The organism is Pantoea sp. USHLN298 (assembly GCF_037149395.1).
In the GTDB taxonomy this organism is placed as follows: domain Bacteria; phylum Pseudomonadota; class Gammaproteobacteria; order Enterobacterales; family Enterobacteriaceae; genus Pantoea; species Pantoea astica.
In genome coordinates, this window is sequence record NZ_JBBCRO010000001.1 from 684552 (window position 1) to 799894 (window position 115343).

A 115343-nucleotide genomic window follows, 5' to 3' on the forward strand; every position below is an offset into this window, starting at 1 on the left:
GGCTGCTCGGCAGCTTTCGCGGCTTCCTGCTGGGCGCGTTTCTCTTCCTGACGACGACGCTGACGTTCAGCACGTTGCTCACGACGCTGTTGCTGCTGCTCGTCGCGCTGCTGACGGGCTTCTTCGCTCAGTGCCGGACGCTCTTCACGCACCTCGTTAGGCTGAGACTGACGCTTGTTGCGACGGTTATCATTGCCTTCACGTGGCTCACGGTTTTCGCGCGGCTCGCGGCTCTCGCGTGGTTCACGGCTTTCACGCGGCTCACGCGGTTCGCGGCTTTCACGTGCCTGACCATTTTCACCGTTACGCGGCGTACGCTCACGACGGTTGTTATTGCGACGGTTGTTGTTGCGACGATCGCCGCGCTGATTTGCGTTCTCTTCTTCGCTTTCCGGCGCTTTCTTCGGTTCTGCAACTTCAGGCGTAGCTGGCGTTGCCGCAGGGGCGTCTTCGCCACCGAACATTTTCTTCAGCCCACCGAACAGGCGGCCAAGGAAGCCGGTGCTGACGGTTGCTGGTGCCGCGACGGTTGGCGCTTTCGCTGCCGGTTGCGCTTCAGCGCGTGGCGCTTCGGGTGCAACTTCAACCGGTGCAGGAGGCGCATCAGGCATGACAAAGGCCGCCAGCGCTGGCTGCTCAGGACGACGACGTTCGCCGTGCTCCTCTTCCGATGGCAGCGCCATTTCAGCTTCATGCAGCTTCGGCAGATGGTAGCTCAGCGTCTGGGTCTCTTCACCTTTACGCACGCGCAGCACGGAATAGTGTGGGGTTTGCATCTTGTCATCGGGAACAATGATGGCCCGCACGCCGCCCTGGCGTTTTTCAATGGCATTGACCGCTTCACGCTTCTCATTCAGCAGGTAAGAGGCCACCTGAACTGGCACGATGGCGTGCACTTCTTTGGTGTTATCTTTCAGCGCTTCTTCTTCAATCAGACGCAGGATCGACAGCGCCAGTGATTCGTTATCACGAATGGTGCCGGTGCCGCTACAGCGTGGGCAGACGTGATGGCTTGATTCACCTAACGACGGGCTCAGACGCTGGCGTGACATCTCCAGCAGGCCGAAGCGAGAAATGTGGCTAATCTGGATACGCGCACGGTCCTGACGCACCGCTTCACGCAGACGATTTTCTACCGCGCGCTGATGGCGGACCGGTGTCATATCGATAAAGTCGATAACGATCAGGCCGCCGAGGTCACGCAGACGCAGCTGACGGGCAATCTCGTCTGCCGCTTCAAGGTTAGTGTTAAACGCTGTCTCTTCGATATCGCCGCCGCGCGTAGCGCGTGCTGAGTTGATATCAATTGCGGTTAACGCTTCGGTGCTATCGATCACAATCGAGCCGCCGGAAGGCAGGCGGACTTCACGCTGGAAAGCGGATTCGATTTGCGATTCGATCTGATAGTGGCTGAACAGCGGGATTTCACCGGTGTATAGCTTAATTTTGCTGCTGAAATCCGGACGGCCCAGCGCAGCGATATGCTGACGCGCCAGTTCCAGTACTTTCGGATTATCAATCAGGATTTCGCCGATGTCCTGGCGCAGATAGTCGCGGAATGCACGAACGATGACGTTGCTTTCCTGATGAATCAGGAACGGCGCCGGACGGTTTTCAGCGGCTTTTTTAATCGCTTCCCAGTGTTTCAGACGGAAGCTCAGATCCCACTGCAGCGATTCGGCAGATTTACCGACACCGGCGGTGCGGACGATCAATCCCATGCCTTCCGGCAGTTCCAGCGCCGACAGGGCTTCTTTCAGTTCGGTACGATCGTCACCTTCGATGCGACGGGAGATACCGCCTGCACGTGGGTTGTTCGGCATCAGTACCAGATAGCTGCCCGCCAGAGAGATAAAGGTGGTCAGCGCAGCGCCTTTATTACCGCGTTCTTCTTTATCGATCTGAACAATGACTTCCTGACCTTCACGCAGCACGTCTTTGATATTCGGACGACCATGCGCGTTGTAGCTGGAGGGGAAATATTCGCGGGAGATTTCTTTTAAAGGGAGGAAACCGTGACGCTCTGCGCCATAATCGACAAACGCAGCTTCAAGGCTGGGTTCAATGCGAGTGATTTTACCTTTGTAAATGTTGGCTTTTTTCTGTTCGTGTCCTGGGCTTTCGATATCCAGATCGTACAGACGCTGACCGTCAACCAGGGCAACGCGCAACTCCTCCTGCTGAGTTGCGTTTATTAACATTCTTTTCATCGTGACTTACTCGTTATTCTTTCATGAGTGATTACAGCTGCGGGCATAGTTACCCTGGACGAGTATCAACCGATGGCCCCGTGACTTAGTGCAATGTCGTCAGCCTCACGGCTGTCGACCGCGCGAGGGGCGCAAATAACGTCGGTGGCCTGTTTTTCATAAGGGAAAACAGCACCAGATAGTGGAAATGCCTGAGAGAAATAAAAAACCCGTGCACTCCATACTGCTGTCCAGGCCGCAACCCGCAGCCCGCTAAGTGCCTGATTTCGCATTACGTCTTACGCCATTGCTGCGTGTCTGCTCGATCCGGCAAAATGACAATTTCGCTCTTTTTCTGCCCTGAAACCCTTCAGGTAAGAAACTTAAGCATTATTCCATTGCTAACCTTCATATAGCAAGGCGACTTTAGCCAGCTTGTGAAGTTTCTTTACATTTAGCACCATAATATATCGGGTCAAGCGCCAGGTTGTTGAAAAAGCCAGCAGCCGGGCCGCTTATCGCGACACTAACCCCAGAGTTAAGCACAGAAAAAGGGGTGGCGCTATCAGGGGACACTATTTAGAATCGCCGCCATGAAAACAGAGAATCCGGGCGTACAATTTGTCGCCATCACGGCTGAAAATGCCGGACAACGCATTGATAACTTTTTGCGCACCCAACTGAAAGGTGTGCCGAAAAGCATGATTTATCGCATCGTACGTAAAGGCGAGGTGCGGGTGAATAAAAAGCGCGTCAAGCCGGAGTACAAGCTTGAGGCGGGTGATGAGATCCGTATTCCGCCGGTGCGGGTCGCCGAGCGCGATGAGGATGCCGTCTCACCGAAGCTGGCTAAAGTCGCCTCGCTGGCCGATGCCATCCTGTATGAAGATGAATCCCTGCTGGTGATGAATAAGCCGTCCGGCACCGCAGTGCACGGCGGTAGCGGGCTGAGCTTCGGAGTCATCGAGGGATTACGTGCCTTGCGGCCCGAAGCGCGCTTCCTGGAGCTGGTTCATCGGCTGGATCGTGATACCTCCGGCATTTTACTGGTGGCGAAGAAGCGCTCGGCGCTGCGTTCTCTGCATGAACAGCTGCGCGAAAAGGGGATGCAGAAAGATTACCTGGCGCTGGTGCGCGGTAACTGGCCTTCACACCTGAAAGTGGTGCAGGCGCCGCTACTGAAAAATATTCTGCAGAGCGGCGAACGTATCGTGCGCGTCAGCAGCGAAGGGAAACCGTCAGAAACCCGCTTTAAAGTAGAAGAGCGTTTTGAGTTTGCCACGCTGATTAAAGCCAGCCCGGTGACCGGGCGTACGCACCAGATCCGCGTCCATACTCTCCATGCTGGCCACCCGATTGCTTTCGACGATCGCTACGGGGAGCGTGAGTTCGACAGCCAGCTGGCCTCAACCGGCTTAAAGCGGCTGTTCCTGCACGCTGCAGCGCTCACCTTTACTCATCCCGGCACCGGCGAAGTGATGCGGGTGGAAGCACCGCTGGATGACGGCCTGAAGCAGTGCCTGCTCCGGCTACGTCAGCTAAAAGCGTAATTGCGCGCTGGCATCACGCCGACAGCGGATTGATGCCGGCTTGCCGTAACATGCCGTTGAGCGCGATCAGCGGCAGTCCCACCAGCGTATTGGGATCGCGTCCCTCTAACCGATCAAACAGACAAATCCCCAGGCCTTCACTTTTGAAACTGCCGGCACAGTACAGCGGCTGTTCCTTCTCTATATAGGCAGCGATCTCCGCTTCGCTAAGATCACGAAAGTGCACCACAAAAGGCTCACAACATTGCATCAGTTGCTGACTGGCGGGGTGAAAAAGCGCCAGACCAGTATAGAAGGTGATGCGGTTGCCGCTGGCGGCGCGTAGCTGCGCCCGGGCATTCTCCACGGTGTGCGGTTTACCGGTAATCATCCCGTTCAGCACGCAGACCTGATCGGAGCCGATGATCCAGTGATCGGGGTAGGCCTGAGCCAGCGCTTTTGCTTTCGCGACCGCAAGGCGTGAGACCAGCACTTCCGCGGTTTCACCGGGCTGCGGGGTTTCATCCACCTCGGGGGCGGCGGTGATAAAGGGCAGGCCCAGCTTGTCTAATAACGCCTTGCGAAAAGGCGAGGTGGAAGCTAAAAGAATCGATGTGGTCATTTTTTTTCAATAGTGATAGCGAATTGGTGACAGTCATTTTAAACTGTGCGCCGCACTGGATGCGAATAGTGGTTGAAAGATGCTGTTTAACGGCCTTTTTCTTTGACTCTATGACATTACAAAGTTAATATGCGCGCCCTATGCAAAAGGTAAAATTACCCCTGACGCTGGACCCGGTCCGCACCGCTCAAAAACGCCTTGATTATCAAGGTGTCTACACATCTGTACAGGTGGAGCGCGTGGCCGAGTCAGTAGTTAGTGTGGACAGTGATGTGGATTGTGCCATGTCGTTTGCGGTTGACAGTCAACGTCTGGCGGTACTGACGGGTACAGCTGAAGTACAAGTGACGTTGCGTTGTCAGCGCTGCAACCAGACCTTTCCTCATCATGTACACGTAAGTTATTGCTTCAGTCCTGTCTCTTCTGAAGAGCAGGCCGAGGCATTGCCGGAAGCGTACGAGCCGGTCGATGTCAACGAGTTTGGTGAGATCGATCTGCTGGCAGTTGTCGAGGATGAAATCATTCTCGCGCTGCCGGTCGTTCCGGTACATGATTCTGAACACTGTGAAGTGTCCGAGGCGGACATGGTCTTTGGCAAACTGCCTGCAGAGGCGGAGAAACCAAATCCATTTGCCGTATTAGCCAGTTTAAAGCGTAAGTAATAGGAGTAAGGTCCATGGCCGTACAACAGAATAAACCCACCCGTTCTAAGCGTGGTATGCGTCGTTCGCACGATGCGCTGACCACTGCTGCTCTGTCAGTAGATAAAGTTTCTGGCGAAACTCATCTGCGTCACCACATTACTGCGGATGGTTACTACCGCGGTCGCAAGGTTATCGTTAAGTAAGTTTCTTGCTTAGCAAGGCGATACCTTGACACGTTTGACCCTGGCTATTGATGCCATGGGCGGGGACTTCGGTCCTTGCGTGACAGTGCCTGCAGCATTGCAGGCACTGGCCTCTCATTCGCAGCTGTTCCTTCTTCTGGTCGGTAATCCCGACATCCTCACGCCATTGCTTGCCAAAGCGGATTCCTCCTTACTGGGGCGTTTGCAGGTGATTCCTGCCGAATCGGTTATTGCAAGTGATGCGCGGCCCGCTCAGGCCATCCGAAACAGTCGCGGCAGCTCAATGCGTGTGGCGCTGGAGATGGTGAAAGAGGGACGTGCGCAGGCCTGCGTCAGCGCAGGAAATACCGGCGCGCTGATGGGGCTGGCCACGCTGATGCTCAGGCCGCTGGACGGTATTAAACGCCCGGCGCTGATGTCCGTGTTACCGCACCAGCAGCAGGGTAAAACGGTGGTGCTGGATCTGGGCGCCAACGTCGGTTCAGACAGCGCGATGCTGGTTCAGTTTGCGGTGATGGGATCGGTGATGGCGGAGCATGTCCTCGGCATTGCACGGCCCCGTGTCGCACTGCTCAATATTGGTCACGAAGAGACCAAAGGGCTGGAAACCATTCGCGACGCAGCGGTAATCCTGCGAGAATCACCGCAGATCAACTATATTGGTTACCTTGAAGGTAATGAGCTACTCACCGGTAAAACGGATGTGATGGTCTGTGACGGGTTTGTCGGTAATGTCACGCTGAAGACCATGGAAGGCGTGGTAAGAATGTTTCTTTCCCTGCTGAAGTCGTCAGGGGAAGGCAAAAAACGGTCATGGTGGCTGAGGTTGCTGGGACGCTGGATTCAGAAACGTCTGGCGAAGCGCTTCGGGCATCTCAACCCAGACCAGTACAATGGCGCTTGTCTGTTAGGATTGCGCGGAACAGTGATCAAGAGCCACGGTGCAGCAAATCAACATGCCTTTGCCGTGGCGATCGAACAGGCAGAGCAGGCGGTGCGGCAGCAGGTTCCCGAACGAATTGCTGCGCGCCTTGATGCTGTATTAGCCAGGAGTGACAAAGCCTAGATGTATACCAAAATTATCGGTACGGGCAGTTATTTGCCTAGCCAGGTTCGCACCAATGCCGATCTGGAAAAAATGGTGGAGACGTCGGACGAGTGGATTGTCACCCGCACCGGCATCCGTGAGCGCCGTATTGCTGCGCCTGACGAGACGGTCGCCACCATGGGATTCAGCGCGGCTCAACGCGCCCTTGAAATGGCCGGCGTTGAAGCGAACGATGTTGGGCTGATTATTGTCGCCACAACTTCTTCCAGTCATGCCTTCCCCAGCTCCGCCTGCATGATCCAGCAAATGCTGGAGATCAAAGACTGCGCGGCGTTTGACCTTGCTGCCGCCTGTGCGGGCTTTACCTACGCCCTGAGCGTGGCCGATCAGTACATTAAAAATGGCGCGGTGAAGCATGCACTGGTAATCGGCGCTGACGTGCTGGCGCGCGCGCTCGATCCCGAAGATCGTGGCACCATCATTCTGTTTGGTGACGGCGCAGGTGCGGTAGTGCTTGGCCCAAGCGAAGAGCAGGGGATTATCTCCACCCATCTGCACGCCGATGGTCGTTATGCTCAGTTGCTGACTCTGCCTTATCAGGATCGCGCCCATCAGGATAAACCTGCCTACGTGACAATGGCCGGCAACGAAGTGTTCAAAGTGGCGGTTACCGAGCTGGCGCACATCGTTGATGAAACCCTGCAGGCGAACAACCTCGATCGCGAAATGCTGGACTGGCTGGTGCCACATCAGGCCAACCTGCGCATTATCAGCGCGACGGCGAAAAAACTGGGGATGACCATGGATAAAGTCGTGGTTACCCTGGATCGCCACGGCAATACTTCTGCCGCATCGGTGCCAAGCGCACTGGATGAAGCGGTCCGTGATGGCCGCATCAAACCCGGACACCTTATTTTGCTGGAAGCCTTTGGTGGTGGATTCACCTGGGGTTCTGCACTGGTTCGCTTTTGATTGACAGGAACGTAAGATGACGAAATTTGCTTTTGTTTTCCCAGGCCAGGGTTCACAGACGGTCGGTATGCTGGCAGATTTAGCCGCTGCCTGGCCGCAGGTGGAAGAGACTTTCCGCGAAGCCTCTGCGGCACTGGGATATGACTTATGGCAGTTAGTCAGCCAGGGTCCGGCTGAAGAGTTGAATAAAACGTGGCAGACTCAGCCTGCGCTATTAGCCGCTTCGGTCGCTATCTATCGTGTCTGGCAGCAGCAGGGCGGTGAACAGCCGTCAATGATGGCCGGTCACAGCCTGGGTGAGTATTCCGCGCTGGTCTGTGCGGGTGTGCTCGATTTTGCCGATGCGATCAAGCTGGTTGAGCTGCGTGGCAAACTGATGCAGGAAGCGGTGCCGGAAGGCACGGGCGCGATGCAGGCGATTATCGGCCTGGATGATGCGTCCATTCGCAAAGCCTGTGAAGAGAGTGCACAAGGGCAGGTGGTCTCGCCGGTTAACTTTAACTCGCCAGGTCAGGTGGTCATCGCCGGTAACAAAGAAGCGGTAGAGCGTGCTGGCGCGGCCTGTAAAGCTGCCGGTGCTAAACGTGCGCTGCCGTTACCGGTCAGCGTCCCTTCACACTGCGCGCTGATGAAGCCTGCAGCCGACAAACTGGCCGTTGCGCTTGAGTCCATCACCTTCAATACGCCTGCCGTACCGGTGATTAATAACGTCGATGTGAAAGCGGAAACTGACGCTGGCGCGATTCGTCATGCGCTGGTTCGCCAGCTTTACAGCCCGGTTCGCTGGACTGAAAGCGTGGAAGCGATGGCGGCACAGGGCGTGACTCAACTGCTGGAGATCGGTCCAGGCAAAGTGCTGACCGGTCTGACCAAACGCATTGTGGATAGCCTGACAGCGGCTGCCGTCAACGACAGTGCATCACTGACGGCTGCACTCGGAAAGGAATAAGAGGAAAATCATGAGCTTTGAAGGTAAAGTTGCGCTGGTCACCGGCGCGAGTCGCGGCATTGGTCGTGCGATTGCAGAGACGCTGGCGGCAAAAGGCGCTAAAGTGGTAGGCACCGCGACCAGCCAGAGTGGCGCCGACGCCATCAGTGCTTACCTTGGCGACAAGGGCAAAGGCCTGTTACTGAACGTGACTGACGCTGCATCAATCGAGACTGTTTTAGAGAATATTCGCGCAGAATTTGGCGAAGTGGATATTTTAGTCAATAATGCAGGCATTACGCGTGATAATCTTCTCATGCGCATGAAGGACGATGAGTGGCAGGATATCCTCGATACCAACCTCACTTCTGTCTTCCGCCTTTCTAAGGCGGTATTGCGTGCCATGATGAAAAAGCGCGTGGGCCGTATCATCACCATCGGTTCCGTTGTTGGAACTATGGGTAACGCGGGTCAGGCAAACTACGCGGCAGCAAAAGCGGGTTTAATTGGCTTTAGCAAATCACTGGCGCGCGAAATCGCGTCACGTGGCATTACCGTCAACGTCGTGGCTCCAGGTTTTATTGAGACAGACATGACGCGGGCACTGAACGAAGATCAACGTTCCGGAATTTTGGCGGAAGTCCCTGCGGGTCGTTTAGGCGAAGCGCAGGAAATCGCCAATGCTGTGGCATTCTTAGCCTCTGACGAAGCAGCCTACATCACAGGTGAAACGCTGCACGTCAATGGCGGCATGTACATGGTCTGATAAATCACGAAATCATTTGCATTATTTGCGGTTAAAACCGCAAAATAGCGTAAAATCGTGGTTCGACCAGCCGGGATTTTGTTGCATCTTTTTCACCATTTTATACACTACGAAAACCATCGCGAAAGCGAGTTTTGATAGGAAATTAAATAGTATGAGCGATATCGAACAACGCGTTAAGAAAATCATCAGTGAGCAGCTGGGTGTGAAAGAGGAAGAAGTGACCAACTCTGCATCTTTCGTAGAAGACCTGGGTGCCGATTCTCTTGATACCGTTGAGCTGGTAATGGCTCTGGAAGAAGAGTTTGATACTGAAATTCCAGACGAAGAAGCTGAGAAAATCACTACCGTTCAGGCAGCGATCGACTACATCAATAGCCACAAAGGCTAATGAATATCTTCAGGCGGTCGCTCGACCGCCTGATTTTTATGTTTGTCCCACATAGTTCCCTATTTCCCCTCCCTGGAGGACGAACGTGTCTAAGCGTCGTGTAGTTGTGACCGGTCTTGGCATGTTGTCTCCTGTCGGCAATACCGTAGAGTCTACCTGGAGTGCTCTCCTTGCCGGTCAGAGCGGCATTAACCTGATCGACCATTTTGATACCAGTGCGTATGCAACACGTTTTGCAGGTCTGGTAAGAGGTTTTAATTGTGATGACTACATCTCGCGCAAAGATCAGCGCAAGATGGATGACTTCATCCAATACGGCATTGTTGCCGGTATGCAGGCGATGCAGGACAGCGGTCTGGTTGTGACCGACGAAAATGCAGGCCGCATGGGCGCAGCGATTGGTTCCGGCATCGGTGGTTTAGGTCTGATTGAAGATAATCATACTTCACTGGTCAACGGCGGTCCGCGTAAAATCAGCCCGTTTTTTGTGCCTTCAACCATCGTCAACATGGTGGCGGGTCATCTTACCATCATGTATGGCCTGAAAGGTCCCAGCATCTCTATTGCCACTGCCTGTACCTCTGGCGTGCATAACATTGGTCATGCGGCCCGTATCATCGCCTATGACGATGCTGATGTGATGCTGGCAGGTGGCGCTGAAAAAGCCAGTACGCCGTTAGGTGTTGGCGGATTCGGGGCTGCGCGTGCGCTCTCAACCCGTAACGATAACCCGCAGGCAGCCAGCCGCCCATGGGATAAAGATCGTGACGGTTTCGTACTGGGTGACGGTGCCGGTATTGTGGTACTCGAAGAGTACGAACATGCTAAGAAACGCGGCGCAAAAATCTATGCGGAAATTGTCGGCTTTGGTATGAGCAGCGATGCCTATCATATGACGTCGCCGCCGGAAGATGGCTCGGGTGCCGCAGCAGCGATGATCAATGCGCTGCGTGATGCTCAGCTGACGCCAGAGCAGATTGGCTATGTCAACGCGCACGGCACGTCGACGCCCGCGGGTGACAAAGCGGAAACACGGGCAGTGAAATCGGTGTTCGGGACAGCCGCCAGTACGGTAATGGTGAGCTCAACCAAATCGATGACCGGGCATCTGCTGGGTGCCGCCGGCGCAGTGGAATCGATCTACTCGATTCTGGCGCTGCGTGACCAGGCCGTACCGCCTACCATTAACCTCGACAACCCGGATGAAGGCTGCGATCTCGACTTCGTGCCGCATACCGCGCGTCAGGTTTCCGGCCTGGAGTACACCCTGTGTAACTCCTTTGGCTTCGGTGGTACCAACGGTTCATTGATTTTCCGTAAAGTGTAATCGCTTCAGATTACTGAAAAGGCCCGCGATGCGGGCCTTTTTTTATCCTGATTATCCCTCAGCCAGGGCTGAGGTCAGTCACGGCCGCGACAGGAGAAAACCATGTGGATTAACGGCATCGAACAATCAACGCTGGCGGCCAGCGATCGTGGCTTACAGTTTGGTGATGGCTGCTTTACCACCGCAGCGGTGCAGCACGGCAAAATCCTGTTGCTGGAACGTCATATGCAGCGTCTGCAAGAGAGCTGTGAGCGACTATTGATCAGCGGGATCGACTGGCTGCAGCTGGAAAATGAGATGCGCCAGGCGGCACAGCAGCAGACGCAGGTGGTGCTGAAAGTGATACTCAGCGCCGGCAGCGGCGGGCGCGGTTACAGCCGGAAAGGGTGTGGCGAACCGACGCGCATCGTCTCTCTGGCGCCCTGGCCGCAACACTATGCGGATCTACAGCAGCTGGGCGTCTCGCTGGCGATCAGCCCGATTCGGCTGGCGCGCAATCCGCAGTTTGCCGGGCTGAAGCATCTCAACCGGCTGGAGCAGGTGATGATCCGCACTCATCTTGACCAGACAGACGCCGATGAAGCGCTGGTGCTTGACACTGAAGGTTGGGTGGTGGAATGCTGTGCGGCCAATTTATTCTGGCGACAGGGCGCGGAGATTTTCACCCCGGACCTGCGCTGGGCGGGCGTCGATGGCATTATGCGGCGGTGTCTGATGGCACAGCTTGCCGCAGCAGGGCAGGCTTGCCGGATTGTCCAGTGTGAGCCTGACGCGTTGCTGGCTGCCGATGAAATCGTGATATGTAACGCCCTGATGCCGGTTCTGCCGGTACGACAGCTGGAGTCGGTGAACTTTACTGAACGTACGCTGTTTAAGCAGTTGTACGCAAGCTGTAAAAAGATAATGGATGCATCATGAGCCGAAGTAAGAAAATTCTCGCCAGCCTGCTGGCGATAGTGGGTGTCGCGGCTGCCTTGAGTTACTGGCAGATAAAACAGTTCGCGTCCACTCCCTTAACCCTGCACCAGGAAACGATCTATACGCTGCCTGCCGGTACCGGCCGGGTAGCGCTGGAAGCCCAGTTAGAAAGTCAACACATTATTCCGCACAGCATCTGGTTTGGCGCGTTACTCAAGGTTGAGCCGGAACTGGCGACCTTTAAAGCCGGGACTTACCGCCTGGAGCCAACCATGACGGTGCGTTCGCTGCTACAGCTGCTGGCCAGTGGCAAAGAGGCGCAGTTTCCGTTGCGCTTTGTCGAGGGTCAGCGCCTGACTGAGTGGCTGAGTGAGCTGCGTAAGGCGCCCTACATCCGTCATACGCTGAAGGATGATCAGTTTGCTACGCTTGCCAGTGAGCTGAAGGTCGAACCGCAGCAGCTGGAAGGAAACTTCTTCCCGGACACCTATCTCTATACCGCCAACACCAGCGATCTGTCGATTCTGCAGCGCGCCCACGAGCGGATGAAGAAAACCATCGATCAGGTCTGGCAGGAAAGGGCGGATAACCTGCCCTATAAAACACCACAGGATCTGGTGACGATGGCCTCGATCATTGAAAAAGAGACCGCCGTCAGTGAAGAGCGCGCCCGTGTCGCTTCGGTGTTTATCAACCGGCTGCGTACCGGAATGCGGCTGCAAACCGATCCTACGGTGATTTATGGCATGGGCCAGGCCTACAACGGCACCCTGACGCGTAAAGACCTGGAGACGGCAACCGATTACAATACCTATATCATTAATGGTCTGCCGCCAGGCCCGATTGCGATGCCAGGCAAAGCGTCGCTGCAGGCGGCGGCTCACCCGGAAAAGAGTAATTACCTCTATTTTGTGGCGGATGGAAAGGGCGGCCATACCTTTACCACCAATCTGGCCAGCCATAACCGGGCGGTGCAGGTTTACCGGCAAACGCTGAAGGAAAAAAATGAACAGTAAGTTTATCGTCATTGAGGGCCTGGAAGGCGCTGGTAAAACCACCGCGCGCGAGGCGATTGTCGCCACGCTGCGTGAACGCGGGATTGAAGAGATGGTCTTCACCCGTGAACCCGGTGGAACGCCGCTGGCGGAGCAGCTGCGGGTGCTGGTCAAGCAAGGCATTGAAGGTGAGCAGGTGACCGATAAAGCGGAACTGCTGATGCTCTATGCGGCACGGGTGCAGCTGGTTGAAACGGTGATCAAACCGGCGCTGGCCCGTGGTGCCTGGGTGATTGGCGATCGTCACGATCTCTCTTCACAGGCTTACCAGGGAGGCGGACGCGGGCTCGACAGTGAGCTGATGCGTACCCTGCGCGATGCGGTGCTGGGCGATTTTCGCCCCGATCTGACGCTCTATCTTGATGTCACGCCAGATATCGGCCTGCAACGCGCCCGGGCGCGCGGCGCGCTGGACCGCATTGAGCAGGAATCGCTGCGCTTTTTTGAACGTACCCGCGATCGTTATCTGGCGCTGGCGGCAGAAGATCCTGCCATTCTGACCATCGATGCTACCCAGTCGCTGCAGCAAGTGACAGTGTCACTTCAGGCCGCTCTCAAGGGCTGGCTGGCGGAGCAGGCGGGATGAACTGGTATCCGTGGCTGAATCAGCCCTACCGCCAGCTGATTGCTCAGCATCAGGAGGGTCGCGGTCACCATGCGCTGTTAATTCAGGCGATGGCCGGAATGGGCGATGAAGCGCTGGTATGGGGCGTAAGCCGCTGGCTGATGTGCCAGCAGCCTGACGGACTGAAAAGTTGTGGTCAGTGCCACGGATGTCAGCTGATGCAGGCTAACACCCATCCGGACTGGTATCGGCTGGAAGCGGAGAAAGGTAAAAATACTCTGGGCATCGATGCGGTGCGTCAGGTCACGGAAAAAATGTACCATTTTGGTCAGCAGGGCGGTGCCAAGATTGTCTGGCTGCCCGATGCGGCTCAGCTTTCAGAAGCAGCCGCCAATGCTCTGCTGAAAACGCTGGAAGAGCCGCCAGCCAATAGCTGGTTCTTTCTCAGCAGCCGCGATCCTTCGCGCCTGCTGGCGACGCTGCGCAGCCGCTGCATGACGCTGCATCTGTCGCCACCGGACGAAGGGCAGAGCCTGCACTGGCTGAAAAAGCAGTCAGATCAGGATGAAACGATGCTGGTGGCGGCGCTGCGACTCAGTGCCGGTGCGCCTGAAGCAGCACTGAATCTGCTGGCAGCAGGCCCGTGGCAGGCGCGGCAGAAACTGTGCGATGCGCTGCCCGCGGCACTGCAACAGGATATTCTGCAGCTGTTGCCGGTGCTCAACGCCGATGACGCGGCGGTACGCATTGGCTGGCTGCTCTCCCTGCTGCTGGATGCGATGAAGTGGCAGCAGAATGCGGGTCAGTGGCTCAGTAACGTTGACCGTCAGGACGTGGTGCTGCTGCTGGCCGAACACTTTAGCCCTACGGCGCTTAACAGCAGCGCGCAGGGCTGGATGCGCTGTCGTGAGCAGTTACTGCACGTGGCGGCGGTTAACCGCGAATTATTGCTGACCGACCAGCTGCTGAGCTGGGCTGATAACATGAAGCCAGCGCTGATCGGCTAACCCTTTTTGAGAGTAACTATGTTTATTGTTGATTCCCATTGCCATCTCGATGGCCTGGATTATGAGAAAAACCATCACGACCTGGACGATGTGATCGCCAAAGCGGCGGCGCGCGATGTGAAATTTATGCTGGCGATCGCCACCACGCTGCCCGGATTTCATACTCTGAAAGCGCTGGTTGGCGACCGGTCGAATATTGCGCTCTCCTGTGGTGTTCATCCACTTAATCAGGAAGAGGCTTATGACGTCGAGGAGTTTCGCCGTCTGGCCGCCGATCCACAGGTAGTGGCGCTGGGCGAAACCGGTCTGGATTATTACTACCAGCAGGAGACCAAAGCGCAACAGCAGGCGTCTTTCCGCGAGCATATCCGCACCGGCATTGCCCTGAATAAACCGATCATTGTGCATACCCGGGATGCGCGTGAAGACACGCTGGCCATCCTGCGTGAAGAGCAGGTTGAACGTTGCGGCGGTGTTCTGCACTGCTTCACTGAGGATCAGCCTACCGCTGCTAAACTGCTGGATATGGGTTTCTACATTTCTTTTTCCGGCATCGTCACCTTCCGTAATGCGGAGCAGTTGCGTGAGGCGGCCCGCTATGTGCCGCTGGATCGGATGCTGGTTGAAACCGATTCGCCTTATCTGGCGCCGGTCCCTTACCGTGGCAAAGAGAATCAGCCCGCCTATACTCGTGATGTGGCAGATTACCTGGCGGTGCTAAAAGGCGTGGATATCGACACGCTGGCGGCCACCACAACCCGTAACTTTTCTGAGCTGTTCCATATCCCGATGAGTCGGCTGGGCGCCTGAGTCCGCGGTTTATTTCAGACTCTGTAATTAATCTGTAATCTGCGCATATGGTCTTGTTTTCCTGACAAGACCAGCGTTTTATTGCTGATAATTCGTGCGGGTCAGTAAGATATTTCGTAAAGTGCACGGCTGCGATTGTCGAAACGTGATAACCGTCAAAGTAACAAACAGCGATTTATTTTACCCTTCGTAATAAATCAAAAGGCGGATACCGCCAACCGGTAAAGAATCCTCCCTCTTTACCACGCGCACTGCGCGAAATATGCACTCATACTCAGGAGCTTCACGCTATGTTCAAAAATGCTTTTGCCAACCTGCAAAAGGTCGGTAAATCGCTCATGCTACCGGTATCGGTTCTGCCGATTGCCGGGATTTTGTTAGGTGTCGGTTCGGCCAACTTCAGCTGGTTGCCTGCAGTGGTTTCGCATGTGATGGCAGAAGCGGGCGGATCGGTGTTTGCCAATATGCCGCTGATTTTCGCCATCGGTGTGGCGCTGGGCTTTACCAATAACGACGGTGTATCGGCGCTGGCTGGCGTGGTTGCATACGGCATCATGGTGAAAACCATGGCGGTTGTCGCACCGCTGGTGCTGCATCTGCCTGCGGCAGAAATTGAGGCGAAACACCTGGCGGATACCGGGGTACTGGGCGGAATTATCGCCGGTTCCATCGCCGCGTACATGTTTAATCGCTTTTACCGCATCAAGCTACCAGAATATCTGGGCTTCTTTGCCGGTAAGCGTTTTGTGCCGATTATTTCCGGTCTGGCAGCTATCATTCTCGGCGTGCTGCTCTCCTTTATCTGGCCACCGATAGGTTCCGCGATTCAGGAATTCTCGCAGTGGGCTGCCTATCAAAACCCGGTTGTCGCCTTTGGTATTTATGGCGTAATTGAACGCGCGTTGGTGCCATTTGGTCTGCATCACATCTGGAACGTTCCTTTCCAGATGCAGATCGGTGAATACACCAATGCGGCCGGTCAGGTGTTCCACGGCGATATCCCACGTTACATGGCAGGTGACCCGACCGCAGGCAAACTCTCCGGTGGCTTCCTGTTCAAAATGTATGGTCTGCCAGCCGCAGCGATTGCTATCTGGCACTCCGCGAAGCCTGAAAACCGTGCCAAAGTGGGCGGTATCATGATCTCCGCTGCGCTGACTGCGTTCCTGACCGGTATCACCGAACCGATTGAATTTTCATTCATGTTCGTTGCGCCGATTCTGTACGTAATCCATGCGCTGCTGGCTGGTCTGGCTTTCCCAATCTGTATTCTGCTCGGAATGCGTGACGGTACCAGCTTCTCGCACGGTCTGATCGACTTTATCGTACTGAGCGGTAACAGCAGCAAAATCTGGCTGTTCCCGATTATCGGTATCATCTACGGTCTGATTTACTACACCATCTTCCGCGTGCTGATCGCTAAACTGGACCTGAAAACCCCAGGCCGTGAAGAGACCAGCACCGAGCAGTCCACGGCGACCGGCACCGAAATGGCGGGCAAACTGGTTGCAGCATTTGGTGGTAAAGAGAACATCACTAACCTTGATGCCTGTATCACCCGCTTACGTGTCAGCGTGGCTGACGTGGCGAAAGTGGACCAGACCGAACTGAAAAACCTTGGCGCGCGTGGCGTCGTGGTAGCCGGTTCAGGCGTTCAGGCGATTTTCGGTACCAAGTCCGATAACCTGAAAACCGATATGGATGATTACATCCGCAGCATGTAATGGTTGCTGAGTAACAAAAAAGCCCCGCTGAGCGGGGCTTTTTTTATGGCCAGGGTTTACAGGTAAACGCGCAGATACTCGGTCAGGCAGAGCAGCGCCATCGCCTGGCCATAGGGCATCGAGGTCAGCGGCACGTTGCGATAGTAGTCCAGATCGCTGCCCATCGCGGTACCAAACGATACCTGCTTCAGTTCGCCGTCGTCATCGATGTTGGCAATCACACCACGCAGCGCCTTTTCCGCCATCTCACGGTATTCCGCTGGCAGATAACGCTTGCGTACCGCTTTCAGAATGCCATAGGCAAAACCCGCGGTGGCCGAGGCTTCCGGATAGCTCTGTGGGTCGTCAAGCAGGGTATGCCAGAGGCCGCTGCTGTGCTGACACGCCTGCAGGGCCTTCACCTGAGAGGCCAGCACCTGCTGCAGGAAGCGGCGGGTTGCATGATGCTCAGGCCAGTTCATCATCTCCAGAAAATCAGGAATAACGATGGTCAGCCAGCTATTACCGCGCGCCCAGCGTGCGTTGGCAAAATTATGGCGACCATCAAAGTTCCAGCCGTGGAACCACAGACCCGTTTCCCGATCCATCAGGTACTGGGTATGCAGCAGGAACTGGTAACTGGCTTCTTCGACCCACTCGTCACGTTTCAGCAACTGGCCGATTTTTGCCAGTGCCATCACGCTCATCATCAGCGTGTCGTCCCACAGTTGCTGGGTGTTTTCATTGTTATACACGATGTGTTGCAGGCCGCCCTGTTCGGTACGCGGCATTTCGTACATCACCCATTCTGCCCAGCGCTCCAGCACCGGCAGCCATGCGGCGTTGCCAGTCTCTTCGTAGCGGTAAGCCAGGGTGAGAAACGGGCAAACGGTATTCACATTTTTGGTTGGCGTTCCCTCCGCCAGCCGCTCAGCAAACCAGTCATCAATGATCGCCAGCGTCTGCTGGTCACCGGTTTGCTGATAGTAGTGCAGCATGCCATACAGGCCGATGCCGTGTGTCCATTCCCAACCCGCCCAGCCTTTGGTATCAATCACCCGGCCATCGTCCAGCCGCAGCAGAAACTCGCCGGTTTCATCGGTGATATTGACCAGATTTTGTGTCAGCTTTTGAATCAGCTGTACCAGTTCGCTGCGTGGCAGCAGATGTTCAGGTTGGCACAATAACGCGCTGTGTTTAACGGGAAATACAGTCATGGTTTATTCCTGTCACTTTAAGGTCGGATTTATAGATGAGAGTAAAGGGGACTGCGTCGCTAACTTTGGCGCAGCAGGCTTCATGCGATTCAGGAAGCCAATGTTGTTGTTGCCCCACAGATTTTCATAGGGCATGCCCGCCAGCGTTTCGACAATCTGTCGCGCTTCGGGAGTGATTTTTTCCGGCACGATACGTCCCGCTTCCCGCATCTTCAGCGTCTCTTCACGCAGCACGGTGTGGGTCTGCAGATTCAGCTTGAAGCGCAGTGATACCAGGAAGCCGCAGGTGAGGACTGCCACCGTGCCCAGGCTGAGGATCGCCAGAATCGTGTGGCTGACGCCCGGCACCTGAGTCGCCTGGCCGGAGACAAAGCCTGACAGCTGCAGCACGATGCCAACCAGCATCACCGCCCCGGCCTGCGACGCCTTGCGGGTTAAGGTCATGATACCGGCGAAAATACCTTCACGACGCTGGCCGGTGATCACCTCATCCACATCGGCAATGTAGGTATAGGTGTTCCACGGCACATAGTTAATGCCGCCGCGTCCCAGACCAGCTACTGCGGAAATCAGTAACAGTAGCGCGAGGTTATCGTTCATTCCGGCATACCACAGCAGGGCATATGAGAGTGCCGCCAGCCCGAACAGCACCGCCACCAGACGATAGGCGGGCGCTGGCCCCATGCGGATACAGAGCGGAATCATCCCCATCACCGCGATAAACTGTAATACCGCCATGGTGCCCATCAGATTCGAGGCAACCTGGGCGCTCTGCATCAGGACAAACACCACATACCAGGTAAAGACGGCGTTAAACACGTCCTGCGCGATATAACCGCCAAGATACATGCCAAGGTGCTGGCGGAAGATACGAATGCGTAAGGTTGAGGTCAGTTCGACATGCAGTCGCTTGAGGTTCTGAATCAGCGTCAGCTGCTGTTTTTCCTGCTCAGCACGGCGTGACTCGGCAGAAAAATCATCCGGATGCCGTTCCCAGGTAAAGAACCACACCAGCGTCAGCACCAGGGCGCAGATGATGGAGAAAACCAGGCTGGCATAGAAAAAGGAGTGCGGATTGTCTTTGCCGAGCGCGCCCAGCAGGATACCGGGTAAAAACGCCGCCAGAATAGCGGAAAGCTGGGCCAGGCCGATGCGGGCACCCGAGAAGCGGGTTTTCTGTTTGAAATCGTCGGTCATCTCAGGAACCAGCGTTTCATAAGGCACCAGAATCATGGTGTAGACCATATCGAACAGCAGATAGGTGCAGAGATACCACCAGAAATTCATGTCACTGATCCACATCAGGCTATAACTGAAGACGCAGGGTATGCCTAACAGGATAAAGAATTTGCGCCGGCCAAAGCGCTTGCCCAGCCAGGTCGAGCCGAAGTTATCGGTCAGGAAGCCCATTAGCGGGCTGACGACGGCATCCAGTACGCGGGCAGCAGCAAAGATCAGGGTCGCCTCAATCGGCGTCAGCCCACAAAAGGTGGTGTAGAAATAGAGCAGCCAGGCGGCGGTCAGCGCCGTAGTACCTGCTCCCAGAAAATCCCCGGAACCGTAAGCCAGATAATGGCCAAGACCAATCTTACGTGAGCGCATGGTGAGTGCTCCTTGATGGTGAATGTCGGTAAATCCCTCATGACGACGCCGGGCTTTTCACCCGGACTGGTAAGCAAAGTAGAACTGCAACGACGGCTTAACCTTCGTGATTTGGCAAACGTCCGGGGTGAAGTGGCAATCATACAAAGAAAAGGGCGGCTAAAATCTAATTTATAAAACGGCGTTTCATTTTTGTGCTGTAGCGCGCATCAATATGCACGATCCGGAGCGAGGTTTAACCGGGGCTGAGAAGCGAGGCTGTAAAGAGAGGCGAACAATGTAAGAAAAGTGGACCTGAGGTTGAAAGAAAACAAATTTCTCCCGCATACTGCTTGATTACGACTCAGGCTCAAGGAATTGCACCATGGCTGAAGAAACCATTTTTAGTAAAATTATCCGCCGCGAAATCCCCGCTGATGTGGTTTATCAGGATGAACTGGTCACCGCGTTCCGCGATATCTCGCCAAAAGCGCCAACCCATATTTTGATCGTGCCGAATGTGCTGATCCCAACGGTGAATGAGGTTGAAGCGGCGCATGAACATGCGCTGGGCCGCATGTTTACCACTGCCGCGAAGATTGCCCGTCAGGAAGGGATCGATCAGGATGGCTATCGTTTGATTGTGAACTGCAACAAACATGGTGGTCAGGAGGTGTATCACATCCATATGCATCTGCTGGGCGGCGAGCCGCTTGGCCCGATGTTGTCAAACTGAACCTCTAACGGAAACGTGCTATGCGATCCTGGCTGATTGGCCTGCCGTTCCTGCTCAGCCTGGCCGGCTGCAGCAGTGATAAACCGATGATCAACACCTCGCAGTCACTGGTGATGGAGTCGTCTGTCTTATCCGCGGGCATCATCACCGATGAACCGACGCTGGATGAGCACGATGGACAGAAGCGTGCCGCCAGCGTGCTCTATAATCAACGCGAAACGCCGGTGATTGTGCACTATCGTTATTACTGGTACGACGACAAGGGGCTGGAAATCACCCCGCAGGAACCGGCACAAACCGTCAGCGTTCCGGCACAGGGGAGCATTGTCGTGATGTCGCAACTGGGTAACCTGAGCGCCAGCAAGGTTCGCCTTTATCTCTATCTTTAAGGATTGTTTACGTGATACGCAGTGTTAATCGTACTGGAGCGCTTCTGATGGCGCTCATTCTGACCGGTTGTGTGGTGAAACAGCAGCAGCCAGCGCCGGTCGAACCGACACAGCCGACTGAGCCGGTGCAGCCGGTGCCGCAACCTGAGCCGGTACCGCAACCGCAGCCGATTCCTCAGCCGCCGAAGCTGAAAACCATTAACTGGGATGCCAGCGTTCAGCCATTAGTGGCGCAGATGCTCAGCGCCGCCAGCGCCGAGCCGGGCAGCGTTCTGCTGGTGGACCGGATTAAAAACAGCACTAATGGCGCGCTGCAAAGCGAGAAAGCGACCGCCGCGATTCAGAACGCCCTGAACAACAATGGCAAGTTCACGCTGGTCTCCACTGAACAACTGAATCAGGCCAAGCAAACGCTGGGTTTATCGCCGGATGACAGCCTCAATTCGCGCAGTAAAGCCATCGGTCTGGCGCGCAACGTTAATGCCCAGTATGTGCTCTACAGCAACGCGCAGGGCGATGTGAAAGCGCCGACGCTGCAGATGCAGCTGATGCTGGTGCAGACCGGCGAGATCATCTGGTCCGGTAACGGCGTTGCACAGAATTAATCCGGCTTTCCAGCGGATTATTCAGCAGGCCATCGGTGAGACCGCGTCAATGACCGTCACGCCGCTGGCCGGCCTGACCGGCCAGAGCCAGAAAATTGTCACGCCGCGCGGGACTTTTATCGCGCGGCCCGCACCGCAACCCGCTATTCCGTTTGTCGATCGGCAGCGTGAGTTTCGTCTGTTAAGCAAACTGCAGCCGGCTGGCCTGGCGGCATCACCGATCGCGGGCAACCGTCACGGCGTGCTGCTGGCATGGTCGGCTGGCGAACCGCTCGACAGCGCGGCATTCAGTCAGCAACGTCCGGCAGTTGTCGCACTGCTGCGACAGCTGCATCAGCAGCCGCTGACCGGTTATCGCCTGCTGCTGCGGCCGCTGCTGTGGCACTACTGGCAGGCGTGTCAGCAGCGACATCACCGCTGGCTGGCCGCGCTGCAGAGCCTCACCCGGCAGGGCGAGCCCCGACCGCTGAGGCTGGCACCGCTGCATATGGATGTCCACGGCGGCAATCTGATCCAGGATGCCCGGCAGCTGCGTTTAATCGACTGGGAATATGCGGCGGATGGCGATGTGGCACTGGAACTGGCTGCGGTCTGCGCGGCCGATCCGCAGCATCAGGCTGACTGGCTGAGAGAGTACGCTGACGCGGCACGACTGCCGTTGAGCACGCTTCAGCGGCAGGTGGCATGCTGGCAACCGTGGCTGCGGCTATTGATGGCCAGCTGGTATCAGCTGCGCGCCGAGCAAAGTGGCGATGAAACTTTGCAACAGATGGCTCGACAGAGCTGGGAACAGATTTAACGGCGTTGCGCAGCGACGCAATGCGACAGGATTCAGGTTATGACATCACATTTACCCGGCCCATTGATGCTCGACGTCGAAGGCTATGAGCTGGACGGCGAAGAGCGCGAAATTTTGCAGCATCCGCTGGTTGGCGGGCTGATACTGTTTGCCCGTAATTATCACGATCCGGCGCAGCTGGCGGAGTTGGTGCGGCAGATCCGCGCGGCATCGCACACCCGGCTGGTGGTGGCAGTGGATCAGGAGGGCGGACGGGTCCAGCGTTTCCGGGACGGCTTCACCCAGTTGCCGGCAATGCAGTCGTTTGCCGCGCTCCACGATGAAACGACCGCAGGCGAGCTGGCGCAACAGGCGGGATGGCAGATGGCCGCCGAGATGATCGCGATGGATATCGACATCAGCTTCGCACCGGTGCTCGACATCGGCCACATCAGCGCAGCGATCGGCGACCGGTCGTTTAATGCCGATCCGGCGATTGCGCTGGCGGTCGCCCGCCGCTTTATTGCCGGAATGCACGAAGCCGGCATGAAAACCACCGGGAAACATTTCCCCGGCCACGGGGCAGTCAGCGCCGATTCACACAAAGAGACGCCACGCGATCCGCGCGATGAAGCCACGCTGCGCGAGCATGATATGGCGATCTTCAGCACGCTGATCGAAGAACAGGCGCTGGACGCCATTATGCCGGCGCACGTGATCTACACTGACATCGATCCGCTACCCGCCAGCGGTTCGCCTTACTGGCTCAAAACGGTGTTACGCCAGCAGCTGGGCTTTAACGGCGTCATCTTCTCCGACGATCTGTCGATGGAAGGGGCTGCCGTGATGGGGAGCTATCCGGAGCGTGCGCAACAATCGCTTGCTGCCGGCTGTGACATGATTCTGGTCTGCAATCAGCGTCAGGGGGCTATCAGTGTGTTAGATAACCTGACCTTGATCGGGGCAGAGCGGGTCACGCAGTTGTATCATCGAGGCACTTTTACCCGCGACAGCCTGCAGGCAAGCCGTCGCTGGAAAAGCAATGCGCAGCAACTGAGTTCACTTCAGGAACGCTGGCTGGCTTATAAAGCGTCGCGGTAGCAGTGACTGCCCGGCGCTATCTCTACCTTGAGGATTATCATGATCATCTATCTGCACGGTTTTGATTCCACCAGTCCGGGTAATCACGAAAAGGTGCTGCAACTGCAGTTTATCGATCCTGACGTCAGATTGATCAGTTACAGCACCCGTCATCCCAAACATGACATGCAGTTTCTGCTGAAAGAGACCGATAAAATGCTGAGCCTGAGCGACGACGATCGGCCGCTGATTTGTGGCGTAGGGCTGGGCGGTTACTGGTCAGAGCGCATCGGGTTTTTGTGCGGCATCCGCCAGGCGATTTTTAATCCTAACCTCTATCCGTTTGAGAACATGGAAGGAAAAATTGACCGCCCGGAGGAGTATCAGGATATCGCGACCAAATGCGTCAGCGATTTTCGCGAACGCAATCGTGACCGCTGCCTGACCTTTCTTTCGCGACAGGATGAGGCACTCGACAGCCAGCGCATCGCCGATCAACTCCATCCTTTTTATGAAATTGTCTGGGACGAGTCCGAAGGGCACAAATTCAAAAATATCTCCCCACATCTTCAGCGAATAAAAGCTTTCAAAACATTGGGTTAAGCAAAAGGGCACCGCGAGGTGCCTGTTTTCGCTGCGTAATTTTCTGAGTTTTATCTGCCTGCTTTGATGTATATCAATTTTCTTATGTTCTCCTGTCTGCGCCATGCTATTCTGCCCTCAGATTGCGATTTTAACTTCGCCAACCCTATGTTTATTAAGGTTTAATTTAACCATTGATTAACTTTTGGTTCACAATTTGAGGGGGTCCTTGTTGACTACGTCTGTTAAGAAAATTGTTATCGTTGGAGGGGGCGCTGGCGGCCTGGAAATGGCGACGCAGCTGGGTCATAAACTCGGTCGTAAAAAGAAAGCCGAAATCATTCTGGTAGATCGTAACCACAGCCACCTGTGGAAACCGCTGCTGCATGAAGTGGCTACCGGCTCAATGGATGAAGGGATTGATGCGTTAAGCTATCTGGCGCACGCCCGCAACCACGGATTTGAATTTCAGCTTGGCTCGCTGACCGATATCGATCGCACCCGCAAAGTGATCCAGCTGGCAGAAGTGCTGGATGCCAACGGCGAGGTGCTGGTGCCACAACGCGAAGTGGCGTATGACCAGCTGGTGATGGCGCTGGGCAGCACGTCCAATGACTTCGGCACCCCCGGCGTCAAAGATCACTGCATTTTCCTCGACAACCCGCATCAGGCGCGCCGTTTTCACAATGAAATGCTCAATCTGTTCCTGAAGTTCTCGGCCAGCGAAGGCAAAGTGGAGAAGGTAAACATCGCAATTGTCGGCGGCGGCGCAACCGGCGTCGAGCTGTCGGCGGAACTGCACAATGCGGTAAAACAGCTGCACAGTTATGGCTTTAAAGGACTGGGACGCGAAGCGCTGAACGTCACGCTGGTTGAGGCGGGCGAGCGCATTCTGCCCGCGCTACCGCCGCGCATCTCAGCGGCCGCCCATCAGGAGCTGACCAAGCTGGGCGTGCGGGTGTTGATGCAGACCATGGTGACCAGCGCCGAGCGCCACGGCCTGAATACTAAAAACGGTGAGTTTATTGAGGCTGACCTGATGGTATGGGCCGCCGGCATCAAAGCCCCTGACTTTCTGAAAGAGATTGGCGGGCTGGAGACCAACCGTATCAATCAGCTGGTGGTGAAAGAGACGCTGCAAACCACGCTGGATGAAGACATCTATGCGATTGGCGATTGCGCCTCCTGCGCCTTGCCAGGTGGCGGCTTTGTTCCGCCGCGTGCGCAATCGGCACACCAGATGGCATCACGCGCCATGGAAAATATTCTGGCGCAGCGTCAGGGTAAGCCCCTGAAAGCCTACGTCTATAAAGATCACGGCTCGCTGGTCTCACTGTCACGCTTCAGTACCGTCGGCAGCCTGATGGGTAACCTGATGCGCGGATCGATGATGGTTGAAGGGCGCATTGCGCGCTTTGTGTACATCTCGCTCTACCGTATGCACCAGATTGCACTGCATGGCTATTTCAAAACCGGGCTGATGATGCTGGTCGGCAGTATCAATCGGGTAATCCGCCCGCGGCTCAAGCTGCACTAACCCCCACGCCTGACGCGATAGCGATCGCGGCTGGCTGCTGTTGTTATCCGGCCTCCTCATTCGTGAGGAGGCTTTTTTTTACCCAAAAAGGGAGGGCAGGCCTTTCAGGCGGATGATGGGTCAGGGTAGCCGCTTTAACACCCGCGCCGAAAATTCTGCTTGATTATTCAGTTAACAGTCGTTCCAGAATGATAAATCAGGTTAAAAAGAAATTTACAGATCCGATGGTGAGTAAAGTAAAAGGTGGAAGGCTTTGAAATAAATATTGAGCCATTTTATCGGAAACCCGCTACGGATGTGGTATTGCCTGTTCATGAGTGTCCGCGAAAAATTACCCACTCGCATCGCGAGTCGGGTGGAATTACTGGTAATTATCGGTACTTTTATCAGTAAGGGCTTCTGTTAAGTATTGTAAGTTTTGTGTAAGTTTTCTGCTTTTTTTTCTTGAGATTTTATTGCCCGGGCGCATAATGTACGCGGAATATACGGAGTGACATATTCTGTTACATTTAATAAATGGACCTATTATGCAGCCAGAAAATAAAGGACGATTTTCAGCAACCGCGATTCTGCTGTGCGCAATGATCCCGGGCATGGCTCAGGCTGCGCCGGGCGACGCGCAGTTACAGCATCAGCAGGAGCAACAAAAAGCGCAGCAGGAACGCCTGCAACCTCAGGCCCCGGATATCCGCTTATCCGAACCGGTTCCGTCGCCTTCACATCTCACTTTTCCGCACGAAACGCCCTGTTTTGTCATCCATCAGGTTACGCTTTCCGGGCAGGAAGCGCTGCCGCACTGGGTGCCGTTGCAGCGCCTTGCCAGCCAGGCCAATGGTCAATGCCTGGGCGTAAAAGGCATCAGGCAGCTGATGTCGATTCTGCAGAACCGCCTGATTAACCACGGCTGGGTTACAACACGGGTGCTGGCACCGCAGCAGGATCTGCGTCAGGGCGAACTGCGCTTTCTGATTGTGCCTGGCAAAGTGCGTCATGTGATGCTGACACCTTCATCGTCTCACTATGTGAACCTGTGGTCTGCGCTACCGGCGCATTCGGGCAATCTGCTGGATCTGCGTGACATCGAGCAGGGGGTGGAGAACCTGCAACGACTGCCCAGTGTCGAAGCGCATATGACGCTGCGGCCGGGTGAGAAGCCGGGTGAAAGCGACATTGTGATCGAGCGTACACAGCGTCGTTTCTGGCGGCTTGGTGCCTGGCTGGATGATTCCGGTACCGAAAGCACCGGACGTTACCAGAGCGGGTTGATGCTGGCGCTGGATAACCCTACCTCCCTCAGCGATCTTTTTTATCTCACCGCCAGTCGTGACCTCGGCTTCGCCGGGCGAAAAAGCAGCAAAAGTCTGTCAGGCCACTACTCGGTACCGCTGGGCTACTGGCTGCTGGGCGTTACCGCCAGCGATTACGACTACCACCAGACGGTGGCGGGCTACAGCCGTGATTTCCTCTACGCCGGTAAAAGCCGCTCACTGGATCTGCAGGCCAGCCGGGTTTTACACCGCAACGCGTCATCCAAAACCACCGTCAGCGCGGATGTGCTGGTCAGAGAGTCGCGCAATTTTATCGATGACACCGAAATTGAAAGTCAGAAGCGGCGCACGAGCGCCTGGCGACTCGGTCTGTCACATCGTCACTACATCGGTCCGGCGACGCTGGATGCCGGTGTCAGCTATCAGCGGGGTACGCGCTGGTTTGGCGCCATGCCCGCCTGGGAGGAGTCCTGGCAGGATTCCACGTACGCCACGGCGCTATCAAAAATTCTCAGCTGGCAGGCCGGGCTGACGACACCCTTTACACTGGGTAAACAGCATTTAAGTTACAACATCCAATATCGTCGGCAGATGAGTAACACCCCGCTGACACCGCAGGATGAGTTTTCGATTGGCAACCGCTGGACGGTGCGTGGATTTGATGGTGAACGCACCCTCAGCGCCAGTCGCGGCTGGACGCTGCAGAACACCCTGGCCTGGCAGACGCCGCTGCCTGCCCAGGAGCTCTATCTGGGCGTTGATTACGGCGAAGTGGGCGGTCACAGCGCTACTCAGGGCGGACCCGTTGGCCGTCATCTGGCGGGTGGCGTGGTCGGACTGCGCGGTGCGATCACGCCTGCCAGTCTCAGCTATGACTTTTTTGCCGGTACGCCACTGTCGAAACCCGATGGCTTTAAAACCGATCCGGTCACTTTTGGCTTCAGCGTCAACTGGAACTATTAACCCTATTCATCCCTATTGCTGACAATGGACTGTGCGCATTATGAATAAACTTTGCTATCGCATCATCTTTAACCGGGTTCGCGGCATGCTCATGGTGGTGCCCGATATTGCCCGCAGCGGTTACTCTCGCATGGCCCGTTGTCGCCAGCGCGCCACGCGTGCAGAAGCGCGGTTGCGTATTACACCGATCAGCTTCTCACTGTGGCTGGCTGCGGGCGTCATCAGCCTGCCGGTGCAGGCGAATATCGTGGCTGACGGCCGGGCACCGGCTAACCAGCAGCCAACGGTCATGGCGACGGCTAACGGACTGCCGCAGATCAATATCCAGACTCCGAACAGCCAGGGCGTATCCCGCAACCAGTTTAGCCAGCTGGATGTCGACGGGCGCGGCGCCATCCTGAACAACAGTCATCAGAACACCCAGACTCAGATCGGCGGTATGGTCGCGGCTAACCCGTGGCTTTCAAAGCAGGAAGCCAGCGTGATCCTCAACGAGGTTAACAGCCGCAATCCCAGCCAGCTCAATGGTTTTATAGAGGTGGCCGGTAAGCGGGCGGCGGTGGTGATCGCTAATCCCTCCGGCATCACCTGTAACGGCTGCGGTTTCATCAATGCCAGTCGCAATACGCTGACCACCGGCCAGGTGCTGATGGAAAACGGTCAGCTGAAAGGCTTTGACGTTAACGGCGGTCGGGTCAATATCGAAGGTAACGGCTTTAACGGGACGGATGCCGACTACACCCAGATCATCGCCCAGTCGGTGGCCGTTAACGCGAAAATTCATGCCCGCGAACTGAACGTGGTGACCGGTAAAAATCAGGTAGCAGCAGAGGGAAACGTCACCAGCGTCAAACCGGGTGATGAAACAACCCGTCCTGACTTTGCGCTCGACGTGGCGGCCATTGGCGGGATGTATGCCAATAAAATCACCCTGACCGGTACGGAAAAAGGCGTCGGAGTCCGTAACGCGGGCGAACTGGGCGCCAGTGCGGGTGAGCTGCGCCTCTCTGTTGATGGCCGGCTGGAAAACAGCGGTACGCTGCAAAGCCAGGCGCCGATGGAGTTAGCCAGCCAGGGCGATCAAAGTAACAGCGGAAAAATCCTTTCACAGCAGACGGTCACGCTGAGCGCGGGCGGTACGCTACGCAACAGCGGCGTGGTGAGTGCGGGCAGCCACGCTACGCTGACGGCTCAGCGTATTGAAAGCAGCCACGACGGTATCCTGGCTGCGGGTGCGGACAGCAGCGGGACGCTGAGCCAGCCCGGTAATCTGGTGCTCACCAGCCAGGGCGAACTGATCGCGCAGGGAAAAAATCTGGCACACAATCAGATCCAGGCGCAGGGCAGCCGGGTCGATCTGGCCGACAGCCAGACGGCGGCGGACGCGATCGCCCTGACCGCGACCCAGGCGGATATCTCCACCGCACGCGCTACGGTTGCGGGCAGGACGTTGCGGGTAGAGGCCGCCACCGGGTTAACCAACGATGATGGCAAACTGGCAGCGGGCAATCTCGCCGTCACGGCACAAAACATCAGTAACAATCGCGGCCTGCTGCGTCAGCAAAACCGGGATGCGCTGACGCTCAGGACCGGTTCACTGCTCAACAATCAGGGCACCATTATCAATGAAGGCGATACCCATCTGCAGGCGCAACGGATTGAAAACCGCAGCGGCCTGATCGCCGGCAACGGGCCTTCTCTGCAGCTGGATACGCCTTATCTCGATAACCAGCAGGGCACGATACAGCTGGCAGGTGACGGTGCGCTGACGCTCAACACCACCCAGCTGGCGGGCAACCAGGGCAGCGTGCTGTCGGCGGGCGCGCTGAATCTGAGCGGCGGACAGCTCGACCTCTCTCAGGGAGAGACCCAGGCCCAGACGGTGACGCTGACGGCGGACTCGCTGAATCATCGGCAGGGCCTGCTCTCGCAGCGGGCAGCGGGCGAGATGACGATCGCCGTTGCGGGCACCACAGATAATCAGGCTGGACGGATAGAGAGCGGTGGCACGCTGCGCCTCTCCTCCGGCGAGCTGGATAACCGCGGCGGTACGCTGCTGGCGGCTGATCAGGGCGATCTGCGGGTCACCGTTCAGGGGGCGCTGACTAATAGCCAGGGGTCTCTGCTGGCCGGTCAGAACCTGCATCTCAACGGTAGTCGCCTGGAAAATCAGCAGGGCCGGATTGCTGCGGTGGGCGGTGACGCCACGCTGGCAATCGGGCAGGGCATAGATAATACCCAGGGCCGCATCGAAGCCGCACAGCAGCTGAACAGTCACAGTCAGGGCATCAACAACAGGGATGGCGTTCTGCTCGGTCATCAGATCGTGGCGGATACGCAACTGGGCGGGCTGGATAACAGCCGCGGTAATCTGGTGGCGCAACGTGGTCTTAATCTCACCACCGGCGAGCTGAATAATCACGCCGGCGTGATCCAGTCCGGCAGCGAGATGTTGATTGATACCCACGGACAGGCGCTGATCAACAGTGACAGCGGTCAGGGCGGCATACTCAGCGGTGGTTCGCTCTCGCTGTTCAGTGGCGAGACCAATAACCAGCACGGCATGATTGCCGCGGCGTCTGCGACGACCATCAATAGCGGGACGCTGAACAACGCCGACGGCACGCTGATGTCAGAAGGTCCGCTGGTGCTGAATAGCGGCGCGCTCGACAACCAGCGCGGTCTGTTACAGTCCGCTGAGACGCTTTCACTGGATACGCAGGGCGCACTGTTGACCAATAGCGACAGTGGCGAGCGTGGCGGCATCGTAGCGCGCGGCGATCTGCAACTGTCGACCGGGCAGGTTAACGGCAACAGGGGCGTTATTCAGGGCCAGAACGTCATCATTGATACGCATCAGCAGGAGCTTAATCAGCAGGGCGGTTTGCTGAGTGCAAAGGGAACGCTGCAACTGGCGAGCGGCGCGCTGAACAACCGTGCCGGGCGGCTGCAGTCCGGCGGCGATATGTTGCTGGATACTCACGGAAAGGCGCTGATCAATCAGCAAAGCGGCGACTCCGGCGGCGTGATTGCTGGCGGCAATCTGACGCTGCACAGTGGCGAGACCGACAACGACAGCGGTGTGATGGCGTCGGCTGGAAATGCGCAACTCAATAGCGGTGCGCTCAGCAATATCGACGGCATCCTCTCCGCCGAGGGTTCACTGACGCTGGAAACCGCGGGCGTGGACAATCAGCGCGGTCTGCTGCAGGCGGGCGAGGCACTATCGCTTAACACCCAGGGCGCAGCGCTGATCAATAACGACAGCGGTCAGCGTGCGGGCATCGTCGCGGGGGGCGATCTGCATCTGGCGACCGGGCAGATCACCAGCAACGGCGGGGTGATCCTCGGAAAAAATATTACTGTTGATACCCGTCAGCAGGCCTTCAGTAATCAGCAGGGGCAGTTAGGCGCGAAGGGAACGCTGCAACTCGATAGCGGGTTAGTGAATAACCAGGCGGGCCGAATCGAGTCGGCTGGCGATCTGAAACTGAATAGCCACGGTAATAGCCTTGTAAACCGCGACAGTGGCACCACCGGCGGCCTCTACAGCGGCGGAGTGCTGACGTTATACACTGGTCAGATCGATAACCAGCGGGGCTTTATTACCGGCAGTCAGGGTAGCCTGATTCAGGCCGGTGACGTCAACAACCGTGAAGGTACGCTGACCGGCGGCCGCGATTTGCTGTCGATGACCACCGGTGAACTGCAGAATCAGGGCGGATTATTGCAGGCGGGCAGCGACCTGACGCTGGATACTCAGGGTCATGCCTTGATCAACAGCGACAGTGGTAACCAGCGCGGCATCATTGCACTTAACGATCTGACGCTGCGCAGCGGCGGGATCAACAACCAGACCGGCTTTATCGCCGCGGGCAATCAGGCGACGCTGATCGGCGCTGAACTGAATAACAGCCAGGGGCAGATAGCGGGTAACGGCGGGCTCAGCATTAACGGCCAGGCGCTGAATAACAGCGCGGGCAAACTTCAATCGGCGGGCGATGTAACGATTAATACCGCCGGTCAGGCACTGACAAATCAGCAGGGACTGATTGCCGCATCGGGCAATACCCGCATCGACAGCGGCAGTCTGGACAACCAGCAGGGGCAGATTCAGGGCGGTAAAGAGTTAACGCTTAACCTCGGCCAGAACCTGCTGCAGAACCAGAACGGTAAACTCTTTTCAGCCGGCACCACGACGCTGATGGCAGGCCAGATGATTAACGCATCCGGTCAGCTTCAGAGCATCGGAACAGCCAGCCTGGCGCTGACCCAACAGCTTGATAATAGTGGCGGGCTGCTAAAAAGCGATCGGGGGCTGGATATCACGACGCCACTGCTGATTAACCGCGATACGCAGCAGAGCGGCAAAGGAATTGAAGCGGACCAGCTGAGCGTTCAGGCCAGCTCGCTGGACAACAGTCAGGGCGCCTTGCGGGCTAACACCCGACTGGCGCTGACCATCCAGCAGGCGCTGGATAATGTCAGCGGGCTGATCTCTTCAGCCGATACCCTGACGATTCAGGATAGCGCTCAGGGCCAGACGCTGGCGCTGAATAACCGCCAGGGCACGCTGGTCGCCGATAAAGAGGCGCAGATCATCGCTGCCTCTCTGAGTGGCGACGGGCAGGTCGCATCGCAGGGGAATCTTGGCATCACCCTGGCAGACGATTTCTACAACCAGGGCGAGGTCAGCGCGAATGGCACGCTGCGTCTGACATTCGGCGGTACTGTCACTAACGACGGGGCGATCACTGCTCAGCAGGCACTGTTCCTGACCGCTCAGAACGTCAGTAACCAGGCCAGCGGGGAAATCAGTGCGCAGCAGACCCACATCACCGCCGCCGATACGCTGGAGAACCGTGGGCTGATCGATGGTGAACTGACCCACCTTGTGGCCCGCGTGGTCAATAACGCCGGTAGCGGCCGCATTTTTGGCGATCGTATCGCCATTGCCGCCACGCTGCTGAACAACCTTAGCGAGGCAGGCAAAGCCGCGGTGATTGCGGCACGGCAGCGGCTTGACGTGGCGGCTGAAACGATAAACAACCGCGATCATGCGCTGATTTACAGCGATGGCGATCTGCATCTTGGCGGAGAGCTGGATGCGAATAATCAGGTCACCGGACAGGGAGGGCAGCTCAATAATGAGGGTGCCACTATTGAGGCCGGGCATGACGCGACGATTGCGATGGCGGAAATCAACAACAGCAACCGCAATCTTGTCACCACCACGGTCATTACGGAAAACAGCCAGCATCATGACGCGGTGCTGAAAGGCCATACCGATCGCTTCGACTGGGATCAGGTGGATAACAGCAAAAAAAATAAATATAACGTACACACCGCGAAGATGCCGGATGGCACCAGCGGCAGTGAGTTTTATGAATACACCTATCAGCGGGTGGTGGAAGAAACCCAGATTAAAGAGAGCGATCCGGGCAAGATCCTGTCGGGCGGTAACATGACCTTCAGCGCGGATCTACTGACCAACCAGGATAGCCAGATAGTGGCCGGTGCGCTGCTGGGTGGCGAGATTGGTGAGCTGAATAACCTGGCGACCCAAGGCACGCGGGTGACCACCGACCAGGGTACCGTGATGCGCTGGTACGCGAAGAAAAAGAAAAAGAAACTGGGCGGAACCAAGACGTCGCAGGGCAAAAGCCGCAGCGACTATCGTCCGGCACCGATAACCGAAACCATCGATCTGCAGACCCTGAGCTGGCAGGCGAACGCCGCGCCACAGGGTAACGGTTATCAGACCGGCAACCGTCAGTTGCAGGCCGTGACGACCCAGGCCGCTGCGGTGGGCGCGGTAAGCGGCCAGTTGGACTCTGCCACGGTCGCGCTCGGCGCGGCGGATCAAGGCAGCCCGTTGCTTCCCGCGGGCCAGCGCTACGACAGCGCATTAACGCTCGATAAGCTGGGTAGCCTGAAAGATCGTCCGTTATTGCTTCCGTTGGGCCAGAAATTCTCTTTGACGCTGCCCGCAACCCTGGTCGATGGACAAAGCGTTACGCCGGTGATCCGCGCCGTCTCCCCGGATACCCGGCTGCCAGATAACAGCCTCTATCGTCTGCAGCCCTCCAGCGACAGTCACTATCTGGTGGAGACCGATCCGCGCTTCGTTAACCAGAAGCAGTGGCTGAGCAGCGACTACATGCAGAACGCGCTGACAGCCGATGGCAGCCAGATGCTGAAGCGGTTGGGCGACGGCTACTATGAACAGCGTCTGGTGCGCGATCAGATTATTCAGCTGACCGGCAGCCGCTATCTCAGCGGCTACGCCAGCGACGAAGAACAGTATCGCGGGCTGATGAATAATGGGGTAGCCTTCGCCCAGGCGTATCAGCTGGAGCCGGGCGTGGCGCTGACCCCGGCGCAGATGGCGCTGCTGACCAGCGATATCGTCTGGCTGGTTAATCAGACGGTGACGCTGCCGGACGGCACGCAGCAGACCGTGCTGGTGCCGCAGGTCTATGCGAAGCTGAAGGAGGGAGATTTAACCGGCGACGGCGCGTTGCTCGGGGGCGGTAGCGTGGCGCTGACTGCGCGTGACGACATCACCAACAGCGGCACGATCCGCGGGCGCGACGTGACGCAGCTGACGGCAGAGTCGCTGACCAGCAGCGGCTACATCAGCGGCAATACGGTGAATCTCACCGCCCGTCAGGATATCACTAACCTGGGCGGCATCATCAGCGGTGACAGGCAGGTGTCGCTGCTGGCCGGACGGGATATCACCAGCCAGTCGACGCTGCGCGATAACGGCACCGACCGCCGGGTCGATCGTCCGGCCGGTATTTACGTACAGGGCAGTGACGGCGCGCTGACGCTGAGCGCCCTGAACAACATCACGCTGGCCGCCAGCGACATCGGCAACGCCGGAGAGAACGGCACCACCCGCATTCAGGCCGGCAACGATCTGACGCTCTCCACGGTCAGCACGCAGCACAGCGAAAATGAGAGCTGGGGAAGCGATAACTACCGTCACCTGACTCAGCAGAGCGATACCGGCACCCGCATCACCACCGGCGGTGCGCTGCAGCTGAGTGCCGGACAGGATATCCGCGCTACGGCAGCGGACGTCACGGCGGGCGGCGCGCTCAGCGTCAGTGCCGGGCGCGATATCGTGCTGAATGCCGGTCACGCCAGCACCGACCTGACCGAACACAGCAGACAGAGCAGCAAAGGGCTGCTGTCGGGCAGCAGTCTGGAAACCCACGACGAGCTGCACGATCGCCAGGCGCTCAGCACCACCCTGAGCGGCGACAGCGTGATGCTTGAGGCGGGCCGCGATATCGGCATCACCGGCAGCAACGTCGCCGGTACCCGGGACGTCGGGCTGAGCGCGGGGCGCGATCTGACCGTCACCACCGCCAGCGAAACCCGTGAGGAAACGCACCAGCGCGAGGAGAAAAAATCGGGCCTGATGGGTACCGGCGGCATCGGTTTTACCGCCGGTAAGGCGATGCAGAAGAGCACCACCGACAGCACCGGCACGCTCAGCAGGGGCAGCACCCTTGGCAGCAGCGACGGCAGCGTCACCCTCAGCGCAGGCAATCAGCTGAAGGTGCACGGCAGCGATCTGATCGCCGGAAAAGACCTGACGCTGAGCGGCAGCGACGTGAACATCAGTGCGGCAGAAAACAGCCATACCGCCTTGACGAAGACAGAACAGAAGCAGAGCGGCCTGACGCTGGCGCTGTCCGGCACCGCCGGCGCGGCGCTGAACACGGCGGTGCAGACCGCCCGGACGGCCAGCGAGACCGGTGATGACCGGCTGAAGGCGCTGCAGGCCACCAAAGCCGCGCTGACCGCGACGCAGGCGGCGCAGGCGGCTCAGATGGACGGCGCACAGACCGACGCGGCGAACGCCAGAAACGCCACCGCGGGCCTGAAGCCGGGCGACAAAGGCTACGATGAAGGCGCAACCAACACCATCGGCGTCAGCGCCTCGTACGGCAGCCAGTCGTCGAAAAGCGAGACCCGCACCGAAAGCCGTGAAGCGCAGGGCAGTACGCTGGGCGCGGGCGGTAACCTGGCCATTACCGCCACCGGCGCACAGCCGGGCAGCGCGGGCAACATCCTCGTGCAGGGCAGCCGGCTGACGGCGGGCGGCGACCTGGCGCTGGCGGCGAAAAACGACATCAGCCTGCTGTCGGCGCAGAACAGCGAACGCACCGACAGCAAAAACAGCAGCAAAGGCGGCAGCCTCGGCGTCGGCGTCGGCGCGGGTTCGGGCGGCTACGGCATCAGCGTGTCGGCCAGCGTCAACGCGGGCAAAGGCCGAGAGAACGGCAACGGGCTGACCCACACCGAAACCATGCTGGAGGCGGGCAGGGACCTCAGCCTGAACGCCGGACGCGACACCACGCTGACCGGCGCGCAGGCGCGCGGCGAACGCGTGACGGTGGAGAGCGGACGCAACCTGACGCTGACCTCAGAGCAGGACAGCGACCGCTACGACAGTCAGCAGCAGAGCGCCAGCGCGGGCGGCAGCGTCACCTTCGGCTCGATGACCGGCTCCGCAAGCGTCAACCTGAGCCGGGATAAGATGCACAGCAACTGGCAGAGCGTGGCGGAACAGACCGGCATCTTTGCCGGGAAGGGCGGCTTTGACGTGACCGTGGGTGAGCACACCCAGCTGAACGGTGCGGTCATCGCGAGTACGGCGACGGCGGATAAAAACCGGCTCGACACCGGCACGCTGGGCTTCGGTGACATCGCGAACCACGCGGATTACAAAACAGAGCACCAGAGCGCGGGCATCAGCACCGGCGGACAGTTTGCCGGCAACATGGCGAACGGGCTGCTGGCGGGGCTGAACGACAGCGGCAGCGCGGACTCGGTGACGAAGTCGGCGGTGAGCGACGGCACTATCGTTATCCGTGATAAGGAAAAACAGGCGCAGGATGTTGCAGCGCTGAGCCGCGACGTGGCTGGTGCGAATCCGGGGCTGGATAAAATCTTCGATAAGGAGAAAGAGCAGCGGCGGATGGAGACGGCGCAGCTGATAGCGGAAATCGGCAGCCAGGCGGGGGATATTGCGCGGACGCAGGGTGAGATAGCGGGCCTGAAGGCGCAGCAGGACCCGGCGGCGCTGAAGGCGGCCAGAGAACAACTCGCCGCGTCCGGCAAGCCGTTCACGGATGCGGATGTGGCGAAGCAGGCCTACGACACGGCGATGAAGCCGTTCGGCACGGGTTCGTCGCTGCAGCAGGGCATCAGCGCGGTGACGGCGGCAGTGCAGGGCCTGTCGGGCGGGAACCTGGCGCAGGCGGTAAGCGGTGCGTCGGCACCGTACCTGGCGGAGGAAATACATAAGCGGACCACGGACTCGAACGGTAAGGTTAATGTCCAGGCGAACCTGATGGCGCACGCAGTGCTGGGTGCGGTAACCTCATATGCAGCGGGCAATGCGGCGCTGGCGGGCGCATCGGGCGCGGCGATGGGCGAGTACATCGCGCAGCAGCTGTATCCGGGCGTTAAACGTAAAGACCTGTCTGAGGAGCAGCGGCAGACGATAAGTGCGCTGGGGACGTTAGCTGCGGGTCTTGCGGGCGGCGTAGCGGGTGACAGCACGGCGGATGTTGTGGCGGGCGCGCAGGCGGGTAAAAATGCGGTTGAGAATAATGCGCTGAGTGTGCAGGAAAACCAGTCTCGCGTTCATGAAATGTCGCAGTGTCAGGGCAGCAAATCCTGTGAAGGAGCAGTCACCGAGAAGTACAAGCAGATCTCAGCGGCACAACAAAAGCGTGTGGTGGAGTGTACAGGCGCTCAGGACTGTGTTGATAAAGCGAATGAAGTTAGCAGGTTACAGACTGATTATGCTAACCGTACCAGTGAGTTGCTGGAAAAAGCCCGTGCTGATGGCGGTCTGAGTTCGGCAGAACAGAGCGAGCTTTCAATCCTTCAGGTAACGACGATCCAGCTTGAGGCGGACAGAAATGCGGCGATTCATAATGCGCTGATGTCCGGTGACTCACCTGAAGCGAAGCAGCTCGTGATAAACTCTCTGGCTCAGGTGGTAGGAACCAGTGCGGCAGGGATCGCTGCTGGAATCGGGAAAATTAAACCTGGTACACAACCAGGAAATCGAATTGAACAAATACTTTCCCCTGAGAAAAATTGGGAAAGCGCCCGAAATAAAGCATTGGATATTGTCGGTAATTTAGGTGCTGATTCTAAACCTGTGATTGGACGGCTGGAAGTAAGTGCTGGAAATGGGAAAGTTATTGGGCGGCAATCCAGCGACGGTAAAGTTGGTTGGCGTGTTGATTATGATCCAGACAAAGGCACTCATATCAATATATGGGATTATTCTCAAGGTAAGGGGCCAGGAAAAGCGGTTAAGCAGGTCATACCATTTGAGGGTAACGAAAAAGCTTTTGAAACGATATTGAAGCAGCTAAACAGGTAGAGAACATGACTTTATTTGAAGAGTGTCAAGAAGCGCTTAGAGCTGATTTCGGAATTGTTGAAGGCCAAGAAAAGAAAGAAGCTATTGATATTTTAAATAAATATCCTTTTGTAAGTGGGGGTGTTTCTTGGCCGGAAATTGAATATTCTGATTATGAAAATATTGATGATTTATTGAATATAGATTGCATGAAAAATGCGGATGTATTCGTTCTTGTAGATGATGCCAGCATTCCTATTTTCAGGTCAAACTTGAGTTTGATTGCTGAAAATATTTATGATGTTACAGCCTTATCACCGAGATTATTTATTTTTAATAATGAAATCATACTGCAACCTTTATTTCCAACAGAAATGTTCCGTTTGGGAATAAGATCTAAATAAAAGATAATCCGAAAAATTAATCCCAGCCACCCGGCTGGGAGTTATCTTTGATAAAGAGAAGGAGCAGAACCGGCTGAAGGCGGCGCAGCTGATAGGGGAAATCGGCAGCCAGGCGGGGGACATTGCGCGGACGCAGGGTGAGATAGCGGCTACCAGAGCGGCCACGGAGAAGATGAAGAACATTTCACCGGACCAGAAGAAGGACGCCGAGGCGCAGTGGCGGAAAGCGAACCCGGGTCAGGAGCCGACCGTGGCCGACATCACCGGACAGGTCTATCAGACGCTGTACAACCGGGAGATGCTGGCCGGCGGAATGGGAACCGGCGGGCCGGTGCAGCAGGGTATCCAGGCGGCGACGGCGGCGGTGCAGGGCCTGGCGGGGGGCGATTTGAAAGCCGCACTGGCTGGCGGTTCGGCCCCTTACCTTGCAGAACTGATTAAGCAGAAAGCGCCGGATGAGGCCAGTCGTATAATGGCACATGCTGCGGTGGCCGGAGTTATAGCTGCCGCACAGGGTAGTTCAGCGGCAGCAGGTGCGGCGGGCGCGGCTACCACCGCCGCGATAGGTGAAGCCATCAAAAATGCACTTTATGGTGACGTTCCGGTCAGTCAGCTTAGCGAACAGCAGAAGCAGACGCTGGTCGCGCTGGGAACGGTTGCGGCAGGTCTGGCAGGCGGGCTGGCTGGAGAGACTACGGCGGACGCAGTAGCCGGAGCGCAGGCGGGCCAGAACGAAATCAGCAACAATATGGTCAGCATGGGCATGCTGCAGATGATGCAGGCTAAATCGTTGCTGGATGCGGCGACAGTGGCCGAAGCGGGCCAGGGCGGCGCAAATGAACAGGCGGCACTGGCGCTGACCAAAAAGGTAAAAGCAGCGCTGGACGCAACCTGCCTGGCGAATACCAGCTGTGTGATAATGGCTGTGGTTACGGCACAGCAGCACACTAACGGAGCAGGCAGCAAAACCGAAACCGTACCGGTTAATGATGATTTGACAGGTGGTAAGCTGGTCAATCCGGCGCAGGATGAGAATAAGGGAACGTCGCTGGTTACGCCGGATCAGTCTGGTGAGCAGGGATCCAGAAATACCGGAAATACGGATGGTATGCCGGATACGGGAGGCAATACCACGGTTACACCGATTTCTGAACAGAATAAGGATGATCTGGCTTATCTGGCTGAAGGGGACAAGCCTGCAAATCTTTCTCCTGAAGGGGCTGGTCGCTCAGGTGCTTTTAATGAGGCGAAGAGACAGTCTGGTATACCAGTGAGTCAGAGCCCCAATAAGGTATCCCCTAATATAGACAAGCGTGGTAATCCTCAACCAGGTTATATATATGAATTTATAGTTCAAAAACCGGGAGGAGGTACGCAAAAAGTTTATATAAGAGATGATGCCGGAGGCCATTTCTTTGGAGTCGATGATCCTCAAAATCGAGGCAAACATTTTAACGATCCTGCAGGTAACCACTATGACTACTGATGTTGTTATTAGATATGCTGAAGATATAAATGAAAAAAATGAGATTACAGATTTTAACTTATTTTCAATAAGCGGCAAGGGTATCTCTGCAGTGAGCTGGGAATTACCCAATGCGCCACTAAAAAAATTTGGTGAGGGTTTATTGAAAAAAATGGTAGAGAGTTATTCTGCAGGTGTTAGCGATGAAGATATATACACATTTGTCGTTTTATCAGCGGAGCAACCTGATAGCGCAATTGTTAACCACAGAAAAACCTGGGGTTTACTTAATGTTAGAGGTGTTAAAGTTAATGGGGTTGAGGAAAAAAAAGATGTGATAGTTAAGGGAAGTGAAGGGTTGATTCTTTCCGGCTTAGGTTCTGTTAAATCAAATAGCTTGGGAGTAATTGAAAGCTTAATTAATAGCGGCGAGAAGGTGTTTTTTTCAACCATCCAATCAACTAATGTAAATATGACTGCTTCCATACCGAGGCAGATAACAGAATGGATGAGTAATATCTGGATAAATAATGGTGTTGTTTTTTTTGCATTGGGGCGTTATGACGAACCTGATTGTGAAATTGTTGCTTTAGGCCAAAAAAGAAACCTGCAAAAACTTAAGTACACCTGACGTTAAGGCGGTGGACATCGCCAGGACACAGGGGCAGATTGCGGCGACGAAAACAGCCACTGATAAGCTGAAGATGATAAAGCCAGAGCAGAAGAAGGATGCAGAGGTGTAGTGGCAGTACGCTGGGCGCGGGCGGTAACCTGGCCATCACCGCTACCGGTGCACAGCCGGGCAGCGCGGGCAACATCCTCGTGCAGGGCAGTCAGCTTCAGGCGGGCGGCGACCTCGGGCTGACGGCGAAAAACGACATCAGCCTGCTTTCAGCGCAGAACAGCGAGCGCACCGACAGCACTAACAGCAGCAAGGGCGGCAGCCTGGGTATCGGCCTGACCGCCGGGTCGGGCGGCTACGGCATCAGCGTGTCGGCCAGCGTCAACGCGGGCAAAGGCCGAGAGAACGGCAACGGGCTGACCCACACCGAAACCATGCTGGAGGCGGGCAGGGACCTCAGCCTGAACGCCGGACGCGACACCACGCTGACCGGCGCGCAGGCGCGCGGCGAACGCGTGACGGTGGAGAGCGGACGCAACCTGACGCTGACCTCAGAGCAGGACAGCGACCGCTACGACAGTCAGCAGCAGAGCGCCAGCGCGGGCGGCAGCTTCACCTTCGGCTCGATGACCGGATCCGCGAGCGTGAACCTCAGCCAGGATAAGATGCACAGCAACTGGCAGAGCGTGGCGGAACAGACCGGCATCTTCGCCGGGAAGGGCGGCTTTGACGTGACCGTGGGTGAGCACACGCAGCTGAACGGTGCTGTCATCGCGAGTACGGCGACGGCGGATAAAAACCGGCTCGACACCGGCACACTGGGCTTCGGCGACATCGCGAACCACGCGGATTACAAAACAGAGCACCAGAGCGCGGGCATCAGCACCGGCGGCAGCATCGGCGGACAGTTTGCCGGCAACATGGCGAACGGGCTGCTGGCGGGGCTGAACGACAGCGGCAGCGCGGACTCGCTGACGAAGTCGGCGGTGAGCGACGGTAAGATAGTCATCCGGGACAAGACGCACCAGACGCAGGACGTGGCGGACCTGAGCCGCGACGTGGCTGGTGCGAATCCGGGGCTGGATAAAATCTTCGATAAGGAGAAAGAGCAGCGGCGGATGGAGACGGCGCAGCTGCTGGCGGAAATCGGCAGCCAGGCGGGGGATATTGCGCGGACGCAGGGTGAGATTGCGGCTACCAGAGCGGCCACGGAGAAGATGAAGAACATCTCACCGGACCAGAAGAAGGACGCCGAGGCGCAGTGGCGGAAAGCGAACCCGGGTCAGGAGCCGACCATGGCCGACATCACCGGACAGGTCTATCAGACGCTGTACAACCGGGAGATGCTGGCTGGCGGAATGGGAACCGGCGGGCCGGTGCAGCAGGGTATCCAGGCGGCGACGGCGGCGATTCAGGGGCTGGCGGGGGGCAACATTGCCCAGGCGGTGAGCGGGGCGGCCGCACCTTATCTGGCGGAGCAGATACATACGCTGACGACCACAAAAGGCCCGGACGGCAAAGAGGTGGTGAACGTTCAGGCAAACCTGATTGCGCACGCGGTGGTGGGCGCGGTGACGTCATACGCGTCGGGTAATCCTGCACTTGCGGGTGCCTCGGGTGCGGCGATGGGCGAGTACATCGCGCAGCAGATGTATCCGGGAGTTAAGCGCGAAGACCTGTCTGAGGAGCAGCGGCAGACGATAAGTGCGCTGGGGACGTTAGCGGCGGGTCTTGCGGGCGGCGTAGCGGGTGACAGCACGGCGGATGTTGTGGCGGGTGCGCAGGCGGGTAAGAACGCGGTTGAGAATAATGCGCTGAGCTTTGGTACGGGGATGAACAGCTACGGTGCGGCAGTAAAATCCTGGAACCAGTATGCGGAAGCTAATGGTCTGACGCCGGAGCAGAAACAGGCGGGTCTGGACAAACTGGCGAAGGGAGACTTACCGGAAGGCGCTAATATCACCAAAGTCATCGTGAATGGATATAAAGATGGTGTGTTGATAGCAGGGGCGGCTTATTTAGGTCCGGCGGCCTCGGTGGGTAAAGTTGTGGCAGGTGCAACCATCGCTGAAATAGCGAATGGAACTTACCAGTGGTTTGATATAAACAGTGAGAAGAATCAGAGCTTGCCTGAAAATCAGCAGAAAACATGGGATTACTGGGGAAGCGCTTCTGCGGCTGTGACTGGTGCGCTGGCACCGGGGCGGGGCGTGTGGGCAAATGCTGGTATCGCGGCGGGTGGAACCCTATTTACTGATGGGCCTGATAAAGGTGCTTTAACTGGCGCAGGAGCTGGCTGGGCATTTGGTACAGCAGTTGGCCTTATTGCGCCACCTTTATTTGACCCTGTTTTAGGTACAGGCTCAGCTCCTGTTGGCGATATAATCGGTTCGATAGGAGGAGAGTTTATTGGTAACGCTGTAAAGGATGGGATAAATGAAAAGAAAAAATAGTCCTACTATAGGTTTATTATTTCTGAGTGTTGCATATATGGTTTTCTGCTGTTTAATATTTTTTTCTCTAGCCTTGGTAACTGTAAAACTTATCATTAACCATAACGTGCATATTGAACAATCAGATATCAAACACATTTTGGTTGCTAGTACTATAGCAGGAACAGCGGCTGCCATAAGATCATGGATCTTCGCCAAAATAGATGAACGTAAAGCCCGAAAATCTCCCCCATCCGATCCGCAGTAAACAGCGATCCCGGCCCAATCAGGCCGGGATATTTTTACCTGCCGATCACTCTTCAGCCAGCCGGATAATCAGCTGTCCTGGCCCGGTGATCACCTCAATCTTCTGCCCGGTCATAAAACCCAGCGCTTCCAGCCAGCGGCCGTTGATGGTGAGCTGTGGCAGCGGGTTCGGCTGGCCTCTGTTAGGCCGGTACCCCACTCTGTAATAATGTGCCTGCGATCTGCTGGCGGCGGTTGTGGGTGTGGTGGTGCCTGGCTTATGATGTGTCTCAGCCATAATCAACTCCTTATCAGTTGCTTGTGGTCAGTGGGCTGTCGGTGGTGAGACACCTTCAGCCCGCGCTAATAATCTCTCGTTATGCTCTTCCTTTCCTGTTTTATCCTGTTCAAATATACACCTTCTTCCGGGTGAACTCGCTGATAGCTAAGACATAAATTGCGAGGCACCTCTGAAAAATGGACTGTTTTTTTCCGGTCTGCAATTTGCTTATCCCTTCGTCGTGTCGCCTTCTGTAACATCAGTTGCAGGCAGGCTTTCATGCTGTAAATCCGCGTTAACCCGCCTTGAGCCAGTCTTCCGGATTACGCCTGTATCGCCGCCGAAACCGGTAACGAAGGGATTTTCCTGCGGGTTAATACAGCGGCTGTACTGAATGCGACCGGCAGCTAAAACCCTCCAGCGACAGTCACTGTCTGGTGGAGACCGATCCGCGTTTCGTTAATCAGAAGCAGTGGCTGAGCAGCGACTACTAAAAACTCTGCAACGCTACGAAACCGGCTTTATAAAATATGTTCACCGGTGTTTCTGCACAAATAACCAGGCTATCGAAGTCATGCTTTATAGCAAGAGTGTCAGATTATCTGTCAGCAAGCGAAGGCGGGGTTACACATCTCTGTTACTGAAACGCAGAACCTGTTGTTAGCGCGATAAGGCATTTAAATGAATCGGTAAGCTGAACGTGTCTGAGAATCAAATAGACAGGTAAGAAGTGCATTAATAATATTCCCAAAATGCCTATTTTACCAATATCCGGTCTTGATGCGCTGGTCGGCTTTTGATTTAATGATGGCACCAATTATATGAGAGTTGAAAAGAGCTAACTTCATATTTTATTAATGCAGATCGCCTATAGAGTTCAGATTCAAGGTCTGGTTTTTTGATTAATTAGCGGTTGTCAACTGATATCATATGCCAGTAATTTAAAAGCGTAGTCGCGTCACAAAATTTAAAATGCAGCGGTCTTTTGTTCATGAAATCTTAACGTGCTTAAACAGCGCACCTGGTGATTCCGCACTGATAGCGAATCGCGGCGTGCGCTAAGAAATTCCTGTCCGGTATAGGCGGATGGATAGTCGACATTCTCTTTCCGTCGGATATTGGTGATTCAGGGAACGAAGTCCTGCGTGAAGCGCAGGGGAATAATTTTAAATTATTGAAAGGAATAATCCGGGAATGAAAAGCAAAATTGCGTTAATGGCATTACTTTGTGGTGGCCTGTTTACCGGTAGCGCTGCGCTGGCGGATAACCATACCGTCTCGGTCGGTTATGCGCAAAGTAAGGTGGACGATTTTAAAAATATCCGTGGGGTGAATGTTCAGTATCGTTATGAATGGGATTCCCCATTAAGCGTTATCGGGTCATTCAGCTACATGAAAGGCGATGACACCTATTCCGAGCGTAATGATTATTTTAATGAAATTGGTGGGTATGACAGCAAAACAGAGCTGAAATATTATTCACTGATGGCGGGTCCGGCCTATCGTATCAATGACTATGTCAGCTTGTATGGTCTGATCGGTCTGGCTCATACCAAAGTTGAAGATAAAACCACTTATCTGACGCAATACTCTGAAGAGTATAACGAAAGCAAAACCTCCTTTGCTTACGGTGCAGGCGTAGTGGTTAACCCGATAAGCGCACTGTCCATCAGTGTTGGCTATGAAGGTACCAGGGTCAAATATAACGATGATGTCGCCATCAATGGCTTTAATATCGCCGTTGGCTACCGTTTCTAAATCGCCGAGAGGATAAGCATTACGGTACGGAACCGGAATGCTTATCCTGTTCACCACAAAACAGTGTAGCTGCCCGCCACTCTCAGCTAATTTACCGCAAGCGTGACACGGGCTACGGTAAAGTGCCGTTACGGAGCCTGACTAAGGCAACGTCAAGCACCCTGCGGCGTCACGCTTAAATTTCAGCTAGCGCAGTGGCTATCCCACTGATTTTTCAGGTCTGACTCCTCTGTTTCACCCGTTATTGCTGCTGCTTTTTCCGCCTCGGAACTCTCCTAAAAGCTGGCACTGTTGCCAGAGTGACCGTTTTCCTCCATTTATCTGATGTTGCAATTTCGGTCCATCTGTAAAACTTAATCCCATGAAACACGGCGAGTCGCGCACGCCGATCTGCCTCAGTTGAAGAGGATGCTTCAGCGGCAGGAATGCGCGGTAACACTTTCAGGAGGAACTTCCTGTGAATAAATCAATGTTAGCGGGTATCGGTATTGGTGTGGCAGCGGCGTTAGGTGTTGCCGCCGTGGCAGGCATGAATGTGTTTGATCGCGGTCCACAATACGCACAGGTGCTGGCTGCAACGCCCATCAAAGAGAGCATTAAGCAGCCGCGTCAGGAGTGTCGTAATGTGACGCTGACGCATCGTCGTGCGGTACAGGATGAAAACCGTCTGGCTGGCTCGGTATTAGGTGCAGTAGCGGGTGGAGTATTAGGTCATCAGTTTGGTGGCGGTCGCGGTAAAGATGTAGCGACGGTGGCAGGTGCCGTTGCCGGTGGTTATGCCGGTAATCAGGTCCAGGCCGGTATGCAGAACCGTGATACCTACACCACAACCGAGCAGCGCTGCAAAACGGTATATGATAAACAAGAGAAAATGCTGGGATATGACGTGACCTATAAAATAGGCGACCAGCAGGGCAAAATCCGCATGGAAAATGACCCTGGCACACGTATCCCACTGGACCGCAATGGTCAGCTGATTCTTAATAGCGACCAGGCGTAATTGGGCAAAGCTTTGCCGCATTAGCGGCCACACAGCACAGTAGTAAAGAAAAGGCGCATCCTGAGATGCGCCTTTTTGTTTTTACTCCACTTTGCCGAACACCGCAATGAAAGGGCGCTAGGCCCGATTTTCAGCCAGTTGTGATACGAATCCCTGCACCCATTCCATGCGGACTTTCCTTTCCGACAGTTCACGGGTAAAGCGTAAGCGCGTCGGACCTTCCAGCTTCCACTGTTTAGGATCTTTCTGCAGCAGGCCAATCAGCCAGGTCGGATCAACGCTGTTATCTGGCGCAAAATCGAAATAGCCACCTTTGTCGCTGGCTTCAATCTTGCGTACGCCCACCGCCCGCGCTTTTAGCCGCAAAATTGCCACGTCCAGCAGGTTGCGTGCCGGATCGGGCAGCAGGCCAAAGCGGTCGATCATCTCTACCTTCAGCTCCTGCAATTCATCCTCACTCTCCGCGCTGGCGATCCGTTTATAGAGGGAGAGGCGCGTACTGACATCCGGAATAAACTCTTCCGGCAGCAGGGCGGGCATCCGCAGCTCGACTTCGGTCTGGTTGCTGGTGAGATCTTCAAGCGACGGCTCGCGACCCTCTTTCAGGGCATCCACCGCATTTTCCAGCAGCTCCATATAGAGCGAAAAGCCCAGCGTCTCCATCTGGCCGCTCTGTTCCTCACCCAACAGCTCGCCGGCACCGCGAATCTCCAGATCGTGCGTCGCCAGCGCAAAACCGGCACCCAGATCTTCCAGCGACGCGATCGCTTCCAGCCGCTTCTGCGCATCAGCCGTCATCGCTTTAGGATGCGGCGTCAGCAGCCAGGCGTAGGCCTGATGATGCGATCGGCCGACGCGTCCCCGTAGCTGATGCAACTGCGCCAGACCGAAGTGATCCGCACGCTCAATGATGATGGTATTGGCGGTTGGAATATCGATGCCGGTCTCAATGATGGTGGTACACACCAGCACGTTAAACCGTTGATGATGGAAATCATTCATCACCCGTTCCAGGTCGCGTTCACGCATCTGACCGTGACCAATGGCGACACGCGCTTCCGGCACCAGGTCGGTTAAGCGCTGTGCCGCTTTCTCGATATTTTCGACGTCGTTATAGAGGTAGTAGACCTGCCCGCCGCGCAATATTTCGCGCAGGATCGCCTCCCGAATCACCAGATCGTCAAACTCACGCACAAAGGTCTTCACCGCCAGACGGCGCGCCGGCGGGGTGGCAATGATCGACAGATCGCGCATGCCGCTCATCGCCATATTCAGGGTCCGCGGGATCGGCGTTGCGGTCAGGGTCAGGATATCGACATCGGCCCGCATCGCTTTAATCCGCTCTTTGTGACGCACGCCAAAGCGGTGCTCCTCATCGACGATCAGCAGGCCGAGATCGCGCCATTTGAGATCGCTCATCAGTAGCTTATGGGTACCGATCAGAATATCGATCTTGCCCTCGCTGGCCTGCTCCAGCACCTGGGCCTGCTCTTTGGCGGTACGAAAGCGCGACAGCATTTCAATCCGCACCGGCCAGTTAGCGAAGCGATCGCGGAAATTATCGTAGTGCTGCTGCGCCAGCAGGGTGGTCGGCACCAGCACCGCCACCTGCTTATTGTTCTCAACCGCCAGAAACGCGGCGCGCATTGCCACTTCGGTTTTACCAAAGCCCACGTCACCGCATACCAGGCGGTCCATTGCCAGCGGCTCGCACATATCACTGAGCACCGCATTGATCGCCTGCGCCTGGTCGGGCGTAGTCTCAAACGGGAAACTTTCGCAGAACAGCTGGTACTGTTCACGATTATGTTTAAAGGCAAAACCGGTTTTGGCGGCACGCTGAGCGTAGATATCCAGCAGTTCTGCCGCCACGTCACGGACTTTTTCGGCCGCTTTCTGCCGGGCGCGTGACCAGGCATCGCTGCCGAGCTTATGCAGCGGCGCATTATCGTCGGCACCGCCAGCGTAACGGCTGATCAGATGCAGCGAGGAGACCGGCACATAGAGTTTGGCGTCGTTGGCGTAGGAGAGCATCAGGTATTCAGCCTGAATGCCGCCCGCTTCCAGCGTAGTCAGGCCAATGTAGCGGCCAACGCCATGTTCAAGATGGACCACCGGCTGGCCGGGATGCAGCTCGGCCAGGTTACGAATCAGAATGTCCGGGTTAATCGTGCGGCGGGTATCCTGGCGGCGGCGGCTGACGCGCTCACCCAGCAGGTCGCTTTCACAAATCAGCGCCCGGTTGCCCTGCGTATCAATAAAGCCGCGCTCGCTGGCGCCAATCATCAGGCTGAACCGTTCTTCGCCGGTTTGATCGAAGCGTTTGACCGCCTGAGGACGGAGTTTAATGCGCGCCAGCAGCTCCTGCAGGCTTTCGCGACGACCTTCACTCTCAACCGAGAACACCACCGCACCGCTAAAGGTTTCGATGAACTGACGCAGATGATCCAGCGGCGCTTTAGCCTGCGCCTGTACTGTCAGGTCGGGCAGAGGCTGGTAACCCAGATTGGTGTTGGCGGCTTTCGCGGGCAGCTGCTCATTGGTCATCTGGATACGCGGCCAGCTTTTCAGCTCGCCCATTAACGCATCAGGCCGTAACCACAGGTTGGTGGGTTCCAGCAGCGGACGCATCGGATCGACCCGGCGATTCTCATAGCGGGCTTCGGCATCCTGCCAGAAGCGGGTCGCGCTCCCTTCCAGATCGCCGCAGTTAACAATCAGCGTATTGTCAGGCAGATAGCTGAACAGGCTGGGCAGCGGCTGCTCAAAAAACAGTGGCTGCCAGTATTCGATACCGGCGGGCAGCGTCCCTTTGCTGACCTGCTGATAGACGTGCTCCGACTCGCGGCGCACATCAAAAATTTCGCGCCAGCGGCTGCGGAACAGCTCAATCGCCGCCTTGTCGCTGGGGAACTCATGCGCAGGCAGCAGATTGATTTCCGCTACCGCTTCCAGCGTACGCTGGCTGTCGACATCAAACAGGCGCAGGCTGTCGATCTCATCATCAAAAAAGTCGATGCGGTAGGGCTGGTCGCTGCCCATCGGGAAGAGATCGAGCAGCGCACCGCGCGTGGCGTATTCGCCATGCTCCATCACCTGATCGACATGACGGTAACCCGCCTGCTCCAGCTGATCGCGCAGCCGATCGCGCGACAGTTTCTGTCCCTGTTTCATCACCAGCGCATGGCCGTGCAGGAAACTGTGCGGGCAGACGCGCTGCATCAGGGTATTGACCGGCATAATCAGCATGCCGCGCTGCATTACCGGCAATCCATACAGCGTCGACAGACGGGCGGAAATAATATCCTGATGCGGTGAAAAACTGTCGTAAGGCAGCGTTTCCCAGTCGGCAAGATGCGCCACCGGCAGATCGGTAAACTGGCGGATCTCGTCCAGCAGACGCAGGGCGGTTTGGGTATCGGGCGTAATCATTAACACCGGACCGGCATGTCGCTCGGTAATGCTGGCACACTCCACCGCGTGCGCAGCGCCAATAAGCTGGCCGAGCTGACGGTGATCGCCGGATTTAACGGGCAGGGTATAGCGAGTCTGTTCGGACATGGGATCTCGGGGTTGCTCCATTTTTACCAGGACGTAATCATTCCATATTACGTCATGGCGATCACCTCTGCGGCACAATTTTCCTGCGGCAGCGAGCGGAACCCGCGGTTCGGGCGGGATAAGCGAGGGTCAGCGTAGATGGCAAATCGAGAAGAAGGGCGGGGGAAAACCGCCGTCGCACGGTGGCGACGGGGTAAACAGCCGGACAGGGCTGAGGATTATTTTATGGATTGCTGTGTGTAATACATGCGCGGGCGGTCAATGTTCGCCCAGGTTAATTCCTGCTCAGAATGATAGCTATGATTGCCATCATCCCATTTTACGTAGTAGCCGGCGGGCGCATCTCCCTGCCCGAAGACGTTGATCACTTCGCCTCTGATCTCCCCGGATTTATGTTTTACGATGCTGCCTTTGGGAAATTTAAACATGGTCGCTACCTCTTACCGCTGTGCGATAACGTCACGCCTTATCGTCTTACTGATTGTAGTCTACCCCGATCGCTGCGGGATAATCCGCCAATAACCCGCAGCTTTAGCCGCTATACTGGCGCTTTGTCGCGCAGCCTGACCCGTTCTGATACAACTTTGCCGCCGACTCAGAGGGTTAGAGGTTTCATAAAGGCAGCGGCTCCTTTATCATCCCCCTACCTATTTTCAGGCAACGGCTTACTGGATTCCATGTATCAACCTGTCGCGCTATTTATCGGTCTGCGTTACATGCGCGGACGCGCATCGGATCGCTTCGGTCGCTTTGTCTCCTGGCTTTCTACTATTGGCATTACGCTTGGCGTGCTGGCGATGGTGACGGTTCTGTCCGTCATGAACGGCTTTGAACGTGAGCTTGAAGGCAACATTCTTGGGCTGATGCCTCAGGCGCTGGTGACCAGCGATAAAGGCAGTATCAACCCGCAACAACAACCGGCTTCCAGCCTGGCGTTGCAGGGCATCAGCCGCATTGCGCCGCTGACCACCGCCAACGTGGTGCTGCAAAGCCCGCACAGCGTCTCGGTGGGCGTGATGCTCGGCATTCAGCCGGATGAAAAAGATCCGCTCACCCCTTTTCTGGTCAATACCCAACAGAGCGTGCTGCAACCCGGACAATATAATGTGATCCTCGGCGAGCAGCTGGCGTCACAGCTCGGCGTGAAGCGCGGCGATCAGCTGCGTCTGATGGTGCCGTCGGTCAGCCAGTTTACCCCGATGGGACGGGTCCCGAGCCAGCGTCTGTTTACCGTGGCGGGTACCTATGCCGCCAACAGTGAAGTTGATGGCTATCAGATTCTGGTCAATCAGCAGGATGCGTCGCGCGTGATGCGCTATCCGGCCGGGAATATTACCGGCTGGCGCTTGTGGCTGGATAAGCCGCTGCAGGTTGATAGCCTGAGTCAGCAGACCCTGCCAGCCGGGCTGGTATGGAAAGACTGGCGTGAGCGCAAGGGCGATCTGTTCCAGGCGGTGCGGATGGAGAAAAACATGATGGGGCTGCTGCTGAGCCTGATCATCGCCGTTGCCGCCTTTAACATCATCACCTCACTGGGCCTGCTGATTATGGAGAAGCAGGGCGAGGTAGCGATCCTGCAAACCCAGGGGCTGACGCGCCGACAGATTGTGGCGGTGTTTATGGTGCAGGGCGCCAGCGCCGGCATTATCGGCACCTTACTCGGTACGCTGCTGGGCGTGTTGCTGGCCAGTCAGCTGAATAATCTGATGCCGCTGATCGGCCTGTTCCTTGATGGTGCCGCGCTGCCGGTCGACATTAATCTGTGGCAAGTGGTGACCATCGCCCTGAGCGCGATGGTGGTGGCGCTGCTTTCTACGCTCTATCCTTCGTGGCGCGCTGCCGCCGTTCAACCCGCTGAGGCTTTACGTTATGAGTAACTCTCCTTTGTTGCAGTGTCGCGACCTGTGTAAACGCTATCAGGAAGGCAGCGTGCAGACCGATGTGCTGCGCAATGTGGCTTTCAGCCTGCAGCCTGGTGAACTGACGGCCATCGTCGGCAGTTCGGGATCGGGCAAAAGTACCCTGCTGCACCTGCTGGGCGGTCTGGATGCGCCGACCTCGGGCGATGTGATATTTGATGGTCAGTCACTGAACGCCATGTCCTCCTCGGCTAAAGCGGATCTGCGCAACCGCGAGCTGGGCTTTATCTATCAGTTTCATCATCTGCTGCCCGATTTTAGCGCGCTGGAGAACGTGGCGATGCCGTTGCTGATTGGCAAAGTGGCCAAAGCTGAAGCGCAGGATCGCGCCCGCGAGATGCTGGCCGCGGTGGGACTCGATCATCGCGCCGCTCACCGGCCATCGGAGCTGTCGGGCGGTGAACGTCAGCGCGTGGCGATTGCCCGTGCGCTGGTCAACCGTCCTCGTCTGGTGATGGCCGATGAGCCCACCGGTAACCTCGATGCGCGCAATGCCGATGCGATTTTTGCCCTGCTGGGTGAACTTAACGTGCGTCAGGGCACCGCGTTTCTGGTGGTGACCCACGATCTGCAGCTGGCGAAACGGATGTCGCGCCAGATGGAGATGCGTGACGGGCAGTTAAGCGAACAGCTGAGCATGGCAGGAGCGGTGTAATGGGATCGTCGTTATCGCTGCTGTTAGGTCTGCGCTTTAGCCGGGGTCGTCGCCGTGGCGGCATGGTATCGCTGATTTCGGTGATCTCAACCATCGGTATTGCGCTGGGCGTGGCGGTGTTAATTATCGGCCTGAGCGCGATGAACGGGTTTGAGCGTGAGCTGAATAACCGCATTCTGGCGGTGGTACCGCACGGTGAGATTGAAGCGGTAAATCAGCCGTTTCAGCGCTGGCAGTCGATGATTGCACCGATTGAAAAGGTCCCCGGCATTGCGGCGGCGGCGCCTTATATCAACTTCACCGGGCTGATTGAAAGCGGTGCGCGGCTGGAAGCGCTGCAGGTTAAAGGCGTCGATCCGGCGCAGGAGCCGCGTCTCAGCGCGCTGCCGCAGTTTGTCGCCAGCAACGCCTGGTCCACTTTTGCCGCCGGTAAACAGCAGATCATCCTCGGCGGCGGCATTGCGGATACGCTGAAGGTTAAACAGGGTGACTGGATTACCATCATGATCCCGAATAACGACGGGGAGAATAAGCTGCTGCAGCCGAAGCGTATCCGGCTTCAGGTCAGCGGTATCCTGCAGCTGAGCGGCATGCTCGATCACAGTCTGGCGCTGGTGCCGCTGGCTGATGCACAGCACTATCTGGATATGGGCAACAGCGTCACCGGCATTGCGTTAAAAATGAATGACCCGTTCCAGGCGGTAAAGCTGGTACGGGATGCCGGCGAAGCGACCCGCTCTTATGTCTATATCAAAAGCTGGATCGGCACCTACGGCTACATGTATCGCGATATCCAGATGATTCGCGCCATCATGTATCTGGCGATGGTGCTGGTGATTGGCGTTGCCTGCTTTAATATCGTTTCCACGCTGGTGATGGCGGTCAAAGACAAAAGCAGTGATATTGCGGTGCTGCGTACCCTCGGTGCCAAAGATCGTCTGATTCGCGCCATCTTTATCTGGTACGGTCTGCTGGCAGGCCTGCTCGGCAGCGTCAGCGGCGTGGTGGTGGGCGTGCTGGTGTCACTCAACCTGACACATCTGGTACGCGGGCTGGAGTCACTCACCGGCCATCATCTGCTGGCGGGCGATATTTACTTTATCGACTTCCTGCCGTCGGAGCTGCACTGGATCGATGTGTTCTCCGTTCTGATTACCGCCATTGTGTTGAGCCTGGTCGCCAGCTGGTATCCTGCCAGACGCGCCAGCCGCATCGACCCGGCTCGGGTATTGAGCGGACAGTAATGACACGCGGCGCGAATCCACTCTTCGCGCCGCGCACATTTTCGGCCTCTGCTGCATGGCGCTGTCATGCGCAACCGTTATTATCGGGTGTTTTCAGCCCAGAATTTGTTTATAGCGGCTCGCCGAAGCCGCTGCTCCAGGAGATTTTATGCGTACACCACGTCGCCGCATACGACTTGCCCGCCTTAAAAAGACCCGGAGAAAGGTGCATCAGCGCTTTCGCCAGCGAATTTTCGAGCGTGATCGTCAGGCCGAACTGGCCGCCCATCCGCAGCCGCATGTGGTGGTGCTGACCGGCGCTGGCATTTCTGCTGAGTCCGGCATCCGCACCTTCCGCGCCGCTGACGGCTTGTGGGAAGAACATCATGTTGAGGATGTTGCCACGCCGGAAGGTTTCCAGCGCGATCCTGCGCTGGTGCAACGTTTCTATAACGCCCGTCGTCAGCAGCTGCAGCAGGCGGAGATTCAGCCCAATGCCGCCCATCTGGCGCTGGCGGAGCTGGAACAGGTGCTGGGTGATAACTTTCTGCTGGTGACGCAGAATATCGATAATCTGCATGAGCGTGCCGGCAATGCGCGGGTACTGCATATGCATGGCGAACTGCTGAAGGTACGCTGTGTCAACAGCGGCCAGGTGATTGAGTGGACCGGTGATATCACCCCGGATGACCGCTGTACCTGCTGCCAGTTTCCATCCGCGCTGCGTCCGCATGTGGTGTGGTTCGGTGAGATGCCGCTGGGCATGGAGCAGATCTATCAGGCGCTGGAGCAGGCCGACTACTTTATTGCTATCGGGACCTCAGGCCATGTCTATCCGGCAGCCGGTTTTGTGCATGAAGCCAAACTGCAGGGCGCGCACACCGTCGAGCTGAACCTGGAGCCGAGCCAGGTAGGCAATGAGTTTGCCGAGCGTCACTACGGCCTGGCCAGCGAAGTGGTGCCGGAGTTCGTGCATACGCTGCTGCGCGGCCTGTACAAATAAATCGGGCGGCTGTTGCCGCCCGGTTATCAGGCTTAACGGCCCGCTTTCAGCTGCTGGAACAGCGTCTCATACTGCACGCTGGCATCGCCGACATCATCCTGCCATTCGCCGTGCTGAATGATTTCATCGGACGGATAGAGTGACGGATCGTTCGCCACCGCCGCTGGCAGCAGTTTTCTGGCGGCCAGATTCGGCGTTGGATAGCCGATGGTCTCTGCCACTTTTGCCGCTACGTCGGGGCGCAGCAGGAAGTTAATCAGCTTCAGCGCGCCCGCTTTGTTTTTCGCGTTAGCAGGAATGGCCAGGTTATCCATCCAGAAAATGCCGCCTTCTTCGGGCCAGACAACTTCCAGCGGCGTTCCCGCCTGACGGGCTACATAGGCTGAGCCATTCCAGATCATCCCCAGATTCACTTCACCTTCCATGTAGGGGTTGCCCGGATTGTCGGAGTTGAACGCCAGCACGTTCGGCATCAGCTTTTTCAGCTCCTGATAAGCCGCCTTGATCTGCGCCGGATCGCGGGTGTTACCGGAGTAACCGAGCTTACGCAGCGCCATCTGAAACACTTCCCGCGCATCGTCGGTCAGCAACAGGCTCTGCTTATATTCCGGTTTCCACAAGTCGGCCCAGCGGGTGACGCTCTTAGGGTCGATCTCGTCACGGTTGACGCCAATCGCCGTTGCGCCCCAGATGTAGGGAATAGAGTAATCGTTGTTGGGATCGAACGGCTTGTTCAGCAGATTTGGATCAAGGTTGCTGAAGTTGCTCAGCTGGCTCTTATCGATCTTCTGCAACATGCCTTCGTTACGCATCTTCGCCACGAAGTAGGTTGAGGGCACCACCAGATCGTAGGCGCCATCTTTCCAGGTTTTGAGCTTGGCATACATGCTCTCATTGGATTCATACGTCGAGTAGATCACCCTGATGCCGGTCTCTTTAGTAAACTGTTCCAGCAGGCCCGGCGGGACATACTCGGTCCAGTTATAGAAGTAGAGCGTTTTACCGTCGTCCGCCTGGGCAGACTGCATCCCCAGTGCCAGCGCGCCAGCCGCCAGCCAGTGAGACCATTTTTTCATTATCATTCCCCGGTTATTTATTTCTGTCACGCAGTAACCACTGACTGCCGGCTACCAGCAGCAACGACAGCAGCATCAGAATGGTGGCGAGCGCATTCACCTCCGGTGAGACGCCCACCTTGACCATTGAGTAAATCTTCAGCGGTAATATTTCAAAGGTCGGGCCGGTCACAAACGAAGAGACCACCACATCATCCATGGAGAGGGTAAAGCTCAGCAACCAGCCGGCCGCGACGGCGGGCATCGCCAGCGGCAGGATAATTTTGCGCAGAATCGTGGTCTCGCTGGCACCCAGATCTTTTGCCGCTTCCAGCATCCGCACATCAAAACCTTTCAGCCGCGAGTAAACGGTGATCACCACAAACGGCAGACAGAAGGTGATGTGTGAGAACAGCAGCGACCAGAAACCCAGCGAGATCCCCAGCAGCATAAACAGCACCAGCAGCGAAATCGCCATCACAATATCCGGCGACATCATCACCACAAATAGCATACCGCTGACAAAAGGCTTGCCACGAAAGCGGTAGCGGTAGAGCGCCACGGCGGTAAGCGAGCCGATCAACGTTGCACAGCTGGCTGACAGCACCCCCATGATCAGCGAATGCTGCGCCGCCTGCAGCAGGCTGTCGTTGTTCAGCAGCAGGTGATACCACTGCGTCGTGAATCCCTGCCAGTTAATGCCAAACCGCGAGGCGTTAAACGAATTGACGATCAAAATCACAATCGGAATATAAAACCAGGCGTAAATCACCGCCATAAAACTGCCGCGTAACAGGCGTGCCATCATCCTAAATCCACCTTGTTATTCAGCAGACGCGCAACGCGCCAGTAAATCAGCAGCAGCAGGCCCATTAGCAGCGTCATCACGATGCTGGTGGCGGCACCAAACGGCCAGTCGCGGATATTAAGGAACTGACTTTTGATCACGTTACCAATCAGCAGGTTTTTCGCGCCGCCCATTAAATCAGCCACGTAGAACAGCCCCATCGCCGGGATCAACACCAGCAGGCAGCCGGCAATAATGCCCGGCATGGTGAGCGGCAGAATGATGCGAAAGAAGGTCTGTATTTTTCCGGCACCTAAATCACGCGCCGCTTCCAGCAGCGGCTTGTCCAGCTTTTCCAGGCTGGAGTAGAGCGGCAGCACCATAAACGGCAGCAGGATGTAGATCAGGCCCAGCACCACCGCCTCCGGGGTGTAGATTATCCGAAACGGCTTATCGATCAGGCCAAGCGTCAGCAGAAAATCATTCAGCCAGCCACGGGTACTGAGAAATATTTTCAGGCCATAAATGCGGATCAGGGAGTTAGTCCAGAAGGGCACAATCAGCAGGAACAGCATCAGCGGACGCAGACGCGCCGGTAATTTTGTCAGACACCAGGCGAACGGGTAGCCCAGCAGCAGACAGCAGAGGGTGGCGATCAGCGCCATGTTGAGCGAATGCAGCAGCACTTCGGCATAGAGCGGATCAAGCAGCCGCGTGTAGTTGCTGAGGGTAAAGACCGCGCTGACAAAGTGTGCATCATCACGCGTCAGAAAGCTGGTGATAAAGATCATCAGGTTAGGCAGAAAGACAAACAGCGCCAGCCAGCCGACGATCAGCGCAATGACGCTCTTCTGGAAACCGTTACGCATCAGCTTCATACGGCAACACCACCTCCCAGCTGGGCACCCAGTTCACCGCCATCTTCTGGTTCAGTGAGTGGTCAAAGTCAGGATCGTCTTCATTGAAGAACTCGCTCACCGTCACCAGCTTGCCGTTCTCCAGTTCAACGGTTGATTCCAGCGTCATGCCTTTGTAGTTACGCTCACGGACATAGCCGATCAGGCCATCCACTGCGCTGTCACCGTGGATCTCTTCCACGCGCAAATCCTCCGGGCGCAGCATCACATGCAGCCGGTCACCTGTCCGGACCGGGAAAGCGCAGTGAATATCGCACTCACGGCCTTCTACCCGCGCCCGAATCCGTGGGGCGTTTTCGCTGGCGATCACTTCAGCATCAAAAACGTTGATCTCACCGATAAAGCGGGCGACAAACAGGTTATCAGGCTCTTCGTAGATCTCACGCGGCGTACCGTCCTGCACAATTTTTCCGTCGCGCATTACCACAATCCGATCGGACATGGTCAGCGCCTCTTCCTGATCGTGGGTGACGAAAACAAAGGTAATACCCAGCTTACGCTGCAGCGCTTTCAACTCGTTCTGCATCTGCTTACGCAACTTATAATCCAGCGCAGAGAGCGACTCATCCAGCAACAGCACCTTTGGCCGGTTGACCACCGCACGGGCGATAGCAACACGCTGCTGCTGTCCGCCCGACAGCTGATGCGGACGGCGATCGGCAAAGCTCTCCAGCTGCACCATCGCCAGCGCATCAGTGACCCGGGTAGTGATCTGCGCCGCCGGGGTTTTTTGCATCCGCAAACCAAAGGCGACGTTCTCGAACACCGTCATATGCGGGAACAGTGCGTAGCTCTGAAACACCGTATTGACGTGACGATGTTCAGCAACGGTATCGGTAATATCCTGGTTGTCCAGCAGGATGCGCCCGCTATCGGCCTCTTCCAGCCCGGCAATCAGGCGCAGAATGGTGGTTTTGCCACAGCCCGAGGGGCCAAGCAGCGTGATAAATTCGCCATGGTGAATGGTCAGATTAAAATCATCAATGATGGTTTTGCCATCGAAGGCTTTACTGATGCCAGAAAGCGTAACCAGCGCCTGCTGTGCGCGTGTTTGCGTCATTTTAGTCTCAGTCTGTCAAAGGTCGATCAGGTTACAGCATAGCCGCCTACCGCAGCCAGCCAGCAAGAAGGGGCGGATGATACCTGAAAACTGTGTCATTGCCATGTTTTGACCACGCCGGGCAGCCGATAATCGGGATTGTTAACAACACATTGCGAGACCTGCCGCAATAATCTCACAATCCGGCTTTTTTTCGACGGGATCGCTTTCCCAAAGGGGATCGACAGCGCTAACCTGTCAGCTAATGATTTGACGCAACGTTGCGTCCGGCTGGTCCGTGAATAATAACGGACAGCACTTTTAAAGGATGGGATATGGAACAGTTACTAGAGCGTTTTTTGAGCTACGTCGCAGTCGAAACCCAGGCGAAACCGCAGGCGCGTCAGGTGCCGAGCAGTGAAGGGCAGTGGACGCTGGCGCGTCAGCTGCAGGAAGAGCTGCTGGCGTTGGGCTTTGCTGACGTCACGTTAAGCGACCACTGCTGTGTGATGGGCACTTTGCCCGCCAATGTTGACTGGCCTACCCCGGTGATTGGTTTTATCTCCCATATGGATACCTCGCCTGATTTCACTGCGAAGCACGTTAATCCACAGATTATTGAAAACTATCGCGGCGGTGACATTGCGCTGGGCAATGGCGATGAGATTCTGTCGCCGGTGATGTTTCCGGTGCTGCACAAGCTGATCGGCCACACGCTGATCACCACCGATGGCAAAACCCTGCTGGGCGCGGACGATAAAGCGGGCATCGCCGAAATCATGACCGCAATGGCCCGGCTGGTGGAGAGCGATATTCCGCATGGCGCCATCCGCGTGGCCTTTACGCCTGACGAAGAGATCGGCCGTGGCACCTCGCATTTTGATGTCGAAGGTTTTGCCGCTGACTGGGCCTACACCGTCGACGGCAGCGATCTGGGTGAGTTTGAGTATGAAAACTTTAATGCCGCCTCAGCCACGGTCAAAATCGTGGGCAACAATGTCCATCCAGGCTCAGCCAAAGGGGTGATGGTGAATGCGCTGGATCTGGCTAATCAGTTTCATGCCGCCGTACCCGCCAGTGAAAAGCCGCAGTACACCGAAGGCTATGAGGGCTTCTATCATCTGCATCAGATGAAAGGCACGGTTGAACATGCTGAGCTGCACTACATTATTCGCGACTTTGATACCGACAGTTTTGAGCAGCGCAAACAGACGTTGCAGCAGATTGCGACGGAGATGACCAAAACCCTGCACAAGGATTGCTCTGTCACCGTAGAGATCACCAACAGCTATCGTAATATGCGCGAGAAGGTTGAGCCGTTCCCGCACATCATCGAACTGGCGCTGCAGGCGATGCGTGACTGCGGAATTGAGCCGGTGGTGAAACCGATTCGTGGCGGTACGGATGGCTCCGCGCTGTCATGGAAAGGCTTACCCTGCCCGAACCTGTTTACTGGCGGCTATAACTATCACGGCAAGCATGAGTTTGCTTCGCTGAATATCATGGCGAAATCAGTAGACGTGATTGTGCGGTTGTCAGAACTGGCGGCGCAGAAGAAAGGTTAAGTTGCGAACGGCTTTTTACTGAGGCAGGCTCTCTGCCGCTAACGGCGGAGAGCCTGTTGAGTTGATGGGCTTGCTGAGGGCTGGTGGCTGGCGTGCCTGCCCTCAGGATCAGTTACTCTTCGCCAAAGTACCAGTAACCGGCATTCACCAGCCCGGCGATCTGCGCCAGTACCGCCGGATCGTCCAGCGCATCGCCCAGATCTTCCAGCGTAATGCGGTAATGATGGGCCAGAACGGCCATGACATCAGGATGCGAGCACTCAACCCGCTCACCGTTGACGTAAACGGCATCGCCAATCGTCAGCACGCGCAGGCCACCTAGCCGGCTCAGCGCATCACCCTGTTGCAGGGCGTCATAGATCTCATCAGGCTGATAAGGCGGCTCTGGTGGCGCAACATCCAGTTCGTGACGCGACTGCGAAATAAACTCGCCAAACCACTGCGCAAAATGTTCCGGCTGGTTAATCACGTCCAGCATCACCTGACGAATCCCTTCAATTTCCTGCGGCAGGATCTGTGACGGGCAATCGCGCGACGGCACATCAGGATCGCTAAAGCGCAGGCTACCCAGCTCATTCGCCAGCGTGTAATCGGCAAAGCCGCTAATCAGCTCACGGCCGCTCGGCGCGCGGAAGCCCACCGAATAGTTCAGCGCATTTTCCAGCGAATAGCCTTCATGCGGGAATCCAGGTGGAATATAGAGAATATCGCCCGGCTCCATCTCTTCATCGATGATGGCGTCGAACGGCTCCACCTGCAATAAGTCAGGGTGCGGACAGTGCTGTTTCATCGGCACTTTTTCACCGACACGCCAGCGACGACGACCACTGCCCTGAATAATGAACACGTCATATTGGTCGAAATGCGGGCCGACACCGCCACCCGGCACGGCGAATGAGACCATCAGATCATCGATACGCCAGTCAGGCAGAAAACGGAAAGGGCGCATCAGGGCGGCAGAAGGTTCATGCCAGTGATTAACTGCCTGAACCAGCAGGGACCAGTTATTCTCACCCAGATGATCGTAGCTCTCAAACGGGCCGTGACTGACCTGCCATTTGCCATCCTGATGACTGACCAGGCGGCTATCCACCTCGTTTTCCATCGCCAGTCCGGCCAGTTCATCCGGGGAGAGAGGATCGACAAAGTTTTTGAAGCCACGCTTCAGCACGACCGGACGTTTTTGCCAGTAGCGTTGAATAAAATCGGGCCAGTTGAGATCGAGCTGATAGTCCATACAAGGGTTCCGCTTAGGGCTGTAAATGCCAGCAAGTATAACAGCCCGGACCGGTTTCTACTCGCGGCGATGTTCGACTTCCTGGCGCTGAAACACCACTTCCATTCGGGTGCCACCCAGCGCGCTGCTGGAGGCGATGACCTTACCTGCATATTGCTCCAGGATATCCAGTGCCACCGCCAGCCCAAGTCCCTGACCCGGACGGAGCGTATCGGCGCGCTGACCGCGGACAAACACCAGATCGCGCTTGCTCTCCGGGATGCCGGGACCGTCATCATCAATATAGAGATGTAGCGCTTTCTCGCTCTGATAAGCGCTGACTTCAATAAACTCCAGGCAATATTTACAGGCGTTATCCAGCACGTTACCCATCACTTCCATGAAATCATTCTGATCGCCGACGAAAGTGAGTTCCGGGGAGATATCCAGCGTGATAGCCACGCCTTTGCGTTGATAGACCTTATTCAGCGCCGAACAGAGGCTGTCGAGCAGCCCGGATACCGAATGCAGGTCGCGCTGCAGCGGATTATGATCGGCCTGCATACTGGCGCGATGCAGGTAATAACCGACCTGCTGCGAGATGCGGCTGATCTGCTCCAGCATCACCGGCTCAGCTTCCTCAACCGTCAGCTCTTTGCCGCTGCGCAGCGATCGCAGGGTACTCTGCAGTACCGCCAGCGGGGTTTTCAGGCTGTGCGTCAGATCTGAAAGCGTGGTGCGATAGCGGGTGTAGCGCTGTCGTTCGTTAGTCAGCAACAGATTCAGGTTGCGTACCAGACTGCGCAGCTCCTGCGGCGGATTGTCATCCAGCTTTTCGCGCTGGCTGGTCTCCAGTTCCCGCACCTGCTGAGTCAGTGCGCCGATGGGGCGCAGGCTCCAGTGCGCCGCCAGCCAGAGCAGCGGCACAATCAGGATCAGATTCGCCGCCAGCACATAGCTGAACCACGACCAGACTACGTCCGAATGCTGCAGCTCCTGCGGGATCGAGTCGACCACCACAATGGTCAGCGCCGGCAGATTGGTGGTAGCGTCATAGCGGTTAACCGCGACCGAGTGGGTGAAGGTGTCATCACTGTCGGTATCCCAGGCGTGCAGTCGCCGTTTGGCACTCAGGTTATCCCCCATCGCCGCCAGGCTGGTGCCGTTGCTGGTATCAATTTCATAGAAGTCGGGCTTTATCAGCCAGTCACGCCGGATCTTCTGGCGGATCTCCGGCACGTCGCGTTGCTGCCACAGCAGCTTGCCGTGCTCGTCATAAATGAACACCAGTGTCGGGAAGTTAAGCGTCATCCGTTCCGGCTGGGCAATGGTGAGCCGATTGTCATGCCACTGCGCCAGCGTAAAGAACAGATTGCTTTCACCGCGCATGACCCGATAGGTGTTTTTATCGAAGCTCACCACATAGCCAATCACGGCGACCATGCCATAGGAGAGGGAGAGGAACAGGACAATCGCTGCGGAGGCCAACAGAAAACGGGCGCGCAGCGAAATCGGGCGATAACGATTAAACCAGGACATGGTCAGAGATCAAAGCGGTAACCCTGGCCACGGACGGTGGCAATGACTTCAGCGGGATGCAACGCGAGAATTTTTTTGCGCAGGCGACCCATCAGCACGTCGATGGTGTGGCTTTCGCGCAGTTCAGCGTCGGGATAGAGTTGCAGCATCAGCGAGTCTTTACTCACCACTTTGCCGGCGTTACGAATCAGGGTTTCCACGATGGTGTATTCAAAGGCCGTGAGTTTAACCGGCTGCTCATTCACCGTCAGTTCGCGACGTGACAAATCAACCTGAAACGGCGCCATGTCGATAATCTGCGAGGCGTGACCGCTGTTACGGCGCATCAGCGCCTGCAGCCGCGCCGCCACTTCTTCAATATGGAACGGCTTGGTGACGTAATCATCGGCACCGGCTTCCAGCGCCTCCACTTTAGCCTGCCAGCCTTCGCGAGCGGTCAGCACCAGAATGGGCTGCCGTACGGCATCGCTGCGCCAGCGACGGATCAGTGACATGCCATCTTCATCAGGCAGGCCTAAATCGACCAGCGCAATGTCGGGCAGGTGCTCGCGAAGAAAATAGTCGGCTTCTTTGGCGTCTTCGGCAGCATCAACCTGGTGGCCCATATCACGTAACTGGACGGCGAGATGATGGCGCAGCAGGGCATTGTCTTCCACAACCAGAACACGCATAGGAATTCCTTACTATCTGAATGAGTCAAATTGAAGAAAGTATACGCGAAATGAACTAAACAAGATGTTAACGCAGGCCGGCCTGAACCGGCCTGCGGAGGGGATTATTTCAGATCGTCAACCATCTGGATAGCCCGACCGAGATAGTTTGCTGGCGTCATCTGCTTCAGACGCACTTTTTCTTCTTCCGGCAGTGCCAGGCTGTCGATAAAGGCCTGCATGCCTGCTGCATCCACTCGCTTGCCGCGCGTCAGCTCTTTCAGCTTCTCGTAAGGCTTCTCGATGCCGTAACGGCGCATCACCGTCTGGATCGGTTCCGCCAGCACTTCCCAGTTGTGATCCAGCTCGTCCAGCAGACGGTCACGGTTCACTTCCAGCTTCGAAATGCCTTTCAGCGTCGCCTGATAGGCGATCAGTGCATAGCCGATGCCGACGCCGAGGTTACGCAGCACGGTGGAATCGGTCAGGTCACGCTGCCAGCGTGATACCGGCAGTTTGCTGGCCAGATGCTGCATCACTGCGTTGGCCAGTCCCAGATTGCCTTCGGAGTTTTCGAAATCGATCGGGTTCACCTTGTGCGGCATGGTGGAAGAGCCGATTTCGCCGGCAATGGTTTTCTGTTTAAAGTGATTCAGCGCCACGTAGCCCCAGATATCCCGATCGAAATCGATCAGGATGGTGTTAAAGCGGGCAATACAGTCGAACATCTCTGCAATGTAGTCGTGCGGCTCAATCTGGGTGGTGTAGGGGTTCCAGCTGATACCCAGCGAGGTCACAAAGCGCTCGCTCAGCTGATGCCAGTCCACTTCCGGATAGGCAGCAATGTGGGCGTTATAGTTACCGACGGCGCCGTTGATTTTACCCAGCACCTCGATCTGGTTCAGCTGACGCAGCTGACGTTCCAGACGGTAAGCGACGTTCGCCATCTCTTTACCCATGGTGGAGGGCGTCGCAGGCTGACCGTGCGTACGGGACAACAGCGGGATATCGCGGTATTCATTCGCCAGGCCTTTCACGGCGGCGATCAGCTGCTGCCAGTAAGGCAGGATCACGTCGCGACGGGCGGTTTCCAGCATCAGTGCGTGAGAGAGGTTATTGATATCTTCGGAGGTGCAGGCGAAGTGAATGAACTCAGAGACCGCGTGCAGAGCAGGTACGTCCGCCACTTTCTCTTTCAGGAAATATTCAACCGCTTTCACGTCGTGGTTGGTGGTGCGCTCAATAGTTTTGATACGCGCTGCATCATCTTCTGAAAAGTTGCTGACAATCGCATCGAGGAAAGCGTTTGCGTCGGCATCAAATGCAGGAACTTCCTTGATCTCTGCGGTCGCGGCCAGTTTTTGTAACCAGCGAACTTCAACCTCAACGCGGAATTTCAGCAAACCAAATTCGCTGAAAATCGCACGCAGCGGGCTGACTTTATCGCCGTAACGACCATCGACAGGTGAGACGGCGGTCAGAGAGGATAATTCCATCAGTGCAACTCCTGAATCATTTAACAGTGTTTTGCCGCACCGACTTAATAAGTCAGTGGCAGCCGGGATAATAGGGTCTTGGCCTCACGCAGCAAACGCTGGCGCGAGAACATCAGTTGCAGACGGCCACCGCCGACCTGCTGCCACAATACCGCGGCACGAATGCCGGCTAACAGTGTGGCACGGACTTTACTCTGCAACTGCGGGTTCTGCAGCACGGTGGGCGATCCGGTGACCTGAATGCGCGGGCCTAACGGGCTGATGACGTCCACGTAGATACCCGCCATGGCGCTGAGAATGGTATCGGACTCCAGTTCATAATGCGCCAGCTGACGGTCGAGCTGGCTGATACGCTGGGCCAGCGTCGCCATCGCGGATTTATTGGCGCTGAGCTTACGCTCCAGCACCATCATGCTGAGGGTGTAACGCGTCAGTTCTGCGCCCGCGCCCTGGCGACTGCTGCTGTTGAGCACCGCCATCAGGGTTTCAAGACCGAGGCGCAGGTTGGCTTCATTGTTACCGAACACCGCCAGCGTCGAGCTGGGATTGAGATCCAGTACGCTGCGCAACGTCACGGTAAACGCCTCCGGCTGACAATGACCCTGCTGGGCCAGCTGCTGCACCAGATGGGCTGACTGACAGATGCCCGCCAGCGCCAGTGTGATTTCCTGATAATTCTTCGCCACGGTTACTCCTGTTTACGCGTCATGAACGCCGGGTCAGGGCGGCTTATTTCGCCACTAACGGCAGGCGCTCTTCAATGATGCCGCCACCCAGGCAGACGTCGCCCAGATAGAACACGGCAGATTGTCCGGGCGTGACGGCCGCAACGGGCTCATCAAAGCGCACTTCAATCCGGTCTTCGCCGTGAGGGATGATCTCACACGGGATGTCGGTCTGACGATAACGGGTTTTGACCGTACAGCGTAGCGGGGCGGTGATCGGCTGACGATCAACCCAGTGCAATTGCTGTGCAATCAGACCCACAGACATCAGACGCGGATGATCGCCGCCCTGGGCGACAATCAGGCGGTTGCGCGCCACATCTTTGTCGACCACATACCAGGGATCATCTTTGCTCTCTTTCAGACCGCCGATGCCCAGACCTTTGCGTTGCCCCAGCGTGTGATACATCAGACCCTGATGCTCGCCAACGATCTGGCCGTCCACGGTCTCGATCTCACCGGGCTGCGCCGGCAGATAACGTGCCAGGAAGTCGCGGAATTTGCGCTCGCCGATAAAACAGATACCGGTGGAATCTTTCTTTTTCGCGGTAATTAAATCCAGCTGTTCGGCGATGCGGCGCACTTCCGGTTTTTCCAGTTCGCCGACCGGGAACAGGCTCTGAGCAATCTGCTGGTGGCTCAGGGTGTAGAGGAAGTAGCTCTGATCTTTGTTGCCATCCAGACCGCGCAGCAGCTGGCTCTGACCATCCACGTCGTGACGACGCACGTAGTGGCCGGTGGCGATAAAGTCCGCGCCGAGATCTTCAGCCGCGAACTCAAGGAACGCTTTGAATTTGATCTCTTTGTTGCACAGAATATCGGGGTTCGGCGTACGACCCGCTTTGTACTCTTCGAGGAAATGCTCAAAGACGTTATCCCAGTATTCAGCCGCAAAGTTCACCTTATGCAGCTTAATACCCAGCTTGTCGCACACCGCTTGCGCATCCGCCAGATCGTCCGCGGCAGTACAATATTCCTCGCCATCGTCCTCCTCCCAGTTCTTCATGAACAGGCCTTCAACCTGGTAACCCTGCTGCTGCAGTAACCAGGCGGAAACGGAAGAATCGACGCCGCCGGACATACCGACGATCACTTTTTTCTGGCTGTTGTCAGACATGACACGCTCGCATAACGATAAAAAAACAGGCGGCGCATTCTACCATGCAGAAGGCGGGCGCGCACCCTCATGAAACGGCCAGCGGAACGCGCTGACCAGATGTAACGGATAGCGCGCCCCTTGCTGCCAGAGACGCACGCTCTCAGCGACCAGCGGTGAACGGAGGTTAGACGCGGTAAGAATCTGCGCTGGCGGCAACCACCAGCAGCAATCGATATCACTATCCTGCGGCTGGGTTGGCTGCTTTTCAGCCAGATCGAGTCCAAACAGAAAACGCACAAAAGGCGTATTATCAGGCGCTATCCACTGGTGAACGGTGATGAAATAGTCCATCTCTGCCACGATACCGGTCTCTTCGGCTAATTCACGTTGCGCCGCTTGCTGCAGCGTTTCATCCGCTTCCAGATGACCGGCGGGCTGGTTCCAGGTCGGCTGGCCATTAATGGTTTCTTCGACCACCAGCAGCTCACCTTGCGCCTGCACTAAGCAGGCGACCGTGACATGAGGTTTAAACATCGATCCTCCGCAATTGTTAACCTGACGTTATGAAAAAAAGACATTCTCAGGCCGGACTGTCGTCTGCATCGCGCCACTCTCCGGGCGCCAGATTATCGAGCGTATAGCCGCCCATCGCATAACGGATCAGCCGCAGCGTCGGAAAGCCGATATGCGCCGTCATCCGGCGCAACTGGCGATTGCGGCCCTCATACAGCGTCACTTTCAGCCACTGGGTCGGGATATTTTTGCGCTCGCGAATCGGCGGCTGGCGTGGCCAGAGCCACTCTGGTTCGGCGACTTTCTCGACCTGTGCCGGCAGCGTCGGGCCATCTTTCAGATTAACCCCATTCCGCAAGGGTTGCAGGTCCGCTTCCTGCGGCGCACCTTCCACCTGAACATAGTAGATCTTGCCGGTGCGTTTGCCGGGCTGAGTCAGCCTGGCCTGCAAGGCCCCATCATTGGTCAGCACCATCAGGCCTTCGCTGTCGCGATCGAGACGGCCCGCGGCATAAACCCCGGCCACGCTGATGAAATCTTTTAGCGTGCGGCGGCCCGCCTCATCGGTGAATTGTGGCAAAACATCGAAGGGTTTGTTAAACAGCAGCACGCGGCGCGGGTCGGCAGTGCGGACAGGCGCAGGCCGCGCATCACGCGTCGGGCGGCTGAATCGTTTATCCTGGTGAATTCGTTGAGAAGTTTTTCGCATGGGCTTTGCAGTCAGAAACAATGGGCGCATTATAACGCGAAATTGCGGTGATTGGCGTGACGGAAATATTCAAGTAGTATTGACCCGCATCTTACAAATCATTAACAAACGCCCAGGAGAGGTTAATGGAAAGCAAAGTAGTTGTTCCGGCGGAAGGTCAGAAAATCACCCTGAATCAGGGCAAGCTTACAGTGCCAAACAATCCGGTCATTCCTTACATTGAGGGTGACGGTATCGGCGTTGATGTTTCACCAGTGATGCTGAAAGTGGTCGACGCTGCGGTGAAGAAAGCCTACAACGGCGAGCGTAAAATCTCCTGGATGGAGATCTACACCGGTGAGAAATCCGTGGAACTTTATGGTCAGGATGTCTGGCTGCCACAGGAAACTCTCGACTTAATTAAAGAATATCGCGTTGCCATCAAAGGCCCACTGACCACGCCGGTCGGCGGCGGTATTCGTTCACTGAACGTTGCTCTGCGTCAGGAGCTGGACCTCTACGTCTGCCTGCGTCCGGTACGTTACTACAAAGGCACGCCAAGCCCGGTTAAACGTCCTGAAGAGACCGACATGGTGATCTTCCGTGAGAACTCCGAAGATATCTATGCCGGTATCGAGTGGAAAGCGGGCTCTGCTGAAGCAGACAAAGTGATCAAGTTCCTGCGCGAAGAGATGGGCGTGAAGAAAATTCGCTTCCCTGAGCAGTGTGGTATCGGTGTTAAGCCGTGCTCGGAAGAAGGGACCAAACGCCTGGTCCGTGCGGCAGTGGAATACACCATCACCAACGATCGCGATTCCCTGACGCTGGTTCACAAAGGCAACATCATGAAGTTCACCGAAGGCTCTTTCAAAGACTGGGGATACCAGTTAGTGAAAGAAGAGTTCGGCGGCGAACTGATCGACGGCGGCCCGTGGATGAAGTTCAAAAACCCGAACACCGGTAAAGAGATCATCGTTAAAGATGTGATTGCCGATGCGTTCCTGCAACAGATCCTGCTGCGTCCGGCTGAATATGACGTTATCGCCTGTATGAACCTGAACGGTGACTACATCTCTGACGCCCTGGCGGCGCAGGTTGGCGGTATCGGTATCGCACCAGGCGCTAACATTGGTGATGAGTGCGCGCTGTTCGAAGCGACCCATGGTACAGCTCCTAAATATGCTGGTCAGGATAAAGTGAACCCAGGTTCCGTCATCCTGTCAGCAGAAATGATGCTGCGTCACATGGAATGGTTCGAAGCGGCAGACCTGATTGTTAAAGGTGTTGAAGGCGCTATCGCTAACAAAACCGTGACTTACGATTTCGAACGTCTGATGGAAGGCGCTAAACTGCTGAAATGTTCAGAGTTTGGTGATGCGATCATCGAAAATATGTAATCGGATCTAAGTAGCACACAGCCAGCACCGTCTCGTGCTGGCTTTTTTTTATCCTGATGTTGCCCAAATCCGCTTTCCGGTTGCGGATTAACCTCTCCTGTATTGCAGAAGGGGTCAGATTGCAGGCAGTCAGCCTGATCTATTAATACAACCGCGACTCTCTTTGTGACTTTCAGCAGCTGACCGTTTTATTATTAACGGCTTAACCTCTCTGTCTGCGAACAGGGTTTACACATGAGTTAATCATCTGGCTGTCCTGATACCGAATCGTTGATTTAACATTGTTGTAATGACTGAACTGACTGCCTGGCTCAAAAAAAAAGGGTACCCATAGAGCATCAATAACTGAAACAGGATCTGATGGCAGGCGGTAAGATGAGCGATAAGTGTGATATCCGTTTAAATGGCTTTCGCAGCCAATTAAATGTTGTCTGCCTCACGGCAATGTTTTGGGGTGGCGCTACACTGACGGGCGATAAATGACAGGAACCCGGCCAGTGATCGATCCCCGCAGTTTTGACGGTGCGACGACTGAGTAAAGCAGGGAGCAGACGTTTGCCGGAGGCACGCGTGGTGAAAATAACAAGGAGAAGGTGCATGCAGAATAGGGTGAATATCAACTCAGCGCAGCTGGCTAAGTTAATTATGGGTAAATCTCTTACTGAAGCTGAAATGCATCATCTTGTCAGAGAACATTATCCTGATTATGCGGTTAATTCTGTCAGAACTTCGCTGAAGACATTGATACGATCGCCTTATTGTCTCATTGAGATTGGCACTGACAGCCCTAAGCGAACCTACTTCCTGAAAGGCGTAGACAAGAAGTTTTTCATTTTGTCAGAACGCTCTACCGATCGTGAAAGTGTTTCAGCCAGGCATCACTTCAATCAGGATGAAAAGAGCTTCATTGAAAGGATGAAGAACTTCGATCAATTAATTAAGGCCGTGCGGTCTGGCTGATACGAACATTTTAGCCAGGCTATTAAGTCAGGCGCCTCGCCAGAACGATACAGACAGCGGTTATTCAGGCTACGCCATAATTTTTACAGAGATGGCGAGCATAAACGAAAGTCGCACCATAATAAGCATCGTGGGTCAGCCACGGTATGTATCACGTCAGCATCAAATCCTCAGCCAGCTTCCCCACCGACATTGCTGGCAGGAGGTAGGATAAGCATCAGCTATATCGGTATCAGGCGCATCAATAGCGCCTTGCACCAGCGGCTTCAGCGTCAGAAGCCGCTGGTGAGCTTAGGATAGACCGCGCGGGCCAAATGATTCCAGAGCGCCATGCTTGCGCAGGAAGCCGCAACAGAGCACTTCTTAGCGTCAGTAATGATCCGATCAGAAAAGCGGTCCGGCAATATCCCGCTATCCATGTACTTTTAATAGTCTCACTAAGTTATTTTAGTTACTGGTTATTAAAATTGACCGGGATGAATGCGATCATTTCGCTAAATGTGGGGGTAACACCAGGGCAGATAAGGTGTCAGCTTTTACCGGATAAAAAAAATCCCCACTTAGTAGCCGTTAGTGACTGTCGGACTAAAGTGGGGTTGCCAATATGGCTAACACCAGGGAAAGCGGCTTTGAGTGAATCTGGTAAGACATGACTGTTTTTAATTATAAATTTAAGATTAAAAACTTTCTAATCATTTTCTGTCCTGCCTGAATGGATTAATTCCGAAAGTTATCCAGTGGATCTGTTTTACTATTGCATTTATAAAATTTCATGTTATGCGAAAAGCGGATTTTGAACAGCTATTGATCCCTGGAAGGCGATAAAGGTTGATTCAATTGTCTGCATTTGTATTGACTCAGGATGCCCACCGTTTCCGGTGAGCATCCTTCACTTCTGATTATTTATGATCGCTGTGTCTGGTAAGGTGCTTATTATTTTTATGATCCCAGCGATCGTGGTGTTGAGTCGTTTTTTTGTGGTCAATCCTTTTCAGGCGGGCATCGTGACTGCCTGGTTTTTTTTCCTTTTCATGCCGATGAGATTCGCTATGACCGCTGGGATAAAATCCATTACTTGCAAAGCTAACGGCGGGTAACAGAAGGGCAAGTGTAATTAAAGAAACTGTGATTTTTTTCATGATGATCCTTATCTAAGTTTGCCATAGGGAGGAGTAGCCGAAAGCAATATACACCGGCATTTTAATTTTTAAATCCTGACAAACGATCAGTTTTATTTGAGAAGTGAAGTTTAATAATTGTATTTAATAGCGGATTTGCATCCGAATATAAAATATTTTCAATAGCAAAGTGTGCTGTAAAAACTAATTATATTTCAGGCTGTGAATATTTCGTCTGTAAACCGTCAGGATTTAATAAGTCTTTCGCTAATCCCCGGCTGGCGCTGATGCAGTAATGGCTCATCCGGCATCACTGAACAGTAGGTGGTTTACCTTTTGTTAGCAGGGTAATAGTAATAATCGCAATTATTGTTAATCCCGCTGCACTGTGAAATGAGATGATTCTTATGCCCCTTCAAGAGCTAAGCCATTGCGAGTGCCGGAGATAAGCGCCGGATGGGGCATGCTTCCTGGCCCAGGCCTGCCGCACGCTGAGCTGAGGCTTTTCCTCTCTGTACTCCTCTTTTCCTGTTGATACCGCTACGGAACCAACCTCAATCTGCGCTGACTAAATGCTGACTTATGCCGTCACGGTTATCCCTTTCGGGGATAAGGGTGGCGAGCTTCACTTTTAGCCAGCATAACGGCCTGCCCGGTGTGCAAAGGATGTCAGACATGCAGGTTTTGATTATTTGTCGGGATAACATTGGCGATACGTTACTGACCACGCCGCTGATTAGCGCGCTGCACCAGTCGGGTGAGCACCAGGTTGATGTGTTAACGAACAACTATGCGGCACCGGTGTTGCAGCATAATCCTGAAATCCGGCACCTGTTTTACTACACCAAGTCGCATCATCGGGAAGCGGGGCAGGGAAGAGTCGCCTGTCTGCTGCAGCGTCTGAAACTGATGCTGGCGCTGAAAAAGAAGCATTACGATGCGGTGATTCTGGCGAAAAGCCGCTGGGATCAGCATGGCCTGAAGTGGGTCAAAATGATACGTCCTGCGCAGGTGATTGCGTTAGGGCAGGAACCGCATCCGTTGATTACCACGCTGTTAGCACCGGACACCTCCGGGCAGCGACACATCAGCGAAATCCTGTTCAGTTTAGCGCGCCCCTTCAATCTTAGCGTCTCTGCGCCGGGCGGACTGACGCTGCAACCCGATGCCGCCATCGCGGCTGCTCTGCGAAAAACATACGCTATCGATGCCGATCGACCCGTTTATGCGTTGCAAATCAGCGCCCGTAAGCCGAGCCAGCAGTGGCCGGCTGAACGCTTTGCCGAACTGGCGCAAACTCTTGCGGCCCGCCATTCCTGCCAGATCATGTTGCTATGGTCACCGGGCAGTCGCGATAACCCGCGCCATCCAGGCGATGATGAGAAAGCCAGTGAAATTATGGCGCTCTGTCCGCAACTGTCGCTGAAAGCGGTAGCAACCACCAGCCTGCCACAGCTGATCGCGGCGATGTCGCTGTGTCAGGGCCTGGTGACCAGCGATGGCGGTGCGATGCACATCGGTGCCGCGCTCGGTCTGCCGGTGGTGGCGATGTTCGGCGACAGCGATCCGGTCTGCTGGCATCCGTGGCAGGTGAAGCACCAGGTGCTGCACCCGTCTTCACGTCAGGTTACCGCGCTAAGCTGCAGCGAGGTCTATGAGGCCTTTGTCGGCACCGTTATCCAGTAATCTTCCTCAGGCCAGCGTCCCAGGCTGGCCGCTTCGCACAGCATCGCCACCGTCAGCGGGTGGTAAGCCAGCCGGGATGCTATACCCATCCGTCTGGTCAGCCTCGACAACAACGAGTCTGACGCCGGAAAATAGCGATCCTCATCGTAGTGCTGCGAACAGACGTCAAAAGTCAGAAAGAAATCACTCATCAGCAGAGCAAACTCCACTTCATTCAGCGGCAACTGCTGCAGGTAAAAGTTATGGCGATCTGTTCTGCGGAACCAGCCCAATGCCGTTGGCTGGTTGTGATATTCAATTAACGCGATGACCGCTTGTGGTGTGCAGGGCTTCGCCATTATCCCACCAGTTGCGTCACAGCCTGATGGACTTCCTCAGCCTTGATCGAGGCCATCGGATGTTGTGAGGCGTGGCGTTCCGGACGATGAATAATAATATGTCGATCGCGGTCCTGACAGGGACCGGTATAGCGCGGATTGGCGGTTGAGAAGAGGCTGACGGTAGGAACCTGCGCCGCAACGGCAATATGCAGCGGGCCGGTATCACCGGTGACCAGCAAATCCAGGCTGCGGATCAGCGTAATCAGCCCACTAAGCGGGGTTTTGCCCGCCATCGGCGTCACATTTTTGCGGTATGGCAACGGCAGGCTGTCAATAAATGCCTGTTCGAGCGGCTGTTCAGCGGCGGTGCCGGTCACGATAATCTCACAGTCCGGCCAGGTCTCCACTAAGGTCGTTGCCAGCTGGCTAAAATGCGCCAGCGGCCAGCGGCGAATATCTTTCGATGCACCTAACTGGAAGCCAATCCGCCGATGGGCGCAGGGCGCTGCGGTGTGAGTTTCCTGCGGCGGCAGGTGCATCTCTGTCTGATACGTCCCGGCACCCAGTGATTCCACCAGTTTCAGTTTGCGCTTAATGGTGTGATCGTCGAAATAACCTGAGTAATGATCGAGATGTTTATTGAGCAGTGCTGATTCGCTGCCATAGTGGTCACGGATAATTGTCTGGCTACCGGTTATCACTGAACTCAAAATGTCGTAGGGGAAATGGGCGTGTAATATCACCGATAAATCGGGTTTTTTACGTCGCAGTTTGAATATTAAGGGTAAAAAATTCAGCATCTTGTTATCCCAGATATAGACATCATCGAACCAGTGATAACGCGTGACTAAATCTTTATTTTTCTTGCTGGAGACCAGAATAAATTTACTGGTGGGAAAACGATTTTTCAGACTCCAGATCGCCGGGGTGTTCATCAGGAAATCCCCCAGTGCGGTGGTGGAGTAGATGACGACCGTCTCTGGCGTCAGACCCTGCAGGTTATGGGGTTTTTTCCGGCCGGAAAATCGAGAATAAAGCGTTAAAAAGCGGTCTATCAGATAAATCTTTTTTTTCTTCACGTCTGAATTCTCTTGAACGTATTAATTTTATTAAACAGAAGGTGTTGTGAAGAATTAGATAATAAGGCGGCGGGTAAAGTTCATTGAATGGCTTTATTTTTAGCGGCCGTAGAGGAAGTGTTGAAGTTATAACCAGTAATTTTACTGTTTATAGGCGGATTCTTTACATACGGACCAGCAGAGCAGGAAAATAATAGAAAAAGAATTAGGATGATTCTGCGATTTATTTTTTGATGAGGAAAAATATTTATTTAGCCGGTAATTAATAGCGAGGTAATTATTAGTGTGAGTGTTATTTATCTCCTTGTCTGCTTAACAAAGATCACTGTTTATCCCGAAAAAATTCCCCGGCCACTGTGCCGGGGAGAGGTTTTATGACTGAGGCTGACCGACCGGGCCGGAACCCAGGGTGCCGCCAGGTGAGGACTGACCGCTAGGGGCATGAGGACGGCCATCTTCTTTAATCGCGCTGCTCCGGTGTGAACAGCCTGCCAGTGAGGTCAGGGTTGCTGCAACCAGCAACAGGGCAGGGAATGCTTTCATGTAACCACCTTTTTATTAATTCAGAAAGTAGAAAGAATAGGTAAGCACTTACCCGATTAAGCCTGGTTGAAAAAAAACGTTCAGCCTTGAGATGGCTGATTTTTCAGAGATTTCTCAGGGAGGGGATTGTCAGCAAAAAAAAACGGAAGCCACTGGCTTCCGTTCTGTCACCTGAACTGCCGGATTATTTACGACCCAGCAGGAAACCGATGAAGACGCCCACGCCAGCGGCCACAGCCAGACCGGCGAAAGGATTGGACTGAACCTGATCCTTGATGCAATCCGCAGCATCACGCGCGGCATAGCTGGCCTGGTTGGTATAGCGGCGGGCTGCGCCTTTCGCCTGATGCTCAGATGAACCGGTTGCTGCGCCCCATTGTTCCTGAACCGCGCCAGCTGCTTCTTTGACTTTATCTTCGATTTTTCCTGACATTTATTGCTCCTTGGTTTTAGTGAGACTCTCCAAGCGTAGCAAAGATGACGAACTCTGCGCCGTTTAGCGGTAAATGAAGCGGTAAAAATCGTTTCTGGCTGTGAATGGCGTTCAATTTGCAGGCTAAGCATTTCCTGTCTAGCCTTTGTTAAGCTGGACAGAAATCAGGCGTAACGGGAGGAGAAGCGATGAAACGTGATGTACTGAAAGAAGACGATTATGACGAGGTGTGCCGGGTGATTGGTGACGCAGTGATTATGCTGGCAGAGTGTGGTCATGAAACCAAACGCAATGAAATCTTCGACGTACTGAAACGCACCCGTCAGCATCGGGCTCATAGCGATCGCGACGAGCAAAAGATGCTGGAGCACGCGATTCGTCTGATCAAGCCCTGAGCACGTCTGACTTCGCGCCCGCAAGTGAAAAACCGGCACGGCGTCCGGTTTTATGCTGGCAGGCTATTGCAGCAACACGCCCTGAATCAGACTGGCATTCACGACGGTTACCTCGTCTATCTTCAGCGCCCGCATATAGCCTTCAACCAGCAGCAGATTACTGACGTCGGTCGCCCGGTATTCGCCCGTCAGTTCGCTGTCGCCCTTCCAGACCTGCTGTTTCGATAACTCGCTCAGGCGGGACAAGCTGTAACGATCGGGTTTGCCCGGCAGCTGATTACGGATCGAAAAACCGTGGACGCCACCAATGCCAATCACCTGACGACCCGCCACATCCTGGCGGATTTGCGGCGTGACATCATTACCGGCAAACAATTCGACAAAACGCAGCACTGTCTGCCGCCATGAGCCAATCGGGTTCGGCGATGCGGCGTCCGGGCTGTTTTTCAGCACCGTCAGAATAAAGTTCTTTAGCGTTACCGAGGCGAGCTTGCCCTGATAAATATCCGCAACCGGCTGATTCTGCTGTTGCCGCCAGGCGGTCATCTGCATTGAACCGCCGCCGATATCCCACACCAGCAGCTGCTCGTCGCGGATGGACGGATCGTTAAGTGCCGCTTTCGCCGACAAAAAACCCAGCTTCGCTTCCTGCTGTTGTGAGATCACGGTCAGCCGGGTGCCGGTCTGGCTGGCCAGCTGTTCAATGACGGCCTGGCCGTTACTGGCGCGGCGAAACGCCGCCGTGGCAACGCCCGTGATGCGTTGCGGATGGTAACGTTGTGCATTTTTCAGCAGTTGCTGCAACGCCACTTCGCCCTGGCGGACCACCGCCGGACTCAGCTGGTTATCGCTGGCCTGCGACAGCGCCTCGTTCCAGGCCACGGCACGCTGATCCTGATAGAGCATCTTCTCGATGCGGTGCTGGCAGAGATCCACGCGGGCGACGGCGATTTTGGTCGTGCCGGAACCGATATCAAGGCCAGCCCGGATTTGCCGGCACTCATCAGCCTGTGCGATTGACGTCAACAACAGCGAACAGAACAACGTCACAGCAAGTAACCAGAAAGGGCGCATAGCGGCTCCGGGCGCAGATAAAAGCAGGATTAGCGGGACGCCACGCAAGCCGGATACCAGCTCACCAGAAAATGACGCAGGTGATCAAAGCACCATTCAGCGTCGTCAGCCTGCGGGCAATAAAACTGAATGGTGATCTTTTCATAGTCGCGCTGCCGCTGACGCAGCGGCGACCAGCTCCAGTCAAGCACCGAGCGGGCATAATTTACCAGCGTGTCAGGCGCCATCTGATGCAGCTTCTCCTGTTCCGCCAGATAGTGATTAAAGCGCGCCTCAAGCTGCAACGCCTCATCGTGACCGTGATGCGGCAGATCGGGACGAAAAGCCACATCAATAAAGCCGCACACCGCATGGGCTTGCTGCTGCCAGTCACAGGCCAGCGTCATAAACAGGCCATCCTGCAGGTTGATCTCCTCCACCAGCCGACGCAGGTTGACCGAGTGCGTCAGTACGGCAATCTCCTCCAGCCGGCCGGTCTCCAGCGTGAGATCGAAACCACAGGGATTAACCGAACCATCGGCATTACGCGTGGCGGGGAAGGGAAAATCGATGTAGCCGTTGTTATCCAGACGCTTTTCCATGGTAAAGAGACCTGCTGCTTGACGTTTTCTGACAATAAACCATCTGGCAGCAGGATTCATCCCTTATGGACATGTCCAGGTAATCTGCGTGTTTTGATAAGGATTAATCAGGCGGAACTGCTTATCAGAGAGGCGCTGGGCGTAATAACCTTCACGCGTCACGCTCGACGGCACATATTTAAAACGATCGAGCGACTGCAAAGGCCCGCTCTCCACCCTGACATCATCGCGGCTGACGCTGAATGAACTCACCAGGTCAAAAATAACGCTCTGCGTCTGTCCCATCGGCTGACCATAAATTGTCGATACCTCACCCGGACACTCAACCCCTTTCGGGCCAGATGAACATCCAGTCATCAGTATGATGAATATGAAAATGCTGAGTCGCAACATGATCCTCTACCTGCTTCAGTCCCTGGGAAACGCGTGGCGCAGATTCTATCTGGTTACGTCACGGATAGCTTGATCATAGCAGTTCCGGATACGCTTCCCATTTGCAATTTGTTTAATCGTTAAGCAACGGGAATGTAAAAGGGTGACTTTGCTAACAGATAAACGGTATTCTTGGCTTCTTTGCGCACCACTTAGGCAAAACCAGGGATAAATGATGAACGAAGAAGAAGCACATCTAATGATTATTCGCCACGCGATTGAGCAACTTGAGAGCGATAAAAAGCACCAGGTGGTCAGTTGCGCTGCTGATATTCGCGCCGCGATGCAGGCCTACGACGGCGAAAATGCAGGACTGGCACTGATGTTAGTCGCTGCAGAGGTCTCCTCAGAATAACGTCTGATGGGCCAGCATGACGCAGGGTTATGCTGGCCTGTTTACTTCAAAATTTCTCAACTTTCCTGCTCTCGCTGCGCCAGATTCTATCTTTTACTGGTCTTATTCCCGCTGCTCTGCTGCCTTTTCTCTCTGCTGTGATGTGTTAAGCTAAAAAATCCCTAATAAAATCATCAATTCAGCGGAGAGAACCGATGAAATCAGCCCTGATTGCGCTGGGCCTGCTGGCCTGTCACGTCGCGCCAGCCTGGAGCGAAAGCGAATTTCAAATCAACTGTCCCGGTCGTCCGACCATGACTATTTCGCGTGCCGAATATGGTTTAACCACTTTAATGTGGCCGCAGAACCATTTCCAGATTGCTGCTGGCCAACAGCGCACCCGGTTACAGGCGGGCGATAAAGTGGCGATCACCCGCTTTCGTAATGGCGATCAGTTAATCGTCAACCAGCGCAGTGAAGCGACTTTCTTTGTTTACCGCGATAGCGATAAGCTGGTGCCCTGTAGCCGCAGCGAAAAGCGTGATGTCGAGGCGTTAAGCCTGGAGCGTTACGACGATCGTCAGCGTTCTGACTCGTAACCCGCCGTAACAGGAGCCGCTATGCAACTCACTATCACCGATAACGTGACGTCCCAGGATCTGGATGAGGTCCGGCTGGGCCTGACGGCGTTTAACAGCAAGTTTATTAATGTTGATGAGATCAAATCGATCGGCGTTTTTATCCGTGATGAGCAGGGCAGGAAGCTGGCCGGGCTGACCGGCTCAACGGCCGGCAACTGGCTTCGTATCGATATGCTGTGGGTTGGTGATGCGCTGCGCGGGCAGGGCGTCGGCAGCCGTCTGATTCAGGCGGCAGAACAGGAAGCGCGCCAGCGCGGTTGCCGTTACGCCCAGGTGGATACCGCCAGTTTTCAGGCGCGTCCTTTCTATGAGAAGCTCGGCTACAGCCTGCGCTTCAGTCTTGATCATTACCCACGCCACCACCAGCGTCATTATCTGACCAAAATATTGTAATCAGAACAGCGGTTGCTGACGCAGATCCAGCGGCTGCTGCTCCGCTTCATCTATTGCCGCCAGCCAGCTTTGCAGCGTCACTTTTTTCCATGACAGATGACCGCGGGTGGTGCTCATCAGCACCACATCGGGCCGCAGCGTGCGGTAAAACTCCAGCGTCTGGCTCAGTTCGGCCGGATTGCTGTCCGGCACCAGCACGGTGATCCAGCGGTCGTGCGAACGCGTCACCGTATCCCCGACAAACAGATAGGTCAGGCCGAGCGGTGAACGGTAGAGATAACTGCAGCTGCCCGGCGTATGGCCTGGCGTGGGCAGCAGCTGGAAATCACCAAAGTGGGTCTCCGGCTGGGAAAAGGTGTCATCGGGTTCGGCAAAATGGCTGATCGGACCCAGTGAACGGCTGTGGCAATAGAGCGCGCTGCTGAAGCGCTGCTGGATCAGCGCCGTACCGGGCGCAGATTCATGCCAGTGGGTCAGATAGTGGCGGATCACGCCGCCGGTATCGGCAATCACTTCATGATCGAGCGGATTTTCCACCCGGCCAATCAGCAGATTACCGCGCGGGTGACGCAGCATAAACCCATGCATCATCAGGTCATTAACGGTATCTTCCACCGGAAACTCCGGGGTTGAGATCCACAAATCGTCATACAACGGCTTCAATGTCGATCTCCTGGAACCTTTTTATCCGCGCAGGACGGGATGCCCGGTCGCTTGCAAATGGGCGTGGCCCTGACTGATCCGGAGCCTGGCTCGGGCTCCCAGCGGCAGCGTAACGGTATCCGCCGCATGGCCAAAATCTAACTCACTGATCACCGGCAAGCCGCAGGTATCGCGCAGCCGCTGCCAGACGGTACTGAAATCAAAACCGTTGTCATATTCTGACAGGGCAGTGCTGGTAAAGCTGCCGGTAACAATGGCGCGCTGGCGGGCCAGAATCCCGCTCTGCTGCAGCTGAATCAGCATGCGTTCAATGCGGAACGGATGTTCATTCACATCCTCGATCACCAGAATGCCGTTATCGACCTGCGGCATCCAGGGGGTGCCAACCAGCGAACAGATCATCGCCAGATTTCCGCCCCACAGCGTACCCTGCCATTCGCCCTGGTCCGGTGACGCGCTTTGCCAGTTCACATTGACTGTAGGTGATGTCACGGCCTGCCAGAAGTGGTGCAGGGTAAATTCAGATAAAGTCGCGGCGCCAAAATTGCCGGTGAGCATCGGGCCGCTGAAGCTGATTAACCCCACCTGCGCCAGCAGGGCAAGCTGGATGGCGGTGAAATCGCTGTGGCCGCACAGCGCCAGCGGCTGATTCAGCAGGCGGCGTTGCAGACCCGTGTAGTCAATCGATTCCAGCAAACGGCTGGCGCCGTATCCGCCACGCACCGCCAGCACGATATCGGGCAGGGTGGTGAGTGCAGCCAACTGGTTGATATCCGCCAGCCGCTCGGCGTCTGTGCCGGCAAAGCGCTGGAACCGGCGGGCAATCACCTGCTGATTCTCTATCTGATGTCCCGCTGCCTGCAGCCGTTCAATGCCGAGCTGTGCCGCAGGCTGGTTGTGACAGTAACCGGATGGGGAGATAAGACGGATTGAACGTGAAATCATCATACTTTCCTGCTGCTAGCGCACCTGACTCAGGCCGATGATGACCAAAAGTGCCACTGAAGTCACGGTACGCACTGCGATTTACGTTATTTAGGATAAACGGTAATTTTGCTCTGAGTCTGCCTGGGTATGATAGCATTCGCCACTTCTGCAACGAGATGAAAAATTGCTGAAATTCCGACACCTTATACTCTCAGCGTTATTCCTGACCGGCTGTGCCAGCGAGCCGTCGCATCATGCGGTGAAAGAGAAGAATACGCCGCTCACTCAGGCACCACCTTCCAGCGTGAATGATGCCTGGGCCATGTTTACCGAAGATGCCGCCAGTCATTATGGTGTTGATGAGAAGCTGATCAGCGCCATTATTAGTGTCGAGTCGGGCGGGAATCCAGCCGTGGTCAGCCGCTCAAATGCAGTGGGATTGATGCAGATTAAAGCCTCAACCGCGGGCCGCGAAGTCTATCGCACCCTGGGACGGCGCGGACAACCGTCCAATGCGGAGCTGCGCGATCCGGCGAAGAATATTGATATCGGCACCGCCTATATCCGCATTCTGCAGGATTCTGCGCTGTCGGGCATCCGCGATCCGCTGACGCTGCGTTACGCGACTATCGTCTCTTATGCCAACGGGGCCGGGGCGTTGCTGCGTACCTTCTCCCGTGACCGCGATCGGGCGATTGCGATGATCAATGCCATGTCACCGGATGAGTTTTATCAGCATGTGCAGAATAAACATCCGGCGGCCCAGGCACCGCGCTATCTGTGGAAAGTCACCACCGCTTACCGCACCATTTAACCGTTTCGCCCGGCAGCCTCGCCGGGCGAAACGGCCTCGGCGGCTTCAGGGCTCCAGCAGCCGCCGCGCCGTCGGATAATCAACAATCAGCACTTTGACATAACCGCCGCGCAGCGCACCGCGGATCGCCTGGGCTTTCTCCGTGCCGCCCGCCAGCGCCACCACCTGTGGACAGCGTTTCACCTGCGCCAGCTCCATGCCAATCACCGGATCTTCTTCTGCCTGCAACACCGGCTGACCGCTGGCGTCAAAGTAGTGCAGACAGATATCACCGACCGCACCGCGCGCCGCCAGCGTCTGAAGCATCCCGCCATCATAATAGTTGCCGGAATTACGCAGCAGCGCCGACGGCTCAAGATCGCCGATCCCGACAATCGCCAGGTCGACCTGATCGAATTTCCCCAACACCTCCGCCACTTCGGGATTGGCCGACAGGCGCTGGCGGTCGCTGACTGACCGCTCAATCGACTGCGAGGGTAGCAGCCAAGCCGGGCAGTTAAGCAGCGCCGCCAGGTTCTGCGTCAGAATAGTCGCCTGCACATTGCCGTTCGCGCCCACGCCGCCCAGCAGCTGAATCACGCCTTTGCAGGAGCTGTTCAGCGGATGCAGCGCATCAACCATCGCCCGGATGGTGCCGCTCCACGATGAAATGCCAATCAGCTCGTCATCCCGCAGACGGGTCTCCAGATAGTGCGCCGCTGCGGAGCCAATCGCCTGTTTAATCTGTAACGTCGAGGCCTGATCCGGCACATCCACCACAATCGCCTGCGGCAGGCCGTAGGTCTGCTCAATCGCTTTTTCCAGTTCAGGAAAAACATTGGCTGGCGGGACCACGCTGATCTTAACCACGCCCTCTTTGACGCTGCGATTAAGAATACGTGAGACAAACGACTGCGATAACTTCAGCGACTGGGCAATCTCTGACTGCTTCAACCCTTCGACGTAGTAAAGGGTGGCAATCTTCACCATCAGTCGCTGTTCATCCTGTTTTGCCATCGGTTTTTCCCTCTCTGATTCTGCCCGGTATTGTTAACCAGGATGGTCGAAATCACAACGCAGGCGAATTTGTGATCGTTTTCGCTTTTTGACGATCCCGCATTGGACGGCGTCTCATCGACGGCGCATAGTCATTATGCATATAAAATCGCGTATGAATATATATTCAAGCGGAGAAAAATAATGACTCGTCCTCTGATCAAACTGACCCTGCTGGCTTCAATCATCACTTTCTCAACCACGTTGCTGGCGGCGGAACAAGGCCTGCTGGCAATTATCACACCGTCACACGACAACCCTTTCTTTAAAGCGGAGGCGGAAGGCGCGTTAGCCAAAGCCAAAGAGCTGGGCTACACCACGCTGGTGGCATCGCATGATGATGACGTCAGTAAGCAAAACCAGCTGATTGAAACGGCGATTGCCCGAAAAGCCAAAGCGATCATTCTGGATAACGCCGGTGCCGATGCCACGGTCGGACCGGTGCAGAAAGCGAAAGATGCCGGTATTCCGACCTTCCTGATCGACCGGGAGATTAACAAAACCGGCATTGCGGTGGCGCAGATCGTCTCGAACAACTATCAGGGCGCGCAGCTGGGCGCCGAAAAGTTTGCCAAATTGCTGGGCGGCAAAGGGGACTATGTCGAACTGCTCGGTAAAGAGTCCGACACCAATGCGGGCGTGCGTTCCCAGGGTTACCACGACGTACTGGATGATTACAGCGAGATGAAAATGGTGGCTCAGCAGAGCGCCAACTGGAGCCAGACCGAGGCCTTCAGCCGGATGGAAACCATTCTGCAGAAGCATCCCAATATTGTGGGGGTGATCTCCGGCAACGATACCATGGCGCTGGGCGCGGAAGCCGCACTGAAAGCGGCGGGTAAAACCGCGGTGATCGTGGTGGGCTTTGACGGCAGTGACTACACCCGCGACTCGATTATCAACAAAGGCAATATCAAGGCCACGGTGCTGCAACCGGGCTGGGATCAGGCGCAGATGGCGGTCAGTCAGGCCGATTACTACCTGAAAAATGGCAAAGCGCAGAAAGAAGAGAAACAGCTGATGGACTGTGTGCTGATTGATGACAGCAACGCCGCCAGACTGAAAAACTTCAACCTGGCGAAATGACCATGAAACGGATACTGGCGGTTTTAACCGGGATGGCGCTGCTTAGCGCCTGCACCGTAGTGGATCTGGATGCAAACGGTCAGCCGATTCTGCCGAAAGATCCGCAGGCGAAACCGGGTTATGCGACCCAGACGCCGCAGCAAATTGCGGAGGAGAGCTGGTCGCCGCGGGTGATGGCCACCGCCAGCAGCCATGCGCTGAGCTGGGCTGACATGGAAACGAAAAGTCAGACGGTGAAAGCGGGTGCCAGTGAAAGCGTGTTTGTCCGCGCCAGCGGCACGGTAACGGCGCTGAATGAGAGCAATCCACGCGAGCGCATCCTGACGCTGACGCTGAACGGTAAGCCGGTTGAGGTCAGCATCGGGCCGGTGCTGCGCAGCAACGCCATCCGCGATGCCGCCGGTTTCCGTTTCGAAGAGTTCACCAATCAGGTGCAGTACGCCCAGTTAACCCGGGCGCTGAATCGTCATGCGGTGAAGCAGCTGCCGACGCTGGATGCCAGCTGGGTCAACCAGCCGGTACAGGCGCTGCTGGCGGTGAGCATCGGGCATGGCAGCGTTGAGGATGTGGTGGCGGTTGAACTGACGCGAGGAACGCCCTGATGGACGAGGAGATCATTCTGCGGGCCGAGCAGATTTCGATGCTGTTTCCCGGCACGCTGGCGCTGGATCATGTCGATTACCGGGTCTGGCGCGGCAAAGTTAACGTCATCATCGGTGAAAACGGCGCCGGTAAATCGACGCTGATGAAGATTCTGGCCGGAGTACAGCAACCCACCGCCGGGACGATGTTTCTCAACGGTGCGCCGCTGACGCTCAGCAGCACCCGCGACGCCGCCCGACACGGCATCGGCATGGTGCATCAGGAGCTGAATCTGTTTGAGAACCTGACGGTGGCGGAAAATCTGTTCCTGGGGCGTGAACTGCAGCGTGGATTAGCGCCGATTAACGAGGCGGAGCAGGCGCGTCGCACCGCCGCGCTGATGGCGCGTCTCGACCAGCCCATTTCGCCCGCTGAGCGGGTCGGTAACCTGAAAGTGGGTCAGCAGCAGCTGGTGGAGATCGCCAAAGCGCTGGCCGAAGATGCCGACATTCTGATCCTTGATGAACCGACTTCCGCGCTGAGCAAAACTGAAGTGGAGATCCTGTTCCGGGTGATCCGCGATCTGACGCAGCAGGGCGTTTCCATCATTTACATTTCGCACCGGCTGGAAGAGCTGATGGCGATTGGCGATGTCATCACCATCCTGCGTGATGGCCGTTTCCAGGCCGAAGCGCAGGTCAGCAGCATCGACGTGCCGTGGATTGTGCGGGAGATGCTGGGCAGCGAACCGGTGACCACATTCCTGCCGGAAATGCGGCAGTTTGGTGCGCCGATGCTGGAAGCGCAACACATCACCTGCGTCAGCCCCAACGGTAATACGCTGGTGGACGATGTCAGCTTTCAGGTCCGGGCCGGGGAAATCGTCGGCATCTATGGCCTGATGGGCGCCGGACGGACCGAGCTGTTTGAGTGCCTGCTTGGCAGCCAGCGCAACTACCTGGGCAAACTGTGGCTCGACAGCAAACCGTTGCCCACCCGCCTGCCAACGGCGGATCGCATCCGGATGGGCATGAGCCTGGTGCCGGAAGACCGCAAACGCTCCGGCATTTTCCCGGTCTCGTCGGTGGCGAGTAACCTCACTATCGCCAGTTTGTGGCGGCGGCTGTCGCATCGTTTTGCCATTGCTCATCAGCAGGAGCAGCAGGCGGTGAAACAGACGGTAGGCAACCTGGCGATCAAAATCTCCTCGCCGGAGGTGGCGATCAGCGCGCTGAGCGGCGGTAACCAGCAAAAGGTGGTGATTGGCCGCGCGCTGCTGACCAATCCGCGTTTGCTGCTGCTGGATGAGCCGAGTCGCGGCATTGATGTCGGGGCTAAAGCGGAGGTATTTCGCATGATGGTGGCACTGTCGCAGCAGGGGATTGCGGTGCTGTTCTCCACCTCCGACCTGAAAGAGATCATGGCGGTAGCCGATCGCATCCTGGTGATGTCGGGCGGCAAACTTACGGCTGACCTTCCGCGAGAGCAGGCGGAAGAGGCAGCGCTGGTGAAAGCAAGTGCGCAGGGGTTCTGAGCATGAAAAGCAATGACAGCGTGGCGCTGGCCACACTTCCCGCTAAGGCGTTTAACTCGCGTGAGAATTTTTTGCTGCTGCTACTGAAGCTGCGCACCTTTATTGCGCTGATTCTGATCGTTGGCTTCTTTGCGATTACCGTGCCGGACTTTCTGGCGGTGGGCAGCCTGGTGATTATGGTGAAGCACATTGCCATCAACGCCTTTCTGGCGCTGGGTATCACCTTCGTCATTATCACCGCCGGCATTGACCTGTCGATTGGCGCCACGCTGGGGCTGTGCGGCATGATCGCCGGCTGGATGATCACCAAAGGCATTGTGTTGCCGATGTTTGGCATCGCCATCTTTCCCAGCGTCTGGGTGATCGTGCCGTTTGTTCTGCTGGTGGGTGCGCTGATTGGCGCGGGCAATGGCTGGATCATCACACGCTACAACGTTGCGCCCTTTATCTGCACGCTCGGCACCATGTATATCCTGCGCGGTGCGGCGATGCTTACCTCCGGCGGCGAAACCTTTCCTGGCCTGCAGGGCAATCCGCTGCTGGGCAATACCGGTTTCGACAGGATTGGTGCCGGTAATTTGCTCGGCTTGCCCTATGCCATCTGGATGATGGTGCTGCTGGCGTTAGTGATTGCTTACGTCGCGCGCCGCCTGCCGTTTGGCCGTCAGGTTTACGCCATCGGTGATAACGAACGTGCCGCCGAGTTGTCGGGCGTCAAAACCCGGCAGGTAAAGATTCTGGTTTATACCCTGTCGGGATTCTGCGCGGCGATCGCCGGCATCGTGGTCTCATCGCAACTGGTCGCCAGCCATCCGGCCAACGGCACGGCGTTTGAGATGAACGCCATTGCTGCGGTGGTGCTGGGCGGCACTTCGCTGGCGGGCGGACGCGGCACCATCGTCGGCACGCTGATTGGCGCGTTCGTCATCGGCTTCCTGGCGGACGGGCTGATCATGATGGGCGTCAGTGAATTCTGGCAGATGGTGATTAAAGGCATCGTGATTATCATCGCGGTGATCATCGACCAGACCCAGAGCCGGATGCAGCAAAAAGCGGCCGTGGTGGCGCAGAAAGCACTGATAGAGGAGGGCGCGCCAATAAAAAGCTAACCCGGTTAACCTCCTGCTGCGTCGTAACACGCCGCAGCAGGAGACGAAACAGGCGAACGGAGAAAAAGAAACCGAGTCGATTGTGACGCTCTTTATCTCCCGTGTTTCACCTTTTTTTTAACTGATTTGAATATTTATTCATAATCGATTTAAAATTCAGAGGTAGTGTATGAATCCTTTCAATCTTCCGGTAGACGACCTCAAGCGCCGGGCGCGGGCGATCCGCCGCCGTATCATTCAGCTTAACGCCGGTAGCCCGGCAGGCGGTCATACCGGTGCCGATCTGTCACAGGTGGAGATCCTCACCGCGCTCTATTTCCGCATTCTCAACTGCGCGCCGGATCGCACCGAAGATGACCAGCGTGATATCTACATTCAGTCAAAAGGTCACGCGGTAGGCGGTTACTACTGTGTGCTGGCGGAAGCGGGCTATTTCCCTACCGACTGGCTGCCAACCTATCAGCACGCCGATTCTCATCTGCCGGGACATCCGGTGCGGCAAAAAACCCCTGGCGTGGAGCTGAATACCGGGGCGCTGGGGCACGGGCTGCCGGTCGCAGTCGGGATCGCGATCGCGGCGAAAAAGGACAACAGCGCGCGCCGCATCTTCGTGGTGACCGGCGATGGTGAGCTGGCGGAAGGCAGCAACTGGGAGGCGGCGCTGGTGGCGGCCCATTATGGCCTCGACAACCTGATCATCATCAATGACAAGAACAAGCTGCAACTGGCAGGCGCGACGCGCGAGATCATGAACACCGATCCGCTGCCGGAAAAATGGCGCGCCTTTGGCCTGGAGGTGACCGAGTGCAACGGCAATGACATGGCGGCGGTGGTCGAAACCATTGAAGGCCTGCCGCAGAACGGCAAACCGCAGGTGATTGTGGCGCATACCGAGAAGGGTTTTGGCGTCTCCTTTATTCAGAGTAAAGCCGAGTGGCATCACCGGGTGCCAAAAGGGGCAGAAATTGAGCAGGCGCTGGAGGAGTTAAAAGATGAGTAACGCACAACATTTAGCCAGTGTAATGGTCACGGCCTTTATCGACGCGGTGAATCGCGGCGTGGATCTGGTGCCGGTCGTCGCTGATTCCACCTCAACCGCCAAAATCGCGCCCTTTATCAAGGCGTTTCCCGACCGGTTAATCAACGTCGGCATTGCGGAGCAGACGCTGGTCGGCACGGCGGCAGGCCTGGCGCTGGGCGGCAAGATCGCCGTCACCTGTAATGCCGCGCCGTTTCTGGTCTCGCGTGCTAACGAGCAGGTGAAAGTCGACGTCTGCTACAACAACACCAACGTCAAACTGTTCGGACTCAATGCCGGTGCCAGCTATGGCCCGCTCGCCAGTACCCATCACAGTATTGACGATATCGCCGTGATGCGCGGCTTCGGCAACATCGAGATCTACGCGCCGTCATGCCCGCTGCAGTGCCGTCAGATTATCGACTACGCACTGGCGCACGTCGGGCCGGTCTATATCCGCCTCGATGGCAAAGATCTGCCCCAGCTGCACGATGAGAGCTACCAGTTCAGACCGGGTCAGATTGATCTGTTACGCGAAGGCCACGACATCGCGCTGGTGGCAATGGGCTCCACGGTTCACGAGGTGGTTCACGCCGCGGAGCAACTGGCTGAGCAGGGCATATCAGCCGGTGTGATCGCGGTTCCATCGATTCGACCCTGTGATACCCAACAGCTGCGCAACCTGTTAAATCACTACCCAGCGGTCATCAGCGTCGAAGAGCACAACGTCAATGGCGGCGTCGGCAGCCTGGTGGCTGAGGTGCTGGCGGAAGGCGGCTGCGCGATTCCACTGCTGCGGCTCGGTATTCCGGATGGGGAATATGCCATTGCCGGTGACCGCGCTTCAACCCGGGCCCACCATGGCATTGATGCCAGCAGCGTGGTCAACAGTGCAGTGCGCATCTGCGCAGGAGCGTAACGATGGTGGGACCTCTGATTCTGGCGATTGACGAAGGCACCACCAATGCCAAAGCGATTGCGGTGGATCGTCACGGCAGCGTGGTGGCGCGCGGCAGCCAGAGTTTGACGCTGGCGCACCCGCAGCCAGGCCTGGCGGAGCAGGACCCGCTGGCCATCTGGCGGGCGGTGAAGCAGGCGATCGCGCAGTGTCTGGCGTCATGTGGCGGGGCCAGCGTGGCAGCGGTGGCGATCAGTAATCAGCGTGAGTCGGTACTGATCTGGCAACGTCGCGACGGTCAGCCCCTGACGCCGCTGGTGAGCTGGCAGGACCGACGTTCCGAGCCGTTCTGTCGCGATTTACACCTTGCGGGTAAAGCACCGCGCATCACCGGCCTCACCGGGCTGGCAGTGGACCCGATGTTCCCGGCTGCCAAGCTGACCGGCATGCTGGCGGCAATTCCCGACGGCGTGGCGCGTGCCGAAGCGGGCGAGCTCTGTATCGGCACCGTGGACAGCTGGCTCAGCTGGCAGCTCAGCGCGGGTGAGACTTTTATTACCGATCACGCCAACGCCTCGCGCACCCAGCTCTACAGCCTGCATCTTAATGACTGGGATGACGAACTGCTGGCGCTGTTTCAGCTGCCACGCGCCGCGCTGCCGCGCATCGTGGCCTCCGCCAGCGAACAGGGCGTAGTGGCCGTCACGGATATTGCCGGGCTGCCGCCGGGCACGCCGATTCTGGCGCGTATCGGCGATTCCCACGCCGCCCTGCAGGCACAGCGGCGTGGCACCGCGGAAGTGGTGAAGGCCACTTACGGCACGGGTTCGTCGCTGATGATGTCGATGGCCACGCCGCTGCTGACCGAGAACGGCCTCAGCACCACCGTGGCCTGGCACGACGGCACCCTGCGTTACGCCTTCGAAGGCAATATCACCCACACCGGTTCGGGCGCGGCGTGGCTCGGCAGCATGCTGGGGGTTCAGGACCCGCGCCAGCTCACCGTACTGGCGCAACGCAGCGAAGATAATCAGGGCGTTTATTTTGTGCCGGCGCTTTCCGGGCTGGGTGCGCCCTGGTGGGACTTGCAGGCGCGCGGTATGGTCTGTGGCCTGACGGATGCCGCCACACCGGCGGTGCTGGCGCGGGTGGCGCTGGAGTCGATCGTCTGGCAGATCGCCGACGTCTTTTTTGCCATGGAGCAGGCCAGCGGGCAGCAACTTCCTGCGCTATGCGTGGATGGCAGCGCTACCGAAAACAGCTGGCTGATGCAGTTACAGGCAGATGTTTTGCAGCGTCCGTTGCTGCGGGTGCCGACCGCCGAAGTCTCGGCGCTGGGTGCCGCGCTGCTGGCGGGAAAAGTGCTGGGCTGGTGGCAGCAGGGCAGTGATATGCAGGCGTTACAGGGTGGCAACGTGATCGAACCGCGTCAGGCCTGTGCGCAACAGATGCAGGACAACTATAAAGGCTGGATCGACGCCGTCGCACGCTGTCGTTATCAGCCACATTAACCCTTTCGGAGCAGAGCCATGTCAAAACTTCCTCAGCAGTTAACCTTCGGCGTGATAATTGGCAACCGGGGTTTCTTTCCCAGCTATCTGGTGGGCGAAGCGCGTCAGCAGGCGGTCGCGCTGTTTGAAAAAATGAATATCAATACGGTGATGCTGGACGAGAGTCAGACGCATCTCGGCGGAGTCGAAACCCGTCAGGAAGCGAAAATCTGCGCCGAACTGTTTCGTCAGCACCGCGAAGCGATTCACGGCGTGGTGGTGTTGCTGCCCAACTTTGGCGATGAGAAAGCGATCGCCGAGGCATTGCGCCTCGCCGGATTAAATGTGCCGGTGCTGGTGCAGGCGGAAGAAGATAACCTCGATAAAATGGGGCTGGCGACCCGGCGTGACAGCTTCTGCGGCAAAATCTCACTGTGTAATAACCTGCGGCAATATGGCATCCCCTTTTCCCTGACCCGCCAGCATGTCTGCGCCCTGAGCGGTGAGGTCTTCATGCAGGATCTGCAGCGTTTCAGCCAGCTCTGTCGGGTGGTGAATGCGATGCGGCGGGTGCGTGTCGGGGCGATCGGTGCCCGGCCCGCCGGTTTTAACACCGTGCGCTACAGTGAGAAACTGCTGGAGAAGATGGGCATTGCGGTGGAAACGCTGGATCTGTCAGAAATTTTTACCCGTACTAACCGGCTGCGCGATGATGATATCCGCGTGGCGGAGAAGCGCGAGATTCTGGAAGCCAACGCCGATGCGCGCGGGATTCCCGGCGAAAAGCTGCAAACCATGGCGAAACTGTTTGTGGTCATCAGCGAATGGGTGAACGACAACGACATCGATACTACCGCGATTCAGTGCTGGACCTCGCTGCAGGAGAATCTCGGTATTAACGTCTGCTCGATCATGAGCGTGATGTCAGGACAGCTGATGCCGAGCGCCTGCGAGGTGGACGTGATGGGGGCGCTGTCGATGTATGCCCTGGCCAGCTGCTCGCTGAATCCCGCCTCACTGGCGGACTGGAACAACAACTTCGGCGATGATCGGGATAAATGCGTGCTGTTTCACTGCGGTAATTTCGCCAGCGCCAGCCTGGAGTCACCCACGATGGGCACGGCCGATATTATTGGTACCACGGTCGGGAAAGAGAACACCTGTGGCGCGGTGCATGGCCGGATGAAAAGCGGCGATCTGACCTATTTTCGTCTCTCAACCGATGATTTCAGCGGAGAGATCAAGGCCTACGTCGGTGAGGGGATGTCGGTAGACGATCCGCTGGATACGGTGGGCTGCCGCGCGGTGATTCAGGTCCCGCAACTGGAATCCTTGCTGGCGTGGATCTGCCGTAACGGATTCGAACACCATGTGGCGATGAACCACTCCGCCACGGCAGACGTATTGCAGGAAGCGTTCAGCCAGTATCTGGGCGTCAGCTGTTATCGCCATCAGTAGCGGAGCCGCAGTCAGTGATGGCAGTGATGTCGGCATGGCTCGCGCGGCCGATGCTGGCACGCGCGGGCCGCACTTACGCTGACGTGAACAGGCTTCGCCAGCCTTTCCCTGATCCTCGGGAAGGCTGGCATCCTGAGCGCGCTTAGCGCGCCATTCTGCGTACCTCGCCATCCTCATTGTCCACCGCCACCAGATCCACCGGCGGCAGATTACCGCCGCTGAACTCGACCTGACGAATCGGGAAGGCAAAGCGGATGTTGCGCTGTTCCAGCGCTGCCATCAGCTGCAGGTTGATCTCCTGCTGAATATCCATGTACTTGTTGTAGTCGGCGTCCAGCACAAAGTAGACCACTTCAAAGGTCAGTTTCGAATCTTCAAACGCCAGGAAGTGGGCGCGGTCGAAGCGGGTGGTGTCAACGCTCTGGATAATCTCTTTCACCAGCGGACTGATCTCGCGCACCTGTTCCGACGGCGTGGCGTAGCTGATACCGAACTTAAACACGATGCGGCGTTGCTGCATCCGCTTATAGTTGTGGATCGTCTGCTGCAGCAGAATGGTATTTGAGCAGACAATCTGTTCACCGCTCAGGCTGCGCAGCCGGGTGGTTTTCAGACCGATATGCTCAATCGACCCGGCAATATCGCCAAACACGATAAAATCACCGTGCTCAAACGGCTTATCGAACCCGATCGCCAGCGAGGCGAAGACGTCGCTCAGCACGGTCTGAATCGCCAGCGCAATCGCAATACCCCCGACGCCGAGACTGGCCACCAGCGCGGTAATATTGATGCCCATATTCGACAGAATGGCGAGGAACATCATGATCCACACCACTACGCGCAGCAGAATACCGAGGATCACCGTGGTGACCGGGTTCCGCACATGCAAAGGGTCGCGCAGCAGACTGTGCAGCCAGAGCCGGATACCGCAGTCGATCCACAGCGCCAGCTGAACGATTAACGCCAGGAACCAGCCGTGTGAGATCGCCACGCTCCACGAGGCGGGTAAATCGACAAATTTTAACGCAATGAGCAGTGAAAAAATCAGCAGCAGACTCTGGCTGGTACTGCGCAGAATTTCCACCACAATGCCGGTCGCCCGGACATGCCGATGTTCGCTATAGCGGGCAATACGGTTGGAGATAAAACGGATCAGGGTACGCAGCAGCCAGTAAATGACGAGGGTCGCGACGATAACGATGGCGCTGTTGATCCAGAAGCTCTGATTGAACAGAATGGATTGAAAATGACGTGAAGAAAGCCAGTTTTCCATTGGGGAGATTCTCCTTGCTGGGTTCCGGTTTAAAAGAAAACAAGCAAGAAGCATAGCCTGGATGCGACGCAACTGTGCGGCGCATCCGGGAAGAACTTATTGAAAACGGGTTGATTTATCGCGTGCCAGCCGCTCAAGGGCAAAAATAACCTGCTGCAGTTGCCGCTCCTGCACCGGATCGAGTGCTGAAAAGCGAAAGCTCAGGCGTGGCGTAATTCGGGTTTCATTTTTATGCGTTACCACGCTGCGTTCGCCAATGTGCAACAGTTTCACCGGCACTTCAAAGTGACCATATTCGCCCAGCTCAACGCGGAATTTTTTGAAACTGTCGCCACTTTGTAATCCTTCGGGCAGCGGCTCATCCACCAGTACGCCGATACCGCCCAGCGACAGATCCTGCAACCGCAGACGGGCTGTATTGCCGTCGGGCCACTCGGTATGACACCAGAACTGTGGTTCCAGTGGCGCATTGACGCGAAAAAACTCACGACGCTGGATCTGCCACACCAGCTCCGGCAACGGCGCGCTGAACGCCGGTAAGCCTTCAAAATCGACCCGCGCCAGCGACGCGAGGCTGAACTCCACTTTAGCGCCGTGGGTTTCTGCAGCGATGCTGAGTTCATCGCAGGTTAAGGCGTAGTCGTTATCCAGATTGTTGCTGCCGAGGTCGAACAGCAACTGATTTTCATCGGCCGCCAGCATCCGGCTGATAAACTGCCCACGGGAAAAACTCACCAGTAGCGGCGTCTGTAAACGCAGCAGGTCTTTCATCACGCCAAGGATGGCCAGCGTGCCACGTTTTAAATATTGTTCCTGATCGGCTTCTTTCACTTCCTGGCTCCAAAAGGTTGGTGCTTTGTTTGTTCTTTTTTTTGCCCTCATCTCCGTTATCGGCGTGGCAAAAAAAAGCTTTAGCCTCTCCCTGCGCAATAATAACTGTGAGCAAGTAAACATTTTTTGAAAACCTGTCTATACTTATCGCGGTAAACCGCTTGATAAATCAAGCGTTCACGATTTAATCAAAAAAAGGAAGGAGCAACAGATGGGTATTATTTCCTGGATCGTCTTTGGCTTAATCGCAGGTATCCTGGCGAAGTGGATCATGCCGGGTAAAGACGGTGGCGGTTTCATTCTGACTATCGTACTGGGTATTATTGGTGCCGTAGTGGGTGGCTGGATCAGTACGCTGTTTGGCTTCGGTCGCGTCGATGGGTTCAACTTCGGCAGCTTCGTGGTCGCCGTCATCGGTGCCATCGTGGTTCTGTTTATCTATCGTAAAGTACGCAGTTGATCGTAACGATTTAACAAAGATTTAATCAAAAAGGGGACGAAGCGATTCGTCCCCTTTTTCACTTCTGGCGATCAGAAATCGTAGCCCACCGTCGCCATCACGCTGCGTTCCGCACCCCAGTAGCAATAGCCCGTGCCGTAACAGCCCGCCACGTATTTACGGTCGGTCAGGTTATTCGCATTCACCTGCAGCCACGCGCCTTTCAGGCTGCTGTTCCAGACGCCGAGATCGGCACGAACCGAGGCATCAAACAGCGTCACTGATGGCAAACGGGTGGTGTTTTCGTTATCTGCCCACTGTTTGCCGATATAGCGCACGCCCGCGCCGGCACTCAGGCCGTAATCAAACTGATAGTGTCCCCAGAAGGCCGCCATGCTGTTTGGCGTCACGTAAGGCGTGTGACCATCATTGCCATCAACGGAATCTTTAAAGCGCAGGTGATTCAGGGTGTAACTGGCGACGGTGCTCAGACGTGGCGTCAACTGATTACGCGCTTCCAGCTCAATCCCCTGCGAGTGCACTTTGCCAGACGGCGTGTAGGTACCATCCTGTACATTACGGTTAGCCACATCTTTCTGTGTCAGATCATAGACCGCCAGGCTATAGAGATCGCGGGTGCCGTTTGGCTGATATTTAACCCCGGCTTCATACTGTTCCGCGGTGGTCGGCTTCAGCAGGTTGTTGTTCGGGTCGGTCAGGGCGGTAGGGGTGATCGCCTGACTCCAGCTGACATATGGCGAGATACCGTTGTCGAACGCATAAAGCAGCGCCGCGCGTCCGCTGATGTGATCGTCCTGACGGCGGTCACTGCCGCTATTGCTGGCAACGATGCGGTCATAGCGGCCGGAGAGATCCAGATGCCAGCGATCCAGCTTCATCTCATCCTGCAGGTAGAGGCCGGTCTGATAGTAGCTGCGGCTGTTATCGCTCCAGCTGTAGGCCGGCATGTCGCCAACCTGTTCGCCGGTCACGGCATTAAGCTGCGATGCGTTGCCGACCGCTTTGCTGATCTCATTTTTATAGCGATGATACTCCGCGCCCAGCGAGACGCGATGCTCCAGCTCGCCGGTGTTAAATTCGGCCTGTAGCCGGTTATCCGTGGCCCAGGCGGCCAGTGAGGAGCGCTCACCCGAATAGTAACGGTTCAGCAGATCGGGATTCTGCGCATCCCAGCCAATCTGATAAACCTGATCGAGATCGACGTTGGAATGGCTGTAGCTGCCGGTTGAGGAGAACGACCAGACGTCGCTAAAGCGATGAGTGAAATCGTAGCTGTAGATCTGCTCACGGCGTTTGAACTGATCCAGATCGCTGTTGCCTTCATAAAAACCGTTGCTCAGCTTATAGCCATTATGCTCCGTAATACTGCCGTCGCCCGGCACCGAGCCGTGATAACCGCCGGAGGGATCTTTCTGCAGATAGGCTTTAAGGATCAGCTGAGTATCCTCATCCGGTTGCCACATCAGCTGAGGCATCAGCGCATACTTCTCTTCGCGCGTATGGTCATACTGGGTATCGCTGTTGCGGGTCACACCGGTCAGGCGAAACGCCCACTGATCGTTAATCGCGTTGGTGTAGTCAAACATCGCGCCGGTGGTGGCGTTATTGCCAGCCTGCAGCTGGACATGACCTTCTTCACGGAACTGTGGACGTTTCGTTACCATATTGACCAGCCCGCCCGGCACCGTCTGACCATAAAGCGCGGAAGAGGGGCCTTTGATCACATCAATCCGCTCCAGGAAGGCGTTATCGACCTGCAACACATTGAAGCTGCCGCCGTCGCTCATCACCCGTAAGCCGTCGAGGAAGGTGTTATCTACATCGCCACCGTGGAAACCGCGCAGGGCAATGGTGTCATAACGGGTTGCAGCACCGCCGAAGTTGGTAAAGACGCCGGACGTATAGCCCAGCGCCTGATTCAGGGTCAGCGCGCCCTGATCCTGCATCTGCTGGCGCGTCACCACCGACACCGACTGCGGTGTGGTAATCAGCGGGCGATCGCTTTTGGTCGCGCCCTGACTGGTGGTGGCGAGATAACCCTGAGTCGGGGAGTCAGCTTGCTCCTGCGGTTGGGCTGTCACTACCATATCGGCAGCAAAAGTCAGGGCAGGCGCAGTCAGCGCCAGAGTGCAGAACGGGACGTAACCTTTCAGCGGCGATGGCAATCTCATTGAAATTCCTTTCATGGCAGAGGTTCAGCAGATGATTAACATTCTCGATAAGCGTTCTCATTATCAGAGTGAGAACTATTACCGTTTGTAAGTTCGCTGCAATTTTGCCTGCCAATTGAAGAACGTCAAGTAAATTTCGTTAAAACGCGCGGGCAGAGACCGCCAGCCAGGCCGGCGGTCTCCGGATAAGGTCAGGGTTGAGACGCAGACGCCTGGGGAATATCGTGGGCGCTGTTACAGGTTTTATCTTTCGGGCAATATTTATCCAGCAGTTTCAGGGTAACGCCGTTGGTCCAGCCAAAGCCGTCCTGCAGCGGATATTCACCGCCGCCACCGCCGCCGAGATTCTTGCCTTCCACCACATATTTCTCTACCAGCTTATGCTCGCGATCGTAGGTGTTCTGCACGTTCTGCAGGAACCGCAGCCCGACCTCTTTCGCCAGTTTCGGCTGGTTGTAGTGCTCCAGACCTTCCACGGCGACCCATTGCAGCGGCGCCCAGCCGTTCGGGGCATCCCATTGCTGGCCGTTGTTGACCGTAGTCGTCACCAGCCCGCCCGGTTTCAGCAGCTGTTTTTCCACCGCGCTGGCGGTGCTTTCCGCCTGCTTATCGCTGGCGACCCGCAGGTAGAGCGGGAACAGCGTGGCGGCGGTCAGCTGCGGATGCACCTGTTTTTTCTGCCAGTCGTAATCGGCGTACCAGCCCTGTTTGTCATTCCACAGGTAGCGATTAATTGCGGCCTGGCGCTTCTCTGCGCGGTCGGCAAACTGCTTCGCCAGATCATCCTGCTTATTCATCTGATAGCCTTTCGACAGCGTCTGCTCCAGATGGAACATCAGGCTGTTGAGATCGACCGGCGCCAGTTGGGTGGTGCGGATAGTGGCCAGATTATGGGCATCAGTGAACCAGCGGGAGCTGAAATCCCAGCCGGACGCCGCACCCGAACGCAGTTCGCGATAGACCTCAGCCTTGTCACGCTGCGGTGCCTTCTTCGCGGTGGTGACATCATCCATCCAGGACTCGGTACGCGGCACATCGCGGGCATCCCAGTAGCGGTTCAGCAGCGTGCCATCGCTGAGTTTGATTGCCCGCTTGCTGGCTGAGCCGGCGGCCAGTTTGTCGCTGTCGGCCATCCAGTAGTCATACTCTTTCTGCAGCTGTGGCAGATAACGGGTATAGGCTTTGCCGTTATCATGGCTCGCCAGCAGATCCACCATCAGGCTGAAGAATGGCGGCTGCGAACGGCTCAGATAGTAGCTGCGGTTGCCGTTGGGAATGTGACCATAACGATCAAGCAGCGAGGCGAAGTTATCCACCATATCCTGTACTTTATCCCAGTGGCCGCTTTCGGCCAGGCCGAGCATCGTGAAGTAACTGTCCCAGTAATAGACTTCACGGAAACGGCCGCCCGGCACCACATAAGGTTTCGGCAACGGCAGCAGCGAATCATACTGACCGGCGCTGCTGGCGGTGCGGGTCAGCACCGGCCATAAGCCGTCAATGTGGTCACGCAGATTCTGCCCGGCAGGCGGCACATACTTATCGCCCGCGGCGGGCAGGGTGAAGTTGGCGTCAACAAAGCGTTTCAGATCAAAGTTGCGCTGTTTTTTCTGCATCTGCCAGTCGGCGAGGATCGAGGCCGGATCGAATTTAGGCAGGGCATCGGCAAAGGTTTTTTGATCGGGATAGAACTTCGCTTGCTGTACAGCATTAAACAGTGGCCCTAAACGGACATCCGGCGGCTGCGGCTGATTATTCAGCATGCGCGATGTGTCGTCGGCGTGAACCGTGAAGGCCGGCACGCTTAGCAGCAGTGTGAGCAGAAGGGGGACATAACGCTGACGCCGTTCAGTGGCGTTTACCTCAATTTTTGTCATCGGTTTTTCTCCTTGTCCGAAACGCGGCCGCGCGTAACGCATTGACCACAGGACCAACTTTAGACCTTATCTGACCACTTCACCCTGAAGCGGTCCGGAATTGTGAAGCCACGGGAATTATTTTTGCTAAAAAAAGCGCTTTTTCCCGCCGCTTTTTACTTGCCCTGATGCCGGTTTTCCCTGACGCTGAAAGAAAAAAAGGAGAGCAGGATGGAGATCATCTGGTATCACCCGTCGCAATCTGCGGCGACATGGATTAACGGTTTACAACAGCGCCTGCCGCAGGCGCGGGTCCGTGCCTGGCAACCGGGCGATGATGGCCCGGCCGATTACGCGCTGGTGCGCTCCCCGCCGGCGGAGATGCTGCGGGGACGCAGCGGGCTGCGCGGGGTATTTGCGCTGGGCGCCGGTGTGGATGAAATTCTGAAGCAGCTGCAGCAGTATCCGGACATGTTACCGGAGGAGGTACCGCTGTTCCGGCTGGAAGATACCGGCATGGCGCGGCAGATGCAGGAGTATGCGGTCCACAGCGTGCTGAGCTGGTTCCGGCGCTTTGACGACTATCGGTTACAGCAACAGCAGCACTGCTGGCAGCCGCTGCCCGCTTATCCGCGCGACAGCTTTACTATTGGCATCCTCGGCGCGGGCGTGCTGGGACGGAGCGTGGCAGAAGCGCTGAAACCCTGGGGCTTTCCGGTCCGCGTCTGGAGCCGTTCGCCGAAGCAGATTGCCGGCGTCACCAGCTTTGCCGGCCCTGAGTCGCTGCACGATTTTCTGCAGGGCACGCGGGTGTTAATTAACCTGCTGCCCAGCACGGCGGAAACCATCAACTTAATCAATCATGATTTTTTCCAGCAGCTGCCGCACGGCGCTTTCTTCCTTAATATCGCGCGCGGTGCGCAGGTGGTGGAAGCGGACTTACTGGCGGCGCTCAACAGCGGTCAGCTAAAAGCCGCCGCGCTGGATGTGTTTCAGGTTGAACCGTTGCCGGAATCGCATCCGCTCTGGTCTCATCCTCGCGTGACCCTGACGCCGCATAATGCGGCGGTAACCTTAATCGACGAAGCTATTGACTACATTGCCCGGGCGATTGACCAGCATCAGGCGGGAGAAATACCGCAGGGGCGGGTCGATCGACAGCGTGGCTACTAATTACCCTGTTCAGTCAGGGGCTATCAGCAGGAGAAGATGATGTATCCGGTAGATCTGCATATGCACACCATCGCCAGTACCCACGCCTACAGTACGCTGCACGATTACGTCACTCAGGCAAAGCAAACGGGGATGAAACTGTTTGCCATTACCGATCACGGCCCTGATATGGCCGACGCGCCACACTACTGGCACTTTATTAATATGCGCATCTGGCCGCGAGTGATTGATGGCGTCGGGATTCTGCGCGGTATTGAGGCCAATATAAAAAACCAGCAGGGCGAGATTGACTGTTCCGGCCCGATGCTGGATGCGCTGGATCTGATCGTGGCGGGCTTTCATGAGCCGGTCTACGCGCCGCGCGACAGAAAGCACCACACCGATGCGATGATTGCGGCGATGGCGGGTGGACTGGTGCATATCATCAGCCATCCGGGTAATCCGAAATTCCCGGTGGATATCACGGCGATTGCCGAGGCGGCGGCCCACTACGATGTGGCGCTGGAGATCAATAACTCCTCGTTTACCCACTCTCGTCCAGGCAGCGAACCCAACTGCCGGGCGATCGCCGAGGCGGTGCGGGATGCGGGCGGACGACTGGCCTTTGGCTCTGATTCCCATACCGCCTTTACGCTCGGCCATTTTGAGCACTGCCTGCGCATCACCCGCGAAGTGGATTTTCCGGAGGATCGGGTGTTAAATGTCACGCCGCGGCGTCTGCTCGACTTCCTCGAACAGCGCACCGGCAAATCGATTGCTGAACTGGCTGACTTTTAATTTACTTTGCCTCAAGGAAATCTGACTCATGAATGAGTTTTCCATTCTGTGCCGCGTGCTCGGCTCACTGTACAATCGTCAGCCGCAGGACCCGCTGCTGGTGCCGCTGTTTACGCTGCTGCGTGAGGGCAAACTGCAGGCGCAGTGGCCGCTGGAGCAGGACGAACTGCTGACCCGCCTGCAACAGAACAGCGATCCGCAGGCGCTGGCCGCCGATTACAATGCGCTGTTTGTCGGCAGCGACTGTAAGGTATCGCCGTATGCGTCGCAGTGGCCCGAAGGTAAAACGGAGCCGGAGGTGCGTGCTTTTCTGACTTCGCGTGGTATGCCGCTGAGCGATGCGCCTGCCGATCACTTTGGCGTGCTGCTGCTGGCGGCGTCGTGGCTGGAAGATCAGTCTGCGGAAGATGAGAGCAGCGCCCAGCTGGCGCTGTTTGAAGAGTATCTGCTGCCGTGGTGCGGCACTTTCCTCGGGAAGGTTGAGGCGCATGCCACCACTGCGTTTTATCGTACGCTGGCTGCGCTGAGCCGTGAGGCAATTCAGGCGATGTACAATGAACTGCTCGACAGCGCTGAACCGCAGCAGGATGCCTGATTTACCATGATGCCGGGTGCGTACCCGGCAGACAGCCCGGTGTCGCACAGCATTGCGCGGTGCCGGGCAGCCAGGATGGCGCGCGCAGTCTTACGCCCAGCCCCCAGGGCGTGAACTCAAAAAAGGGCAGGTTATCCTCTGTTTTCGGCGTGATGCCGGACTGTACAGTGCCCGGCGTAGCAGGATGCTGCTGCAACAGCCAGGCGGTACGCGCCAGTGACAGCCGCACCTGGCTGCCATGCCCGTCAGTGCGCCGCTGCCGTAATCCCTCCAGTACCGCCGCCGCCAGCAGATAACCGGTGGCATGATCCAGCGCCTGCACCGGCAATGGCGTCGGTTTATCACTCTGCTGCCACTGCATCCCCTGTTCGGCAATACCACAGCCCATCTGAACCAGACTGTCGAAGCCGCGCCGGTTGCGCCACGGACCCTGCCAGCCCCAGGCATTCAGGCTGACATCGACCAGGCCCGGAGCCAGCGCCCGACGGGTTCCGGCATCAAAGCCCAGTTGCTCCAGCGCATCGGCCCGGTAACCGTGCACCAGTACGTCGGCCTCACGCAGTAAACGGATGAACTGCTCCCGATCGCTGGCCTGTCTGAGATTCAGGACCGCACGGCGCTTACCACAGGTGATCTCCTCATCCAGCGACGGTTCCTGCCAGCCAGGCGGATCGATGCGCAGCACATGAGCACCGAGGCTGGCCAGAAAGCGGGTGGCGACCGGACCGGCAATAATCCGGGTCAGATCCAGTACCCGGACACCGAGCAGCGGGCGCGCCGGCGGTAACGGCCAGTCGGGCGCGGCAGCCTGATCGGTACGCTGCCAGGCGAACAGCGGCTCCTGCGCTATCGCCTGGCCCTGCGGATGCTGCTGCCAGGCCGCGCTGCTGCGCATCTCTGCGGCACAACCGCCCGCATCAATGATCGCCTGCTCCAGCTCAGCAGCCTGCCAGCGCTGCACCTCGCGGGCCAGTGCGGCGCGATCGGGATGCTGGCCGAGCACCTGCTCCATCGCCTGGCGGTGATGGGCAGCATTGGTGTGCAGGCGGACCCAGCCATCGCGACTGGCGTAATCGCCGGCGAAAGCGTCCCACAGCGCGGGAGCAGGCCGGTTGAGCGGCATAAAACTGTGCCGGAACCAGCGCGACGCCAGCCGGACATTCACTTCAACTGGCCGGCTGGCATTGATCAGGTCGGCAGCGGCCTGGGTGGCAAGGCCGATGCTGGTGGCCGCCAGTTCACTGACGGCAAAGGCGGCGGGAAAACTGGCATGATCGACAAAGGTGGGTAACGGGTGTGCGGCGGCGTTGCCACGCAATCCCTGCCACATCTGCTGCCAGAGGGACGTGGCGAGCTGATGCTCCATCTGCTGTGCTCCTGACGAGTGACAATCACTCAAGCATAGCACGCGTGATTAACGTCGCCGCAGACGCGGAAAGCGGGCATGCATCCGCAGATTACGCAGATTAATCACCGCAATCGCCGTACCGAGTATCACCAGCGAGGCGCCGATGATTTTGAAGCTGTTAAGGCTGTCGCCCAGCACCACGATCCCCATCAGTACCGACAGCACCGGGGTCAGCAGCGAGTAGGGCATAATCAGGTTGACGTTATATTTTTTCAGCAGCATATACCACAGCGTATAGGCGACGATCGACGAGGCGATGGCGCTGTAGAGGATGGCGAACCAGCCGTGCCAGCCGGCATGACTCAGGGCATAGAGCTGGTTTGACTCCATTATCAGGCTGGCGGCACCGACTATCGGAATCGCCAGAAAGGCGATCCAGCCGGTCATGGTCAGTGGCTTAATCGATGGCGATTTTTTAACTATCAGGTTGCTTACCGCCCAGCCGGTTGCGCTGCACAACAGCAGACACAGCACCCACCAGGTGGGAATGGTCGGGCTGCCGGAGAGCACCACCACGCCGCTCAGCGAGATCAGAATGCCCACCAGTTGCACCAGCTTCAGTTTCTCTTTTAGCACCACCATCGCCAGCAGCATGGCGATCGGCGTGCCGAGCTGGACCACAATCGCGCCGGTGCCGGCATCGGTATACCGCATTCCGACAAACAACAGCGAGAAGTGCATAAAGCCGAAAGTGAACGCCAGCAGCAACAGCCAGGGCAGTTGCTGTCGGGTGATGCGGCAAAACGGCACCAGCACAATGGCGACCACCACAAAACGCATAAAGGTCAGGAACAGCGGCGGAAGCTCAAGCAAGCCCCATTTTACCGCTACGTTGTTGAAGGCCCAGATACACACCACCATCAGGACCAGAAAGAAATGCCGCACCGCCACAATAATATCCTTAACTTTTTTTGCTTAGCCCGCTAATGATGGCACGAACTGCGGCATTCCTGGCAGCAGCGCTAAGAAATTTTCTGTCGCAGAGGGGAAAATAAAATCATAAGACTTTTTTGCGCGTTGCTGTCAGACTGATTTTCCGAAACGCCTCTCTGGAACAGGACCCGATTCGGTATGACCCACACGCCCGCCTTGCCCATTGCATTAATTCAGCTCGAAGTCCCGCCCGCTCACGTCGTCGCGCAGATTGGTGAACAACCACGCTGGTTTATTGACGCGTTAAATTTACAGCCTGATGAGTATCTGATCGTCCGTCCGCATCTGGGCGAGGCGCTGCCCGCCTTCGATCAGATCTCTGCGGCGATCCTCAGTGGCTCGTGGGCGATGGTCACCGATCATGCCGACTGGAGCGAACGCAGCGCGGCATGGATCAGAGCGGCCATCGAGGCGTCATTGCCGTTGCTGGGGGTCTGCTACGGTCATCAGCTGATGGCGTATGCGCTGGGCGGCGAGGTGGCGGATAACCCGAATGGCTGGGAACGCGGTCTGTTGCCGGTCACCTGCGGCGCACAGGCGCAGCGCGACCCGCTGCTGCGGGGAGTACCGTCGACCTTTAGCGCCTGGCTGTCGCATCGACAGTCGGTGCTGACGCCGCCGCCGCAGGCTCAGGTATTAGCCGCTTCTGAGCGTGACGGCTGCCAGATCATTCGCTATTCACCTCAGGCGCTGTCAGTGCAGTTTCATCCCGAATTTTCGTCATCCATCATGCGCGCCTGTCTGCCGGACGACAGCAGCGATGTGGCTGCTGTAATGGAAGGAAAAGACTGGGCGCGTGCACTGTTAACCGCCTTCTGGCAACAGGCGCGCCCGTCAGTTGAGCAGGCTCAGGGCGCGTAGTGGCGGGTACAACGATAAACCCAGGCGGGCGGCACGTTTTTCAGCACCCGCTGCCGCTCCCAGGTAAAGTAGCGTGACAGGTCAGGCTGGGTCAGGGAAGTGTATTGAAACTGTACAAACACTCCGTTGGGACCCAGCGCATTGTAGACTGCGCGCAGAATCGCCTCACGCAGCGCGGGCGGCAGTGACAACAGCGGCAGACCGGAGAAGATCGCATCATACTGCCCGTTGAGGTACTCCGCTGAACAGGTGCGGACGGTCATACGGTCATCGTCCAGTGCGTTGAGCTTCTCCGCCAGCATACTGCTGATCTCAAACACATCCAGCGTGGCGTCCGGTGCCATTCGTTCCAGTAACCGACGGGTTAACACACCGTCTCCTCCGCCAAGCTCGGCGATACGCAGCTGAGTATTCCATTCCACCGACGCGATCATTGTGCGGCACAGCGCATCGGATGAAGGCGTAATGCTGCCCATCTTGCGCGGATTGCGGATGAACTGATGCACGAAGTTTGCTTTAGCGCGCATCAGGGTGAAAGCCGAAGCCAGCATGCTTACCTCCCGTGTGAATTCTTCCTCATATTGACCCCTTCAGGCTGACAAGTTTCTTATTTATAAGCGCAACCGGGAAAAGTCGGAATTATCTGTAGCAGCAACCCATGCGGGTTTTCCTTCGGGGCGGTCACAGTTTCCGGGTGACAGATCTGACAGGCTGGCAATGATCATTCATGTTAATAATAAGTTTCATCATTGTTGCATCTCGTCACCTGTAAGGAGAATGACCATGCGTTACGCCGCGCCAGGAGAACAGGGTTCTCTGATCACGCTACAAAAGAATTATGGCAACTTCATTAATGGTGAATTTGTCGCGCCAGTGAAGGGCAACTACTTCACCAATACCTCGCCGGTAAATGGCTCAGTAGCAGGCGAGTTTCCGCGTTCGGACCGCGCTGATGTCGATAATGCGGTCGCCGCCGCGGCAGCAGCAGCAGATGCCTGGGGAAAAACGTCACCGCAGCAGCGATCGTTACTGCTACTGAAAATCGCCGACCGGCTGGAGCAGAATCTGGAATATATGGCGGTGAACGAGACCTGGGATAACGGTAAACCGGTGCGGGAAACGCTGGCCGCCGATTTGCCGCTGGCGGTCGATCACTTCCGTTATTTCGCTGGCTGCGTGCGGGCGCAGGAGGGCAGCGCGGCGGAGATTGATGAATTTACCGCGGCGTATCATTTCCATGAGCCGCTGGGTGTGGTGGCGCAAATTATTCCGTGGAATTTCCCGCTGCTGATGGCTGCGTGGAAGCTGGCACCTGCGTTAGGTGCCGGAAACTGCGTAGTGCTGAAACCGGCAGAGCAGACGCCGCTGTCGATCACCCTGTTTGTTGATCTGATTAAAGATTTACTGCCGCCCGGCGTACTGAACGTGGTGCACGGTTTCGGTAAAGAGGCGGGTGAAGCGCTGGCGTCCCATCCGGGGATCGCCAAAGTCGCCTTTACCGGATCGACCGCGACCGGCGGCCATATTCTGGAACTGGCGGCGAAAAGCCTGATCCCGTCAACGGTTGAGCTGGGCGGCAAATCCCCCAATATCTTCTTTGAAGACATCATGCAGGCGGAAGAGAGCTTTATTGAGAAAGCCGCGGAAGGGGTGGTGCTGGGTTTCCTTAACCAGGGCGAAGTCTGTACCTGTCCATCGCGGGCACTGGTGCAGGAGTCCATCTACGAGCCGTTCATGGCAGCGGTGATGAAACGGGTTAAAACCATCAAGCGTGGCGATCCGCTCGACACCGAAACGATGGTCGGCGCACAGGCGTCACAGCAGCAGTTCGATAAGATTCTCTCTTATCTTGAGGTTGCCCGGCAGGAAGGCGCAGAAGTGCTGGTGGGCGGTGGTGTGGAGAAGCTGGACGACACGCTCGCCAGTGGTTACTACATCCAGCCGACCTTACTCAAGGGTAACAACAGCATGCGGGTGTTCCAGGAAGAGATTTTTGGCCCGGTGATTGGCATTACCACCTTCAAAGATGAGGCCGAAGCAGTCAGCATCGCTAACGACTCGATTTACGGCCTGGGTGCCGGTGTCTGGACACGTGACATCAACCGTGCCTATCGCGTGGGCCGGGCGATCAAAGCCGGGCGGGTCTGGACCAACTGCTATCACCTTTATCCGGCACATGCTGCCTTCGGAGGCTATAAAAAATCGGGTATTGGTCGTGAAACCCACAAAATGATGCTCGATCACTATCAGCAAACCAAAAATCTGCTGATCAGTTACAGCATTGAACCGCTTGGCTTCTTCTGAGTCGGTGAGATCAGGGCGTGCCGCCGTCGGGCGGCACGCTGTCAGCGCGTTCGCACAATCACATCACCTTTAACTCATCCCGCCGCTAATGCCGTCGTTTTCATCGGATTAAGATCGGAAGGATCACCAGCCTGAAACAGAAAGCTATGAGCGGGCGGCGTTTTGCGGCTGTTTTCGTTAAAATCTGGCCTGTAACAGCTAAAAGATTCTAAAAAATAATCCGGATTAAACGACTTTTTGATCAATGAGTCTGGCTTGGCATCCTCATTTTCCTATTCATGATACAGCTGCGTTAAAAGTTCTCTATAAATAATGTTTATATATTGAAGGTTAAAACGTTAATTCCTGGTCTGAAGTTAAAGCCTGTCCGATATAAAAGTCACTATCTGAAGGACGGTCTGATGAAATAATTCAGGCAATTCATCTTCACTTATGTACAGCCTCTCATCTTTCAAAAAAAATTTTTGATTTCCTATGATGGCGTTTTTCCCTCAATTTTGTCCGGTGAATGAAAATTTCGCTTCGCCGCAATCCTTATCCAACAGGCTCTGCAGGGAAATATTAAGAAATTTCTTATTTATCATGAAGATGTTTAATTCAGATAAAATCAAGTTTTCGTATTATTTTGTTACAAATATTAATTTCCCCTGTTCATGTAAATATTTTTACACTCGCGGCAATAGCTCTTTGTCTGAAAAGTAATCTTTCGGATTATTGCTAGAAAAACCGTGTCATGCTCGCTGGTGAAGGGATTACACTCGCTTTTGACGCCCCCCGTTTTTGCTTTACGTCGGACAACGTAAGCAGGAATGCCGCTCTGGCAGGGTAAGCCTTTCTGATAATTTCATGCTGGCATTGACCATTTCTATTAATGCATAGAACAGGGATAGCCATGTCTAACTCCTATCAGTCCGAGATCCCCAAAGCCCGCGTTAACATCCAGCTCAGCGTACACACCGGTGGCGCGCAGAAGAAAGTCGAACTGCCCCTCAAGCTGATGGTGGTGGGGGATTACAGCAACGGTGCAGAACAGCGTCCGCTGTCTGAACGCGAAAAAATCAACGTCAACAAAAACAACTTTGACAGCGTCATGGCTGAATTTGCCCCGTCGGTAAACCTCGCTGTAGAAAACACCCTGGCCGGTGACGGCAGCGAAGAGAACGTCAGCCTGTCGTTCACGCAGATGAAAGACTTCGAACCCGAGCAGGTCGCCCGCCAAATCCCGCAGCTTAAAGCGATGCTGGCCATGCGCAACCTGCTGCGCGACCTCAAAGCCAACCTGCTGGATAACCAGGCCTTCCGCAAAGAGCTGGAAAAAATCCTGATCGACCCGGCGCTCAGCGCTGAACTGCGTAGCGAGCTGTCGGCGCTGGCACCCAAACAGCCTTAACCCTCACGAGTAATAACGGATTAACCAAGGAATGCTCATGTCTGTACAAAATCAAAATGGCGCGGGTGGCGAAAGCGTTGTGCTGGAACGTCCGTCAGCGGGCGGGGTTTACGCGTCTCTGTTTGAAAAAATCAACCTTAATCCGGTCTCTGAGCTGAGCGCGCTGGATATCTGGCAGGATGCGCAGGCAATGTCTGATGCCACGGCCGATGAGCGCCTGACGGCCGGCATGCAGGTCTTTCTGGAGTGCCTGAAGAAGTCGGGTTCAAAAGTCGAAAAGCTGGACAAGACGCTGATTGACCACCATATCGCCGGGCTGGATTACCAGATCAGCCGTCAGCTGGACGCGGTGATGCATCATGAGGCTTTTCAGCAGACAGAAAGTACCTGGCGCGGGCTGAAGTCGCTGGTCGATAAAACCGATTTCCGGCAGAACGTTAAAATCGAGCTGCTTGATCTGTCGAAAGATCACCTGCGTCAGGATTTCGAAGACGCGCCGGAGATTATTCAGAGCGGATTATACCAGCACACCTATACGGCTGAGTATGACAGCCCCGGTGGTGAGCCGATTGCCGCCCTGATTTCTGCCTATGAATTTGATGCGTCAGCCCAGGATGTCGCGCTGCTGCGCAATATTTCGAAAGTCTCCGCCGCGGCGCATATGCCGTTTATCGGCGCTGCCGGTCCGAAATTCTTCCTCAAGGATGCAATGGAAGAAGTGGCGGCGATTAAAGACATCGGCAGCTACTTCGATCGCGCCGAGTACATCAAGTGGAAATCTTTTCGTGAAACCGATGACTCCCGCTATATCGGCCTGGTGATGCCGCGCGTGCTGGGTCGCCTGCCGTATGGCCCGGACACCGTGCCGGTGCGCAGCTTCAACTATGTTGAGCAGGTCAAAGGCCCGGATCACGACAAATACCTCTGGACCAGCGCCGCCTTCGCCTTTGCGGCCAACATGGTGCAGAGCTTTATCAGCAACGGCTGGTGCGTGCAAATCCGTGGTCCGCAGGCCGGTGGCGCGGTACGGGATCTGCCGATTCATCTCTATGACCTGGGCACCGGTAATCAGGTGAAAATTCCGTCCGAGGTGATGATCCCGGAAACCCGCGAGTTCGAATTTGCCAGCCTGGGCTTTATCCCGCTGTCGTACTACAAAAACCGCGACTACGCCTGCTTCTTCTCGGCTAACTCCGCCCAGAAACCGGCCCTGTACGACACCGCTGACGCGACGGCTAACAGCCGCATCAACGCGCGTCTGCCGTACATTTTCCTGCTGTCACGTATCGCTCATTACCTGAAACTGATTCAGCGTGAAAATATCGGCACCACCAAAGATCGCCGCCTGCTTGAGCTGGAGCTCAATACCTGGGTGCGCGGGCTGGTGACGGAGATGACCGATCCAGGCGACGACCTGCAGGCTTCGCATCCGCTGCGCGACGCAAAAGTGACGGTGGAAGATATCGAAGACAACCCGGGTTTCTTCCGCGTGAAACTCTATGCCGTGCCGCATTTCCAGGTGGAAGGGATGGACGTCAATCTGTCGCTGGTTTCCCAGATGCCGAAGGCGAAAGCGTAAAGTAAGGCAGGAAGCCGATGAAAACGGAACAACCGTTATGGGGCAGGGGCCAGATGGTCTCTCCCCAGCACTTCCAGCAACAGGCCGCGTATGCGGCCTGGTCTGTGGAATGCATCGCCCAGTTGGGCCTTTCCCATCCCTGGGGAATGATTGAAGCCACGTTCGAACCGGAGGCACTGAAACTGGGCCGCCTGCAGGCCCGTCATCTGCACATCCGTTTTCGGGACGGCACGCTGATTGACACTGACAATGCTGACGCCCTGCCACCGGCGCTGTCGCTTGAGAGCGAATCGCATAATGCAGTGGTACTGCTGGCGCTCCCGCTGATGCGGGCGAACGGGGGGAACTGCCTGAAACCTGATGAGGTGGCCGAACGGCCGGTGCGTTTTCGCCAGCGCTGGCGGGATGTCCGCAATACTTTTGGCGAAGATATCCGCCAGATTGCCGTAATGCAGCCGGAGCTGAGCCTGCGTTTTTCCCATCAGAACAACAGCGACTATCTGACCTGTCCGGTTGCCCGACTGCAGCAGGATTCGCAGGGCAGCTGGAGACTGGATGAAGCGTTTCTGCCTCCACTGCTTACCCTTCAGGGCAGCCGCTGGCTGGTCACTCAGCTTGAACAGCTGATGACTCAGCTGCGCGCCCGGCTGAGCCGCCTGATGGCGATGCGCCGTGAAAGTAACGAGCGGATGGCCGATTTTGCCGTGGCCGATGTTTCCCTGTTCTGGCTGCTTAATGCCCTGAACAGCGCAGAACCGGTGCTGGGACAGTTTCAGCGCAATCTGCAAAACCCGCCGGAGCGCTTGTATCCGGAACTGGCCCGCCTGGCGGGTAGCCTGCTGACCTTTTCACTGGAGCATCAGGTGAGCGCCATTCCGGCCTGGCAGCACGAGCAGCTGAATGCTGTGTTTCCGCCGCTGTTTGACTTACTGGGCGATCTGCTGGAAGCCAGTCTGCCCTCGCGCGTGGTGTCAATCGAGCTGGAAAATGATCCCCGTCTCCACTTCTGGCAGGCCCGTTTGCATGACCCGCGCCTGCGTGAAGGGGCCGATTACTATCTCTCCGTCCGATCCCCCATGCCTGTGGCCCAGTTGCAGGAGCAGTTCCCGCGCCAGTGCAAGGTGGGCAGCCCGGATCATGTCCGGGGCATCGTCAATTCTTCACGGGTAGGGGTGCCACTGACGCCGCTGCGTCATGTTCCTGCCGCCATTCCGTTACGTCTGGAAAATCAATATTTCAGCCTCGATGTCTCTCATCCCCTAGCGACGGAAATGCTTCAGAGCGGTACCTGTATGTTTTACGTGCCGGGCATGCTCGGCGAGCCTGAGCTTGAACTCTTTGCGGTACTAAGAACATGAGTGAGCATAAAAGCGGTACCGCCGCATCCATTGATATCGATGCCTTGCTGCAAAATACCTGGTTGCAGGTTATCAGCCTGCGCCATGGTCCGCAGTTTCAGGAAGGGGAAGGGCGAAAGCTGTGGGAACGCTGCATCGCCGATGTTGAAGAGGTGCAGCGTGTCCTGAAAGCGAGTGGACTCGATGAAACCCATTGCCTGCATATTCTCACCGCACAGTGTGCATTGCTGGATGAGACAGTAAAAGGCCGCGGCGTGGAAGATGATGCCTGCGTCCAGTGGTATGACATTCCGCTGCAGGGACATTTCCTCGGCACCATGGACGCAGGTGACACGCTGTGTGACCGGATGCGTGACGTGTTGCGTGAACCGGCACCTGATCTGGCCGTCATTACCTGCTTCCAGCGGGTGATGATGCTGGGATTCCTTGGCAACTTCCAGTCTCTGGACGATCCGGCACGTCAGAAACTCGTCAGCGCGCTTAATGAACATGTCACACCCTTCAGCTATCCCCAGACCCAGCCGGTGCTGGCGGAAAGCCCTGTCGGCTGGCGGATGGGCGGCTGGCTCTCGTCATGGCCGATGCGTATAGGGCTGAGTGTGATTGTGCTTATCGCCCTGTGGTGGGGGCTGAATCACTGGCTCGATCAGATGCTGTCGACACTGCTGCCGGGAGCCGTGAAATGAGTCCTGCACAACAGCGTGGTCTTGCGCTGTGGGCGCTCCTGCTCAGCGCGGGCGTCTGTCTGGGCTTTCTGCCGGTTTCCCGACTGGCTGCTGTGCTGATTCTGCTGGCGGTAATCGGGTTGATTGCGGCGATCGGATTCGCCGTCCGCTGTCGTGTCCAGGATGAGGAGATCCTGCCTCTGGAGGGGCTCCCGGAAGCGACATACCGCCAGCCGGTGGTCCTGGTTTGTGGCGATCTGCCGCTGGCGTGGCCTCAGTCGTCACCGGTACTGAATGTCACGCAGGGTTGCTGGATCCGGGTCGAAGACGACCAGGCGCTGGAGCAGGTTGCCCGCCAGCTTCTGTGGCAACGTCCTGAGTGGGGACGTCAGCTCTCGGTGATGGTCACAGTCTGTCCGCAGAAGCATGCAGACAGTGAAGCGCTGACTAGCCGCCTGCTGGCCCTGCGCTGGCAAATCAGCCTGCTGCGTAAGGAGAGTGGCCATTCTGTGCCGCTGGTACTGAATGGTCAGGCCGGCAGTGCAATGGTGAGGGACATGCTCTGGCAGGCGGCGATCCCCGGGGAAGGAGTAAGAATCTGGCGTGAGTCCACGGCGCCTGGTTCGATTGCCGCATGGGTCAGCCAGGGTGGTGCGCCCGCGATGCAGCAACAGGTGCTGATGAACAGCCTGATGCGCTGGTTTCATCAGCACGTTAATGCGGTGTTTACGGATGAGAATCCTGATGTTCCGGCCATTAAACCTGCGGCAGTGCTGTGGGGCATGGGACCGATTCTTGCCGGAAGTCTGGCCTCTTCAGCCTGGACAGCATGGCTGTCTCGCCACACCGCCATGCAGCAGGTGGCAGGCTGGCAGCCGGTCGGCACTGACAGTACGGTGATATCACCACTGCCGGATTTCGTTCTGCCACTGTTACCGGAAGGTCGCGGTTTAACCCCACGAGGCCGGACCTGGCGCTGCGCATTGACTCTTTTCAGCCTGGCGGCCATCGCGGCGCTGCTCAGCAGTGGCTGGAACAATCGCCAGCTGCTGCACCGTGTGAGCTTTGATATTGCCCGATATGACCGTATCGGGATGGACAACTACGGTCCGAAAGCCGATGCCGTCAGGGTCCTGCGTGAGGATGCCGCACAGCTGGATAACTGGGCACGCAATGGCGTACCTATCCGGATGAGTTTGGGTCTTTATCAGGGCGAACGCCTGCGTATGCCATTGCTGGATGCCATTCGCTCGTATATTCCGCCGCCACCGCCGCCCAAACCGCAACCAAAACCAGAACCGGTCCCGAAAATTGTCCGTCTCGACAGCATGTCGCTGTTCGATTCCGGCAAGTCCGTCCTGAAAGCCGGCTCTACCAAAATGCTGGTCAATTCGCTGGTGGGCATCAAAGCCAGGCCAGGCTGGCTGATTGTGGTCAGCGGGCATACCGACAACACCGGTAACCCGGAGCTGAACCAGACGCTGTCCCTGAAACGTGCCGAAGCGGTACGTGACTGGATGCGTGACACCGGCGACGTGCCGGAAAGCTGTTTTGCCGTGCAGGGCTATGGCGCAGGCCGCCCTGCCGCAACTAACGACACCCCGGAAGGGCGCGCGCTCAACCGCCGTGTCGAAATCAGTCTGGTACCGCAGGCCGACGCCTGTCAGATACCCGGCAAACACCCGGCGCCATCGCAGGATGATGGCGCGTCACAACACAATGGAGAGTAATACCATGGCAATTCCTGTTTATCTCTGGCTGAAAGACGACGGCGGCGCAGACATCAAAGGGTCTGTGGACGTTCAGGATCGTGAAGGCAGCATCGAAGTGGTTGCGCAGGATCACCGCGTTTACATCCCGACTGACAACAACACCGGCAAGCTGACCGGTACCCGTATCCACACGCCGTTCCTGTTCACCAAAGAAATCGATTCCTCCAGCCCGTACCTCTACAAGGCGGTGACCACCGGTCAGACCCTGAAATCTGCTGAGTTCAAATGGTACAAAATCAACGACGCCGGTCAGGAAGTGGAGTACTTCAACACCCGACTGGAAAACGTGAAGCTGGTGAAAGTCGCGCCGAAAATGCACGACATTAAAGATTCCTCCTTCGAGAAACACAACCATCTGGAACAGGTCGAGTTGCGTTACGAAAAAATCACCTGGACCTACAAAGACGGCAACATCATTCATTCCGATTCCTGGAACGAGCGCGCCACCGCCTGATTACGCGTCCTGTTTTGCGCCGCAGGTGCGCTGGCTGCGTTCGCCCGCTCCGGCCACAGAGTTATCTCTGTTCCCGGAGGCTGACCAGCCTGCCGCCTTCCTGCGACGTGAACGCTTTCGCGTAATCCTCGTTTTAAGCGGAGGGGGATGACCTTTCCGCTGTTTTGCTGAGTATCTGCCTGGCGGGTACTGAGTAAAAAACATTCCCTAACCGAGAAATCTGACCTGATGCGCTTTAGGTTCCTTACGACAAGGAAAAGCGATGGGCGGTAGCGTGCCTGACGGTCCTCAGACTGCGAGTTCAAGAACATGGAAAACCCGGCAATTCTTCTGCGTCGTCTCAATCCTTACTGTGCCCGTGCGATGGAAGGCGCGGCTTCGCTCTGTCAGACCCGCGCTCATGCGGAAATCCTGCCGGAGCACTGGCTGCTGAAGTTGCTGGAGCAGGGCGAAGGTGACCTCACGGTTCTGGCCCGCCGCTATGAATGGGATATGGACGGCCTGTGGCAGGATTTACTCGGCTGGCTGGAGGCACGGCCGCGCTCGGTACGCACTCGCCCGCAACTGGCGGACAGCACCCGGACCCTGATGCAGCAGGCCTGGCTGCTCGCCTCACTCAGCGGTGAAGACAATATCCGCAGCGTGCATCTGCTGATGGCGCTGGCGGATAAACCGAAGCTGGTGCGCTGCGATGGTCTGTGGCCACTGCTGACGCTCGGTAAGAGCCAGCTGGAGCGCCTGCGTCCGCTGCTGGACGCACAGTCAGACGAGCGACCGGACATTCAGCAGGAAGCCGAGCTGGCACAAAACCATGGTGGTGAAGTGGAGTTTGTTGGTCGTCCGGTCGGGGCAGAGCTGAAAGACGGTGAGCTCAACCCGGCGCTGCAGAACGCGCTGGATAAATTCACCCTCGATGTCACCGCCAAAGCGAAAGAAGGCAAGATTGACCCGGTGTTTGGCCGTGACACCGAAATCCGTCAGATGGTAGACATCCTCTCGCGCCGTCGTAAGAACAACCCGATCCTGGTCGGTGAGCCGGGCGTCGGCAAAACCGCGCTGGTCGAAGGCCTGGCGCTGCGCATTGCCGAAGGCAACGTACCGGAAAGCCTGAAACCTGTTGTACTGCGCACCCTCGACCTCGGTCTGCTGCAGGCGGGTGCGGGTGTGAAAGGCGAATTTGAACAGCGCCTGAAAAACGTCATCGATGCGGTGCAGCAGTCGCCTGTCCCGATTTTGCTGTTTATCGACGAAGCGCACACCATCATCGGCGCGGGCAACCAGGCTGGCGGCGCAGATGCGGCGAATCTGCTGAAACCCGCTCTGGCGCGCGGCGAACTGCGTACCATTGCCGCCACGACCTGGAGCGAATACAAGCAGTATTTTGAGCGCGATGCCGCGCTGGAACGCCGCTTCCAGATGGTGAAAGTGGATGAGCCGGACGACGGGACCGCCTGCCTGATGCTGCGGGGACTGAAGTCACGTTATGCAGAACATCATGGTGTCCACATTACCGACGATGCGGTGCGTGCCGCGGTGACGCTCTCCCGCCGTTATCTGACCGGCCGCCAGCTGCCGGACAAGGCCGTCGACCTGCTGGATACGGCGGCGGCGCGCGTCCGGATGAACCTCGATACGGTGCCTGAACAAATCGTGCGCCTGAAAGCACAGCTGACCGCACTGGCACTGGAAGAGCAGGCGCTGCTGGAAGATATCGCCGCCGGCAGCAGCCGTCATGGTGACCGCCTGGTTGTCATTGAGCAGCAGCGGGCTGAACTGGACGTGCGTATTCAGCAGCAGGAAGAGCGGTTCAG

The 115343-nt window shown here is 56.5% G+C and carries 101 protein-coding genes and 1 pseudogene (2 of these 102 cut by a window edge); 65 read left to right on the top strand and 37 right to left on the bottom strand.

Translation table 11 applies throughout. The annotated features are described in order from the left end of the window. Positions 1–2210 carry the 5' portion of a ribonuclease E gene (rne, locus tag WFK59_RS03350; protein WP_336754998.1) on the bottom strand. It extends 1177 nt beyond the left edge of the window, so only the first 2210 of its 3387 coding nucleotides appear in the window; its start codon is at positions 2208–2210; the stop codon falls past the left edge of the window. Positions 2211–2782: 572 nt separating this feature from the next. Between rne and rluC the strand changes: the two genes are divergently transcribed. Beyond that, on the top strand, positions 2783–3739 hold the full coding sequence (gene rluC, locus WFK59_RS03355; RefSeq protein WP_336754999.1) for a 23S rRNA pseudouridine(955/2504/2580) synthase RluC: 957 nt from the start codon (positions 2783–2785) through the stop codon (positions 3737–3739). A 13-nt stretch (positions 3740–3752) separates the two neighbouring features. Here rluC and WFK59_RS03360 read toward each other — a convergent pair whose 3' ends face one another. Further along, positions 3753–4340: a Maf family protein gene (locus WFK59_RS03360; protein WP_233984631.1), complete on the bottom strand. Its 588-nt coding sequence runs from the start codon at positions 4338–4340 to the stop codon at positions 3753–3755. Between the two features lie 140 nt (positions 4341–4480). On the opposite strand from WFK59_RS03360, the gene yceD reads away from it, so the two are divergent. The 14 genes from yceD (at position 4481) to ptsG (ending at position 16698) form a co-directional block, all read left to right on the top strand. Beyond that, the gene (gene yceD / locus WFK59_RS03365) at positions 4481–5002 is read left to right on the top strand and encodes a 23S rRNA accumulation protein YceD (protein ID WP_094120386.1); all 522 of its coding nucleotides are present in this window, start codon (positions 4481–4483) and stop codon (positions 5000–5002) included. Positions 5003–5016: 14 nt separating this feature from the next. Then, a complete protein-coding gene (gene rpmF, locus WFK59_RS03370) occupies positions 5017–5187 on the top strand; it encodes a 50S ribosomal protein L32 (RefSeq protein WP_003849870.1) in 171 nt (56 codons plus the stop codon). A 25-nt stretch (positions 5188–5212) separates the two neighbouring features. After that, a complete protein-coding gene (gene plsX, locus WFK59_RS03375; RefSeq protein WP_233984630.1) occupies positions 5213–6253 on the top strand; it encodes a phosphate acyltransferase PlsX in 1041 nt (346 codons plus the stop codon). Beyond that, a complete protein-coding gene (locus WFK59_RS03380; RefSeq protein ID WP_094120388.1) occupies positions 6254–7207 on the top strand; it encodes a beta-ketoacyl-ACP synthase III in 954 nt (317 codons plus the stop codon). Between the two features lie 16 nt (positions 7208–7223). Then, complete coding sequence (fabD, locus tag WFK59_RS03385; protein WP_233984629.1) at positions 7224–8156, top strand: ACP S-malonyltransferase; 933 nt, start codon at positions 7224–7226, stop codon at positions 8154–8156. Positions 8157–8166: 10 nt separating this feature from the next. Beyond that, complete coding sequence (gene fabG / locus WFK59_RS03390) at positions 8167–8901, top strand: 3-oxoacyl-ACP reductase FabG (protein WP_094120390.1); 735 nt, start codon at positions 8167–8169, stop codon at positions 8899–8901. Between the two features lie 154 nt (positions 8902–9055). Further along, a complete protein-coding gene (gene acpP, locus WFK59_RS03395) occupies positions 9056–9292 on the top strand; it encodes an acyl carrier protein (RefSeq protein WP_003849865.1) in 237 nt (78 codons plus the stop codon). A gap of 85 nt (positions 9293–9377) precedes the next feature. Further along, positions 9378–10619 (top strand): beta-ketoacyl-ACP synthase II, encoded by a 1242-nt coding sequence (fabF, locus tag WFK59_RS03400; RefSeq protein WP_233984628.1) that lies wholly within the window; start codon positions 9378–9380, stop codon positions 10617–10619. Between the two features lie 102 nt (positions 10620–10721). Then, a complete protein-coding gene (gene pabC, locus WFK59_RS03405; protein ID WP_336755000.1) occupies positions 10722–11537 on the top strand; it encodes an aminodeoxychorismate lyase in 816 nt (271 codons plus the stop codon). Further along, the gene (mltG, locus tag WFK59_RS03410) at positions 11534–12553 is read left to right on the top strand and encodes an endolytic transglycosylase MltG (RefSeq protein ID WP_336755001.1); all 1020 of its coding nucleotides are present in this window, start codon (positions 11534–11536) and stop codon (positions 12551–12553) included. Before pabC ends, mltG begins: the two co-directional genes overlap by 4 nt. Then, the gene (gene tmk / locus WFK59_RS03415) at positions 12543–13178 is read left to right on the top strand and encodes a dTMP kinase (RefSeq protein ID WP_336755002.1); all 636 of its coding nucleotides are present in this window, start codon (positions 12543–12545) and stop codon (positions 13176–13178) included. The genes mltG and tmk overlap by 11 nt, the downstream gene beginning before the upstream one ends. Beyond that, positions 13175–14164, top strand: a complete 990-nt coding sequence (gene holB / locus WFK59_RS03420; protein ID WP_336755003.1) for a DNA polymerase III subunit delta' — start codon at positions 13175–13177, stop codon at positions 14162–14164. The genes tmk and holB overlap by 4 nt, the downstream gene beginning before the upstream one ends. Positions 14165–14182: 18 nt before the next feature. Beyond that, entirely contained in the window at positions 14183–14974 is a 792-nt protein-coding gene (locus WFK59_RS03425; protein ID WP_233984623.1) for a metal-dependent hydrolase, read from the top strand. A 290-nt stretch (positions 14975–15264) separates the two neighbouring features. After that, entirely contained in the window at positions 15265–16698 is a 1434-nt protein-coding gene (ptsG, locus tag WFK59_RS03430) for a PTS glucose transporter subunit IIBC (protein ID WP_336755004.1), read from the top strand. Positions 16699–16754: 56 nt separating this feature from the next. Here ptsG and bglB read toward each other — a convergent pair whose 3' ends face one another. Continuing rightward, on the bottom strand, positions 16755–17894 hold the full coding sequence (gene bglB, locus WFK59_RS03435) for a beta-galactosidase BglB (RefSeq protein ID WP_233984621.1): 1140 nt from the start codon (positions 17892–17894) through the stop codon (positions 16755–16757). A gap of 12 nt (positions 17895–17906) precedes the next feature. Beyond that, positions 17907–19496, bottom strand: a complete 1590-nt coding sequence (locus WFK59_RS03440) for an MFS transporter (protein ID WP_336755005.1) — start codon at positions 19494–19496, stop codon at positions 17907–17909. Positions 19497–19860: 364 nt separating this feature from the next. On the opposite strand from WFK59_RS03440, the gene hinT reads away from it, so the two are divergent. The 14 genes and pseudogenes from hinT (at position 19861) to WFK59_RS03510 (ending at position 43006) form a co-directional block, all read left to right on the top strand. After that, entirely contained in the window at positions 19861–20211 is a 351-nt protein-coding gene (hinT, locus tag WFK59_RS03445) for a purine nucleoside phosphoramidase (protein WP_094120399.1), read from the top strand. A 20-nt stretch (positions 20212–20231) separates the two neighbouring features. Continuing rightward, complete coding sequence (locus WFK59_RS03450) at positions 20232–20600, top strand: YcfL family protein (RefSeq protein WP_336755006.1); 369 nt, start codon at positions 20232–20234, stop codon at positions 20598–20600. 11 nt (positions 20601–20611) lie between these two features. Then, positions 20612–21205, top strand: a complete 594-nt coding sequence (gene lpoB / locus WFK59_RS03455) for a penicillin-binding protein activator LpoB (RefSeq protein ID WP_233984618.1) — start codon at positions 20612–20614, stop codon at positions 21203–21205. A 16-nt stretch (positions 21206–21221) separates the two neighbouring features. Continuing rightward, the gene (thiK, locus tag WFK59_RS03460; RefSeq protein WP_442956294.1) at positions 21222–22004 is read left to right on the top strand and encodes a thiamine kinase; all 783 of its coding nucleotides are present in this window, start codon (positions 21222–21224) and stop codon (positions 22002–22004) included. A 39-nt stretch (positions 22005–22043) separates the two neighbouring features. Continuing rightward, positions 22044–23084 (top strand): beta-N-acetylhexosaminidase, encoded by a 1041-nt coding sequence (nagZ, locus tag WFK59_RS03465; RefSeq protein WP_336755007.1) that lies wholly within the window; start codon positions 22044–22046, stop codon positions 23082–23084. Positions 23085–23123: 39 nt separating this feature from the next. Beyond that, positions 23124–23666 (top strand): alpha/beta hydrolase YcfP, encoded by a 543-nt coding sequence (gene ycfP / locus WFK59_RS03470; RefSeq protein WP_233984616.1) that lies wholly within the window; start codon positions 23124–23126, stop codon positions 23664–23666. 211 nt (positions 23667–23877) lie between these two features. After that, positions 23878–25182, top strand: a complete 1305-nt coding sequence (locus WFK59_RS03475; RefSeq protein ID WP_336755008.1) for an NAD(P)/FAD-dependent oxidoreductase — start codon at positions 23878–23880, stop codon at positions 25180–25182. 527 nt (positions 25183–25709) lie between these two features. Continuing rightward, positions 25710–27413: a ShlB/FhaC/HecB family hemolysin secretion/activation protein gene (locus WFK59_RS03480; RefSeq protein ID WP_442956292.1), complete on the top strand. Its 1704-nt coding sequence runs from the start codon at positions 25710–25712 to the stop codon at positions 27411–27413. A 40-nt stretch (positions 27414–27453) separates the two neighbouring features. Next, the gene (locus WFK59_RS03485) at positions 27454–37836 is read left to right on the top strand and encodes a hemagglutinin repeat-containing protein (RefSeq protein WP_336755009.1); all 10383 of its coding nucleotides are present in this window, start codon (positions 27454–27456) and stop codon (positions 37834–37836) included. A 5-nt stretch (positions 37837–37841) separates the two neighbouring features. After that, a complete protein-coding gene (locus WFK59_RS03490; protein ID WP_336755010.1) occupies positions 37842–38219 on the top strand; it encodes a CDI toxin immunity protein in 378 nt (125 codons plus the stop codon). Between the two features lie 331 nt (positions 38220–38550). Next, positions 38551–39705 (top strand): VENN motif pre-toxin domain-containing protein, encoded by a 1155-nt coding sequence (locus tag WFK59_RS03495; protein ID WP_336755012.1) that lies wholly within the window; start codon positions 38551–38553, stop codon positions 39703–39705. Beyond that, entirely contained in the window at positions 39695–40315 is a 621-nt protein-coding gene (locus WFK59_RS03500) for a hypothetical protein (protein ID WP_031377911.1), read from the top strand. Before WFK59_RS03495 ends, WFK59_RS03500 begins: the two co-directional genes overlap by 11 nt. Positions 40316–40413: 98 nt before the next feature. After that, positions 40414–42759 (top strand): annotated as a pseudogene (locus WFK59_RS03505) (hemagglutinin repeat-containing protein); the annotation flags it as partial. Beyond that, positions 42743–43006: a hypothetical protein gene (locus WFK59_RS03510; protein ID WP_233984611.1), complete on the top strand. Its 264-nt coding sequence runs from the start codon at positions 42743–42745 to the stop codon at positions 43004–43006. The pseudogene WFK59_RS03505 and the gene WFK59_RS03510, both read left to right, overlap by 17 nt. Positions 43007–43051: 45 nt before the next feature. Here the strand turns inward: WFK59_RS03510 and WFK59_RS03515 are convergent, their stop codons facing one another. Beyond that, a complete protein-coding gene (locus WFK59_RS03515) occupies positions 43052–43282 on the bottom strand; it encodes a SymE family type I addiction module toxin (RefSeq protein ID WP_336755014.1) in 231 nt (76 codons plus the stop codon). 1176 nt (positions 43283–44458) lie between these two features. On the opposite strand from WFK59_RS03515, the gene WFK59_RS03520 reads away from it, so the two are divergent. Both WFK59_RS03520 and WFK59_RS03525 read left to right on the top strand, forming a co-directional pair. Then, positions 44459–45022, top strand: coding sequence for an Ail/Lom family outer membrane beta-barrel protein (locus WFK59_RS03520; RefSeq protein WP_233984609.1), 564 nt, complete (start codon positions 44459–44461; stop codon positions 45020–45022). A 457-nt stretch (positions 45023–45479) separates the two neighbouring features. Beyond that, positions 45480–46022 carry a glycine zipper 2TM domain-containing protein gene (locus tag WFK59_RS03525; RefSeq protein ID WP_094120406.1) on the top strand — a complete coding sequence of 181 codons (543 nt, stop codon included), beginning with the start codon at positions 45480–45482 and terminating at the stop codon, positions 46020–46022. Between the two features lie 117 nt (positions 46023–46139). Here the strand turns inward: WFK59_RS03525 and mfd are convergent, their stop codons facing one another. Further along, a complete protein-coding gene (mfd, locus tag WFK59_RS03530; protein ID WP_233984608.1) occupies positions 46140–49583 on the bottom strand; it encodes a transcription-repair coupling factor in 3444 nt (1147 codons plus the stop codon). A gap of 218 nt (positions 49584–49801) precedes the next feature. Then, positions 49802–50011, bottom strand: coding sequence for a hypothetical protein (locus WFK59_RS03535; RefSeq protein WP_233984607.1), 210 nt, complete (start codon positions 50009–50011; stop codon positions 49802–49804). A gap of 249 nt (positions 50012–50260) precedes the next feature. Here WFK59_RS03535 and lolC point away from each other — a divergent pair, with 249 nt between their 5' ends. The 4 genes from lolC (at position 50261) to cobB (ending at position 54383) form a co-directional block, all read left to right on the top strand. Continuing rightward, a complete protein-coding gene (lolC, locus tag WFK59_RS03540) occupies positions 50261–51460 on the top strand; it encodes a lipoprotein-releasing ABC transporter permease subunit LolC (protein ID WP_233984606.1) in 1200 nt (399 codons plus the stop codon). Next, positions 51453–52157 (top strand): lipoprotein-releasing ABC transporter ATP-binding protein LolD, encoded by a 705-nt coding sequence (gene lolD, locus WFK59_RS03545; RefSeq protein ID WP_094120409.1) that lies wholly within the window; start codon positions 51453–51455, stop codon positions 52155–52157. The genes lolC and lolD overlap by 8 nt, the downstream gene beginning before the upstream one ends. Next, positions 52157–53401 carry a lipoprotein-releasing ABC transporter permease subunit LolE gene (lolE, locus tag WFK59_RS03550; RefSeq protein WP_233984605.1) on the top strand — a complete coding sequence of 415 codons (1245 nt, stop codon included), beginning with the start codon at positions 52157–52159 and terminating at the stop codon, positions 53399–53401. Before lolD ends, lolE begins: the two co-directional genes overlap by 1 nt. A 148-nt stretch (positions 53402–53549) precedes the next feature. Continuing rightward, positions 53550–54383 (top strand): Sir2 family NAD+-dependent deacetylase, encoded by an 834-nt coding sequence (gene cobB / locus WFK59_RS03555; protein WP_031374476.1) that lies wholly within the window; start codon positions 53550–53552, stop codon positions 54381–54383. A 32-nt stretch (positions 54384–54415) separates the two neighbouring features. On the opposite strand, the gene potD is transcribed toward cobB, so the two are convergent. Genes potD through potA form a run of 4 tightly spaced genes read right to left on the bottom strand, consistent with a single transcriptional unit; the run spans position 54416 to position 58202 of the window. Continuing rightward, positions 54416–55459: a spermidine/putrescine ABC transporter substrate-binding protein PotD gene (gene potD, locus WFK59_RS03560; protein WP_233984604.1), complete on the bottom strand. Its 1044-nt coding sequence runs from the start codon at positions 55457–55459 to the stop codon at positions 54416–54418. A gap of 13 nt (positions 55460–55472) precedes the next feature. Then, entirely contained in the window at positions 55473–56246 is a 774-nt protein-coding gene (potC, locus tag WFK59_RS03565; protein ID WP_336755018.1) for a spermidine/putrescine ABC transporter permease PotC, read from the bottom strand. Next, positions 56243–57094, bottom strand: coding sequence for a spermidine/putrescine ABC transporter permease PotB (potB, locus tag WFK59_RS03570; protein WP_336755136.1), 852 nt, complete (start codon positions 57092–57094; stop codon positions 56243–56245). The genes potC and potB overlap by 4 nt, the downstream gene beginning before the upstream one ends. Next, complete coding sequence (gene potA, locus WFK59_RS03575) at positions 57087–58202, bottom strand: spermidine/putrescine ABC transporter ATP-binding protein PotA (protein ID WP_233984602.1); 1116 nt, start codon at positions 58200–58202, stop codon at positions 57087–57089. Before potA ends, potB begins: the two co-directional genes overlap by 8 nt. 314 nt (positions 58203–58516) lie before the next feature. Here potA and pepT point away from each other — a divergent pair, with 314 nt between their 5' ends. Then, positions 58517–59746 (top strand): peptidase T, encoded by a 1230-nt coding sequence (pepT, locus tag WFK59_RS03580; protein WP_233984601.1) that lies wholly within the window; start codon positions 58517–58519, stop codon positions 59744–59746. Between the two features lie 112 nt (positions 59747–59858). On the opposite strand, the gene WFK59_RS03585 is transcribed toward pepT, so the two are convergent. The 8 genes from WFK59_RS03585 to rluE all read right to left on the bottom strand — a co-directional run bounded on the left by WFK59_RS03585 (position 59859) and on the right by rluE (position 67723). Beyond that, the gene (locus WFK59_RS03585) at positions 59859–60983 is read right to left on the bottom strand and encodes a ribosomal protein uL16 3-hydroxylase (protein ID WP_233984600.1); all 1125 of its coding nucleotides are present in this window, start codon (positions 60981–60983) and stop codon (positions 59859–59861) included. A 57-nt stretch (positions 60984–61040) separates the two neighbouring features. Beyond that, positions 61041–62501, bottom strand: coding sequence for a two-component system sensor histidine kinase PhoQ (gene phoQ, locus WFK59_RS03590; protein ID WP_233984599.1), 1461 nt, complete (start codon positions 62499–62501; stop codon positions 61041–61043). A gap of 2 nt (positions 62502–62503) precedes the next feature. Next, a complete protein-coding gene (phoP, locus tag WFK59_RS03595; protein ID WP_233984598.1) occupies positions 62504–63172 on the bottom strand; it encodes a two-component system response regulator PhoP in 669 nt (222 codons plus the stop codon). A gap of 104 nt (positions 63173–63276) precedes the next feature. Further along, positions 63277–64647 (bottom strand): adenylosuccinate lyase, encoded by a 1371-nt coding sequence (purB, locus tag WFK59_RS03600; protein WP_336755019.1) that lies wholly within the window; start codon positions 64645–64647, stop codon positions 63277–63279. 44 nt (positions 64648–64691) lie between these two features. Beyond that, positions 64692–65333, bottom strand: a complete 642-nt coding sequence (gene hflD, locus WFK59_RS03605; protein WP_233984596.1) for a high frequency lysogenization protein HflD — start codon at positions 65331–65333, stop codon at positions 64692–64694. A gap of 43 nt (positions 65334–65376) precedes the next feature. Further along, a complete protein-coding gene (mnmA, locus tag WFK59_RS03610; protein WP_233984595.1) occupies positions 65377–66489 on the bottom strand; it encodes a tRNA 2-thiouridine(34) synthase MnmA in 1113 nt (370 codons plus the stop codon). A gap of 39 nt (positions 66490–66528) precedes the next feature. Continuing rightward, positions 66529–67005 carry an NUDIX domain-containing protein gene (locus WFK59_RS03615; protein WP_233984594.1) on the bottom strand — a complete coding sequence of 159 codons (477 nt, stop codon included), beginning with the start codon at positions 67003–67005 and terminating at the stop codon, positions 66529–66531. 46 nt (positions 67006–67051) lie between these two features. Then, entirely contained in the window at positions 67052–67723 is a 672-nt protein-coding gene (gene rluE / locus WFK59_RS03620) for a 23S rRNA pseudouridine(2457) synthase RluE (RefSeq protein WP_336755021.1), read from the bottom strand. Positions 67724–67818: 95 nt separating this feature from the next. Between rluE and icd the strand changes: the two genes are divergently transcribed. Together icd and WFK59_RS03630 are read left to right on the top strand one after the other, a co-directional pair. After that, positions 67819–69069, top strand: a complete 1251-nt coding sequence (gene icd, locus WFK59_RS03625; RefSeq protein WP_336755022.1) for an NADP-dependent isocitrate dehydrogenase — start codon at positions 67819–67821, stop codon at positions 69067–69069. Between the two features lie 597 nt (positions 69070–69666). Then, positions 69667–70029 (top strand): hypothetical protein, encoded by a 363-nt coding sequence (locus WFK59_RS03630; RefSeq protein ID WP_336755023.1) that lies wholly within the window; start codon positions 69667–69669, stop codon positions 70027–70029. An 899-nt stretch (positions 70030–70928) separates the two neighbouring features. Here the strand turns inward: WFK59_RS03630 and WFK59_RS03635 are convergent. Then, a complete protein-coding gene (locus tag WFK59_RS03635) occupies positions 70929–71168 on the bottom strand; it encodes a hypothetical protein (protein WP_233984590.1) in 240 nt (79 codons plus the stop codon). 654 nt (positions 71169–71822) lie between these two features. Between WFK59_RS03635 and WFK59_RS03640 the strand changes: the two genes are divergently transcribed. Continuing rightward, positions 71823–72833, top strand: a complete 1011-nt coding sequence (locus WFK59_RS03640; protein WP_336755024.1) for a glycosyltransferase family 9 protein — start codon at positions 71823–71825, stop codon at positions 72831–72833. Here WFK59_RS03640 and WFK59_RS03645 read toward each other — a convergent pair. From WFK59_RS03645 to WFK59_RS03660, 4 genes are all read right to left on the bottom strand, one after another. Continuing rightward, positions 72800–73171, bottom strand: coding sequence for a DUF1493 family protein (locus tag WFK59_RS03645; protein WP_336755025.1), 372 nt, complete (start codon positions 73169–73171; stop codon positions 72800–72802). The two genes, WFK59_RS03640 and WFK59_RS03645, sit on opposite strands and share 34 nt — an antisense overlap. Then, a complete protein-coding gene (locus tag WFK59_RS03650) occupies positions 73171–74232 on the bottom strand; it encodes a glycosyltransferase family 9 protein (protein ID WP_233984587.1) in 1062 nt (353 codons plus the stop codon). Before WFK59_RS03650 ends, WFK59_RS03645 begins: the two co-directional genes overlap by 1 nt. A gap of 372 nt (positions 74233–74604) precedes the next feature. Continuing rightward, positions 74605–74775 (bottom strand): hypothetical protein, encoded by a 171-nt coding sequence (locus WFK59_RS03655; RefSeq protein ID WP_233984586.1) that lies wholly within the window; start codon positions 74773–74775, stop codon positions 74605–74607. A 184-nt stretch (positions 74776–74959) separates the two neighbouring features. Next, positions 74960–75208, bottom strand: coding sequence for a DUF883 family protein (locus tag WFK59_RS03660; protein ID WP_233984585.1), 249 nt, complete (start codon positions 75206–75208; stop codon positions 74960–74962). 188 nt (positions 75209–75396) lie between these two features. Between WFK59_RS03660 and WFK59_RS03665 the strand changes: the two genes are divergently transcribed. Next, the gene (locus WFK59_RS03665; RefSeq protein ID WP_233984584.1) at positions 75397–75603 is read left to right on the top strand and encodes a DUF2767 family protein; all 207 of its coding nucleotides are present in this window, start codon (positions 75397–75399) and stop codon (positions 75601–75603) included. Between the two features lie 63 nt (positions 75604–75666). On the opposite strand, the gene WFK59_RS03670 is transcribed toward WFK59_RS03665, so the two are convergent. From WFK59_RS03670 to WFK59_RS03680, 3 genes are all read right to left on the bottom strand, one after another. Beyond that, positions 75667–76677, bottom strand: coding sequence for a Ppx/GppA phosphatase family protein (locus tag WFK59_RS03670; protein ID WP_336755026.1), 1011 nt, complete (start codon positions 76675–76677; stop codon positions 75667–75669). Positions 76678–76706: 29 nt separating this feature from the next. Then, a complete protein-coding gene (locus WFK59_RS03675) occupies positions 76707–77258 on the bottom strand; it encodes a hypothetical protein (RefSeq protein WP_336755027.1) in 552 nt (183 codons plus the stop codon). Positions 77259–77321: 63 nt separating this feature from the next. Beyond that, entirely contained in the window at positions 77322–77651 is a 330-nt protein-coding gene (locus tag WFK59_RS03680) for a hypothetical protein (RefSeq protein ID WP_233984581.1), read from the bottom strand. 214 nt (positions 77652–77865) lie between these two features. Between WFK59_RS03680 and WFK59_RS03685 the strand changes: the two genes are divergently transcribed. The 3 genes from WFK59_RS03685 (at position 77866) to WFK59_RS03695 (ending at position 79058) form a co-directional block, all read left to right on the top strand. Beyond that, positions 77866–78045: a hypothetical protein gene (locus WFK59_RS03685; protein WP_233988194.1), complete on the top strand. Its 180-nt coding sequence runs from the start codon at positions 77866–77868 to the stop codon at positions 78043–78045. A 194-nt stretch (positions 78046–78239) separates the two neighbouring features. After that, positions 78240–78623: a hypothetical protein gene (locus WFK59_RS03690; protein WP_233984580.1), complete on the top strand. Its 384-nt coding sequence runs from the start codon at positions 78240–78242 to the stop codon at positions 78621–78623. A 21-nt stretch (positions 78624–78644) separates the two neighbouring features. Further along, on the top strand, positions 78645–79058 hold the full coding sequence (locus WFK59_RS03695; RefSeq protein ID WP_233984579.1) for a GNAT family N-acetyltransferase: 414 nt from the start codon (positions 78645–78647) through the stop codon (positions 79056–79058). Here WFK59_RS03695 and WFK59_RS03700 read toward each other — a convergent pair whose 3' ends face one another. Together WFK59_RS03700 and ldcA are read right to left on the bottom strand one after the other, a co-directional pair. Beyond that, positions 79059–79721 (bottom strand): MBL fold metallo-hydrolase, encoded by a 663-nt coding sequence (locus WFK59_RS03700; protein WP_233984578.1) that lies wholly within the window; start codon positions 79719–79721, stop codon positions 79059–79061. It lies immediately after the preceding gene. A 21-nt stretch (positions 79722–79742) separates the two neighbouring features. Further along, positions 79743–80666 (bottom strand): muramoyltetrapeptide carboxypeptidase, encoded by a 924-nt coding sequence (gene ldcA, locus WFK59_RS03705; RefSeq protein WP_233988193.1) that lies wholly within the window; start codon positions 80664–80666, stop codon positions 79743–79745. 166 nt (positions 80667–80832) lie between these two features. On the opposite strand from ldcA, the gene emtA reads away from it, so the two are divergent. After that, positions 80833–81462 (top strand): membrane-bound lytic murein transglycosylase EmtA, encoded by a 630-nt coding sequence (gene emtA / locus WFK59_RS03710; protein ID WP_233984577.1) that lies wholly within the window; start codon positions 80833–80835, stop codon positions 81460–81462. A 45-nt stretch (positions 81463–81507) separates the two neighbouring features. Here emtA and WFK59_RS03715 read toward each other — a convergent pair whose 3' ends face one another. Further along, on the bottom strand, positions 81508–82458 hold the full coding sequence (locus tag WFK59_RS03715; protein WP_336755028.1) for a sugar-binding transcriptional regulator: 951 nt from the start codon (positions 82456–82458) through the stop codon (positions 81508–81510). A gap of 183 nt (positions 82459–82641) precedes the next feature. Here WFK59_RS03715 and WFK59_RS03720 point away from each other — a divergent pair, with 183 nt between their 5' ends. From WFK59_RS03720 to WFK59_RS03755, 8 genes are all read left to right on the top strand, one after another. Continuing rightward, positions 82642–83583 carry a D-ribose ABC transporter substrate-binding protein gene (locus tag WFK59_RS03720; RefSeq protein WP_233984575.1) on the top strand — a complete coding sequence of 314 codons (942 nt, stop codon included), beginning with the start codon at positions 82642–82644 and terminating at the stop codon, positions 83581–83583. Between the two features lie 2 nt (positions 83584–83585). Beyond that, positions 83586–84185, top strand: a complete 600-nt coding sequence (locus WFK59_RS03725) for a DUF2291 family protein (protein ID WP_233984574.1) — start codon at positions 83586–83588, stop codon at positions 84183–84185. Then, entirely contained in the window at positions 84185–85699 is a 1515-nt protein-coding gene (locus WFK59_RS03730) for a sugar ABC transporter ATP-binding protein (RefSeq protein ID WP_336755030.1), read from the top strand. The genes WFK59_RS03725 and WFK59_RS03730 overlap by 1 nt, the downstream gene beginning before the upstream one ends. A 2-nt stretch (positions 85700–85701) precedes the next feature. Further along, positions 85702–86808, top strand: coding sequence for an ABC transporter permease (locus tag WFK59_RS03735; RefSeq protein WP_233984572.1), 1107 nt, complete (start codon positions 85702–85704; stop codon positions 86806–86808). 169 nt (positions 86809–86977) lie between these two features. Further along, on the top strand, positions 86978–87808 hold the full coding sequence (locus WFK59_RS03740) for a transketolase (RefSeq protein WP_233984571.1): 831 nt from the start codon (positions 86978–86980) through the stop codon (positions 87806–87808). Further along, a complete protein-coding gene (locus tag WFK59_RS03745; RefSeq protein ID WP_336755031.1) occupies positions 87801–88745 on the top strand; it encodes a transketolase family protein in 945 nt (314 codons plus the stop codon). Before WFK59_RS03740 ends, WFK59_RS03745 begins: the two co-directional genes overlap by 8 nt. A 2-nt stretch (positions 88746–88747) precedes the next feature. Continuing rightward, entirely contained in the window at positions 88748–90235 is a 1488-nt protein-coding gene (locus WFK59_RS03750) for an FGGY family carbohydrate kinase (protein ID WP_336755032.1), read from the top strand. An 18-nt stretch (positions 90236–90253) separates the two neighbouring features. Further along, the gene (locus WFK59_RS03755; RefSeq protein ID WP_262287881.1) at positions 90254–91672 is read left to right on the top strand and encodes an L-fucose/L-arabinose isomerase family protein; all 1419 of its coding nucleotides are present in this window, start codon (positions 90254–90256) and stop codon (positions 91670–91672) included. Between the two features lie 142 nt (positions 91673–91814). Here WFK59_RS03755 and WFK59_RS03760 read toward each other — a convergent pair whose 3' ends face one another. Both WFK59_RS03760 and WFK59_RS03765 read right to left on the bottom strand, forming a co-directional pair. Continuing rightward, a complete protein-coding gene (locus tag WFK59_RS03760; protein ID WP_262287880.1) occupies positions 91815–92945 on the bottom strand; it encodes a mechanosensitive ion channel family protein in 1131 nt (376 codons plus the stop codon). A 96-nt stretch (positions 92946–93041) separates the two neighbouring features. Then, complete coding sequence (locus tag WFK59_RS03765) at positions 93042–93776, bottom strand: flagellar brake protein (RefSeq protein WP_233984567.1); 735 nt, start codon at positions 93774–93776, stop codon at positions 93042–93044. Between the two features lie 211 nt (positions 93777–93987). On the opposite strand from WFK59_RS03765, the gene WFK59_RS03770 reads away from it, so the two are divergent. Further along, positions 93988–94236 carry a GlsB/YeaQ/YmgE family stress response membrane protein gene (locus WFK59_RS03770; protein ID WP_031375306.1) on the top strand — a complete coding sequence of 83 codons (249 nt, stop codon included), beginning with the start codon at positions 93988–93990 and terminating at the stop codon, positions 94234–94236. Positions 94237–94307: 71 nt separating this feature from the next. On the opposite strand, the gene WFK59_RS03775 is transcribed toward WFK59_RS03770, so the two are convergent. Next, entirely contained in the window at positions 94308–96407 is a 2100-nt protein-coding gene (locus WFK59_RS03775; protein ID WP_336755034.1) for a TonB-dependent siderophore receptor, read from the bottom strand. A 191-nt stretch (positions 96408–96598) separates the two neighbouring features. Next, positions 96599–98284: an alpha,alpha-trehalase TreA gene (gene treA, locus WFK59_RS03780; protein ID WP_336755035.1), complete on the bottom strand. Its 1686-nt coding sequence runs from the start codon at positions 98282–98284 to the stop codon at positions 96599–96601. 210 nt (positions 98285–98494) lie between these two features. Between treA and ghrA the strand changes: the two genes are divergently transcribed. The 3 genes from ghrA to WFK59_RS03795 are packed head-to-tail and all read left to right on the top strand — an operon-like array spanning position 98495 to position 100808. Continuing rightward, positions 98495–99436: a glyoxylate/hydroxypyruvate reductase GhrA gene (gene ghrA, locus WFK59_RS03785; protein ID WP_336755037.1), complete on the top strand. Its 942-nt coding sequence runs from the start codon at positions 98495–98497 to the stop codon at positions 99434–99436. Between the two features lie 39 nt (positions 99437–99475). Beyond that, the gene (locus WFK59_RS03790; RefSeq protein ID WP_233988192.1) at positions 99476–100213 is read left to right on the top strand and encodes a phosphatase; all 738 of its coding nucleotides are present in this window, start codon (positions 99476–99478) and stop codon (positions 100211–100213) included. 28 nt (positions 100214–100241) lie between these two features. Continuing rightward, positions 100242–100808, top strand: a complete 567-nt coding sequence (locus WFK59_RS03795) for a TorD/DmsD family molecular chaperone (protein WP_336755039.1) — start codon at positions 100242–100244, stop codon at positions 100806–100808. A 1-nt stretch (position 100809) separates the two neighbouring features. Here the strand turns inward: WFK59_RS03795 and WFK59_RS03800 are convergent, their stop codons facing one another. Together WFK59_RS03800 and WFK59_RS03805 are read right to left on the bottom strand one after the other, a co-directional pair. Then, positions 100810–102174 carry a CoA transferase gene (locus WFK59_RS03800; protein WP_233984562.1) on the bottom strand — a complete coding sequence of 455 codons (1365 nt, stop codon included), beginning with the start codon at positions 102172–102174 and terminating at the stop codon, positions 100810–100812. 48 nt (positions 102175–102222) lie between these two features. Next, positions 102223–103107 (bottom strand): DMT family transporter, encoded by an 885-nt coding sequence (locus tag WFK59_RS03805; RefSeq protein ID WP_336755041.1) that lies wholly within the window; start codon positions 103105–103107, stop codon positions 102223–102225. A 180-nt stretch (positions 103108–103287) separates the two neighbouring features. On the opposite strand from WFK59_RS03805, the gene WFK59_RS03810 reads away from it, so the two are divergent. After that, positions 103288–104010, top strand: a complete 723-nt coding sequence (locus WFK59_RS03810) for a glutamine amidotransferase (protein WP_233984560.1) — start codon at positions 103288–103290, stop codon at positions 104008–104010. Here the strand turns inward: WFK59_RS03810 and WFK59_RS03815 are convergent. Continuing rightward, entirely contained in the window at positions 103998–104561 is a 564-nt protein-coding gene (locus WFK59_RS03815; protein ID WP_233984559.1) for a class I SAM-dependent methyltransferase, read from the bottom strand. The two genes, WFK59_RS03810 and WFK59_RS03815, sit on opposite strands and share 13 nt — an antisense overlap. Before the next feature lie 232 nt (positions 104562–104793). Here WFK59_RS03815 and exaC point away from each other — a divergent pair, with 232 nt between their 5' ends. The 8 genes from exaC to tssH all read left to right on the top strand — a co-directional run. Next, on the top strand, positions 104794–106314 hold the full coding sequence (gene exaC, locus WFK59_RS03820; protein ID WP_336755043.1) for an acetaldehyde dehydrogenase ExaC: 1521 nt from the start codon (positions 104794–104796) through the stop codon (positions 106312–106314). A gap of 892 nt (positions 106315–107206) precedes the next feature. Further along, a complete protein-coding gene (tssB, locus tag WFK59_RS03825; RefSeq protein WP_233984557.1) occupies positions 107207–107704 on the top strand; it encodes a type VI secretion system contractile sheath small subunit in 498 nt (165 codons plus the stop codon). A gap of 31 nt (positions 107705–107735) precedes the next feature. Continuing rightward, positions 107736–109283: a type VI secretion system contractile sheath large subunit gene (gene tssC, locus WFK59_RS03830; protein WP_233984556.1), complete on the top strand. Its 1548-nt coding sequence runs from the start codon at positions 107736–107738 to the stop codon at positions 109281–109283. Positions 109284–109300: 17 nt separating this feature from the next. Further along, complete coding sequence (gene tssK, locus WFK59_RS03835; protein ID WP_336755044.1) at positions 109301–110641, top strand: type VI secretion system baseplate subunit TssK; 1341 nt, start codon at positions 109301–109303, stop codon at positions 110639–110641. After that, on the top strand, positions 110638–111327 hold the full coding sequence (tssL, locus tag WFK59_RS03840) for a type VI secretion system protein TssL, short form (protein ID WP_233984554.1): 690 nt from the start codon (positions 110638–110640) through the stop codon (positions 111325–111327). The genes tssK and tssL overlap by 4 nt, the downstream gene beginning before the upstream one ends. Then, complete coding sequence (locus WFK59_RS03845; RefSeq protein ID WP_336755045.1) at positions 111324–113036, top strand: OmpA family protein; 1713 nt, start codon at positions 111324–111326, stop codon at positions 113034–113036. The genes tssL and WFK59_RS03845 overlap by 4 nt, the downstream gene beginning before the upstream one ends. A gap of 4 nt (positions 113037–113040) precedes the next feature. Continuing rightward, positions 113041–113532 (top strand): Hcp family type VI secretion system effector, encoded by a 492-nt coding sequence (locus WFK59_RS03850; RefSeq protein ID WP_233984552.1) that lies wholly within the window; start codon positions 113041–113043, stop codon positions 113530–113532. A gap of 309 nt (positions 113533–113841) precedes the next feature. Then, positions 113842–115343 carry the 5' portion of a type VI secretion system ATPase TssH gene (gene tssH, locus WFK59_RS03855; protein WP_336755046.1) on the top strand. The gene runs 1153 nt beyond the window's last position, so the window shows 1502 of its 2655 coding nt (coding positions 1–1502); its start codon is at positions 113842–113844; the stop codon falls past the right edge of the window.

What these genes read in the sequence shown, in the direction of transcription:
- WFK59_RS03760 (WP_262287880.1), bottom strand. Translation starts at nt 92,945, where the DNA reads ATGGAAAACTGGCTTTCTTCACGTCATTTTCAATCCATTCTGTTCAAT.
- WFK59_RS03645 (WP_336755025.1), bottom strand. Translation starts at nt 73,171, where the DNA reads ATGGCGAAGCCCTGCACACCACAAGCGGTCATCGCGTTAATTGAATAT.
- purB (WP_336755019.1), bottom strand. Translation starts at nt 64,647, where the DNA reads ATGGAATTATCCTCTCTGACCGCCGTCTCACCTGTCGATGGTCGTTAC.
- WFK59_RS03725 (WP_233984574.1), top strand. Translation starts at nt 83,586, where the DNA reads ATGAAACGGATACTGGCGGTTTTAACCGGGATGGCGCTGCTTAGCGCC.
- WFK59_RS03450 (WP_336755006.1), top strand. Translation starts at nt 20,232, where the DNA reads ATGCGATCCTGGCTGATTGGCCTGCCGTTCCTGCTCAGCCTGGCCGGC.
- phoP (WP_233984598.1), bottom strand. Translation starts at nt 63,172, where the DNA reads ATGCGTGTTCTGGTTGTGGAAGACAATGCCCTGCTGCGCCATCATCTC.
- hinT (WP_094120399.1), top strand. Translation starts at nt 19,861, where the DNA reads ATGGCTGAAGAAACCATTTTTAGTAAAATTATCCGCCGCGAAATCCCC.
- WFK59_RS03850 (WP_233984552.1), top strand. Translation starts at nt 113,041, where the DNA reads ATGGCAATTCCTGTTTATCTCTGGCTGAAAGACGACGGCGGCGCAGAC.
- WFK59_RS03695 (WP_233984579.1), top strand. Translation starts at nt 78,645, where the DNA reads ATGCAACTCACTATCACCGATAACGTGACGTCCCAGGATCTGGATGAG.
- WFK59_RS03790 (WP_233988192.1), top strand. Translation starts at nt 99,476, where the DNA reads ATGTATCCGGTAGATCTGCATATGCACACCATCGCCAGTACCCACGCC.
- pepT (WP_233984601.1), top strand. Translation starts at nt 58,517, where the DNA reads ATGGAACAGTTACTAGAGCGTTTTTTGAGCTACGTCGCAGTCGAAACC.
- WFK59_RS03775 (WP_336755034.1), bottom strand. Translation starts at nt 96,407, where the DNA reads ATGAGATTGCCATCGCCGCTGAAAGGTTACGTCCCGTTCTGCACTCTG.
- potA (WP_233984602.1), bottom strand. Translation starts at nt 58,202, where the DNA reads ATGACGCAAACACGCGCACAGCAGGCGCTGGTTACGCTTTCTGGCATC.
- WFK59_RS03515 (WP_336755014.1), bottom strand. Translation starts at nt 43,282, where the DNA reads ATGGCTGAGACACATCATAAGCCAGGCACCACCACACCCACAACCGCC.
- WFK59_RS03380 (WP_094120388.1), top strand. Translation starts at nt 6,254, where the DNA reads ATGTATACCAAAATTATCGGTACGGGCAGTTATTTGCCTAGCCAGGTT.
- WFK59_RS03740 (WP_233984571.1), top strand. Translation starts at nt 86,978, where the DNA reads ATGAATCCTTTCAATCTTCCGGTAGACGACCTCAAGCGCCGGGCGCGG.
- mfd (WP_233984608.1), bottom strand. Translation starts at nt 49,583, where the DNA reads ATGTCCGAACAGACTCGCTATACCCTGCCCGTTAAATCCGGCGATCAC.
- icd (WP_336755022.1), top strand. Translation starts at nt 67,819, where the DNA reads ATGGAAAGCAAAGTAGTTGTTCCGGCGGAAGGTCAGAAAATCACCCTG.
- WFK59_RS03485 (WP_336755009.1), top strand. Translation starts at nt 27,454, where the DNA reads ATGAATAAACTTTGCTATCGCATCATCTTTAACCGGGTTCGCGGCATG.
- WFK59_RS03675 (WP_336755027.1), bottom strand. Translation starts at nt 77,258, where the DNA reads ATGGAAAAGCGTCTGGATAACAACGGCTACATCGATTTTCCCTTCCCC.
- holB (WP_336755003.1), top strand. Translation starts at nt 13,175, where the DNA reads ATGAACTGGTATCCGTGGCTGAATCAGCCCTACCGCCAGCTGATTGCT.
- acpP (WP_003849865.1), top strand. Translation starts at nt 9,056, where the DNA reads ATGAGCGATATCGAACAACGCGTTAAGAAAATCATCAGTGAGCAGCTG.
- WFK59_RS03490 (WP_336755010.1), top strand. Translation starts at nt 37,842, where the DNA reads ATGACTTTATTTGAAGAGTGTCAAGAAGCGCTTAGAGCTGATTTCGGA.
- WFK59_RS03770 (WP_031375306.1), top strand. Translation starts at nt 93,988, where the DNA reads ATGGGTATTATTTCCTGGATCGTCTTTGGCTTAATCGCAGGTATCCTG.
- potB (WP_336755136.1), bottom strand. Translation starts at nt 57,094, where the DNA reads ATGCGTAACGGTTTCCAGAAGAGCGTCATTGCGCTGATCGTCGGCTGG.
- WFK59_RS03745 (WP_336755031.1), top strand. Translation starts at nt 87,801, where the DNA reads ATGAGTAACGCACAACATTTAGCCAGTGTAATGGTCACGGCCTTTATC.
- WFK59_RS03660 (WP_233984585.1), bottom strand. Translation starts at nt 75,208, where the DNA reads ATGTCAGGAAAAATCGAAGATAAAGTCAAAGAAGCAGCTGGCGCGGTT.
- exaC (WP_336755043.1), top strand. Translation starts at nt 104,794, where the DNA reads ATGCGTTACGCCGCGCCAGGAGAACAGGGTTCTCTGATCACGCTACAA.
- WFK59_RS03665 (WP_233984584.1), top strand. Translation starts at nt 75,397, where the DNA reads ATGAAACGTGATGTACTGAAAGAAGACGATTATGACGAGGTGTGCCGG.
- tssL (WP_233984554.1), top strand. Translation starts at nt 110,638, where the DNA reads ATGAGTGAGCATAAAAGCGGTACCGCCGCATCCATTGATATCGATGCC.
- WFK59_RS03810 (WP_233984560.1), top strand. Translation starts at nt 103,288, where the DNA reads ATGACCCACACGCCCGCCTTGCCCATTGCATTAATTCAGCTCGAAGTC.
- lolD (WP_094120409.1), top strand. Translation starts at nt 51,453, where the DNA reads ATGAGTAACTCTCCTTTGTTGCAGTGTCGCGACCTGTGTAAACGCTAT.
- mnmA (WP_233984595.1), bottom strand. Translation starts at nt 66,489, where the DNA reads ATGTCTGACAACAGCCAGAAAAAAGTGATCGTCGGTATGTCCGGCGGC.
- WFK59_RS03720 (WP_233984575.1), top strand. Translation starts at nt 82,642, where the DNA reads ATGACTCGTCCTCTGATCAAACTGACCCTGCTGGCTTCAATCATCACT.
- WFK59_RS03685 (WP_233988194.1), top strand. Translation starts at nt 77,866, where the DNA reads ATGAACGAAGAAGAAGCACATCTAATGATTATTCGCCACGCGATTGAG.
- mltG (WP_336755001.1), top strand. Translation starts at nt 11,534, where the DNA reads ATGAGCCGAAGTAAGAAAATTCTCGCCAGCCTGCTGGCGATAGTGGGT.
- WFK59_RS03735 (WP_233984572.1), top strand. Translation starts at nt 85,702, where the DNA reads ATGAAAAGCAATGACAGCGTGGCGCTGGCCACACTTCCCGCTAAGGCG.
- ldcA (WP_233988193.1), bottom strand. Translation starts at nt 80,666, where the DNA reads ATGATTTCACGTTCAATCCGTCTTATCTCCCCATCCGGTTACTGTCAC.
- rpmF (WP_003849870.1), top strand. Translation starts at nt 5,017, where the DNA reads ATGGCCGTACAACAGAATAAACCCACCCGTTCTAAGCGTGGTATGCGT.
- tssB (WP_233984557.1), top strand. Translation starts at nt 107,207, where the DNA reads ATGTCTAACTCCTATCAGTCCGAGATCCCCAAAGCCCGCGTTAACATC.
- nagZ (WP_336755007.1), top strand. Translation starts at nt 22,044, where the DNA reads ATGACATCACATTTACCCGGCCCATTGATGCTCGACGTCGAAGGCTAT.
- ghrA (WP_336755037.1), top strand. Translation starts at nt 98,495, where the DNA reads ATGGAGATCATCTGGTATCACCCGTCGCAATCTGCGGCGACATGGATT.
- WFK59_RS03670 (WP_336755026.1), bottom strand. Translation starts at nt 76,677, where the DNA reads ATGCGCCCTTTCTGGTTACTTGCTGTGACGTTGTTCTGTTCGCTGTTG.
- treA (WP_336755035.1), bottom strand. Translation starts at nt 98,284, where the DNA reads ATGACAAAAATTGAGGTAAACGCCACTGAACGGCGTCAGCGTTATGTC.
- potC (WP_336755018.1), bottom strand. Translation starts at nt 56,246, where the DNA reads ATGATGGCACGCCTGTTACGCGGCAGTTTTATGGCGGTGATTTACGCC.
- tssK (WP_336755044.1), top strand. Translation starts at nt 109,301, where the DNA reads ATGAAAACGGAACAACCGTTATGGGGCAGGGGCCAGATGGTCTCTCCC.
- bglB (WP_233984621.1), bottom strand. Translation starts at nt 17,894, where the DNA reads ATGACTGTATTTCCCGTTAAACACAGCGCGTTATTGTGCCAACCTGAA.
- lolE (WP_233984605.1), top strand. Translation starts at nt 52,157, where the DNA reads ATGGGATCGTCGTTATCGCTGCTGTTAGGTCTGCGCTTTAGCCGGGGT.
- WFK59_RS03755 (WP_262287881.1), top strand. Translation starts at nt 90,254, where the DNA reads ATGTCAAAACTTCCTCAGCAGTTAACCTTCGGCGTGATAATTGGCAAC.
- potD (WP_233984604.1), bottom strand. Translation starts at nt 55,459, where the DNA reads ATGAAAAAATGGTCTCACTGGCTGGCGGCTGGCGCGCTGGCACTGGGG.
- ycfP (WP_233984616.1), top strand. Translation starts at nt 23,124, where the DNA reads ATGATCATCTATCTGCACGGTTTTGATTCCACCAGTCCGGGTAATCAC.
- WFK59_RS03500 (WP_031377911.1), top strand. Translation starts at nt 39,695, where the DNA reads ATGACTACTGATGTTGTTATTAGATATGCTGAAGATATAAATGAAAAA.
- WFK59_RS03715 (WP_336755028.1), bottom strand. Translation starts at nt 82,458, where the DNA reads ATGGCAAAACAGGATGAACAGCGACTGATGGTGAAGATTGCCACCCTT.
- WFK59_RS03635 (WP_233984590.1), bottom strand. Translation starts at nt 71,168, where the DNA reads ATGAAAAAAATCACAGTTTCTTTAATTACACTTGCCCTTCTGTTACCC.
- WFK59_RS03440 (WP_336755005.1), bottom strand. Translation starts at nt 19,496, where the DNA reads ATGCGCTCACGTAAGATTGGTCTTGGCCATTATCTGGCTTACGGTTCC.
- rluC (WP_336754999.1), top strand. Translation starts at nt 2,783, where the DNA reads ATGAAAACAGAGAATCCGGGCGTACAATTTGTCGCCATCACGGCTGAA.
- WFK59_RS03520 (WP_233984609.1), top strand. Translation starts at nt 44,459, where the DNA reads ATGAAAAGCAAAATTGCGTTAATGGCATTACTTTGTGGTGGCCTGTTT.
- yceD (WP_094120386.1), top strand. Translation starts at nt 4,481, where the DNA reads ATGCAAAAGGTAAAATTACCCCTGACGCTGGACCCGGTCCGCACCGCT.
- WFK59_RS03480 (WP_442956292.1), top strand. Translation starts at nt 25,710, where the DNA reads ATGCAGCCAGAAAATAAAGGACGATTTTCAGCAACCGCGATTCTGCTG.
- cobB (WP_031374476.1), top strand. Translation starts at nt 53,550, where the DNA reads ATGCGTACACCACGTCGCCGCATACGACTTGCCCGCCTTAAAAAGACC.
- pabC (WP_336755000.1), top strand. Translation starts at nt 10,722, where the DNA reads ATGTGGATTAACGGCATCGAACAATCAACGCTGGCGGCCAGCGATCGT.
- tmk (WP_336755002.1), top strand. Translation starts at nt 12,543, where the DNA reads ATGAACAGTAAGTTTATCGTCATTGAGGGCCTGGAAGGCGCTGGTAAA.
- WFK59_RS03360 (WP_233984631.1), bottom strand. Translation starts at nt 4,340, where the DNA reads ATGACCACATCGATTCTTTTAGCTTCCACCTCGCCTTTTCGCAAGGCG.
- WFK59_RS03585 (WP_233984600.1), bottom strand. Translation starts at nt 60,983, where the DNA reads ATGGACTATCAGCTCGATCTCAACTGGCCCGATTTTATTCAACGCTAC.
- rluE (WP_336755021.1), bottom strand. Translation starts at nt 67,723, where the DNA reads ATGCGCCCATTGTTTCTGACTGCAAAGCCCATGCGAAAAACTTCTCAA.
- fabD (WP_233984629.1), top strand. Translation starts at nt 7,224, where the DNA reads ATGACGAAATTTGCTTTTGTTTTCCCAGGCCAGGGTTCACAGACGGTC.
- WFK59_RS03615 (WP_233984594.1), bottom strand. Translation starts at nt 67,005, where the DNA reads ATGTTTAAACCTCATGTCACGGTCGCCTGCTTAGTGCAGGCGCAAGGT.
- WFK59_RS03630 (WP_336755023.1), top strand. Translation starts at nt 69,667, where the DNA reads ATGCAGAATAGGGTGAATATCAACTCAGCGCAGCTGGCTAAGTTAATT.
- WFK59_RS03425 (WP_233984623.1), top strand. Translation starts at nt 14,183, where the DNA reads ATGTTTATTGTTGATTCCCATTGCCATCTCGATGGCCTGGATTATGAG.
- WFK59_RS03690 (WP_233984580.1), top strand. Translation starts at nt 78,240, where the DNA reads ATGAAATCAGCCCTGATTGCGCTGGGCCTGCTGGCCTGTCACGTCGCG.
- WFK59_RS03845 (WP_336755045.1), top strand. Translation starts at nt 111,324, where the DNA reads ATGAGTCCTGCACAACAGCGTGGTCTTGCGCTGTGGGCGCTCCTGCTC.
- WFK59_RS03510 (WP_233984611.1), top strand. Translation starts at nt 42,743, where the DNA reads ATGAAAAGAAAAAATAGTCCTACTATAGGTTTATTATTTCTGAGTGTT.
- WFK59_RS03815 (WP_233984559.1), bottom strand. Translation starts at nt 104,561, where the DNA reads ATGCTGGCTTCGGCTTTCACCCTGATGCGCGCTAAAGCAAACTTCGTG.
- ptsG (WP_336755004.1), top strand. Translation starts at nt 15,265, where the DNA reads ATGTTCAAAAATGCTTTTGCCAACCTGCAAAAGGTCGGTAAATCGCTC.
- WFK59_RS03680 (WP_233984581.1), bottom strand. Translation starts at nt 77,651, where the DNA reads ATGTTGCGACTCAGCATTTTCATATTCATCATACTGATGACTGGATGT.
- WFK59_RS03750 (WP_336755032.1), top strand. Translation starts at nt 88,748, where the DNA reads ATGGTGGGACCTCTGATTCTGGCGATTGACGAAGGCACCACCAATGCC.
- WFK59_RS03655 (WP_233984586.1), bottom strand. Translation starts at nt 74,775, where the DNA reads ATGAAAGCATTCCCTGCCCTGTTGCTGGTTGCAGCAACCCTGACCTCA.
- WFK59_RS03800 (WP_233984562.1), bottom strand. Translation starts at nt 102,174, where the DNA reads ATGGAGCATCAGCTCGCCACGTCCCTCTGGCAGCAGATGTGGCAGGGA.
- WFK59_RS03730 (WP_336755030.1), top strand. Translation starts at nt 84,185, where the DNA reads ATGGACGAGGAGATCATTCTGCGGGCCGAGCAGATTTCGATGCTGTTT.
- fabG (WP_094120390.1), top strand. Translation starts at nt 8,167, where the DNA reads ATGAGCTTTGAAGGTAAAGTTGCGCTGGTCACCGGCGCGAGTCGCGGC.
- WFK59_RS03535 (WP_233984607.1), bottom strand. Translation starts at nt 50,011, where the DNA reads ATGTTTAAATTTCCCAAAGGCAGCATCGTAAAACATAAATCCGGGGAG.
- WFK59_RS03795 (WP_336755039.1), top strand. Translation starts at nt 100,242, where the DNA reads ATGAATGAGTTTTCCATTCTGTGCCGCGTGCTCGGCTCACTGTACAAT.
- WFK59_RS03640 (WP_336755024.1), top strand. Translation starts at nt 71,823, where the DNA reads ATGCAGGTTTTGATTATTTGTCGGGATAACATTGGCGATACGTTACTG.
- tssC (WP_233984556.1), top strand. Translation starts at nt 107,736, where the DNA reads ATGCTCATGTCTGTACAAAATCAAAATGGCGCGGGTGGCGAAAGCGTT.
- phoQ (WP_233984599.1), bottom strand. Translation starts at nt 62,501, where the DNA reads ATGTCCTGGTTTAATCGTTATCGCCCGATTTCGCTGCGCGCCCGTTTT.
- lolC (WP_233984606.1), top strand. Translation starts at nt 50,261, where the DNA reads ATGTATCAACCTGTCGCGCTATTTATCGGTCTGCGTTACATGCGCGGA.